Annotated in this window: 107 protein-coding genes, 1 tRNA gene and 1 other RNA gene (2 of these 109 running past the window's edge); 63 read left to right on the forward strand and 46 right to left on the reverse strand. The window is 62.3% G+C overall.

Going from position 1 to position 114,114, the window contains the following annotated elements; all coding sequences use genetic code 11:
- Positions 1-438, forward strand: partial view of an adenylosuccinate synthase gene (locus tag ABI796_RS02805; protein WP_141284619.1) — the 3' portion only. 852 nt of this gene lie to the left of the window's left edge; only the last 438 of its 1,290 coding nucleotides appear in the window; its start codon lies beyond the left edge, outside the window; the stop codon is at positions 436-438.
- Here ABI796_RS02805 and ABI796_RS02810 read toward each other — a convergent pair.
- Positions 428-1,177, reverse strand: coding sequence for a DUF2306 domain-containing protein (locus tag ABI796_RS02810; RefSeq protein ID WP_141284621.1), 750 nt, complete (start codon positions 1,175-1,177; stop codon positions 428-430). The two genes, ABI796_RS02805 and ABI796_RS02810, sit on opposite strands and share 11 nt — an antisense overlap.
- A 156-nt stretch (positions 1,178-1,333) precedes the next feature.
- On the opposite strand from ABI796_RS02810, the gene ABI796_RS02815 reads away from it, so the two are divergent.
- From ABI796_RS02815 to ABI796_RS02830, 4 genes are all read left to right on the forward strand, one after another.
- Positions 1,334-2,044 (forward strand): TetR/AcrR family transcriptional regulator C-terminal domain-containing protein, encoded by a 711-nt coding sequence (locus ABI796_RS02815; RefSeq protein WP_141284623.1) that lies wholly within the window; start codon positions 1,334-1,336, stop codon positions 2,042-2,044.
- The gene (locus ABI796_RS02820; protein WP_141284625.1) at positions 2,041-3,498 is read left to right on the forward strand and encodes an MFS transporter; all 1,458 of its coding nucleotides are present in this window, start codon (positions 2,041-2,043) and stop codon (positions 3,496-3,498) included. The genes ABI796_RS02815 and ABI796_RS02820 overlap by 4 nt, the downstream gene beginning before the upstream one ends.
- A 10-nt stretch (positions 3,499-3,508) precedes the next feature.
- The gene (locus tag ABI796_RS02825; protein ID WP_141284627.1) at positions 3,509-4,390 is read left to right on the forward strand and encodes an SMP-30/gluconolactonase/LRE family protein; all 882 of its coding nucleotides are present in this window, start codon (positions 3,509-3,511) and stop codon (positions 4,388-4,390) included.
- A 97-nt stretch (positions 4,391-4,487) separates the two neighbouring features.
- The gene (locus ABI796_RS02830) at positions 4,488-4,721 is read left to right on the forward strand and encodes a DUF6480 family protein (RefSeq protein ID WP_141284629.1); all 234 of its coding nucleotides are present in this window, start codon (positions 4,488-4,490) and stop codon (positions 4,719-4,721) included.
- Here ABI796_RS02830 and ABI796_RS02835 read toward each other — a convergent pair.
- Positions 4,718-5,377 carry a GntR family transcriptional regulator gene (locus ABI796_RS02835; RefSeq protein ID WP_141284631.1) on the reverse strand — a complete coding sequence of 220 codons (660 nt, stop codon included), beginning with the start codon at positions 5,375-5,377 and terminating at the stop codon, positions 4,718-4,720. The genes ABI796_RS02830 and ABI796_RS02835 overlap by 4 nt on opposite strands.
- 142 nt (positions 5,378-5,519) lie before the next feature.
- Here ABI796_RS02835 and ABI796_RS02840 point away from each other — a divergent pair, with 142 nt between their 5' ends.
- Positions 5,520-7,244, forward strand: coding sequence for an L-lactate permease (locus tag ABI796_RS02840; RefSeq protein ID WP_141284633.1), 1,725 nt, complete (start codon positions 5,520-5,522; stop codon positions 7,242-7,244).
- Positions 7,244-10,084, forward strand: coding sequence for an FAD-binding and (Fe-S)-binding domain-containing protein (locus ABI796_RS02845; RefSeq protein WP_141284635.1), 2,841 nt, complete (start codon positions 7,244-7,246; stop codon positions 10,082-10,084). Before ABI796_RS02840 ends, ABI796_RS02845 begins: the two co-directional genes overlap by 1 nt.
- A gap of 6 nt (positions 10,085-10,090) precedes the next feature.
- On the opposite strand, the gene ABI796_RS02850 is transcribed toward ABI796_RS02845, so the two are convergent.
- Positions 10,091-11,857, reverse strand: a complete 1,767-nt coding sequence (locus ABI796_RS02850) for an L-aspartate oxidase (RefSeq protein WP_141284637.1) — start codon at positions 11,855-11,857, stop codon at positions 10,091-10,093.
- A 71-nt stretch (positions 11,858-11,928) separates the two neighbouring features.
- Here ABI796_RS02850 and ABI796_RS02855 point away from each other — a divergent pair, with 71 nt between their 5' ends.
- Positions 11,929-12,870 (forward strand): LysR family transcriptional regulator, encoded by a 942-nt coding sequence (locus ABI796_RS02855; RefSeq protein ID WP_141284639.1) that lies wholly within the window; start codon positions 11,929-11,931, stop codon positions 12,868-12,870.
- A 6-nt stretch (positions 12,871-12,876) separates the two neighbouring features.
- Here the strand turns inward: ABI796_RS02855 and ABI796_RS02860 are convergent, their stop codons facing one another.
- From ABI796_RS02860 to ABI796_RS02870, 3 genes are all read right to left on the reverse strand, one after another.
- Positions 12,877-13,863: a malate dehydrogenase gene (locus ABI796_RS02860; RefSeq protein ID WP_141284641.1), complete on the reverse strand. Its 987-nt coding sequence runs from the start codon at positions 13,861-13,863 to the stop codon at positions 12,877-12,879.
- Between the two features lie 104 nt (positions 13,864-13,967).
- Positions 13,968-15,329 (reverse strand): MFS transporter, encoded by a 1,362-nt coding sequence (locus ABI796_RS02865; RefSeq protein WP_141284643.1) that lies wholly within the window; start codon positions 15,327-15,329, stop codon positions 13,968-13,970.
- A gap of 225 nt (positions 15,330-15,554) precedes the next feature.
- Positions 15,555-16,388, reverse strand: a complete 834-nt coding sequence (locus tag ABI796_RS02870) for an alpha/beta fold hydrolase (RefSeq protein ID WP_141284645.1) — start codon at positions 16,386-16,388, stop codon at positions 15,555-15,557.
- Positions 16,389-16,483: 95 nt separating this feature from the next.
- Here ABI796_RS02870 and ABI796_RS02875 point away from each other — a divergent pair, with 95 nt between their 5' ends.
- From ABI796_RS02875 to ABI796_RS02895, 5 genes are all read left to right on the forward strand, one after another.
- Entirely contained in the window at positions 16,484-17,047 is a 564-nt protein-coding gene (locus tag ABI796_RS02875) for a TetR/AcrR family transcriptional regulator (RefSeq protein WP_141284647.1), read from the forward strand.
- A gap of 41 nt (positions 17,048-17,088) precedes the next feature.
- On the forward strand, positions 17,089-18,390 hold the full coding sequence (locus ABI796_RS02880) for a sodium:proton antiporter (RefSeq protein WP_141284649.1): 1,302 nt from the start codon (positions 17,089-17,091) through the stop codon (positions 18,388-18,390).
- Positions 18,391-18,692: 302 nt separating this feature from the next.
- Positions 18,693-19,961, forward strand: coding sequence for an ice-binding family protein (locus ABI796_RS02885; protein WP_141284651.1), 1,269 nt, complete (start codon positions 18,693-18,695; stop codon positions 19,959-19,961).
- 12 nt (positions 19,962-19,973) lie between these two features.
- Entirely contained in the window at positions 19,974-20,723 is a 750-nt protein-coding gene (locus ABI796_RS02890; protein WP_246095846.1) for a class F sortase, read from the forward strand.
- Between the two features lie 48 nt (positions 20,724-20,771).
- A complete protein-coding gene (locus tag ABI796_RS02895; RefSeq protein WP_141284653.1) occupies positions 20,772-21,908 on the forward strand; it encodes an App1 family protein in 1,137 nt (378 codons plus the stop codon).
- On the opposite strand, the gene ABI796_RS02900 is transcribed toward ABI796_RS02895, so the two are convergent.
- A complete protein-coding gene (locus ABI796_RS02900; protein WP_141284655.1) occupies positions 21,905-22,987 on the reverse strand; it encodes a LacI family DNA-binding transcriptional regulator in 1,083 nt (360 codons plus the stop codon). The two genes, ABI796_RS02895 and ABI796_RS02900, sit on opposite strands and share 4 nt — an antisense overlap.
- A 180-nt stretch (positions 22,988-23,167) precedes the next feature.
- On the opposite strand from ABI796_RS02900, the gene ABI796_RS02905 reads away from it, so the two are divergent.
- The 5 genes from ABI796_RS02905 to ABI796_RS02925 are packed head-to-tail and all read left to right on the forward strand — an operon-like array spanning position 23,168 to position 27,880.
- On the forward strand, positions 23,168-24,034 hold the full coding sequence (locus tag ABI796_RS02905; protein ID WP_141284657.1) for an ABC transporter substrate-binding protein: 867 nt from the start codon (positions 23,168-23,170) through the stop codon (positions 24,032-24,034).
- 32 nt (positions 24,035-24,066) lie between these two features.
- Positions 24,067-24,855 (forward strand): amino acid ABC transporter permease, encoded by a 789-nt coding sequence (locus tag ABI796_RS02910; protein WP_141284659.1) that lies wholly within the window; start codon positions 24,067-24,069, stop codon positions 24,853-24,855.
- The gene (locus tag ABI796_RS02915) at positions 24,852-25,655 is read left to right on the forward strand and encodes an amino acid ABC transporter ATP-binding protein (RefSeq protein WP_141284661.1); all 804 of its coding nucleotides are present in this window, start codon (positions 24,852-24,854) and stop codon (positions 25,653-25,655) included. Before ABI796_RS02910 ends, ABI796_RS02915 begins: the two co-directional genes overlap by 4 nt.
- On the forward strand, positions 25,655-26,716 hold the full coding sequence (locus ABI796_RS02920) for a Gfo/Idh/MocA family oxidoreductase (RefSeq protein ID WP_141284663.1): 1,062 nt from the start codon (positions 25,655-25,657) through the stop codon (positions 26,714-26,716). The genes ABI796_RS02915 and ABI796_RS02920 overlap by 1 nt, the downstream gene beginning before the upstream one ends.
- Positions 26,717-26,767: 51 nt before the next feature.
- Positions 26,768-27,880 carry an FAD-binding oxidoreductase gene (locus ABI796_RS02925; protein ID WP_141284665.1) on the forward strand — a complete coding sequence of 371 codons (1,113 nt, stop codon included), beginning with the start codon at positions 26,768-26,770 and terminating at the stop codon, positions 27,878-27,880.
- Between the two features lie 28 nt (positions 27,881-27,908).
- On the opposite strand, the gene ABI796_RS02930 is transcribed toward ABI796_RS02925, so the two are convergent.
- Positions 27,909-28,343: a SipW-dependent-type signal peptide-containing protein gene (locus ABI796_RS02930; protein WP_141284667.1), complete on the reverse strand. Its 435-nt coding sequence runs from the start codon at positions 28,341-28,343 to the stop codon at positions 27,909-27,911.
- A gap of 117 nt (positions 28,344-28,460) precedes the next feature.
- Positions 28,461-29,069, reverse strand: a complete 609-nt coding sequence (locus ABI796_RS02935; RefSeq protein WP_344762280.1) for a TasA family protein — start codon at positions 29,067-29,069, stop codon at positions 28,461-28,463.
- A 255-nt stretch (positions 29,070-29,324) separates the two neighbouring features.
- Here ABI796_RS02935 and ABI796_RS02940 point away from each other — a divergent pair, with 255 nt between their 5' ends.
- The gene (locus ABI796_RS02940) at positions 29,325-29,783 is read left to right on the forward strand and encodes an iron chaperone (RefSeq protein ID WP_141283315.1); all 459 of its coding nucleotides are present in this window, start codon (positions 29,325-29,327) and stop codon (positions 29,781-29,783) included.
- An 18-nt stretch (positions 29,784-29,801) separates the two neighbouring features.
- Here ABI796_RS02940 and ABI796_RS02945 read toward each other — a convergent pair whose 3' ends face one another.
- Positions 29,802-30,938 carry an AI-2E family transporter gene (locus tag ABI796_RS02945; RefSeq protein WP_141283314.1) on the reverse strand — a complete coding sequence of 379 codons (1,137 nt, stop codon included), beginning with the start codon at positions 30,936-30,938 and terminating at the stop codon, positions 29,802-29,804.
- 444 nt (positions 30,939-31,382) lie between these two features.
- Here ABI796_RS02945 and ABI796_RS02950 point away from each other — a divergent pair, with 444 nt between their 5' ends.
- The 15 genes from ABI796_RS02950 (at position 31,383) to ABI796_RS03020 (ending at position 44,877) form a co-directional block, all read left to right on the forward strand.
- Positions 31,383-32,255: an NAD(P)H-binding protein gene (locus ABI796_RS02950; protein ID WP_141283313.1), complete on the forward strand. Its 873-nt coding sequence runs from the start codon at positions 31,383-31,385 to the stop codon at positions 32,253-32,255.
- Between the two features lie 40 nt (positions 32,256-32,295).
- Entirely contained in the window at positions 32,296-33,342 is a 1,047-nt protein-coding gene (locus ABI796_RS02955) for a saccharopine dehydrogenase (RefSeq protein ID WP_141283312.1), read from the forward strand.
- Complete coding sequence (locus ABI796_RS02960) at positions 33,339-33,953, forward strand: TetR/AcrR family transcriptional regulator (protein WP_141283311.1); 615 nt, start codon at positions 33,339-33,341, stop codon at positions 33,951-33,953. The genes ABI796_RS02955 and ABI796_RS02960 overlap by 4 nt, the downstream gene beginning before the upstream one ends.
- Positions 33,950-35,206 carry an alpha-L-fucosidase gene (locus ABI796_RS02965; protein ID WP_141283310.1) on the forward strand — a complete coding sequence of 419 codons (1,257 nt, stop codon included), beginning with the start codon at positions 33,950-33,952 and terminating at the stop codon, positions 35,204-35,206. The genes ABI796_RS02960 and ABI796_RS02965 overlap by 4 nt, the downstream gene beginning before the upstream one ends.
- A gap of 80 nt (positions 35,207-35,286) precedes the next feature.
- Positions 35,287-36,645 (forward strand): HNH endonuclease signature motif containing protein, encoded by a 1,359-nt coding sequence (locus ABI796_RS02970; protein WP_141283309.1) that lies wholly within the window; start codon positions 35,287-35,289, stop codon positions 36,643-36,645.
- Between the two features lie 400 nt (positions 36,646-37,045).
- Entirely contained in the window at positions 37,046-37,600 is a 555-nt protein-coding gene (locus tag ABI796_RS02975; RefSeq protein WP_141283325.1) for an RNA polymerase sigma factor, read from the forward strand.
- Positions 37,597-38,574, forward strand: a complete 978-nt coding sequence (locus ABI796_RS02980; RefSeq protein WP_141283308.1) for a hypothetical protein — start codon at positions 37,597-37,599, stop codon at positions 38,572-38,574. The genes ABI796_RS02975 and ABI796_RS02980 overlap by 4 nt, the downstream gene beginning before the upstream one ends.
- Before the next feature lie 119 nt (positions 38,575-38,693).
- Positions 38,694-39,119, forward strand: coding sequence for a CoA-binding protein (locus tag ABI796_RS02985; RefSeq protein ID WP_141283307.1), 426 nt, complete (start codon positions 38,694-38,696; stop codon positions 39,117-39,119).
- Between the two features lie 63 nt (positions 39,120-39,182).
- Positions 39,183-40,064: a polysaccharide deacetylase family protein gene (locus tag ABI796_RS02990; RefSeq protein WP_141283306.1), complete on the forward strand. Its 882-nt coding sequence runs from the start codon at positions 39,183-39,185 to the stop codon at positions 40,062-40,064.
- A 57-nt stretch (positions 40,065-40,121) separates the two neighbouring features.
- Positions 40,122-40,532, forward strand: a complete 411-nt coding sequence (locus ABI796_RS02995; RefSeq protein ID WP_141283305.1) for an MmcQ/YjbR family DNA-binding protein — start codon at positions 40,122-40,124, stop codon at positions 40,530-40,532.
- Positions 40,533-40,627: 95 nt separating this feature from the next.
- Positions 40,628-40,885, forward strand: coding sequence for a hypothetical protein (locus ABI796_RS03000; RefSeq protein ID WP_141283304.1), 258 nt, complete (start codon positions 40,628-40,630; stop codon positions 40,883-40,885).
- 177 nt (positions 40,886-41,062) lie between these two features.
- Positions 41,063-42,475, forward strand: coding sequence for an N-acetylglucosamine/diacetylchitobiose ABC transporter substrate-binding protein (ngcE, locus tag ABI796_RS03005; RefSeq protein ID WP_141283303.1), 1,413 nt, complete (start codon positions 41,063-41,065; stop codon positions 42,473-42,475).
- Between the two features lie 5 nt (positions 42,476-42,480).
- Positions 42,481-43,497, forward strand: coding sequence for a carbohydrate ABC transporter permease (locus tag ABI796_RS03010; protein ID WP_141283302.1), 1,017 nt, complete (start codon positions 42,481-42,483; stop codon positions 43,495-43,497).
- Positions 43,497-44,390, forward strand: a complete 894-nt coding sequence (locus ABI796_RS03015) for a carbohydrate ABC transporter permease (RefSeq protein ID WP_141283301.1) — start codon at positions 43,497-43,499, stop codon at positions 44,388-44,390. The genes ABI796_RS03010 and ABI796_RS03015 overlap by 1 nt, the downstream gene beginning before the upstream one ends.
- A gap of 166 nt (positions 44,391-44,556) precedes the next feature.
- Positions 44,557-44,877, forward strand: a complete 321-nt coding sequence (locus ABI796_RS03020) for a putative quinol monooxygenase (protein ID WP_141283300.1) — start codon at positions 44,557-44,559, stop codon at positions 44,875-44,877.
- Positions 44,878-44,889: 12 nt separating this feature from the next.
- Here ABI796_RS03020 and ABI796_RS03025 read toward each other — a convergent pair whose 3' ends face one another.
- Genes ABI796_RS03025 through ABI796_RS03050 form a run of 6 tightly spaced genes read right to left on the reverse strand, consistent with a single transcriptional unit; the run spans position 44,890 to position 50,159 of the window.
- Complete coding sequence (locus tag ABI796_RS03025; RefSeq protein WP_141283299.1) at positions 44,890-45,414, reverse strand: flavin reductase family protein; 525 nt, start codon at positions 45,412-45,414, stop codon at positions 44,890-44,892.
- 1 nt (position 45,415) lies between these two features.
- On the reverse strand, positions 45,416-45,787 hold the full coding sequence (locus ABI796_RS03030) for a cupin domain-containing protein (RefSeq protein ID WP_141283298.1): 372 nt from the start codon (positions 45,785-45,787) through the stop codon (positions 45,416-45,418).
- Between the two features lie 2 nt (positions 45,788-45,789).
- Complete coding sequence (locus ABI796_RS03035; protein ID WP_141283297.1) at positions 45,790-47,277, reverse strand: 4-hydroxyphenylacetate 3-hydroxylase family protein; 1,488 nt, start codon at positions 47,275-47,277, stop codon at positions 45,790-45,792.
- Entirely contained in the window at positions 47,274-47,960 is a 687-nt protein-coding gene (locus ABI796_RS03040; protein ID WP_141283296.1) for a DUF2848 family protein, read from the reverse strand. Before ABI796_RS03040 ends, ABI796_RS03035 begins: the two co-directional genes overlap by 4 nt.
- A 40-nt stretch (positions 47,961-48,000) precedes the next feature.
- Complete coding sequence (locus tag ABI796_RS03045; RefSeq protein WP_141283295.1) at positions 48,001-48,795, reverse strand: carbon-nitrogen family hydrolase; 795 nt, start codon at positions 48,793-48,795, stop codon at positions 48,001-48,003.
- Complete coding sequence (locus ABI796_RS03050) at positions 48,792-50,159, reverse strand: MFS transporter (RefSeq protein WP_141283294.1); 1,368 nt, start codon at positions 50,157-50,159, stop codon at positions 48,792-48,794. Before ABI796_RS03050 ends, ABI796_RS03045 begins: the two co-directional genes overlap by 4 nt.
- A 164-nt stretch (positions 50,160-50,323) precedes the next feature.
- Here ABI796_RS03050 and ABI796_RS03055 point away from each other — a divergent pair, with 164 nt between their 5' ends.
- A complete protein-coding gene (locus tag ABI796_RS03055; RefSeq protein ID WP_141283293.1) occupies positions 50,324-50,965 on the forward strand; it encodes a GntR family transcriptional regulator in 642 nt (213 codons plus the stop codon).
- Positions 50,966-50,997: 32 nt separating this feature from the next.
- Here ABI796_RS03055 and ABI796_RS03060 read toward each other — a convergent pair whose 3' ends face one another.
- Positions 50,998-51,291 (reverse strand): DUF503 domain-containing protein, encoded by a 294-nt coding sequence (locus tag ABI796_RS03060; protein WP_141283292.1) that lies wholly within the window; start codon positions 51,289-51,291, stop codon positions 50,998-51,000.
- Positions 51,292-51,408: 117 nt separating this feature from the next.
- On the opposite strand from ABI796_RS03060, the gene ABI796_RS03065 reads away from it, so the two are divergent.
- The 3 genes from ABI796_RS03065 to ABI796_RS03075 are packed head-to-tail and all read left to right on the forward strand — an operon-like array spanning position 51,409 to position 54,502.
- Positions 51,409-52,587, forward strand: a complete 1,179-nt coding sequence (locus ABI796_RS03065; RefSeq protein WP_141283291.1) for a GGDEF domain-containing protein — start codon at positions 51,409-51,411, stop codon at positions 52,585-52,587.
- On the forward strand, positions 52,584-53,087 hold the full coding sequence (locus ABI796_RS03070; RefSeq protein WP_141283290.1) for a hypothetical protein: 504 nt from the start codon (positions 52,584-52,586) through the stop codon (positions 53,085-53,087). Before ABI796_RS03065 ends, ABI796_RS03070 begins: the two co-directional genes overlap by 4 nt.
- Positions 53,084-54,502 carry a putative bifunctional diguanylate cyclase/phosphodiesterase gene (locus ABI796_RS03075; protein WP_141283289.1) on the forward strand — a complete coding sequence of 473 codons (1,419 nt, stop codon included), beginning with the start codon at positions 53,084-53,086 and terminating at the stop codon, positions 54,500-54,502. Before ABI796_RS03070 ends, ABI796_RS03075 begins: the two co-directional genes overlap by 4 nt.
- Before the next feature lie 86 nt (positions 54,503-54,588).
- Here ABI796_RS03075 and purL read toward each other — a convergent pair whose 3' ends face one another.
- From purL to purS, 3 genes are read right to left on the reverse strand one after another with little or no spacing between them, the layout of a single operon-like run.
- Positions 54,589-56,898: a phosphoribosylformylglycinamidine synthase subunit PurL gene (gene purL / locus ABI796_RS03080; protein ID WP_141283288.1), complete on the reverse strand. Its 2,310-nt coding sequence runs from the start codon at positions 56,896-56,898 to the stop codon at positions 54,589-54,591.
- On the reverse strand, positions 56,895-57,665 hold the full coding sequence (purQ, locus tag ABI796_RS03085; protein WP_141283287.1) for a phosphoribosylformylglycinamidine synthase subunit PurQ: 771 nt from the start codon (positions 57,663-57,665) through the stop codon (positions 56,895-56,897). The genes purL and purQ overlap by 4 nt, the downstream gene beginning before the upstream one ends.
- Position 57,666: 1 nt before the next feature.
- The gene (gene purS, locus ABI796_RS03090) at positions 57,667-57,918 is read right to left on the reverse strand and encodes a phosphoribosylformylglycinamidine synthase subunit PurS (RefSeq protein ID WP_011773385.1); all 252 of its coding nucleotides are present in this window, start codon (positions 57,916-57,918) and stop codon (positions 57,667-57,669) included.
- Positions 57,919-58,225: 307 nt separating this feature from the next.
- On the opposite strand from purS, the gene ABI796_RS03095 reads away from it, so the two are divergent.
- Entirely contained in the window at positions 58,226-58,411 is a 186-nt protein-coding gene (locus ABI796_RS03095) for a hypothetical protein (protein ID WP_141283286.1), read from the forward strand.
- A 159-nt stretch (positions 58,412-58,570) separates the two neighbouring features.
- Positions 58,571-58,861: a DUF1540 domain-containing protein gene (locus ABI796_RS03100; RefSeq protein ID WP_054808888.1), complete on the forward strand. Its 291-nt coding sequence runs from the start codon at positions 58,571-58,573 to the stop codon at positions 58,859-58,861.
- A 60-nt stretch (positions 58,862-58,921) separates the two neighbouring features.
- On the opposite strand, the gene ABI796_RS03105 is transcribed toward ABI796_RS03100, so the two are convergent.
- On the reverse strand, positions 58,922-59,905 hold the full coding sequence (locus ABI796_RS03105) for a manganese catalase family protein (protein ID WP_141283285.1): 984 nt from the start codon (positions 59,903-59,905) through the stop codon (positions 58,922-58,924).
- A 147-nt stretch (positions 59,906-60,052) separates the two neighbouring features.
- Complete coding sequence (locus ABI796_RS03110; RefSeq protein WP_141283284.1) at positions 60,053-60,991, reverse strand: phosphoglycerate dehydrogenase; 939 nt, start codon at positions 60,989-60,991, stop codon at positions 60,053-60,055.
- Positions 60,992-61,175: 184 nt separating this feature from the next.
- On the opposite strand from ABI796_RS03110, the gene ABI796_RS03115 reads away from it, so the two are divergent.
- Both ABI796_RS03115 and ABI796_RS03120 read left to right on the forward strand, forming a co-directional pair.
- Positions 61,176-63,767: an exo-alpha-sialidase gene (locus ABI796_RS03115; RefSeq protein ID WP_141283283.1), complete on the forward strand. Its 2,592-nt coding sequence runs from the start codon at positions 61,176-61,178 to the stop codon at positions 63,765-63,767.
- Between the two features lie 295 nt (positions 63,768-64,062).
- Positions 64,063-67,149, forward strand: coding sequence for a S8 family serine peptidase (locus tag ABI796_RS03120; RefSeq protein ID WP_174754520.1), 3,087 nt, complete (start codon positions 64,063-64,065; stop codon positions 67,147-67,149).
- A 111-nt stretch (positions 67,150-67,260) separates the two neighbouring features.
- Here the strand turns inward: ABI796_RS03120 and ABI796_RS03125 are convergent, their stop codons facing one another.
- The 4 genes from ABI796_RS03125 to ABI796_RS03140 all read right to left on the reverse strand — a co-directional run bounded on the left by ABI796_RS03125 (position 67,261) and on the right by ABI796_RS03140 (position 69,806).
- Positions 67,261-67,680 carry a serine protease inhibitor gene (locus ABI796_RS03125; RefSeq protein WP_141283282.1) on the reverse strand — a complete coding sequence of 140 codons (420 nt, stop codon included), beginning with the start codon at positions 67,678-67,680 and terminating at the stop codon, positions 67,261-67,263.
- Positions 67,681-67,711: 31 nt separating this feature from the next.
- Positions 67,712-68,650 (reverse strand): 3-methyladenine DNA glycosylase, encoded by a 939-nt coding sequence (locus tag ABI796_RS03130; RefSeq protein ID WP_174754513.1) that lies wholly within the window; start codon positions 68,648-68,650, stop codon positions 67,712-67,714.
- On the reverse strand, positions 68,637-69,173 hold the full coding sequence (locus tag ABI796_RS03135) for an SSI family serine proteinase inhibitor (RefSeq protein WP_141283280.1): 537 nt from the start codon (positions 69,171-69,173) through the stop codon (positions 68,637-68,639). The genes ABI796_RS03130 and ABI796_RS03135 overlap by 14 nt, the downstream gene beginning before the upstream one ends.
- A gap of 165 nt (positions 69,174-69,338) precedes the next feature.
- Positions 69,339-69,806, reverse strand: coding sequence for a MarR family winged helix-turn-helix transcriptional regulator (locus tag ABI796_RS03140; RefSeq protein WP_141283279.1), 468 nt, complete (start codon positions 69,804-69,806; stop codon positions 69,339-69,341).
- Between the two features lie 87 nt (positions 69,807-69,893).
- On the opposite strand from ABI796_RS03140, the gene ABI796_RS03145 reads away from it, so the two are divergent.
- The 3 genes from ABI796_RS03145 (at position 69,894) to ABI796_RS03155 (ending at position 71,019) form a co-directional block, all read left to right on the forward strand.
- Positions 69,894-70,118: a hypothetical protein gene (locus ABI796_RS03145; protein WP_141283278.1), complete on the forward strand. Its 225-nt coding sequence runs from the start codon at positions 69,894-69,896 to the stop codon at positions 70,116-70,118.
- Positions 70,119-70,239: 121 nt separating this feature from the next.
- Positions 70,240-70,470: a hypothetical protein gene (locus ABI796_RS03150; protein WP_170224904.1), complete on the forward strand. Its 231-nt coding sequence runs from the start codon at positions 70,240-70,242 to the stop codon at positions 70,468-70,470.
- A 168-nt stretch (positions 70,471-70,638) separates the two neighbouring features.
- Positions 70,639-71,019: a lipopolysaccharide assembly LapA domain-containing protein gene (locus ABI796_RS03155; RefSeq protein WP_141283276.1), complete on the forward strand. Its 381-nt coding sequence runs from the start codon at positions 70,639-70,641 to the stop codon at positions 71,017-71,019.
- A gap of 109 nt (positions 71,020-71,128) precedes the next feature.
- On the opposite strand, the gene ABI796_RS03160 is transcribed toward ABI796_RS03155, so the two are convergent.
- The 3 genes from ABI796_RS03160 to ABI796_RS03170 form a co-directional block, all read right to left on the reverse strand.
- The gene (locus ABI796_RS03160; protein WP_141283275.1) at positions 71,129-71,428 is read right to left on the reverse strand and encodes a DUF4193 domain-containing protein; all 300 of its coding nucleotides are present in this window, start codon (positions 71,426-71,428) and stop codon (positions 71,129-71,131) included.
- A gap of 155 nt (positions 71,429-71,583) precedes the next feature.
- Positions 71,584-74,079, reverse strand: coding sequence for a glycoside hydrolase family 3 protein (locus ABI796_RS03165; RefSeq protein ID WP_141283274.1), 2,496 nt, complete (start codon positions 74,077-74,079; stop codon positions 71,584-71,586).
- The gene (locus ABI796_RS03170) at positions 74,080-75,360 is read right to left on the reverse strand and encodes an MFS transporter (RefSeq protein WP_141283273.1); all 1,281 of its coding nucleotides are present in this window, start codon (positions 75,358-75,360) and stop codon (positions 74,080-74,082) included.
- Positions 75,361-75,495: 135 nt separating this feature from the next.
- Between ABI796_RS03170 and ABI796_RS03175 the strand changes: the two genes are divergently transcribed.
- Complete coding sequence (locus ABI796_RS03175) at positions 75,496-76,095, forward strand: TetR/AcrR family transcriptional regulator (protein ID WP_141283272.1); 600 nt, start codon at positions 75,496-75,498, stop codon at positions 76,093-76,095.
- A gap of 67 nt (positions 76,096-76,162) precedes the next feature.
- Here the strand turns inward: ABI796_RS03175 and ABI796_RS03180 are convergent, their stop codons facing one another.
- Both ABI796_RS03180 and ABI796_RS03185 read right to left on the reverse strand, forming a co-directional pair.
- Complete coding sequence (locus ABI796_RS03180) at positions 76,163-77,509, reverse strand: aspartate kinase (protein WP_026005424.1); 1,347 nt, start codon at positions 77,507-77,509, stop codon at positions 76,163-76,165.
- Between the two features lie 136 nt (positions 77,510-77,645).
- Entirely contained in the window at positions 77,646-78,164 is a 519-nt protein-coding gene (locus ABI796_RS03185) for a DUF427 domain-containing protein (protein ID WP_141283271.1), read from the reverse strand.
- 127 nt (positions 78,165-78,291) lie between these two features.
- Between ABI796_RS03185 and ABI796_RS03190 the strand changes: the two genes are divergently transcribed.
- Positions 78,292-79,383 carry a hypothetical protein gene (locus ABI796_RS03190; protein ID WP_246095760.1) on the forward strand — a complete coding sequence of 364 codons (1,092 nt, stop codon included), beginning with the start codon at positions 78,292-78,294 and terminating at the stop codon, positions 79,381-79,383.
- Positions 79,384-79,518: 135 nt separating this feature from the next.
- Here ABI796_RS03190 and recR read toward each other — a convergent pair whose 3' ends face one another.
- The 4 genes from recR to ABI796_RS03210 all read right to left on the reverse strand — a co-directional run bounded on the left by recR (position 79,519) and on the right by ABI796_RS03210 (position 84,043).
- Positions 79,519-80,118 carry a recombination mediator RecR gene (gene recR, locus ABI796_RS03195; protein ID WP_090824658.1) on the reverse strand — a complete coding sequence of 200 codons (600 nt, stop codon included), beginning with the start codon at positions 80,116-80,118 and terminating at the stop codon, positions 79,519-79,521.
- 33 nt (positions 80,119-80,151) lie between these two features.
- Positions 80,152-83,502 carry a DNA polymerase III subunit gamma and tau gene (locus ABI796_RS03200; protein WP_303446707.1) on the reverse strand — a complete coding sequence of 1,117 codons (3,351 nt, stop codon included), beginning with the start codon at positions 83,500-83,502 and terminating at the stop codon, positions 80,152-80,154.
- Between the two features lie 34 nt (positions 83,503-83,536).
- Positions 83,537-83,633, reverse strand: an RNA gene (gene ffs, locus ABI796_RS03205) — signal recognition particle sRNA small type.
- An 86-nt stretch (positions 83,634-83,719) separates the two neighbouring features.
- Positions 83,720-84,043: a hypothetical protein gene (locus ABI796_RS03210; protein ID WP_141283269.1), complete on the reverse strand. Its 324-nt coding sequence runs from the start codon at positions 84,041-84,043 to the stop codon at positions 83,720-83,722.
- Between the two features lie 303 nt (positions 84,044-84,346).
- Between ABI796_RS03210 and ABI796_RS03215 the strand changes: the two genes are divergently transcribed.
- A tRNA-Ser gene (locus ABI796_RS03215) sits at positions 84,347-84,431 on the forward strand.
- Positions 84,432-84,535: 104 nt separating this feature from the next.
- Here ABI796_RS03215 and ABI796_RS03220 read toward each other — a convergent pair.
- The gene (locus ABI796_RS03220; RefSeq protein WP_141283268.1) at positions 84,536-85,459 is read right to left on the reverse strand and encodes a LysR family transcriptional regulator; all 924 of its coding nucleotides are present in this window, start codon (positions 85,457-85,459) and stop codon (positions 84,536-84,538) included.
- A 123-nt stretch (positions 85,460-85,582) separates the two neighbouring features.
- Here ABI796_RS03220 and ABI796_RS03225 point away from each other — a divergent pair, with 123 nt between their 5' ends.
- Entirely contained in the window at positions 85,583-89,044 is a 3,462-nt protein-coding gene (locus ABI796_RS03225) for a bifunctional proline dehydrogenase/L-glutamate gamma-semialdehyde dehydrogenase (RefSeq protein WP_141283267.1), read from the forward strand.
- 97 nt (positions 89,045-89,141) lie between these two features.
- Here ABI796_RS03225 and ABI796_RS03230 read toward each other — a convergent pair whose 3' ends face one another.
- The 3 genes from ABI796_RS03230 to ABI796_RS03240 form a co-directional block, all read right to left on the reverse strand.
- Entirely contained in the window at positions 89,142-90,068 is a 927-nt protein-coding gene (locus ABI796_RS03230; RefSeq protein WP_141283266.1) for an oxygenase MpaB family protein, read from the reverse strand.
- Positions 90,069-90,166: 98 nt separating this feature from the next.
- Positions 90,167-91,066: an MFS transporter gene (locus tag ABI796_RS03235; RefSeq protein WP_281283978.1), complete on the reverse strand. Its 900-nt coding sequence runs from the start codon at positions 91,064-91,066 to the stop codon at positions 90,167-90,169.
- Positions 91,012-91,608: an MFS transporter gene (locus ABI796_RS03240; RefSeq protein WP_281283977.1), complete on the reverse strand. Its 597-nt coding sequence runs from the start codon at positions 91,606-91,608 to the stop codon at positions 91,012-91,014. The genes ABI796_RS03235 and ABI796_RS03240 overlap by 55 nt, the downstream gene beginning before the upstream one ends.
- 97 nt (positions 91,609-91,705) lie before the next feature.
- Here ABI796_RS03240 and ABI796_RS03245 point away from each other — a divergent pair, with 97 nt between their 5' ends.
- The 6 genes from ABI796_RS03245 (at position 91,706) to ABI796_RS03270 (ending at position 98,598) form a co-directional block, all read left to right on the forward strand.
- Positions 91,706-92,098, forward strand: coding sequence for a MarR family winged helix-turn-helix transcriptional regulator (locus ABI796_RS03245; protein ID WP_141283265.1), 393 nt, complete (start codon positions 91,706-91,708; stop codon positions 92,096-92,098).
- A gap of 91 nt (positions 92,099-92,189) precedes the next feature.
- Positions 92,190-92,591: a hypothetical protein gene (locus tag ABI796_RS03250; RefSeq protein WP_141283264.1), complete on the forward strand. Its 402-nt coding sequence runs from the start codon at positions 92,190-92,192 to the stop codon at positions 92,589-92,591.
- Positions 92,592-92,623: 32 nt separating this feature from the next.
- Positions 92,624-95,155: a DUF4132 domain-containing protein gene (locus ABI796_RS03255; protein WP_141283263.1), complete on the forward strand. Its 2,532-nt coding sequence runs from the start codon at positions 92,624-92,626 to the stop codon at positions 95,153-95,155.
- Between the two features lie 178 nt (positions 95,156-95,333).
- Positions 95,334-96,911 (forward strand): M23 family metallopeptidase, encoded by a 1,578-nt coding sequence (locus ABI796_RS03260; protein ID WP_141283262.1) that lies wholly within the window; start codon positions 95,334-95,336, stop codon positions 96,909-96,911.
- Between the two features lie 78 nt (positions 96,912-96,989).
- Positions 96,990-97,472: a glutathione peroxidase gene (locus ABI796_RS03265; protein ID WP_141283261.1), complete on the forward strand. Its 483-nt coding sequence runs from the start codon at positions 96,990-96,992 to the stop codon at positions 97,470-97,472.
- Between the two features lie 142 nt (positions 97,473-97,614).
- Positions 97,615-98,598, forward strand: coding sequence for a phosphodiesterase (locus ABI796_RS03270; protein WP_141283260.1), 984 nt, complete (start codon positions 97,615-97,617; stop codon positions 98,596-98,598).
- Here ABI796_RS03270 and ABI796_RS03275 read toward each other — a convergent pair.
- The 5 genes from ABI796_RS03275 to ABI796_RS03295 form a co-directional block, all read right to left on the reverse strand.
- Positions 98,576-100,165, reverse strand: coding sequence for a stealth family protein (locus tag ABI796_RS03275; protein WP_373092919.1), 1,590 nt, complete (start codon positions 100,163-100,165; stop codon positions 98,576-98,578). The genes ABI796_RS03270 and ABI796_RS03275 overlap by 23 nt on opposite strands.
- A 67-nt stretch (positions 100,166-100,232) precedes the next feature.
- The gene (locus tag ABI796_RS03280; RefSeq protein ID WP_141283258.1) at positions 100,233-101,153 is read right to left on the reverse strand and encodes a hypothetical protein; all 921 of its coding nucleotides are present in this window, start codon (positions 101,151-101,153) and stop codon (positions 100,233-100,235) included.
- Positions 101,154-101,280: 127 nt separating this feature from the next.
- The gene (locus tag ABI796_RS03285) at positions 101,281-101,634 is read right to left on the reverse strand and encodes a hypothetical protein (protein ID WP_141283257.1); all 354 of its coding nucleotides are present in this window, start codon (positions 101,632-101,634) and stop codon (positions 101,281-101,283) included.
- Between the two features lie 182 nt (positions 101,635-101,816).
- Positions 101,817-102,206: a hypothetical protein gene (locus ABI796_RS03290; protein ID WP_141283256.1), complete on the reverse strand. Its 390-nt coding sequence runs from the start codon at positions 102,204-102,206 to the stop codon at positions 101,817-101,819.
- Between the two features lie 182 nt (positions 102,207-102,388).
- A complete protein-coding gene (locus ABI796_RS03295) occupies positions 102,389-104,455 on the reverse strand; it encodes an alpha/beta hydrolase (protein ID WP_141283255.1) in 2,067 nt (688 codons plus the stop codon).
- A gap of 262 nt (positions 104,456-104,717) precedes the next feature.
- On the opposite strand from ABI796_RS03295, the gene ABI796_RS03300 reads away from it, so the two are divergent.
- Together ABI796_RS03300 and ABI796_RS03305 are read left to right on the forward strand one after the other, a co-directional pair.
- A complete protein-coding gene (locus ABI796_RS03300) occupies positions 104,718-105,017 on the forward strand; it encodes a type II toxin-antitoxin system VapB family antitoxin (RefSeq protein ID WP_021471645.1) in 300 nt (99 codons plus the stop codon).
- A 22-nt stretch (positions 105,018-105,039) separates the two neighbouring features.
- Entirely contained in the window at positions 105,040-105,687 is a 648-nt protein-coding gene (locus ABI796_RS03305) for a LytR C-terminal domain-containing protein (RefSeq protein WP_141283253.1), read from the forward strand.
- Here ABI796_RS03305 and ABI796_RS03310 read toward each other — a convergent pair whose 3' ends face one another.
- Positions 105,688-106,392: a TetR/AcrR family transcriptional regulator gene (locus ABI796_RS03310; protein WP_141283252.1), complete on the reverse strand. Its 705-nt coding sequence runs from the start codon at positions 106,390-106,392 to the stop codon at positions 105,688-105,690. It lies immediately after the preceding gene.
- Positions 106,393-106,533: 141 nt separating this feature from the next.
- Here ABI796_RS03310 and ABI796_RS03315 point away from each other — a divergent pair, with 141 nt between their 5' ends.
- From ABI796_RS03315 to ABI796_RS03335, 5 genes are all read left to right on the forward strand, one after another.
- Positions 106,534-107,535, forward strand: coding sequence for a LacI family DNA-binding transcriptional regulator (locus tag ABI796_RS03315; protein WP_141283251.1), 1,002 nt, complete (start codon positions 106,534-106,536; stop codon positions 107,533-107,535).
- Positions 107,536-107,720: 185 nt separating this feature from the next.
- On the forward strand, positions 107,721-109,055 hold the full coding sequence (locus tag ABI796_RS03320) for an extracellular solute-binding protein (protein ID WP_141283250.1): 1,335 nt from the start codon (positions 107,721-107,723) through the stop codon (positions 109,053-109,055).
- Positions 109,056-109,091: 36 nt separating this feature from the next.
- Positions 109,092-110,012: a carbohydrate ABC transporter permease gene (locus tag ABI796_RS03325; protein WP_141283249.1), complete on the forward strand. Its 921-nt coding sequence runs from the start codon at positions 109,092-109,094 to the stop codon at positions 110,010-110,012.
- A 2-nt stretch (positions 110,013-110,014) separates the two neighbouring features.
- Entirely contained in the window at positions 110,015-110,917 is a 903-nt protein-coding gene (locus ABI796_RS03330) for a carbohydrate ABC transporter permease (protein ID WP_141283248.1), read from the forward strand.
- Positions 110,918-110,967: 50 nt separating this feature from the next.
- A complete protein-coding gene (locus ABI796_RS03335) occupies positions 110,968-112,506 on the forward strand; it encodes an alpha-N-arabinofuranosidase (protein ID WP_141283247.1) in 1,539 nt (512 codons plus the stop codon).
- 91 nt (positions 112,507-112,597) lie between these two features.
- On the opposite strand, the gene ABI796_RS03340 is transcribed toward ABI796_RS03335, so the two are convergent.
- On the reverse strand, positions 112,598-113,296 hold the full coding sequence (locus ABI796_RS03340) for a DsbA family oxidoreductase (protein WP_141283246.1): 699 nt from the start codon (positions 113,294-113,296) through the stop codon (positions 112,598-112,600).
- Positions 113,297-113,443: 147 nt separating this feature from the next.
- Here ABI796_RS03340 and ABI796_RS03345 point away from each other — a divergent pair, with 147 nt between their 5' ends.
- Positions 113,444-114,114, forward strand: the 5' portion of a protein-coding gene (locus ABI796_RS03345; RefSeq protein WP_141283322.1) for a glycosyltransferase family 4 protein. 403 nt of this gene lie beyond the right edge of the window; 671 of the gene's 1,074 nt are visible here — the first part of the coding sequence; the start codon lies at positions 113,444-113,446; its stop codon lies off the right edge, out of view.

Here is a 114,114-nt window from a genome sequence, read left to right on the forward strand (position 1 = left end):
ATGGGCGTTTACCTGCAAAAGACGGGCGGCGAGTTTGGTGTGAACACCGGCCGTCCCCGCCGCTGCGGTTGGTACGACGCCGTCCTGGCCCGCCACGCTGCCCGCGTGAACGGTTTCACGGACTACTTCGTCACCAAACTGGACGTGCTCACGGGCATCGAGCAGATCCCCGTGTGTGTTGCCTACGATGTTGACGGCGTGCGTCACGACGAAATGCCCATGACGCAGACCGAGTTCCACCATGCAGTGCCCGTCTTCGAGTACTTCGAGGGTTGGACTGAGGACATCACCGGCGCCCGCACCCTGGAGGACCTCCCGGAGAACGCGCGCAACTACGTGCTGGCCCTGGAAAAGCTCTCCGGCACGCGCTTCTCGGCAATCGGCGTCGGCCCGGACCGCGACCAGACCATTGTGGTTCACGATCTGATCAACGACTAACACTGCCAAGTTTCACGCTCGACGGCGGGTCGCCTTGGTTCCTTGCGGAACCGACGGTGGCCCGCCGTCGCTGTATGAAGTACTCGGCCACCACCAGATTGATGGCCCAGGACGCCCCCATGAGCACTGCCCGCATGGTCTGGTCGGTGGGGCCGACGATCAGCGTCCACGGCAGCAGAACCAGTGCTTGCGTGCCGGCTCCGACGGCGATTGCGTAGGCCCGCGTCATCCATGCCCCGTGCACAGCGAAGTCGCGCCGGCGTATCGCCAGCAGGCCCAGCACGATGCTTCCCAACATTCCGAAGCCGAAGATCAGGCGTAGAACCATGAGGGCCTGGCCGTCGGTCACCGGGAGGGTGTAAAACATGGACATCCACAGGCCGGATACGGCAGCAAGCAGACCCGCCGGAACCAGGATGCGCCCGGCCACTTGATGCCAGGACAGTCTGCGCCGTTGAGGTTGTGAGCCGCGTTGATGCGGGGTGACGCGCCGGAGGGCGGGGACAAACTGAAACGCTCCGAGCAGGCTGTACACCGTGACGGTGACGATGTGTGTCACCACCGGGATGGGCGAAGCGAAAAATCTGGCGTTCTCGGGCGTCACGGTTGCACCGCCGGTCAGTTGGGTAAGGCGGGCCGCGCCGGCGATTACCGGGATGAGGCTGAGGATGATCAGGGCCGCAGGAACGCCCCACTTCATGCGGCGGCTCCGGGTTGATGGGGTGGTTGTGGATCTCATGACTGCTGCCTGCATTCCGGGGTTGTTGGCCGTTCGTGTGGGTGCGGCCGCGCGGAGGTGTACGTTGTACACCTTTGTGATCCAAACCCTAGGTGTACGCTGTATACCTGTCAAGGCTTTGCTGGCCAGCGACGCAGTGTGGAGAGGGGATTTCGCATGACCCAGCTGGTGGATAAGCCCCGGCGGCTTCCCCTGAACCGTGAACGGGTGCTGCGCTCGGCCATTGCCCTGGCGGACACTGAGGGGATTGACGCACTCAGCATGCGCAAGCTGGCGCAGGAGCTCGGCGTTGTCCCCATGGCTCTTTACAAACACGTTGCCAATAAGGAAGAACTCCTCGGCGGCATGGTGGACACCATGGTGGGCGAAATCGAAGCTCCCGCGCCGCACGCTCCGTGGAAGTCCGCAGTCCGGCAGCGGGTACTCTCGGCCAGGCAAGTGCTCCTGCGGCATGCCTGGGCTCGCTCCGTGATTGAGAGCCGCACCACCGTGACTCCGGCCGTTCTTGGCTACATGGACAGCTTTGCCGGGATGTTTTTGGGCGGAGGTTTCTCCGCGGACCTCACCCACCACGTAATGCATGCCATGGGCAGCCGAATGTGGGGGTTCACCCAGGAAGTCTTTGATGATCCTGCGGAACCGGCCCCGGAGCAACCCGAAATGCAGGCGGCGATGGCCCGGCACATGTCGGAGAACTATCCTCATCTTTTCAGCATCGCCGTCACCGCGGCACATGATGATGAGTCCGTGGTGGGAAGGGGCTGCGACGACCAATTCGAGTTTGAGTTTGCCCTGGACCTGCTCCTGGACGGATTCGAACGTCTCCACCGGCAGAAGTGGACATCACAAGGGGGTACGCGCAGATGAGCACGGCACTTGATGAAGGAGTCGGGTTCCGTTCCCGGCGGGGTCCCATTCTGATTGCACTGATGCTGGCCACCGGCCTGGTGGCGATCGATGCCACCATTGTTGCCACGGCCGTGCCGTCCATCGTGGAGGACATCGGCGGTTTTGCCTCGTTCCCCTGGCTGTTCTCGGCTTATCTGTTGGCGCAGGCTGTGTCCGTTCCGGTCTACGCCAAACTCTCAGATGTTGTTGGGCGTAAGCCAATGATTCTGGGCGGCATTGGGTTGTTCCTGCTTGGTTCGATTCTGTGCGGACTGGCTTGGAGCATGCCGGCGCTCATTGCCTTCCGGGTGCTCCAAGGACTCGGCGCCGGTGCGGTCCAGCCGGTGGCGATCACCATTGCCGGCGATATCTATACCTTGGCGGAACGGGCAAAGGTTCAGGGTTACCTGGCCAGCGTGTGGGCTGTTTCCTCCGTTGTGGGACCCACACTGGGAGGCGTCTTCGCCTCGTTGGGAATATGGCGGTGGATCTTCCTGATCAACATCCCGTTGTGCCTGCTGGCCGGCTGGATGCTTCTGCGCACATTCCACGAGAACGTGGAGCGGACCAAACACCGCATCGACTACCTGGGAGCCGGGCTGCTGACCGTTTCGTTGAGCCTGCTCATCCTCGGAGCCCTTCAGGGTGGTCAAGCCTGGCCGTGGGACTCTGCCATCAGCATCTCCGTTTTTGCCGGCGGCGCCGTATTGTTCGTTGCATTTCTGTTGGCGGAAAGGAAAGCTGCAGAGCCAATCCTGCCGCCCTGGGTTGTCTCCCGCAGGCTGCTGGCCACCACCGCTCTGATCTCCTTTGGCGTGGGTGCTGTCATGCTGGGGCTGACTTCCTATGTCCCAACGTTCCTGGAAGGGGCACTGAAGACCTCGCCCCTCCTGGCCGGGCTCGCCTTGGCGGCGTTGACCATTGGCTGGCCCATCAGTGCCTCGCAGGCCGGCCGCTTCTATTTGCGCATCGGGTTCAGGAACACGGCCATCATCGGCATAGCGATCACGGTAATCGGTGCGGCCGTCCTTGCCTTCACCGCTGCCACGCCAAATATTCTGCTGGTGGCCATGGCTTGCTTCATCGTGGGGCTCGGACTCGGACTGGTGGCAACGCCCAGTCTCATTGCCGCGCAAACCAGCGTGGAATGGAATGAACGCGGGGTGGTTACCGGCACCAACCTCTTTGCACGTTCCATCGGCAGCTCCATTGGCGTGGCTGTTTTCGGTGCCATTGCCAACGCCATCTATGCCAACGGTCCCAGTGGTGGCCCGGACCCGCACACCACCACGCACGCGTCCTCGGCCGTCTTCATGGCGGTGCTCGTCAGCGCGGTGCTCACGGTGGTGGCGGTGTTGGTGATGCCCGCCGACAAAAAACGCAGCACCAAAGAACGGGTCCGGAAACCCAGCTCCGAACCCGCCAACGATTAGTCTCGAACACATGGAAGAACTGATCACCGGCACGCCGGAGAAGCTGTTTGAAGGAACCATTTGGGCTGAGGGTCCGCTGTGGATCCCGCAGTCCCAAACCCTTCGCTGGAGCGACATCCCCAACAACAGGATTCTGGAGTACTCACCCGGGACCGGCGCGACGCGTGAATACGCCACCGGTGTGGAGTACACCAACGGGCGCACACTCCACCCGGACGGCGGCGTAGTGCAGTGCAGCCACGGCCGCAGGCGGGTGGAGAGGGACGACGACGGCGTGGTGGCGCCGGTTGTTGACGCGTTCGGTGAGCGTCGGCTCAATTCGCCCAACGATGTTGTGGTGGCGGGGGACGGGACGGTCTGGTTCACGGATCCTCCCTACGGGATCCTGCCCGGGACCGTGGAAGGACATGAGGGCGAGCAGGAATATGGTGGTTGCCATGTGTTCCGCTTTGACCCCGCCAAGAACGAACTGACCCCCGTGGTGACCGATCTGGTGCACCCCAATGGACTCGCTTTTTCCCCGGATGAATCTCTCCTCTATGTTGCGGACACGGCAGGTCCCGGCCGTGGGGTGCCCTTCCGGATCGCCGTCTACCCTGTGGAGGGTGGCTCGTGCGGGACGGGCAGCACCTTCGTTGAACTCGAAGACGATGCGCCCTCCGACGGCTTCAGAGTGGACCTCGAGGGTCGTGTGTGGACGTCGGCAGGCTCGGCAGTTCGTGTCTACGCCGCGAGCGGTGCGCTGCTGGCCGCCGTCGAGATACCTGAAAAGGTCTCCAACCTCTGCTTTGGTGGTGCCGACGGCCAGGATCTGTACATCACAGCCACTACTTCCCTGTACCGGCTGCGGACCTCTACACGGGATGCAACCTGGGATCGTCAGCTGCGTTGATAACCCGCTTTGGGCCATTAGTAAGGTTGCTGTAGGTCTGGGGGTGGTGATTCGATACGCTGGACACAGCACCAGCACTGCGATCGAGGGAGTGAACGTGTCCGGAAGCAACCCCGACCCCTACGAGGACAAAATCACCGGCTTGGAGCCGGGTGGGGGAGTGCCCCCTGGTGAGACACCCCCCGGCGAATCATCAACAGCCGGTCCCCAAGGCCACGACGAGGGCGGCCCCAGGAAGGGAACCCAGGTCTTCTGGTTGTCCGCAATAGGTGCTGGAGTGCTGCTGACGCTGCTGTTCTTCATCGGCTACATTGTGGGCTTCTTCGACTAGCTGCCGGATTCCCGTTCCATGGCGGCCGCTAGGCGTTCCCGCGCCCGTCCCAGGTGTTTGTCCAGCAGTGCCGCTGCGGCGTCGGGCTGGCCGGACTCAATGAGTTCCAGGATTTTTTGGTGTTCTTCGTGGATCAATGACGTGTCCAGCAGGTGCAGCGTTTGGACCCTCACCATGCACATCCGGACTTCGCCCACCAGTGAGCGGTACATGCGGCTGATGCGTTCATTACCCACGGCGTCAATCAGGCTGGTGTGGAAGCGCATATCCGGTTCCACCACGTCCAGGGGAGTGCCGCTCTGGAGTGCTGCGATGTCTCGGTTTGCCTGAATGGCGGCCTCGGGCACTTCCTTCTTGGCGGCGAGGCGCCTTAGCACTTCACTTTCCAGGTAGGCCCTGGCCAGGTAGATGTCACGGACCGCTCCTGGGCCGAGCTCCACAACGCGTGCGGTTTTGTGTGTGCCCCGCTCCAGCAGACCCTCGGGAACGAGTTTTTCGATGGACGCTTTTGCAGTAGGGCGGGCTACCTCATAGGTGGTTGCGACGTCCGTTTCCGTGAGCGTATGGCCGGGGCCGAGGTCGCCGGAGAAGATCCGGCTCCGCAGGTCCGCCGCTATGGCATCAACTATGGAAACTGCTGAAACTCGGCCTGGCAACTAGGCCTCCTCATGGCTGGAACGGCACCCTTTGCCTCCATCTTGCCAGACAAGATAACAATTGCACCTTGACGGTCATGTGTACTTGTTAGACAATCGTAGGGCTCACAGTGTTGTGACGCCTAACACTTCCGGGAGACTCATGTTTCAGCAGATCCTCGACCCCATTGCGGGGTCCCTAGCGCTTTCGGCCATCTGCGCCGCACTTCCCCTGATTTTGCTCTTTGTCCTGCTGGGCGCCTTCAGGGTCAAAGCACCCATTGCCGCGCTCGCAAGCCTTGCTTTGTCGCTCTTATTGGCAGTTATCGGCTGGCAAATGCCGGTCAACCAAGCGCTCAGTGCCACGGCTGCGGGGATCTTCTACGGCCTGTTTCCGATCCTCTGGATCCTGGTCAACGCGCTCTGGATTTACAGGCTTACTGTGGCCTCGCCGTGGTTCGAGGTCCTGGGGCAGACTATCCGCTCCATTTCGGATGATCTCCGCATTCTGTCCATCCTGATCGCTTTCTGCTTTGGCGCCCTTCTGGAATCACTGGCCGGGTTCGGAGCCCCCGTGGCCATCTCCGCCGCGATGTTGATGGCCGCCGGCATGAAACCGCTGAAGTCTGCGGTGGTATCCCTCTTGGCCAACACCGCACCCGTAGCATTCGGAGCGATGGCCGCCCCGATCATTGCCCTGAACGGAGTCACGGGCCTGCCCCTGAATGAGCTCTCCTCCATGGCAGGGCGCCAGACGCCGTTCATAGCACTGATTGTTCCCTTGCTCCTGGTGTTCCTGGTGGATGGGCGGCGAGGTGTGAGGCAGACGTGGCCGGTGGCTGTGGTTGCTGGTGTGGTCTTTGCGCTCGCCCAGTTTGTAACGTCCAACTTCTTTGCTGTTGAGCTCACCGATGTGGTTGCCGCTGTTGCTACCGTGGCAGCAGTGTTGTTGATGCTGAAGGTCTGGCAACCGAAAGAATCCATCGCGGAGGACAGTGCAGACGAAGAATTGCGCGGCAGTTCTACGGCGTCCGGTACAGCCGCCCTTTCACGGGATGGTCAGGCTCCCACCGGTTCCCCTGCCGGGCGAACCTCAAGCATTGCAACCACCGGGGCCGCGGCAGTGGCTGATGGCTCACGTCCGGAGGCCCGGAAGGTGTGGATGTCCATCGCCCCGTACCTGGTCATCATTACCGTCTTCTCCCTGGCTCAGGTCCCGGTGCTGAAAACCTGGTTGGCCCAGGTTGGCAGCGTGACTTTTGCCTGGCCCGGTTTGGAGATTGTCGATTCCGCGGGCCAGGCAGTGTCCGGCACAAAGTTCAAGCTGGACCACCTGAAGGCAACGGGCACGCTCCTGCTGATTTCCGGGGTGATCACCATGGCGCTCTACAAGATCTCCGCTTCGCGCGGCCTCCGGGTCTACAAGGAAACGCTCGTCCAGTTGCGTTGGACGATCGTCACCGTCACGGCGGTACTGGGGCTGTCCTTTGTGATGAACCTTTCGGGACAAACCACCACCCTTGGCTTCGCGCTGGCTTCTGCTGGCGGGTTCTTTGCCCTCCTCTCGCCGCTCATCGGATGGATTGGAGTTGCGCTTACGGGCTCGGACACTTCGTCCAATTCCCTGTTCGGCCAAATGCAGGCAACTGCTGCGGAGCAGACCGGATTGTCGCCGGTATTGATGGCCGCCTCCAATTCGTCGGCCGGTGTGATGGGCAAGATGTTGTCCCTGCAGAATCTCGCCGTGGCCTCCGCAGCGGTGGGCCTTGATGGCGCCGAGGGAACCCTGTTCCGTAAGCTCGTTGGCTGGAGTCTTGGCCTGCTGGCGCTGATCACCGTATTGATCTTCCTGCAGTCCACCCCCGTACTGGATTGGATGGTGCCCTAGTGCCCTCTCTGGACCTCACCCGTTTCCGTGCCGCTGTGCAGGACCCCGGCGCGGTCAGCACGCGGGCGATCGATCTTCATGCCAACGCCCACGATGCCTCGCATTTCCTCTTGATTCCGCAGGCGGTGGTCACCGCCAAAAGCGCTGGGGACGTCGCGGGCCTGCTTCGTGCCAGTGCCTCCCAGGGCGTACCGCTGACGTTCCGCTCCGGCGGTACCAGCTTAAGCGGGCAAGCTGTCACAGACGGCGTGTTGGTGGATGTGCGCCGGAACTTCAGGGACATTGAAGTGCTCGACGACGGCGCCCGGGTCCGCGTCCAACCTGGCGTCACGGTTCGGGCACTGAATGCAAGACTTGCGCGCTACGGCCGGAAGTTCGGCCCGGATCCGGCCAGTGAAGCGGCGTGCACCATTGGCGGGGTGGTAGCCAACAACTCTTCCGGCATGAACTGCGGCACCGTGGACAACACGTACCGGACCCTGGAATCGCTGACCGTGGTGCTGCCTTCCGGGACCGTCGTAGACACCGGTGCGGCGGACGCGGAGGACAAGCTCCGCACCCTCGAGCCGGAGCTGTACCAAGGCTTGGCCCGTCTGGCTGAGCGGGTCCGGAACAACCCGGACTCAGTGAGGAGGATCCAGCAGCAGTTCTCCATGAAGAACACCATGGGCTACGGGTTGAACTCCTTGCTGGATTTCAGGAACCCGGTGGACATCATGGCCCACCTGATCATTGGCAGCGAAGGCACCTTGGGATTCGTGGCGGAAGCGGTTTTCCGCACCATTCCGCGGCTCCAGCACGCTGCCGCGGGCCTGCTGGTGTTCCCGGATCTCGAGGCTGCCAACGCTGCGCTGCCCACCTTGGTGGAAACGGGAGCGGCAACCATTGAACTCATGGATGCGTTGTCCCTGAAGGTGGGCCAGACGCTCAAAGGAACGCCCGCCGTCGTGCATGACATAGCGGTACGGGACCATGCCGCGCTCCTGGTGGAGTACTCCGCGGCCAATGCCGGCCAACTGGAAGAGCTGCAGGCGGGCGGTTCGGGAATTCTGCAGGGGCTGGGACTCTCAGCCCCGGCCCGCTTTACTGCAGATGCCAGAGAACGCGGTCAGTTGTGGCAGCTGCGAAAGGGACTCTATGCCTCCGTGGCGGGGGCGCGTCCCCAAGGCACCACGGCTTTGTTGGAAGACATTGTGGTGCCGGTGCCCGTACTGGGCCGCACGTGCCGGGGCCTCATTGGGCTGTTTGAGAAGTATGGCTACAGCAACAGCGTGATTTTCGGTCATGCCAAGGATGGCAACGTCCACTTCATGCTGACCGATGGCTTTGCCTCGCCGTCCGAACTGGACCGTTACAGCGCCTTCACAGAGGACATGGTTGATGTGGTCCTGGCCGAAGGGGGTTCGTTGAAGGCCGAGCACGGCACCGGGCGGGTCATGGCCCCTTTCGTCCGCAGGCAATACGGCGACGAGCTTTACGAGGTCATGCGCACCATCAAGGGCTTGTTCGACCCCTCCGGCATGCTGAACCCGGGGGTGGTGATGGACGAGGACCCGGTGGCTCACCTGCGGCACATCAAGACTGCACCGCCCGTAGCGGAGGAAGTGGACCGCTGCGTTTCGTGCGGCTATTGCGAGCCGGTGTGTCCCAGCAAGGACATCACCCTCACGCCGCGCCAGAGGATCGTGACGCTGCGTGCCATCGAGTCTGCCCGCCTGGCCGGGAACATGGCGCTGGTGAAGGAGCTGGAGCGGGACTACGAGTACGAATCCGTGGACACCTGCGCCGTGGACGGTATGTGCCAGACCGCCTGCCCGGTGGACATCAACACAGGTTCGCTGGTGAAGCGACTGAGGAAGAACGACGCCGGCAAACTCGCCAACGGTGCGTGGAACGCTGCAGCCAAGCACTGGGAAGGTCTCACCCGGGGGGCGGCCCTTGCCCTGACGGTGGTGGACAAGCTTCCGGCGGCCATGATCAAGCCACCCAACCTGGCAGCACGGGCCGTATTGGGGGCAGATACCGTACCCCTCTACTCCGCGGAGCTTCCAGGCGGGGGTTCCGTGCGGGAACGGCCTATCCCTTCAGGGCACATTGATGCTGTGTATTTCCCTGCCTGCGTCAACACCATGTTTGGGCCGGCAGAGTCCGGGACCGGTGGCTCGCCCGGAACCCCCGGGCAGGGTGTGCAGTACAGCTTTGAACAGCTTGCCCACCGGGCTGGCATCACGCTCCTGGTGCCGCAAGGCATTGACGGCCTTTGCTGTGGTACGCCGTGGTCCTCCAAAGGGATGGCGGACGGCCAGGCAACCATGCAGGAAAAAACCGTGGCAGCGCTCCGGCAAGCAACACGTGACGGCGAGCTGCCCATTGTCTGCGACGCATCGTCCTGCACGGAAGGCCTGCGCCATGCCGTGGAATCGGAAGTCCCTGAGGAGGGCCAGCTTCCGCTGCGAATCGTGGACGCCGTGGACTTCGCCGCAGAACGGATACTGCCAGGGCTGCCCGAGCACCAAAAGATTCAATCCCTGGCACTGCACCCCACGTGCTCCTCAACCCGGATGGGTCTCAATGAGGCGCTGGGCGTGGTTGCCGGAGCCGTGGCCGAACGCGTGGACATCCCGGAGAACTGGGGTTGCTGTGCATTTGCCGGTGACAGGGGAATGTTGCACCCGGAACTGACGGAATCGGCAACCGCCCGTCAGGCAGCTGAGGTAGTGGACATGAACGCTGCAGCCCACGCCTCTTGCAACCGAACCTGCGAACTGGGCATGACAAGGGCAACGGGTTCCCAATACCAGCATGTGCTGGAGCTGCTGGAAGAGGTCACCCGCCCCTGATCACGCTTACTCCACGAGCTTGCCTGCCACGGAGTCATCGGCATCGGCTTCGGCCAGGCCCCGGAAGGAATCCGGAGCTGGAGGCAGGCTTTCAAACGTGACGCCCTCATCCGTGGACCAGATGAAGTTACCCTGCAGCGAGGGATCGGCCGCCGGGAAGTCAGCACGGTTGTGGGCGCCACGGGTTTCGCGTCGTTCCAGCGCGCACTCCAGAGTGGCTCGTGCGGCCAGAAGCGAACCAAGAAGATCGAAGGCGTGGGCCAGGTCATCGAAACCTGCGATGTCCGGGTGGGCGGTGACCAGTTGGGCGCGTTCCTCCAGCGCGGTCAACTTCGCCAGTCCTTGTTCCAGCCCCTGTTCGGTGCGCACCACGCCTGCATGCTCTGTCATGAGGTTCCGCAGTTCACGCTGCAGCCGCCGGGCGGACTCCGTTCCGCGGTCACTGTCTGTTCCGCGTTCACTGAGCAGGGACTGCATTTCCCCGCGGGCTATGCCCACCACGGCGGGATCCCTGACGATCTTGTTGTGCGAACGGACGTAGTGGGACACATGCTCGCCGGTAATACGACCGTAGACCAGCAGCTCGATCAGGGAGTTTCCGCCCAAGCGGTTGGCGCCGTGCAGTCCGGAAGATGCCTCACCAATTGCGTAGAGTCCGTTCACGCCAGTTCCGTGGTCCTCCGGTGCAACCCAGACCCCACCCATGGAGTAGTGGGCAGTGGGAGCGATCTCGATCTTGGTGGTGGTGATGTCCAGCATTTGAAGGTCAATCATGGTGCGGTAGACCCGTGGCAGCTTTTCCATGATGGTTTCCCGCGGCAGGTGGGAGACGTCCAGGTAGACGCCGCCTTTCTCGGTCCCACGGCCCTCGGCCACCTCGGTAAATGCTGCCAGCGCAACGCGGTCCCGGGTGGAAAGCTCCATGCGCTCGGGGTCATAGCGTTCCATGAAGCGCTCTCCCAGGGCGTTGGTGAGGATGCCCCCTTCGCCTCGCGCTGCCTCCGAGACCAAGGTGCCGGCGGCGTCGTCGGGCTCCAACAGCCCTGACGGGTGGAACTGAACCAGCTCTGCGTCGCGGATCCGTGCACCCGCCAGGGCCGCCAACCGGAAGGAATCGCCCGTGTTCTCATCCCGCCGGGATGACGTGTGCCGCCAGATGCGGGTATGTCCGCCAGCGGCCAGAATCACAGCATCGGCGTGGATCTGCACAGGGGTGCCGTCCACGATGTCGAACCCGTAGGCGCCGAAAATGGTGCCGTCGGCCACGAGCAAGCGTGTGATGTAGACGGTGTCGATGATGGGTACGTTCAACTCTGCCGCCCGGCGCATCAGCGTGCGCTGGATCTCCAGCCCGGTGTAGTCGCCTGCATAGGCGGTACGGCGGTACTTGTGTGCGCCGAAGAACCGCTGGGAAATGCGCCCATCCTCCTCCCGGGCGAACGGCATTCCCCACCGTTCCAGGTCCTCGATGCCTTGGGCCGCGTTGCGGGCTACCGTCTCCACAATGGAGGGATCGGCCAGGAAGTAGGACTCCCGCAAAGTGTCAGCGGCATGCTGCTGCCAGCTGTCTTCAGGGTCCATGGTGCCAAGTGCCGCGTTGATGCCGCCGGCGGCCAGGCTCGTGTGGGCGTCGTGCTTGCGACGCTTACCCACGGCCAGGACCTGAATCCCGCGCTCGGCGAGTTCAATTGAGGCCCGCAGGCCGGCGCCGCCGGTACCAATAACCAATACTGAAGTGGACAGGAGACGTTCTGGAGAGGTGTTGGAGTTCATGTTTTCCACGGTAAAAGCAGCGGCCTCATGTATCCAATGAATTATTCGAGTCAGCTTGATGCGTTTAGGCTATGAGCATGAAGCTGGAGCAATTACGCTCATTCGAGGCGATCGCCAGAGTGGGGCACTTCACACGCGCGGCCGAGCAACTCTACCTCGCACAGCCTTCACTCAGCAGGCAGATCGCGGCGTTGGAAGCCGATCTGGGTGTGTCACTGTTTCACCGCGGACCTTCCGGAGCCACCCTGACAACTGCGGGGGAACTCCTCCTGCCCATAGCCCGGAGAATGCTTGGTGACGCAGAGACCGCACGGGAGCAGATGAACGAGCTCACGGGATTGCGGAGAGGGCGCATCCGCCTGGGCGCCCCGCCCACTCTGTGCGTTTCACTGGTGGCCGATGTTCTGGCCGCTTTCCGGAGCGCGCATCCCGGAGTCGAATTGCATATCACTGAAGGTGGTTCGCGTTCCCTGGTTGATGCCCTGAACGAGAGCGCATTGGATCTGGCGCTGGTGGTTACCCGAGGCCCGGACCCCGCTGTGCATGGCACCGAACTGATTCCGCTGCTGACCGAGGAACTGGTGGTTGTCTCAGCCGCGGAAATGCCGTGGCGGGAAGAAATCACCCTGGAAGAACTGGCCAACATCCCGCAGGTGGCATTCAACCGCAGCTATGAGCTTCGGATGTCCACCGAGGCCGCCTTCTCCGCCAGAGGCCTGGAGCCGCTGATCGCCGTCGAGGGCGCTGAGATGGATGCCGTGCTCCGCTTCGTGGAAAGGGGACTGGGCGTGGCAGTGGTTCCGGCAATGGTGGTGATCGGCCGGCCCGGATTGCGCAGCGCCCGCCTGGTCAGCCCCTCGCTGAGCCGAACGGTCAACCTGGCCCGCCGTCATGACATTGCTCCATCCGCCGCTACGGCAGCAATGCAGGAGTTCGTCTTCAGCACCGTGGACCGGCTCGCTGCACCCGGCACCGAGCTTGCACGTTTGGTCACCCCAACGCGGCGCCGGTAAGGGACGTCAGATCAGGCCGAGTTCAGCCACGGCAGCCCGCTCTTCGGAGAGCTCAGCGGCAGTGGCATCCATCTTCCTGCGGCTGAACGGGTTCACTTCCAGGCCTTGGACAATTTCCCAGTCTCCGCCCGAGGTAGTCACCGGGTATGAGTACACCAAACCTTCGGGGACGCCATATGATCCATCGGAAGCGACGGCCATGGAAACCCAATCGCCCTCGGGAGTGCCCAGGAGCCAGTCGCGGGCTGCGTCAATGGTTGCCGAGGCTGCCGATGCTGCAGAGGACGCGCCCCGGGCATCAATGATCGCTGCGCCGCGACCCGCAACAGTGGGAATGAACCCGTTCTCTATCCACTCCTGATCGTTGACTACCTCGGCCGCGTTTCTGCCCGCAATTTCCGCGTTATAGATGTCCGGATACTGGGTTGCGGAATGATTGCCCCAAACAGTCATCCGGCGGATTTCCCCCACCTTGACGTCCGCTTTCCTGGCAAGCTGTCCCAAGGCCCGGTTGTGATCCAGCCGCGTGAGGGCGCTGAACCGGGAGGCGGGAATGTCCGGGGCGTTACTCATGGCAATCAAGGCGTTGGTATTGGCCGGATTGCCCGTTACACCTATCCGGACGTCGTCGGCCGCCACCCGGTTAAGGGCCTGTCCTTGTGCTGTGAAAATAGCTCCGTTGGCACTGAGCAGGTCGCCGCGCTCCATGCCCTTGGCGCGGGGACGGGCGCCGACGAGCAAGGCGAGATTGACGCCGTCGAAAATATGGTCGGCGTCGTCGCCAATTTCCACGGAGTCCAGGGTGGGAAACGCGCAGTCATCGAGTTCCATCACAACACCCTCGAGTGCCTTCAAAGCGGGCGTGATTTCCAGGAGCCGGAGTTGCACCGGGGTATCGGCCCCGAAGAGGGCGCCACTGGCAATCCGGAAGAGCAGGCTGTAACCGATCTGGCCTGCTGCGCCTGTCACTGCGATCTTGATGGGTGTACTCACGTGAAGTTCTCCTTGCTGATCTGTTTTGGCCGGTGGGGCTGCAAGCTGTAAGTCATGCTGCCACAGAGCTGGAGATCTTCGCTGGAGAGGTGGGCGTCAAATGGCTAGCGGGTCTCCAGGTCCTCGAGCGATTTGCCCTTGGTGTCCGAGGACAAAAGGGTTGCTACAGCTGAGACGAGGCAGATGCCGAGCGTGGTCAGGCCGATCACCAGGGGGATGTTGGCTGAGCCCGGGGGAGCGATCGCCGTGAACAGGCTGGGGAAGAAGGAAGCGATCATGAGCCCGATGTTCTGGGAGACAGCGAACCCGGTGACCCTCATCCGCATGGGGAACTGTTCCTGGAAGAACGTGGCGAAGGTGGCATTCCACATCTGGAAGAGGATGCCCTGGACAATTACGACGCAGACGAACACCAGGGGCAGGCTGCGCTGCTCGATCGCCCAGAGGTAACCCACAGTGAGCAGACCACCGGCAATGCCGCCGGCTACCATCAGCGTCCGCCGGCCGATCTTGTCAGACAGTGCGCCGAAGAGCGGGATGGTGAGCACTGCGGCTACGTTGGCCGCCAGTGTTACCCAGAGGAATTCGCTGCTGGAGAAGCCGATTCCGTAACTCTTTTGGGTGGCGAAGGAGACACCGAAGATGAGGGTGGCCATGCCGATCACATTGGTGAAGGTCATGATGACGCAGCGGACCAGAACCCATGGGTGGGTACGCAGGAGGTCAACCAAGGGGAAGCGTCGTTTAGCGGTGGCGTCTTCGGACTGGGCGAGGTAGGCGGGAGGCTCTTCAACGCGGCGGCGGATGACGTAACCTGCGATGATCACCACGGCGCTGAGCAGGAAGGGCAAACGCCAACCCCATGAGTGGAACTGCTCTTCGGGGAGGAGTGCGGCGAGCGGAATCAGGACGGCTGTAGCCAAAATGGATCCCACCTGCGTACCTTGCAGGCTGAAGCTGGCGAAGAAGCCGCGCCTGGCATCGGGTGAGTGCTCCACGATCATTGCGCTGGCGCCGCCGAGTTCACCCGCAACGGCGAATCCCTGGATCAGGCGGAGGATCACCAGAAGGACGGGGGCCAGGAGGCCCACTTGTCCGTAGGTGGGCAGAAGGCCCACGGCGAAAGTGGCGAAGCCCATGAGAAGCATCGCGAATACCAGCACCTGCTTGCGTCCGTGCCGGTCACCGTAGGCACCAAGGATCACGGCGCCCAGCGGGCGGGACACGTAGCCCACGGCGTAGGTGGCCAGCGAGGCGATGATGCCCACCGTGGGGTTTTCCGTGGGGAAGAAGATGGTGGGGAACAGAAGCGTGGCCGCCAGTGAGTACAGGGCAAAGTCGTAGTACTCCAGCGCGCTTCCGATCCAACCGCTCATGGCGGCCTTCTTGGGATCTTTTTGGCCCGTGGTTGGTGTGGAGCCGGGCTGGGGGGAGGTGCTGAGGTCCCTCCGGTGCGTGACTGTCACGTCGCTGTACTCCTCTGGCGTCTTTGGCAAGGAACAAGAACTCTTCCCATCCAGGACTGAACAAAGTGGTCATTCAGCGTGAGGAAGGTTACATCTTGAATCGATTCATAAAGCATAGATCGTGATGTGCACTACGTCAACGCACGACGGCGGCAGGCACCTTCGGTTCGCATGGAACCTAAGGTGACCTACCGCCGTCGTGAGTGTTGTCTTGAGAGGTGGGGCCTACTTGGCCAGGAAGCGGAGCAGGACCTCGTTGATTTCAGCGCCGTGCGTCCAGAGCATGCCGTGCGGCGCGTCCTCGATCTCCACGTATTCGGCGGAGGGAAGGCGCTTGGTGAATTCACGGCCGGTGGCGTCGATCGGCAGGATGCGGTCGTCAGTGCCGTGGACGATCAGCGACGGAACGGTGACCTTCTCAATGTCCGAGCGGAAATCGGTGAGCCAGGAATCCACTACGGCGAAGGATGCGTACCAGGATGAACCTGCTGCCACATTCCAGGAATTCCGCAGGGCTTCTTCGCTGAGACGGTTGCCCAGGAAGTTATCAGTGTTGAAGAAGTCGTTGTAGAAGTTGGTGAACCAGGCGTAGCGGTCCTCGATCGCAGCGTTCCGGATGCCGTCGAATACCGAGGAAGGGACGCCGGTGGGGTTGTCCTCGGTCTGCAGGAGGAAAGGTTCGAGGGAGGCGAGGAAGGCGGCCTTGGCGATCCGGGACTCGCCGTAGGTGCCGATGTAGCGCCCAACTTCGCCGGTTCCCATGGAGAAGCCCACCAGCACTACGTCTTGCAGATCCAGGGTTTCAAGGACGGTGTTGAGATCGGCCGCAAAGGTGTCGTAGTCGTAGCCGGTAGTGGGCTTGCTGGACTTGCCGAAGCCGCGGCGATCGTAGGTGATTACACGGTAGCCGGCGTTGAGAAGTGCTGCGGACTGCTTCTCCCATGAGCCACCGTCCAGCGGGTAGCCGTGGATCAGGACTACGGGCTGACCTGCTCCGTGGTCTTCGTAGTAGAGCTCAATGTCCGTGGTGTTCTCGGTGCCAACCTTGATGAAGCCCATGATTTGTCCCTTTTCTCGAAGCAGAGAACGATCGTTCTCCGTCTGTGTTCTCCATAGTAGAGAACGTTCGTTCTCAATGCAAGTAGAATGGGGACATGGATATTTCCGAGGTTCGCGAACGCATTGTTGCCACCGCCGATGATCTCTATAACGCCAAGGGAATCCAGGCCGTGGGAATGGATGAACTCCGCTCCGCGGCGGGGGTCTCACTGAAAAAGCTCTACGGGGAATTTCCCTCAAAGAGCAGCATTGTCATGGCTGTGCTTGAGCACCGGCATCGCTCCTGGACGGAAGGTCTGGACGCCACCGTCCAGCAAGCCGGGACACCCAGGGAGCGCCTGCTTGCCATCTTTGACTACCTTGCAGGGTGGTTCTGCCAGGACTCATTCCGTGGGTGCGGCTTCATCAACAGCTTCGCTGAGCTCGGTGCCGTCAGCCCCGAGGTTGCCGAGTATGCGCGGAAACACAAAGAATCATTCCAGGAGTACGTCTCCGGCTTGGCGGTCGAAGCTGGCGCCCCGGCCTACCTGGCCCCCCAGTTGGCCATCCTCGCCGAAGGCGCCCAGACCACTGCGGCCATTGCAGGAACATCCGATGCTGCCGGGCAGGCACGTCAAGCAGCCGAGGTTCTGATCGACGTGGCGCTGACATCCAACTAGGCTTCTGAGACGCGTTCATCGCGGCAGGAAGAAGACTATTTGTGTTTGAAGTCCCCAGCATTCTGTTCCTTTCGGCGGGCATTGCGGTGTTGGCGGCCGCGGTCCTGCCTAAATTGCTGCGCCAGACCCCACTTTCCATGCCCATGGTGTTCCTGGGCAGCGGCATCCTGGCGTTCACCCTGCTTCCTGACTTGCCGGACCCGGATCCCATCCTTCACGCTGACTTCACTACGCACCTGACTGAAGTCTGCGTCATTATTTCCCTCATGGGCGCGGGGCTGGCGCTGGATAGACCCTTCTCATGGCGTGGGTGGTCCACTACTTGGCGGCTGCTCGGAATCGTCATGCCCGTGTGCATTCTGGTGATGACATTGCTGGGGCTATGGGTGCTGGGGCTGGGACTTGCCGCCGCCATCCTGGTAGCAGGTGCCATTGCGCCCACCGATCCCGTGTTGGCTTCCGAGGTGCAAGTAGGAAAACCCGCGGACACAGAAGAGGACGCCGATGAGGATGAAGTCCGCTTCGCCCTGACCTCCGAGGCGGGATTGAATGACGGACTTGCCTTCCCCTTTGTGTATTTGGCCATTCTCATCAGCCTCGTGGGGGCCTCGCCCGCGGCCTGGGTAGGGGAGTGGGTTGGCCTGGACATACTGTGGCGGATCTCAGTTGGTGTGCTGCTGGGCTTCGGTACCGGCAAACTCCTGAGCCTGATCTTCTTCGCCTCCAAGCGAAAGAGCTTCCGGCTCTCCGAGCACTCCGAAGGTTTTGTGGCACTGGCCGCTACTTTCCTGGCGTACGGGGTTGCCGAATTGGTGGAAGGCTACGGATTCATTGCCGTATTCATCTGCGCTGTGACCATCCGTTCCGCTGAACGACACCACGCGTATCACCAGGTTCTCCATAGCTATGTAGAGCAACTCGAACGGCTCATGACCATTGTGATCCTGGTGCTCCTTGGCGGTGCAATAGCGCGTGGACTCCTGGAAGGGATCGGCTGGGCGGAGCTGCTGGTGGCTTTGGGATTCCTCTTGCTGGTCCGCCCCGCAGCTGGCTGGCTCGGGTTGATGGGAGGCAAGACAGGTCCGCGCGAACGCCTGGCCATTTCCTACTTCGGCATTCGCGGAATCGGCTCACTGTATTACGTGGGATACGCACTGACCCACGGAAACTTCGACGCCGAGGCCCAACAACTCTGGGCGCTGATCGGCTTGGTAGTGGCACTGTCCATCGTGGTGCACGGGGCCACCACTGCACCGCTAATGAACCGGCTGGATCGTCGTCGAGCCGCCGAAGCACGCAAACAGCACGGCGACGAAGGCCGGGCGCCCACCACGGCCGTGTAGGCAACTCCGGTTGCTTTGAGGGCGGTCACATAGAGGTTGTTTGTAGATTATTTGGAGTAATTATTTTCTGTTTATGTCAGCCGCCGCTGTGAAAAATAGTCAGCATACTTAGGGCCTGAACTGGGACGATGCCTTCCGGGGGCTTCTCGACGCGGTCAGCGCTCTCTGGGCGGCGTTCCCCTTCTCCCAAAAAGTGCCCTATCCGCGAGGCGCCTGCGGGCGTACAGTCCGCTGTATAGCTCCCCCACACTCTGTTGGGCAGTTGCTTTGGGGCGCTTGCCCCGCCGGGGGAAGGAACTGCCATGAACCACAGCTCTGCGCGCCAGGAAACCAGAACGTCAGCTCTTCGATTCAGGCGCGGACGAAAGACCCTGACTGTGGGGGCCGCCTCCGGAGTTCTTCTCCTGGCAGGCGCCATCTTGTTGCAACAATCGCCAGCCTTTGCCGCCACACCCGTCAACCTGGGCACGGCAACCTCCTATTCTGTCCTTGCTGCCACAACAGTGACCAACACCGGTCCCTCCACGCTCCAGGGAGACCTGGGCCTGAGCCCAGGTACCGCCATCACAGGGTTTCCGCCAGGGACAACCGCCGGAACCGTCCATGCAGCAGACGCAGTGGCTTTGCAGGCACAGCAGGACCTGACCATCGCCTACAACAACGCCGCCGGGCAAGCCCTCACCACCAGCGTCTCAGGAGACCTTGTGGGCCAGACCCTGGTTGAAGGCGTCTACAAGTCCACGTCATCCCTTGGCCTCAGTGGACAACTCACGTTGGATGGCCAAGGCAATCCGGGCTCAGTATTCGTCTTTCAAGTGGCCTCCACGCTGATTACGGCCTCAGCCAGCAGCGTGGTCCTGATCAACGGTGCCCAAGCATGCAACGTGTTCTGGCAGGTGGGCAGCTCCGCGACCCTGGGTACCGCCTCCAGTTTCAAGGGATCCGTGCTGGCGCTGACATCCATCACGGCACAAACAGGCGCGGTTATTGAAGGGCGCCTCCTGGCACGGAATGGACAGGTCTCCCTGGACACCAACGTGATAACCAACCCCTCCTGCAGCACCACACCCACAACCTCCGCGCCCCCAGGCACGGCGACGGCGACTGCCACACCCACTGAGACGGCTACACCCACTGAGACTGCTACTCCCACTGAGACGGCTACTCCCACCGACACGGCGACGGCGACTGCCACCGCGACTCCCACCGATACGGGCACGGCGACTGCTACCGCCACCGCGACTCCCACCGATACGGGCACGGCTACGGCGACAGCGACCGCCACACCCACTGCGACGGAGACGGGCACGGCGACGGCGACCGCCACCGCGACTCCCACCGACACGGCGTCGGCGACCGCCACACCCACGGCGACCGCGACGAATCAGTCAGTTCCCCTGGCTGGAACCGGCAGGAATCAGGGCGCCAACGTGGACACCGCCGTCGGATTGTCCCGAACGGGATCCATGCAACAAACAACCATCCTGGGGACGCTCTTTGTTGGTCTTGGCGGTGTGGGTATCGCCTTGGTGACAACACGCTTGCTGATGAATGGGCGCAGGGGACGCTAGAGGAGCAGTACCTTGCGGCACAAAGCAGCACAGCGCGGGAGGCGTCGTCGGAGCCTTTTTCCGGAGGGGCCAGTGGGCCGGCGGTGGGGTGGGGCGGCGTTGCTCGCTTTCCTCACCGCGGTCCTGCTGGCTGTGCTGCTTCCGGGGTTGTGGTCCGCCCCGGCTCCGGCGCTCAACTCCCAGCCTGTGGCTACGGCGCCCCAGCAGTCCCCGGCGACGAGCCCCTCGGACGCCCAGGCGCTGAGGAGCCCCTCGGCAGTGGCAGAGGGGCCGGCCCTGCAGCCCCAGTTGTCCGGTGGGCGTGTTCCGCTGGAGGCGGGTGCACCGCCGCTCCACATCGCGTATGACGCAGTGGGACTGGACCAGGGCGTAGTGCCTTTGACCCCCACAGCGCAGGAACTCGAGCTGAATTCGATCGTCCCGCCCCACACGCCGGACGCCTACTGGTTGAGCCCGTACGGCATGCCAGGCGAGGGCTCTACCAATACCACCTATGTCGTGGGGCACAGCGTGGAAGGGGGCGGTTCACCCTTCAACAACATCAGCGCCCTTGCGAAGGTGGGGGATCTGCTGACCGTCACCACTGCTGAAGGGCCGATGGTCTTCAGGGTGGACGGTGTCAGCACTGAGTACAAGGACACGTTGCGGGATAGCAAAATCTGGGACATCGTGCCCGGCCGGCTCGTTCTCATTACCTGCTATGCAGCTGACCTGTGGGGGAAGAACATCATCGTCCAGGCAAGTCCTTTACCGGCAGGATAATGACGTCAAGGCAGGGCAGGGAAGAGCAGGGCATGGAAGACTGGATCCATGTCTCCCCGTCCCATGAAACCACGCCCCCAGTCCGACGCCGTTGACGAGCAAAGCCCCACGCCGCTGACTAAGGGCCGCCGTCACCTCGCCATGAGGCTCGACGACGCGTGGCTGGGTTTTCAGACGCGCCTCGCGATCCGCCGTGGCCGGGTGGAAACGGTGATCCCTTACACCGGATATGGAAGCACCTCCTGGGTGAGGGTCCTTGCCCGTGTTGTCCGCAGTGACCCCCGGGACGCTGCGGGCCACGCCAATCCGTTGCAGGAAAGCATGCGTGGTTGGCGCAATTTCACCAGTGCCCCCGTGGCCCATGCACGGGTGAACGTGACCATCGCAGGCACTGTTTTTGATGTGAAGGCTGACCGCGGCGGTGTGGTGGACGCGCGTATTCCGGTAGCCCTTGACGCCGGCTGGCACACCATCACCCTTCAGTCGGGGGAGTCTGAAACGGTGGAGGCGCCTGTGGAGATCGTCGCGGATGACGCCAATTTCGGCGTCGTGTCTGATATTGACGACACCGTGATGGTTACCGCACTGCCGCGTCCGTTCCTCGCTGCCTGGAACACTTTTGTTCTCAACGAACACGCCAGGACCCCTACGCCGGGCATGGCGGTGCTGTATGAGCGGATTGCCCGGACTGCGCCCTCCGCACCAGTGCTCTACCTGTCCACCGGGGCGTGGAATGTGGCCCCAACCCTGTCACGTTTCCTGTCGCGCAACTTGTACCCGGCCGGTCCCAAGCTGTTGACCGACTGGGGCCCCACGCCTGATCGCTGGTTCCGCAGCGGCCAGGAGCACAAGCGGACTTCGCTGGAACGCCTCGCGGAGGAATTCCCCAACATCAAGTGGCTGTTGGTAGGCGACGACGGCCAGCATGACGAGGCCATTTACTCCGAGTTCGCCCACCGCCATCCCGCCAATGTCAGGGCCATCGCCATCCGCCAACTCTCGGCCGGTGAAGCGGTGCTGGCCGGCGGGCGCTCAAAGTCCGGTGGCCAGCCCACTCCCGGGGTCCCCTGGATCTATGCGCCGGACGGGGCAGGAATGTCAGCCAAGCTCGAAGAACTGGGCGTCATCCGGAACGAGGTCCGTTCCGCGGACGACCCCGAGGAAGGCGAAGTCCACACGCCCTAGCGCAGTGCGATCTTGGCGCTGGCAACCCCGATTGATCCCCTTTGGATCAAAGTGGCCACCAACTCCGGGCCGGGCTCGGCAGTTTTCCTGCCCTCGATCTGCCGAATCAGTGCCGAGGCCGCAGCAATCCCCATGTCATAGACGGGCTGGGCGATCACGGTCAGCGGGGGAGTGGTGAGGCGGGTCCAAGCGAAGTCGTCATACATCAGGAATGAGACGTCATCCGGTATGGACAGACCCGAGTTCTGGATTGCTTCCACAACGCTCAAGGCAATCAGGCCGTCGGAGGCAATGATGGCTGTGGCTGCGTCCGGTCCCTGCAACAGTTCCTGGGTGATGCGCATGATGGACCCGGAGTCTCCGGCATTGAGGCGGATGAGGTCGGCAGGGTAGGGAAAGCCGGCGTCATCAAAGGCCCGGCGGATTCCGTCCAGGCGGTCTGAGATCTGCGAAGAGTCCAGCGTCATTCCGGCAACATAGGGACCGTCAGTGCTGACGGTGGACACGAAGGCAATGCGCCGGTGCCCCGCCTCGATCAGATGCTTGGTGGATTCGTAGGAAATTTTTTCCATCTCCACCGCGAAAGTCTCAACATCAACCCCGGAAGCGGCGCGGTCCAGCAGGACCAGCGGCCGCCCGGACTCACGGACCTGCTGCAAATGCGTGGTTTCCACGGACGAGGCCGGCGCCACAATGAGCCCGTCAACGCGTTTATCCAGCAGCACGCGGACGGCGTCCACTTCAGCGGCCCGTTCTTCGTCGGTGTTGATGAGGATGACGTTGTAGCCGCTTTTCTTTGCGGTGTCCGTGATGCCCCGCATTGCGAGCCCGAAGTGGGGATTTTCGATGTCGCCCACCACCACGCCTATGGTGTTGGATTTGCCCGTGTTCATGCTGCGCGCAAGCTCGTTGGGCCGGTATTCCAGTTCCTCGGCTGCGGCGAGGACGCGCTCGCGGACGTCGTCGCTTACGGCACCGTAGTTGCCCAGCGCCCTGGCTGCTTGTGCCTTTGACACTTTCGCGGCTTTAGCGACGTCGGCAACCGTTACGTCCCGCCGTCGGGATCCGTCAGTGCTCATGTTCACCTTTCACGAGGGTGTTGACGCGGCTTTGTGAGTTCCGCTACATTTCTAATCAATCGATGTGAGTCCGGTCTCAATCCTAGGGGCTGAGACCGGACTCAACAAGACCTCACATCGAGTAATAACTTTCAGCGGCTCCTGACAGCACCGCTTTCCCTCCCACGATTGGACAACGCTGTGATCAAACTGAACTTCCGCCCGGCAGCGCTCGCAGCAGCAGCCTTGGCGGCCCTTCTCGCCCTCTCCGGCTGCGGTGGATCTTCCGCCAGCTCGTCACCATCCGCTGACAACCCCTACGGCCTGATCGAATCCGGAACTATCCGCGTGGCCAGTCTCGGCGACTCCAAGCCGTACACCTTCACGGATGCCTCAGGTAACTTCACCGGATTTGACGTTGAACTCTTCAAGGACGTGGCCCACCGCGCCGGGGTAGACAATGTGGTCTTCACCGGACAGGACTTCTCAGGCCTCCTGGCAGCCGTGGCCAACGGACAATTCGACGTCGGCGTGGCAGCTATCGGTATCACGGACAAGCGCAAGGAAACCGTGGACTTCTCCGATGGCTACCTCGCCGGATACCTGACCGTGATCACCACCAAGAACTCCGGCATCAACGACGCCGATGGCCTGAACGGTAAGCGCCTGGGCGTGGTTCAGGGCACCCTGCAGGAAGCCTACGCAGTGAAGAACTTCACCTCGGCGCAGCTGGTCCGCTTCCCGGACAACAACACCGCCATCTCGGCCGTCAACAGTGGCTCGGTTGACGCCCACTTCCTGGACTACGAGGCCGCCAAGGAATACCAGGAGCAGTTTGGACTGGTCAGCGCCGCCGATATCCCATCCTTCGACGCTCCGGCAGGCTTCGCCATCGCCAAGGACAAGCCCGCCTTCAAGGAAGCCTTGAACAAGGGCCTGGCCGAAGCAATGGAAGACGGCACCTGGAAGAAGCTCTACGAGAAGTGGTTCCCGGGTTCGCCCATGCCGGAGCAGTACCTTCCGAAGGCCGAGCAAACCTCCAGCCCGGCTCCGACCGCCAGCAAGTAAGCCCCAAAACACCTAACGTCTGAGAGCACTCAATGGATTGGCTCAATACCATCAGCCGCACGTTCTTCGACTTTGACGCCATGGTCGAAGTGCTGCCCCAACTCCTCGGAGTTGGCCTCCTGAACACCCTGATCATCTCCATCGCAGCAACCATCCTCGGCGTAGTAATGGGTATGGTGGTGGCGGTCATGGGGATCTCGCGCTCCAGGTGGCTGCGTATCCCCGCAAGGATCTACACGGACCTCTTCCGTGGTTTGCCCGCCATCCTCACCATCCTCTTGATTGGCCAGGGTTTTGCACGGTTGAGTCAATCAGTCTTTGGACCCTCTCCGTACCCGCTGGGAATCATCGCACTGAGCCTCATCGCCAGCGCCTACATCGGCGAGATCTTCCGGGCAGGTATCCAGAGCGTGGACAAAGGCCAGGGGGAGGCTTGCCGCGCCCTGGGCATGAGCTACTCCAAGTCCATGGCCCTGGTGGTGGTGCCGCAAGGTATCCGCAGGGTCCTGCCGGCCTTGGTGAACCAGTTCATTGCAATCGTCAAGGACTCCTCCCTGGTCTACTTCCTTGGCCTCTTGGTCAGCGAGCGTGAACTGTTCCGCGTAGGCCAGGACGCCGCAGTACTCTCAGGCAACCTTTCACCGTTGGTCATGGCAGGCATTTTCTACCTGATCATCACTGTGCCGCTGACCCACCTGGTCAACTACTTCGACAACAAGTTCCGCACCGGCCGCCGCCGTCCCACGGCACCCACCAGTGGGCTGAAGGAAGTCAAGGAACTCGATTCGGCCTCGCCGCTCATTACCGGGAGCAACACGTGAACCTCACAAGCAACAGCGCCACCAGCACTAACCAGTCAACCGCCGGCAAGCAAAGCCAGGACATTGAAAAGTTCCACGGCTCCAGCTTGGAACTGCGGAACCTGACCATGGCCTACGGGGATGTTGAAGTGCTCCGCAACGTCAGCCTCAACGTGGCCCCCGGAACCACCACCTGCATCATCGGCCCTTCCGGCTCGGGCAAGTCCACGCTCCTGCGTGGGGTGAACCGCCTCCACGAACCCAAAAGCGGGGATGTGCTGCTGGCCGGAGAAAGTGCCCTTAAGGTCAAACCGGATATCCTCCGTGCCAGGATCGGCATGGTGTTCCAGCACTTCAACCTTTTCCCGGACCACACCGCACTGGAAAACGTTGCGTTGGCTTTGTGGAGCGTCAAGGGAATGTCCAAGTCCGAAGCCCGGGAACGCGCCAAGCGCCGCCTCGCCGAGGTGGGCCTGGCCGAACGCGCTGACCACCGGCCCCGGGACCTCTCCGGCGGACAGCAGCAACGCGTCGCGATTGCCCGGGCGTTGGCCATGGAGCCTGAGGTGATGCTCTTCGATGAAGCCACCAGCGCTCTGGACCCGGAACTCGTCAAAGGTGTCCTCAACCTCATGGCCGGGCTGGGCCGCCGCGGCATGACCATGCTGGTGGTCACCCACGAGATGGGCTTTGCCCGCAGGGTGGCAGACCAGGTGGTGTTCATGGATGAAGGCGAAGTGGTGGAAATCGGCACCCCTACCGAGCTGTTCGATAACCCGCGCAGCGAACGCCTGCAGCGCTTCCTCTCGGAAGTCCTGTGATGGGCGGGACGCCTGTGCAGGGCAAGTCAGCAGCGGGACCCATCCGGACCGCCGTCGTGGGGTTTGGCGTCTCGGGCAAGGTGTTCCACGCGCCGCTGATCCACGCCGACCCGGACTATTCGCTGGACGTCATTGTGACGGCGGACCCGGAGCGCGCCGCTGAGGCTGCCCGCCTCTACCCACAGGCGCGGATTGTTCCCACGCCGGAGGATATGTTCGCCCTTGCCGCGGACTTGGACCTGGTGGTCCTGGGAACACCGCCGCTGACCCACCTTGAGCTGGGGGCCACGGCAATCGCCCATGGGCTAAGTGTTGTGGTGGACAAGCCTTTTGTGACCACAGTTGCCCACGGTGAGGAGTTGGTGGAGCGGGCGTCCGACGCCGGTGTGCAGCTCACGGTCTTCCAGAACCGCCGGTGGGATGCCGATTTCCTCACGCTGCGGAAGCTCCTGGGAGACGGCGCCTTAGGTGAGGTGCGGACGTTTGAGTCGCGTTTTGAGTGGTGGCGACCGGAAGGCTTCGGAAACTGGCGTGATTCGGCAACCTTGGCTGAGGGCGGCGGGATCCTCCATGACCTCGGTGCCCACCTCATAGACCAAGCCATCCAGCTTTTCGGCCCTGTGGAGGACATGTATGGCGAGACTGCCAACCACGGCCCTCACCCGGAGGCAGCGGACACCGAAGCCTTTGTGTCATTGCGCCACGAATCGGGCGTCCGGACACGGCTGTGGATGAACGGAATGGCCGCCCAAGTGGGCCCGCGCTTCCACGTCCTTGGCTCCAAAGCCGGGTACACCAAGTGGGGACTCGACAACCAGGAACCCGCCCTCGCAGCCGGCATCACGCCGTCGGACGCCTCCTACGGGCGCGAACCAGAAGAGTCTTGGGGGCTGCTGGGCGTTGACGGGACAACCGCGCCTGTCCCGGCGGAAAAGGGCGATTACCCACAGTTCTACAGGGAACTCGCCGCCTCGCTCCGCGGTTACGGACCACTTCCCGTGCAGCCGGCCGAAGCGTTGGAAACCCTCAAAGTCATCGAAAAAATCCACGCGTTCGCCTAGCTGCAACCTGGGCGAGTCAGAAGAATTCAGAACCCGAAAGAGAGATCATCCATGTCCTCCACCAAGCACGTTGCCGTCATCGGAGGCGGCATCCTGGGCGTATCCACCGCCGTTCACCTGCTCCGCCAAGGTGCTTCGGTCACCCTGCTGACTGAGCAGGGCCTGGCCAGCGAAGCCACCGGCCGCTCGCTGTCCTGGCTTAACTCCGCTGGCGAACGCTCCACGCCGTATCACCAACTGCGCGTGGCCGGCGTTGACAGGTACCGCACGCTTTTCGCCGCGGACCCCAGCCGTGAGTGGCTGCAGTTCGGGGGTGGCCTCATGTGGAACGCCGCCGGCCAGGGCGAGGTCACCAAAGCCCGCCACGCCTACGAGAAGTCCATTGGCTACGATTCCAAACTGCTGGCCCCTGAAGAGATTGCCGCGGTAACATCGGGCATCGATTCCAGCGCGGTCCCGGAGAACGCCATTTTCAACCCCGGTGAAGGATGGGTCAGCCTGCCGGATCTGGTGAACTTCCTGATGGAAGAATTCCACGCCTTGGGGGGCCGGTTGGTCCTTAACGCCGGTAAGGCGTCGGTGATGGTCGACGGCGGCCGGGCGGCCGGCGTCGAAACCTCCAGCGGGGAAACGTACCCCGCTGACGCCGTGCTGGTTGCGTGCGGTGCGGCGACACCCGCCGTCGTCAAGCCTTTGGGCGTTGAGATCCCCAACGGTTCACCTGTTTCCATGCTGGTGGTCACCAAGCCTGTGGAGCACCAGGTCACCACAGTAATGAATACGCCCCGGGCTGCTGTTCGTCCCAACCCCGGCAACACTTTTGCGCTGGACCACGACTGGTACGAAGAGCGCATCACCGAGCACGCTGACGGTACCTTCACCATCCCCGATGACGTGGTTCAGGAGTTGGCCGACGAATCTTCCAAGCTGATCGCCGGCAATCCCGAGCTCAAACCGGCGTCCTGGAAGATCGGTTACAAGCCCATTCCCGGCGACGGCGAACCCGTGTTCGGTGAGCTTGACCCAGTGCCGGGCTGTTTCGTGGCCTTCACGCACTCCGGTGCCACGCTGGGTTTGATCGCCGGTGAGTTGTTGTCCGGGGAAATCCTGAGCGGCCAAAAGCACCCCATGCTGGCTACGTTCCGTCCGGGCCGCTTCTCCTAAGCTGCGTTTCCCATACAGCGTTTCCCGTTCAGCAGGTCAGGGTGCCTTTGAGGGGCTTACCGCTCCAGGAGTTACTGGAGCCGGGAACCTTGTAATAGCCACGGACTTCGTAGCTCCAGGTGCCAATGATCTCGATGCCCGAACTGTACGTTCTTCCCGCGGCGTGGCTGAGGTCGCCGGTGAACTCGAGGTTGCCCGAACGGTCGTACACCTTCACCTCGTAGTAGTTGGCATTGGCCACCGCTCCGTAAGAGTTCACAGTGACAACGGTCTGCAAACCGAAGGTGCATCGCATGGTCACGCTTGCCGTGGCCGGAGCGGGAATGATGGCGGCCGAGAACTGCGGGGTAGCGCGCTCATTGTCCGTGAAGGCAGCCACAGCGGCCGTAGGCCCTGCTACCAGGCCAAGAACGACGACGGCGACGATCACCAAGGCGCGCAGGAAACTGTTCCGCGGTGTCATGGTGATCGTTCTCCGTTCTGGTGGAGTGGCAGTGCTTGACGTGATACTCGCCGGGCCTGATCGGGCTGGGGGGAAAGGAACCGATCAGACCCGGCGGGGCTGTTGTTGTTGCTGCGCTTATTTGGTGGTTTCGGTGCGTTGGGTGCCGGTGAAGGCGAAGGCGATGGTGGAGGTGGCGCCTTGGAAGTCGTTGTTCGCGGTGGTGGGGAACGCGGTGGTGACTTTGAGGTTGTCGGTTTTGGCTGAGGTCAGTGAGGTGAGGTTGTTCAGGGCTTTGTTCGCTGCGATCACGGGTCCGGAGGCCAGGACGGTGCTGCGGGTGCCGGTGCAGTTGTAGGGTGCGGTGGCACCGGTCCAGGCAACACTGCAGTTTTCGATGGTCAGTTGCAGGCCGTTGGTCACGTCCGTGGTGAGCAGGGAGCCGGTGGCCCCGGCGGAGGTGGTGAGGGTGACGTTGTTCAGGTCCGAGTTGCCGGTGTTGGCCAGGGTGACGAGTTTTTCGACCTTGTCGCCGGGCAGCAGGCCCGCGACGGGGACGTTGAGGGTGTTGGCCGGTCCGGGTGCGCCCAGGGCGATGGTGACGGTGCCTGCGGTGACTGCCTGGGAGGCGGAGGTGGAGGACGTGAACGCGCCGTAGGTGCCCATGCCGGCGACGGCGGCTGCGGTGCCGACCAGTGCGACCGAAGCGAGGATCTTGCCGGAGGTGGTTTTGAGGCTGATGGCCATGAGGATCAGTTTCCTTTCGGGGGGCCACCGTGAGACCGGCCGGCCGTTCTTTCCAGCCTCTCTGGCTGACACGTTCTACTGTGCCGGGCCCGGATCAAGAACAAATCCTGTGAACGGTCAACACTGCCTCAGGAAAACCTCAAGACTCCCGCAAGCCAATCCAGCCTCCCAATCGAGCAGTTTCGGAGAAGTCGCAGATCCGGGGGCAGCCTACCTTTAGGAGTATCAGATCAAGGACCAAGGGGAGCGAACACCATGACGGATACAGGCAAGCCGGGCACCAAGGAAAAGTCCTACGACGGTTTCACCGAAGAAGAGCGCGCCGCAATGAAGGAGCGCGCACAAGAGCTTAAGAAAGCGCCGCGTAAGAAAGCTTCCAAGGCCGATGGCGAGGCCGATGTCATGGCCAAGATCGCCGAGATGCCTGAGGCTGATAAAGTCCTGGCCGAGCGAATCCATGCAATCGTCAAGGAGCACGCGCCGGAACTCACGCCCAAAACCTGGTACGGCATGCCGGCCTACGCCAGGGACGGGAAGAACATTGTGTTCTTCCAGAGCTCCCATAAGTTCAAGGCGAGGTACGCCACCCTTGGCTTTGAGGAGAACGCTCAGCTGGACGACGGCGCCATGTGGCCCACATCCTTTGCGCTCAAGGAGATTACCCCCGAGGTAGAGGCGCGGATTGTCGAACTGACCAAGAAGGCACTGGGCTAGGGAGTGCCATGGCCAGTGCTAAATGGGCTGGCTGTTGGCGGGCGGTAGGTCCGGGTTCATGGGCTCAAGGTTTGGGTCTTCGTCCGTCCACACTTGAATGATTGCCCAGGTGACGGCCGCAATGGGTACGGCCAGGACGGCGCCTATGATTCCGGCGAGGATGGTCCCTGCTGTGAGGGCCATCAGGATGACCAACGCGTGGAGCTCCAGGGACTTGCCCATGACTATCGGCTGGAGGAGGTCACCTTCGAGTTGGTTGACGGCGATCACCACAATCACCACAATCAGCGCCACGATGGGACCGTTGGCAACCAGCGCCACCAGGGCTGCAAGAATTCCGGCCACGGTGGCGCCCACCAGAGGTATGAACGCGCCGATGAATACGATGATGGCCAAGGGGATGGCCAACGGAACCTGCATGATGAGCAGTGCGGCGCCGATTGCCACAGTGTCAACCAACGCCACGATCGCTGTACCGCGGACGTAACCGCCCAGGACTTCCATGGTCCGCTTTCCAACGCGGCGGAGCTTGGCTTCACGCCTGCCTTTAAAAGGGCGCAGGAAGAACTCCCAGATTTTGGCGCCGTCTTTGAGGAAGAAGAAGAGAATAACAACCACCAGGCTGGCACCGGCCAGGAACTCGGTCACCACGGACAACCCGGTCACGGCTCCGGAACGCACCTGACTGCTCTGGGCGAACTCCACCACGGCTTCCCGCGCCTGGTTCATCTGTTCACGCTCTATGGGCAGTGGCCCTGTCAGCAGAAAATTCTCCAGTTCGTCCAGCCCACGCCCGGCCTGGCCTATCAGTTCGTCCCATTGGCTGCGCACGGAGAACACAATGACCGTGATGACCCCGCCGAGTACTATCAACAAGCCCAGGAAGGCGACGCCGGTAGCGAGCCCTCCCCGCCATCCGCGGCGTCGCAGCATGTTCACGAAGGGGCCAATCGCGGCAGCCAGAATCAACGCGATGAGCACCGGAATGACCAGAAGCCGGATTTGAAGCAGCCCAAAAATGGCCACCACTGTCAAAGTGAGGATGAGCAGGATCTGGCTTGCCCGGACAGCCGTCCGGCCGAGTGAGTCCTTCCAAAGATCAGCTTTTGAGGGGTGGGGCGCGGAAACGCGTGCTGTTTCCTCGGATGCCGTCATGGTGAGCTCCTGTTCATTCGCATCGGTCAACCGACGAGATCAAACATAAGCCTACTGACTAAATCCCCTCAGTGGCGACGTTCTCCATGGTGCGGGTCAGCTAGTGAGTCGGATCGGGGTGCGGTGGAACGGGTCCGGGATCAGGAACCGGCGATGGGCCGGGGCTCGGATTTGGATCCGGAATGGGGCTGGGTGGGAACGGTGTGGTGGGATCCGGGGGTGGCGGTACAGGTCCGGGATCCGGAGGAAACGGCTCGGGCTCGTGGGTTGGAGGCAGCGTCACGATCTCTCCTTTGCGTACTGAAGGGTATTGCTCCGGCAGATACCTGCAGCCTACTCCCGGTTCTGATCCGGTTACAGGGCTGATTCGTGTTCCCAGCGGACAGAAATGGACCGCAATGGTGGTTACCGTGGAAAACGAAGATGCAACGGGGAGGCGCCACAATGCGAGTCGCAGTAGCAGCACCAACCGGCCATGTAGGCCGCCATCTTGTGCCGATGCTGATCAGCGCGGGGGTGAAGCCGTTGCTGCTGCTCAGGGACCCGGACGGCCTGGCGCCGGACGTGCGTCCCGAGGTTGACGTAGCCAAGGTTGACCTGCTGGACCCCCATTCCGTGGTCCGGGCAGTTGCCGGCGTCGATTCCCTTTACTGGGTGGACCCTCCGCCGGCGGGCGATGACCCTCTGGCCGAATACGAGCTGGCGGCCGAAAGCGCCGCCAAGGCCGTTTCTGAAGGCGGCGCGGCAAGGGTGGTGTTCCAAAGCAGCGTGGGCGCCGAGAAGCGGCGCGGCATGGGCGAAATTGATGGACTGGCCGCCACTGAAGTCGCGCTGAACGCTACCGATGCGCATGTGCTCCATCTGCGGTGCGGCTACTTCTTCACCAATCTTGAGTATCAGTTGGATGCGATTCGAGCGGGAATGCTTCAAGTGCTCCTTCCCGTCAACCAGCCCATGCCTTGGGTCTCGCCCCGGGATATTGCCGAGGTGGCAGCGGGTCGTTTGCTTTCCGGTGAATGGAGTGGCCGCCACATCCAGGCGGTTCATGGACCTGCTGATCTCTCATGGCAGCAAGTTGCCGGCATCGTTTCCGGAGCTGTGGGGAAGCCGCTCGAGGTGGAGCGGATACCCGAAGAAGCAATGCGCAAAACCTTGGCCGGCTTCGGGATGAGTGCTGCGAAAGTGGACTCGTTAGTGGGTATGTCCACGGGGTTCCTTGGCGGTTTCGTGCCGGAGCAGCAAAGGTCCATTCTCAGCACAACCCCCACCACTTTGGCTGAGTGGGCCTATTCCCGGCTTCGCCCACTGCTGGCGTGACCATGCCATCTTTTTAGGTCATATGACCTAGAATGTGATTGTGAATGATCTCCTTGAACCCGATCCCGCTGGTCCCGTGCTGATCGCGGGCGGTTACGGCACAGTCGGCACGGCCCTCACCCGGCTGGCCGCTCCCGAATGGCCCCTGCTCCTGACGGGCAGAAACCCTGAGCGCGGCAGCCATCTGAGCAACGGCAGGGTGGAGGTTCGGAAATGGGATCTCAACCAGCCGGAGCCCTTTGCCGCCAAGGTCAGGGCAGTCATCAGCGCCGTCAACGACCCCCATGACAGGGTGCTCCAAGCTGCTGTCACCGCCGGGATCCCCTACGTTGACGTCACCCGCTGGACCAGCCGCGTCACCAGAGCACTCACGCAGGCCACACTCCTGCGGCCAACAGCACCTGTACTGCTGAGCTCGGGCTGGATGGGCGGAGTCACCAACATCGTCGCCGCAGCGTTGGCCCGGGACGCCGGCGAAGGGCACCGGATCGACGTCGCCATCCGTTACGACATCAATGACCAGGCCGGAATCGATTCCGTGGACTTCATGGACCGGCTGGGACTGGACTTTGAAGTACGCAAAGGCGGGCAGGCCGTCGTCGTGCGTCCCCTGACCGATGCGCGCTGGGTGGACATTGCCGGGCACCGCACCAAAGTGGCGCGGCTGGACACTCCCGAGCAATTCACGTTGCCGCTCACCCTCGGTGCCGGGTCCGTGGCAACCCGGATCGGGTTCAGCTCCAGGATGTCCACGACGGCGTTGCTCGCCGCCCGTGCGGTAGGGCTGTTCCGTTGGGGCAGCGGAAAACGCTGGGCGCCTGTGCGTCGCTCCTTCCTGTACTCACCCGGCTTGGGCGGGACGGCACACATCCGCATCGACGTCCAAGGCCCGGCCGGGACGCGAACCGCCGTTATTTCCGATCCTCAAGGTCAAGCCCATTTGACTGCGCTGGGAGGGCTGCTGGGGCTACGCGCAGTTCTCGCGGAGGACGCCAAAGCCGGCGTTTCCTTCCCCGAATCCGCGCCGGATCCCGCATCCAGGCTCGCGGAACTCGAATCGCACGGTGTGACAATATTGAGGTCATGACCGAAAGCAAGGGCGCCCTGCGGAAGGCTGCGCTCCTTGACGCCGCTGAACAAGTTCTGGTCACCAAAGGCAACGCCAATGCTGCCATGCGGGATTTTGCGGCCGCGGCCGGAGTCCGGATCGGACACCTGCAGCACTACTTTCCTACGCGGGCGGACCTGATCCGGGCCGTTCTTGAACGAAGCCTGGAACGCTCCTTGCAGCGGCTTGCCGAAGAGGCCAGGCTGGACCTTGGCAGCAGCGCCGGCGAACCTTTGACCCGGGACGATTCGCATCGACTACTAACGGCGCTGCTCCACGAGCACTCAGCCCTTGACGACGTGAAGATGCATGTTGAAATCTGGGCCATGGCCTCCGCGGACCAACAAGCGGCGGGTGCGCTCAGGAATTTCTATGCGCAGTACGCAGCCCACGTCGGTGTTGTTGTCCGGCGCGGCAGGCCAGAGCTGCCGGAAGCCGAACGCCATGGTGTGGCAGCCGCCGTCGTGAGCCTTTTTGAGGGTGCATCCGTGACCCGTTCGTCAATAGCGGGCCTGCGAACCGAGCCCGGAGACGAAGCAATCATCCGAACCGCGCAATGGCTGATCCACGGAAAGGAAACCAGCCAATGACCTTGCTTTTGCCCACCCCGGCCCAACTCCGCTGGCAGCAGCTCGAATTCGGCGTTTTCATCCACTTCGGCATCAACACCTTTGCCGGCAAGGAATGGAGCGACGGCACCCTTCCGGCGTCGGGCTTTAACCCGACAGAACTCGACGCCGGCAGCTGGGTGCGCGCGGCGAAAGCGGCAGGTGCCAGGTACCTCATCCTGACCGCGAAACACCATGACGGATTCTGCCTCTGGCCGACAGCCACCACTGACTACTCCGTGGCGTCTTCTCCGTGGCGAGCAGGGGAGGGGGACGTTGTCCGCGAAGTGGCCGAGGCCTGCGCCGAACATGGGATAGGGCTTGGTCTTTACCTCTCTCCCTGGGACCGCAACGCTGACTGCTATAACGATCCCGCCGCCTACGACGATTTTTACGTCCGGCAACTCACAGAGCTGTGCACAGGGTACGGCCCGCTCATGGAATTGTGGTTTGACGGTGCCGGCTCGGTGGGCCGGGAATATGACTGGGACCGGATCATGGCTGTTGTTAAGGAACACCAGCCCGACGCCATGATCTTCAACATGGGCCAGCCCACCATTCGCTGGGTTGGCAACGAGAATGGACTGGCGTCCGACCCCGTCAACTATGCTGTGGACCGGACCTCGGACACCCAGTACACAGATTCCAGCTCCGGGCTGCACGCCGAACATTACTTACCGCCGGAGTGCGACGTCTCCATACGCCGTGGCTGGTTCTGGCATCCGGACGACGAACCCAAATCCGTGGAGCACCTCCTCGCCATCTACTACCAATCGGTAGGAATGGGCGCCAACCTGCTGCTGAACCTGCCCCCGGACACCCGTGGACTCATACCGGCCGCGGATTCCGCGACGCTCATTTCCTGGAAGGCGGAGTTGGACCGGCGCCTCTCCGGCGTAGTTGAGGCCTCTGTGGAACATGACGACGGCGGAGCCACCCTGCGCTTCCCGGCTGCGGTCACGTTCAACCACCTTGAACTGGTGGAGGACCTAGCTTCGGGGCAGCGGATTACCCGTCATGTGGTGTCCGCGGACGGCGAGGACCTTATTGACGGGATGACTGTGGGTAGCCGTCGACTCCACCAAGTGCCGGTCACCACAGCATCAAAGCTTCGCGTGAAGCTGTCCGGCAGCGGAGGCCGGTTGTTTTCGGCACGGGTATACGCCGGTGCTCTGGACGCTGGTGTTCCCGTGATTCCTGCAGGATACGAAGCCCCCACTGACGAGCCGGAATAGCTCTTCCTGCACCTTCCTTGGCCAACGCTGATTTCTTGGCGCGAGCTTATATTGTCGGTGCTTGCTGACATTGTTGATTCATGGAGCGGATTGGGGAGAGTCGGGCGGGGGCAGGGGTTTCTCGTGCGCTTGTACCTGCCGCTGCGGCGAACGTTCAGCTTGGTGCTGCTCGCCCGAACTCTGTGAGTGGGGGTTTGGTTGAGCAGTTGCGGGTGTTGGAGGAGATGAAGTCGGCTATTACTGCGTTGCAGGCGCGGGTTGCTGTGGCTTTTGATCTTGCTCAGCGGGTTGAGCAGGCTGAGGCCGGTGTTCCTGCGGCTGAGCGCGGCCAAGGGGTGGGTGCTCAGGTGGCGTTGGCGCGTCGGGAATCCCCTAACCGTGGGTCGCGGTTGCTTGGTTTGGCGAAGGCTTTGGTGGTGGAGATGCCGCGGACTATGGCGGCGTTGCAGGCCGGGCTCTTGAATGAGTGGCGTGCCACGCTGCTGGTGAAGGAGACGGCCTGCCTGAGTGTTGAGGATCGGGCTGCGGTTGATGAGGAACTCGCCGCGGATACGGGAACGTTTGACGGGAAGGGTGACAAGGCGATTGTCGCGGCGGCGAAGGCTGCTGCGTATCGTCGTGATCCGCGGTCCGTGGCGGGGCGTGCTGCCCGTGCAGCGTCTGAGCGGATGGTGAGTTTGCGTCCGGCGCCGGACACCATGACGTATTTGACGGCGCTGTTGCCGGTGGCCCAGGGAGTGGCCGTCTATAAAGCACTGACCCGGGCGGCTGATTCGGCCCGTTCCAGCGGGGACGCTGGTTCGGGTGGTGCTTCCGGTTCAGGTAGTTCTGTCCCGACGCGCGGCCAGGTCATGGCCGACACCCTGGTGGAGCGGGTGACGGGGACCCCGGGCGGGTTTTCGGGGATCAACCTGGATCTGGTGATGACGGACAGGACCCTGTTCCAGGGCGACAGTGAACCGGCACGGCTTCAGGGATACGGGATCGTCCCAGCGGAGTGGGGGAGAACTGTTGTTGCGGAGCAGGCAACGCCGGATGCGGAGCTCACCGTCTGGCTTCGTCGACTGTACACGGCGCCGGGCACGGGAGAACTCCTCGCCACGGATTCGAAGGCCCGGCTTTTCACCGGCCGGTTGAGGCGGTTCATCGAGACCAGGGATGCGACGTGTCGGACGCCGTATTGTGATGCGCCCATCCGGCATATTGATCATGTGGTGTCCTGGAATTCCGGCGGGAAAACGAACCCTTCGAACGGCGCAGGGCTGTGCGAAGCCTGCAACCACACCAAAGAACACCCCGGGTGGACTGCCACAACGCTCCACGGGAAATCACACGCGGGCGCTCATGGCGTGCACACCCTGGAAATCAGCACCCCCACCGGCCACACGTACCAATCCAAAGCCCCACCCCTGCCAGGACACCACCCCATAAGAACCTAGACAGCCCGCCAGCAGAACACAGAACCCCGCCACGGTAAGCACGCGGCTGAAGGGTGCCGCTGCCCTGCCCGGATGTGCCGTTGAAAAAGTTTTCAAAAAAACTTTGTACCCCGCGTAACCCTTTGGGGTGCCGTGACGATTACGTCATTGAAAGGGCCGAGCTGGAATTTGTCCCCCATCATGTTCCAGCTCGGTTCTTCCTTGTCTGCGGGGAGTTTGCGCAGGAGTTTGTCTGCGGGAGTTTGCGCGGGAGTTTGCGTCCGAACAGGTAAGACGGACAGCGGGTCTTTCCATGGAAGGCCGGGTCAAGCGGTTACCCTAGGTGGGGTCGTCCGTTGGTGACAAGGCGGACGTCCAGGCCCAAGCAACGGACCTGCCGCCGATCGAAAGCCTCATTCCTGTGACGGACGCATTGACCGATGAAGCGCTACATGCACTCAAGGGCAATAACGCGGAACTGTTCGGCGCCGTTTACCAGGCGTACGCCGGCCAGGTTCTTGGATATCTGACGGCCAAAGGCGTCTCAGACCCGGAAGCAGTGACCCAGGATGTTTTCCTTGCCGTCCTGCCCCGCCTGGATGACATCAGCGGCGGGGTTCATGGCCTCCGGACCTTCATTTTCTCGGTTGCTCATGCCCGCATGGTGGATGAGCATCGGAAGCAAAGCAGGTCTCCGGAACACCACGAGTTCGAGCCCGACCGGGACACTCGGGAAGTGAGTTCCGCAGAGACCGAAGCCATGGGACTTCTGGCACCCAAGGAAGTCATGAAACTTCTGGATTACCTTGGCGACGAGCAGCGGGAGGTCTTGACCCTCCGCATCGTGGCAGGCCTGACCGTTGAGCAGGTGGCCGACATCATGGGGAAATCCGCCGGGGCAGTGAAACAACTGCAGCGGCGGGCACTTATTACGCTCCGTGAGCATTCGGCTGTAAAGGAATACGTGTGTCCATGACGTACAGGGATAGTGAACGCGAAGCTATTGTGGACGAGCTCCTGCTCGACGCCGCCGCCTCCACTGATGATGCCGGCTCCACTGATTCTGCCGACGAAACTGACGTGCGGCAGATTCTTCTTGCCATTGGCTCCTTCGCGGACTTTGCGGCCCCAGCCCCGGGTGCGGAGCTTTCCGCCATGCTGGACGGCCCGCATGATGAACTCAGTAAACGCCGCTGGAGGCATAAGCACCGCACAGCCGTAGTCAGCGTTGCTGTGGTGGCAGCGATGGGGCTGGGCGTCAGTGGGGTTGCCGCGGCGAGTTCCGGATTTACGCGCAACCCGTCTTTCCTGGATGAGCTGTTGGGCAACGTCCGTCCCCAGCCAGCTGCCGCCGAATCCGTTCTGCCCGTTCCGGACGCACCGCGCGTCACTACCGAACCAGCACCCGTGGATCCTGCAGCGATTCCACCCGCCGTACCTGGTGAAACCCAGGCACAGGCAACCGCGGAGGCGCAGGCCGCGCTTCCCAGCCAGGCAAAGGCGCCGAACCTGGTTCCAGCGCCCGCGAATGCTTCGGATCAGTCTGCGCCCGGCCCTGCCGACATCGCTCCCGGCCCTGCCGACAGCACTCCCGGGCCCGGCCACAGCAATCCCGGTCCCGCTCAAAGTAACCCCTCAGCCGGAAAGACGACACAGAGCGACGCTTTACCGGGCAGCCTCCCGCCGGGGAATGCCAACCAGCCGAATACTGCGCCCAACCTGACCCTGAGCCCGCAGGAAAAGCCTGGATCCGGCAAGGAAGAGAAGCAGCAAGCCATCAGACCTGATGCATCCCTCCATGGTGATGGGAAGCCGGCCAAAACCAAGCCCGGCTCAGATGGCGCCAAGCCCGGACACCTGCCTCGGGTCCCCAGCAACGAGCGGGCTGATGACAAAGGCCAGGGCTCCGAGGATCAGTTGAAGCAGTGGCTCAAACGCGGAGACCGCTAGGGGCTTCCCGCCTAGTCCGGCCAGATGCAATCCGCCATGGAAGCGGGCCTGGGCTTAATGCCTTTGTATGCAGAATATTCGGCAAAGGGGGCAAAAGCAGCCGGGAGTAAGCTTGGGTCATGATGCAAGTCAACGATCCGGCCGTCGTGGAGCGGTTGATGCGAACAAAGGGCACTTGGGCCATTGTTGGACTCAGTACCAATCAGTGGCGCTCCGCATACGACGTCTCGCTCTACGTCCGGGACAAGATGGGCATGGAGATCATCCCCGTCAACCTCAAGGGTGAGAATGTGCACGGCGAGAAGGGGTACACGTCCCTCGCGGACATTCCCGAGGCCCGGCACCCCATCGATGTTGTTGACTGCTTCGTCAATTCCCAACGCGTGGGGGCGGTGATTGACCAAGCGATCGCCATTGGCGCCAAGGCGGTGTGGCTTCAGCTGGGGGTCTTTGACGACGACGCCGTGCAGCGCGCACGCGACGCCGGACTGGACGTTGTGGTCAATTCATGCCCGGCACGCGAAGGCTGGCACTACGGCCTGTGATTGCCGTTTCGATTCCTCTGCTAGATTGCAGCTGAATCATTTTTTGAGTCTTGGGGGACAACCATGTTCGGCGGCCATTCTTCGGTGCCTTTTTCCACTCCCAGCAGGCGGGCCGTCTTCAGTGTTTTAGGCGCCTCAGTGGTGGCCGGCCTGACAGCGTGCACCTCGGCGGAAAGTTCGACGCCGGGGCAGACTTCCGGTGGCTCGTCCGCGCCGCCCGAGGTGCCGGGGCCCAACGGTGCGCTCGCCGTGGGCGGCGAGGTGCCGACGTCGTCCGCTTCTCCGACGCCCACGCCCGCCCCCGCCAAGCGAATCCGGCGTACGTTCATCCCGGACTATCAGTTGCCGCCGATCGTGGGTGGGTTGGCGCCGGTGATCACCAGGATCCAGACCAAGCATCCAGTGGTGTTCCTGACCATTGATGACGGCAACATCAAAACGCCTGAGTCGATCAAGCTTATGGCAGAGTACGACTACCCCTCGTCACTGTTCCTCACCAGGGACACTGTGGCGGACAACCCGGCGTTCTTCAACGCGTTCAAAGCCCAGGGCAGTTTGATCGAGAACCACACCGTCACGCACAACATCAACATGGTGCGGCAGTGGGGCTATCAGCAGCAGCTCAATGACATGGTGGGAATGCAGGAGTACGCATTCCAGCACTACGGCCGGCGGCCCACCCTGTTCCGTCCCCCGGGAGGGGCTTACTCGGATGTGATGCGCAAAGCCGTGGCCGACGCCGGAATGAAGGCGATAGTTACCTGGGAGGCCAAAGCGAACGCTGGGAAGATGGACTACCAGGTGGGCAATTCCCTGCGTCCCGGCGATATTGTGCTCATGCATTTCCGGGCTGAGTTTGCCGCCGACCTCGCGGCCTTCCGGGCTGCCCAGTTGGCTGCAGGGCTCGAAGTGGTGCTGCTGGAAGATTTCCTGGGCGTAGCGTAGGCGCTGCCTCGGGCGAGGGGCGTGGTGGCTGCCCCTGAGCGCCAGTAGGCTCTCCCCATGGATGTTCCTACCCTCCGTGAAATTTGCCTCAGCTTCCCCGGCGCGTTCGAGGACTTTCCATTTGGCCCTGAAACCTCCGTGTTCAAGGTGCGTTCCGTCGTCGCTGGTGGTTCACGTCAGGAAGCCAAAATGTTCGCGCTCTCCACCATGGATCCGAATAACTGGTCCGTGAGCCTCAAATGCGAGCCGGCGCTGGCTGAGCAACTCCGGGCAGCAAACCCGGAAATCACCGGTGCGTGGCATATGAACAAGACCCACTGGAACGGCGTCCGGCTGGATGGGGCTCTTTCTGACGGCATGATCCGGGACATGGTGGAGGACTCCTATGACCTGGTGGTGGCCACCCTTAGCCGGAAACAACAGGAGCAACTTGGCTGGGCGCGGCTCGCGAAACCGCAGGGCAGCTGACACGCCCGCAAAGCCCTCCCCACGGCGCTGACATGGGGCTAGATTGATACTGCATACCTTAAGACCTCAGCCACGTGCTGGTCAGGAGCGGTTTGATGCTGGATCAGAAGACGCTGGCCTCCCAAGCCTTCGCAGCTGCCTCCGCTCCCCATGATGAGTGGTCCGGGCGCCCGATGATCGAAGTGCGCGAACGCCCGGGCTTGTTTCCGGGGCGTGAAAAACGCCTCACTGGAGCCTTGGAAATCTTCCCGAGCGCCCAACAATGGCCGGTACCACTGGGATCCGACGGGCAAGGCCCCACCGCCCGGCAGGCGATCACGGAGTGCGGAAAGACCCTCGCAGACGGCCCGTAGAAAGATCACGCTTTGACAAATGTTGATCGAAAGTGCCAAGAAAGATTGATTTTCGATCATTCCTGGTGAATTATGTCACAGAAGGTTGGTGCTGCCAGAGCGCCAACCCAGACTGTCTGACTGACCGGCCTTCCCGCCGCAACAGTTGGGCACTACGAGTCACTGGAGGGTTTAGAAATGAACGTTCAGCACCAGTCCGTCGGTCGCCGTGGATTCCTGCGCGGGGCACTCGCAGCAGCCGTGCTCGTGCCCATGGGGGGAACCATTGCGTCCTGTGCCGCGGGTGGCGGCGGTGGCACTGCCGCAGGCCCCACAGGCACCGTCTCCGATACCAACCCGTTTGGCATGGCTGACAAGGCGGCCCTCGACGCCGTGATCTTCAAGGGTGGCTACGGCATCGACTACGTCGAGTTCGCCGGCAAGATCTTCGAGAAGACACACGAGGGCTCCACTGCCAAGATTTCCCCGTCCACGGACATCGCGCAGGAACTTCAGCCGCGCTTCGTCGGTGGCAACCCGCCGGACCTGATCGATAACTCCGGCGCGAAGGCGATCGGTTTCAGCACCATCCTTGCCCAGCTTGAAGACCTCACCAGCGTTGTGGAGGCCAAGAACCTTGAGGGCAAGGTCATCAAGGACACCCTGTACACCGGCGTACTGGCTCCAGGCACCTTCGACGGCAAGCTTGCCGCCCTGAACTACGTGCTGACCGTCTTCGCCGTGTGGTACTCGGACTCCCTCCTCAAGGAAAACGGCTGGACTGTTCCCAAGACCTGGGATGAAATGTACGCCTTGGGCGAGCAGGCCAAAGCCAAGGGCAAGTACCTCTTCGTCTGGGGCAAGGAAGCAGCCACGTATTACCAGGAACTGGCAATCGCCTCGGCAATCAAGGAAGGCGGCGACGAAGTCCGCCTCGGCCTGGAGAACCTCACAGCCGATTGCTGGTCCCACCCGGCCATCCAGTCCGTCTTCGCTGCAATGGAGAAGATCGTCAAGGCCGGCTTCTTCAAGCCCGGCGGTTCCGGCACCCAGTTCACGGCCGCCCAGGCACAGTGGAGCAACGCTCAGGAAGCCGTGTTCTACCCGTCCGGGTCCTGGATTGAAAACGAAATGAAGGACCAGACCAAGGCCGGCTTCAACATGATGGGCGCCCCGGCACCGTCCGTAAGTGCCAGCCCCAAGATGCCGCAGACCGCACTTCACAGTGCTGCCGGCGAGCCCTTCATTGTTCCGAGCCAAGGCAAGAACGCTGCCGGTGGCAAGGAACTTCTCCGGATCATGCTGTCCAAGGAAGCTGCCACCAACTTCGCCAAGACCAAGCTCGCACCCACCATCGTCAAGGACACCGTCCCGGCCGATGGCTTCGGTTCCACAGCCCTGGTTTCGCAAACGAAGATGCTCAGCGATGCCGGCGAGGACATTTACACCTGGAACTTCATTGACCTTTACGGCACCAACAAGGACCAGCTGGTTGTCTGGAACACCTTCCTGGACGGCAAGTCCGACGTCGCCACCCTCACCTCCGCCCTGCAGAACATCTCGGACAAAGTCCGTAACGACAGCTCGGTCAAGAAGATCGAAGTGAAGTGACCTCAGTGAAAACTCAGCAGAGCCGGAACGACGACGGCCTGGCCGCCGTCGTTCCGGCGACGGCCCCACCGCAAGTGGTGAGGCGGCGGCGTAAGCCATTGACATGGGACAAGGTCAGTTTCTTCGCGGTGTTCCTCGGGCTGCCGCTGGCGATCTACCTGCTGTTCGTGATTTGGCCGTTCATCCAGGCATTCGGATATTCGCTGACGGACTGGTCCGGGTTCTCGCCCAACCAGAACTTCATCGGCCTGGACAACTACGTGAAGATCTTTACCGACGACATCTTCATGAAGGCGATGTCCAACAACATCCTCCTGGTCATCTTCCTCCCCATCATCACTATCATCCTGAGCCTGGTCCTTGCCTCGCTGGTGACTGTGGGCGGGAGCAGCAAGGGCCAGATCAAGGGTTTGCGCAACTCCAGCTTCTACCGTGTGGTCTCCTTCTTCCCGTACACCATTCCCGCCGTAGCGATCGGCATCATGTGGGGTCAGATCTATGATCCTTCCGGTGGTTTGCTCAATGGCATCCTGACCGGCCTTGGCTTGGACCAGTTCAAGGACTTCGCATGGTTGGGTGATAAGAACACCGCCATGATCGCAACCATGTTCGTCATTGTGTGGGGCTTTGTTGGCTTCTACATGGTCCTGTTCGTGGCCGGTATCAAAGGTATTCCCGCTGAACTTTTTGAGGCTGCAAGGATTGATGGCGCCGGTCGCTTCCGCACCGCTGTGTCCATCACCATCCCTTTGATACGGGACAACATCCAGACCGCCTACATCTACATGGGCATCCTGGCGCTGGACGCGTTCGTTTACATGGCTGCACTGAACTCCGGCGGTGGTCCGGACAACTCCACGCTGGTTATGGCCCAGCAGCTGTTCTTCACGGCATTCAGCAAGGGGCAGTTCGGTCTCGCCAGCGCCATGGGCGTTGTGTTGGCCATTGCCACGCTGATCTTCTCCGGCTTGGTATTCCTGGTGAACCGGCTCACCGGCGGAGATAAGGATGTGAGCCTGTAATGACAACCAAAGTCACAACCCCGGAAATGAAGTCGTTGCACTTCCAGCCCCGAACCCCGGCAACCACGCCCGGTGACAAGGTGGTGGGAGCGGTCTCGCACGGTGCCCTGACCATTTGGACACTGATCGTCATCCTTCCGCTCCTGTGGACGTTCATGTCCTCCTTCAAGACCTCCAGCGAGATCTTTGCTTCGCCGTTCTCCTTGCCCAGCGAATGGAAGCTGGACAACTACATCAAGGCCTGGAGCGACGCCGGAATAGGCAGCGCCTTCCTCAACTCGATCATCGTGGTTGCAGTGGCGCTGGTGATTGTCATGGTCCTTGGCGCCATGTGCGCTTATGTGCTGGCCCGCTACACCTTCCCGGGCAGCAGGGCCATCTACTACCTGATGCTCGCGGGCCTGACGTTCCCGATCTTCCTGGCCATGGTGCCGCTGTTCTTCGTCCTGAAGAACATGGGCCTCCTGAACACCCTGCCGGGACTCATCCTGGTGTACGTGGGCTTCGCGCTCCCGTTCACGGTGTTCTTCCTGTTCTCCTTCTTCAAGTCGCTGCCGCACGAAATCACTGAAGCAGCGGCACTGGACGGTGCAGGGGAGTGGCGGACGTTCTTCCAGGTGATGCTGCCCATGGCCAAGCCGGGCCTCGCCTCGGTTGCTATCTTCAACTTCCTGGGCCTGTGGAACCAGTTCCTGATTCCCGTATCCATCAACGCCGCCGGTCCGCGCGTTCTCTCGCAGGAACTTGCGGCCTTCGCCGGCCAGATGGGCTATGCGGTGGACTACGGCGCACTGTTCGCGGCGGTCAGCGTCACGGTTATTCCGGTGCTCATTGTCTACGTGATCTTCCAGCGTCAGCTGCAAGGGTCCGTATCGCAGGGCACCTCGAAGTAGTACAAGCACGCTAAAACAGCGTTCGACGGCGGTCCGCACCTTTTGGTGCGGGCCGCCGTCGGGTTTTGTACAGCTCCCGCCCTTTAGAAGGCCGGTTAAGGGCATTTCCTGTACAAAAACTCTGTCAGGATGGAACAGATTCTGTAGTGCAACGAAAGGCAGTCCCGTGATCTTCATTGTGGTCAAGTTCAACGTCAAGCCCGACTGGTCAGAGCGCTGGCTGGACCTGGTGGCCGATTTCACCAAGGCCACCCGCGAGGAGCCGGGCAACCTGTGGTTCGACTGGTCCCGCAGTGTGGAGAACCCCAACGAGTTCGTCCTGGTGGAAGCTTTCCAGGATGACGCCGCTGAGGCCCACGTGAACAGTGCTCACTTCAAGAAGGCCATGGACGTCATGCCGCAGGCCCTCGTGGAGACTCCCCACATCATCAGCCGCCAGTTTGAAGGCAGCGGCTGGGATCGCATGGGTGAGCTGACCATCGGGTAGTCCTTACACTTCTCAGAACATCCAGGGGATTTCTGCGTGGCCGAAGTCGCTGAACGAGCCGAAGCGGCCGGCCTTGAATGCCAGCACCTCGCCGTCCCGGTCCCGGCACGTGGTGACCTGGCCGAAAAAGACCTGGTGGTCTCCGACGTCGTACTGCTGCACCACCGTGCAGTCCGCCTGGGCAAGCGCGCCCTTGATGACCGGAAGCCCGCTATCGGTGACGTCGAAATCTCCCTCGCTGAATCGGTCCCCACCACGGACAGCGAACCGCCGGGCCACTGACTCCTGCTTGGCGCCGAGAATGGAGACAGCGAACTTGCCGCTGGCCATCAAGGCCTCACCGGTCCGGGTTCCGAAGTTCAGCGAGATCATCAGGATGGGCGGTTCCAGGCTGATGGAGGTCAGCGAGCTGATGGTCATTCCGTACAGCTCATCATCGTGCTTGGTGGTGACCACAGCCACGCCGGTGAGGAATCGTCCCATGGCGCGGCGCATCCCCATGGCGTCCGGGATGGTGAAGGCTGGTGCAAGGCTCATGTCAGTTGCTCCGCTCCGTGTGTGCTGGATCTGTGTAGTACCGGACCTCGAACATCTTGGCGCCGTGCTCGGAAACCCACGGACCGTGTTCCATTCCGGGAGGCCGGGTTGCCCAGTCGCCGGCCTTGAAGGTCTTGCCCAGGCGCTGGTCCACAAACGAGCCCTCGAAGATGAATACCTCTTCCCAGAATTCGTGTGTCAGGACGCCGTTGGGGGAGGTGTCCGTTCCGGGCTCGAATTTGAGGATGCGGGTGACGCTGTCGTTCTCGGAATCCCGGGCGAGGATGGCTTCCGAGAGACCTTCAATGTGAGGGTTGCAGGGCGCGAAGTCCACCGAAGTTACAGGTGTGAACTCTACTTCGGGCTTTGCCATGGCTATGCTCCCTCCATGCCGGTGCCGGCCCCGTTGACCGTGCTGTCAACACTGTAGGAACCCAGGAATGTGTCCAGTTCCGCGACCAGTGCGTCATAGCCGTAATTCCGGTAGGTGTAGGCGCCGCGGACAACAAACGGGGCACCGGCGTAGAACATCTCGTACTGCTGATGGCGGCCGGCGAACTCCGAACCGATGATGTCCCAAGCGAGCTTGAAGAGCTTGACCCGCTCCTCGCTGGCCACACCGGGGGACTGAACATAGCGTTCCATGTCCGGTCGGGTCACGCTGCTGGTCATGTCCGCGATGCTGGACGGCAACTGCAGGACGCCCCCGCCCACCAGATCGCGCAGGATCGAGATCACGCGGGGATAGGTTTCGGACTGCAAGCCCATGGCTCCGTAAAGTGCGCTCTTTCCCGGGAGCCTCATGCCGGCGTCGTCCGTTGTTGCCGTGTACTCGGCGGCGAGGACGGCTGACTCAACGGACTGCACAATGGCGGCGAGTTCGCCCAGCTTCTCCTGGACGCCGGGGATCTTGTCCGTGCCGTTGACCTGCGTAACTTTGCGTGCCACCGAAGCGATGAACTTCAGCTTGGTGGAGAAGCGGATCTGGGCCTGCCAGTTGCCCAGGGCGTGGGCGCCGGTATCGAAGAACTGGCGGCGAAGGGTGTCGATGTTCCGGTTGATGAACACGCGGTCCCACGGAATGAGCACGTCGTCGAAAACTACCAAGGCGTCGGGCTCGTCGTAATGACTGGTCAGCGGGTAGTCGAACTCGCTGGTGGCAGCTGGAGCGAACGGGCGCCGGCAGTACAGCTTCAGTCCGTCGGTTGCCACCGGGATGGCGAAGCTGACCGCGAAGTCCACGTCGTCCGGGCCCAGGGGCTTGATGCAGGTGACAAAGACTTCGTCTGCAATGGCGGCGCCTGTAGCGAGCATCTGGGAACCGCGGACAATAATGCCTTCTTCGGTCTCACGGACGACGCCGACCTGCAGGTATTCGCCTTCCCAACCGGATGCTGTGGTTGCGCGGGAGACCTGCGGCGGAATGATCGCGTAGGACAGGTACAGATTCTCGGAGAGGACCTTCCTGTAGTACCGCTCAACATTCCCGGCGAAGTCGCGTTCCTCGTTCTTGAAGACGTCCGGATGGGAACCGAACGCGGCGAAGAATGTCCCGACGTGGTCGGGGCTGCGGCCTACCCATCCATGAGTGTGCTTGGCCCACTTTTCGATCGCCTGGCGGCGCAGGACCAGCTCCTCCTGCGTGCGGGGAGCGGCGAAGGTGCGGTTGGCGGGTCCGTTGATCTCTTCTGAGTGGAATTGCATGCCATTGGCTGGATCGGCAGCGATGTCGAACAGCTCGGCCATGGTCCGGGCGACGTTCGCGAAGGCCGGGTGCTCCAGGACGTGGCCGACTACCTCGCCGTCGAGGATCACTGTCCGGCCATCGTTCAGGGACTTCAAATACTGCTTTCCGGTTCTCATCGGAGTGAGCCTTTCTTGATTTTGTAGTTATGTTCAATGGTGGTCCCATTCGGGAAGGAGAGCTCCAACTTCCAGGAAGTTCCATCCACGAACTTTCCGTTCAGGAGCGGGAGGGTGCCGCCGAGGCACATAAAGTCAGCGTCGCCGATGTCGGTTCGAGCCAAAAGACGCCCGACGACGTCGGCCGGTTTGAGGAGGCCGCTCAGTGAACCCTCCTGGTACAGGACGCCGTCAACCCATGAGCGGGCTGTGCACTGGTCGAGATCCAGGTCTTCCAGTGACTCCACTGCGACCACTTCACTTGAAACGGGCTTGGGGCACGCCCTCTTTGATTCGCCGATGTCCCGGGCTTCGACCTCCCGGTCCGTGTGATCGGAGCCGATGCCGAGGTAGTACTTGCCGTCGTGGCGGATGTAGAGCGGCTCGATCTCCCCTGAGGTGAGGTTTTCCGATGTCTCGTGCTCACCGGAGGTCTCGAACAGGTCAGAGTCCATCCGGTAAAACATGGGAACCTCCGGTGGGGGAGCGACGCCGATGGCTGCCAGCTCATCGATGTGATGCTGGACTGCTTTGGGGTCGCGGCCTGTGTAACCGGCCACCACTGCGTGGAAGTTGGTAATGAGTATTGTCTTGTCGGTTCCCACCACCCTGAAAGTGAGGGGGACTTGCCTTGTGGTTTCCATTCCGTCTCTCCTTGGAGGGGCTCTAAGTTGCTGTCTGGGACTAAAGGCCGAGTGTGTTGTAGGCCGGAAGGCGGTCGCCAATGACGGGGAACTCGTTGCGGACTGCCTGCACCTGCTGGGGATCGATGTCCACCATCACCACGGTTTCGTCCGGACCCGCTTCTGCGATGACGTTGCCTCCCGGGTCCACCACTCTGCTGTGGCCGCCAAGCTCCACGCCTTGCTGGCTGCCGGCAGCGTTGCAGGCGATCACGAAGATCTGGTGTTCCAGCGCCCTGGCAGTGGTGAGCAGGCGCCAATGTTCCCGCCTCGCAGCGGGCCAGGCTGCGGGGACGATCACAATGTCCGCCCCTCGGGTGCTTAGCTCCATCCACAATCCGGGGAAGCGGAGGTCGTAACAGGTGATGCCGGCGACGGCTCCGAACGGCAGGGTTACTACAGGAAGTGAGGACCCGGCGGTGAGCAGGCTGGCCTCCTTGGACTGGTAGCCGAACACGTGGATCTTCCGGTAGGTGTGGACTACGTTGCCGTCCGGCCCCAGCAGAATGGAGGTGTTGCTGAGCCGGCCGTCCCCTCCGGCCTCGATGATGCTGCCAAAGTGAAGATGGACACCCAGCTCGGCAGCCACTCTTGAGCACATGGAGACTGTAGGTCCGTTCAACGTTTCGGCCAGGGTCTCGTAGTCATCGAAGTGGAAGTAGCCGGCGCTCCAGAGTTCAGGGAGCACGATCAGCTCTGCACCGTTGATGCCTCGAAGGATCGCCTCCACGCGATCGATCCGTTCCTCACGGGTTTCGGAGTCCGGGCTGGCCACCTGAACGAGTGCGATTTTCATGAAAGCTCCTTCTCCCGTCCGACGCTCAGGTCCTGGTCCAGGTCACTGAGCTTCAGACCCATGGTTTCCTTGGCGAACATCACCGAGACCATGGAGATCAGGCCCATGGCGGCGAGGTAGATGCCGATCGCATAGCCGGTGCCGAAAGCGCTGTAGAGCGCCAGGGCGATGATGGGGGACAACGAGCCGGCAATCAGCGATGCCAGGTTGTAGGAGACTGAGGTTCCGCTGTACCGGACATCCGTGGGGAACAGCTCGGAGAAGAACGCGCCGATCACTGAGCTGTACGCCGCGAAGATCAGCAGTCCTCCTACAGCTGCGGCGATGATGCCCCACACTTGGCCTGTGTTCAGAAGGAAGAAGAACGCGAACGCCCACACCATGGTGGCGATTGAGGCCCCAATCAGGATTGGCTTGCGGCCCACCTTGTCCGCGTAGACGGCGAGGATGGGAATGGCGACGACGGCGACGCCCTGGCCGATCATGACGGCCGTCAGTCCGGTCTGCCTTTGCAGCCCCATAATCTGAGTGACGTAGGTGATGATGAACAGCGAGTAGATGTAGAAGCCTGCGTTCTCGCCCATCCGGCTGCCGGTGGCAATGAGGATTTCGCGCCAGTTGCGGCGGAACAGGATGGTCAGCGGAAGCTTCCGTTCCTTGTTGCCTTCGGCTTCGCGCTTGCGCTGTGCTTCCTTGAACAGCGGGGTTTCCTGCACGTAGAGCCGCAGGATGAGGCCGATAACGACCAACAGCGCGGAGAGTCCAAACGCGATCCGCCAGCCCCATGCCAGGAATTCGCTCTCCGGCATGGTGGCGGCCAGGATGGCCAGGACGCCGGCGGCCATCAGGTTGCCGAGGGGCGGGCCCATGTTTGGCCAGGAGGACCAGAACGCACGGCGGGTGCTCTCGTTGCTGTGTTCGGAGACCAGAAGGACGGCGCCGCCCCACTCGCCGCCGAGGGCAAAACCTTGGATCAAGCGAAGCAACAAAAGAAGCAGCGGTGCAGCCAGGCCGATCGCTGCGTACGAGGGGATGAAAGCGATGAGGGTTGTAGCGACGCCCATGAGCATCAGGCTGGCAACCAACGTGGCCCGACGGCCGTGCTTGTCGCCGAGGTGTCCCAAAACTATTGCGCCGATGGGACGGGCAAGGAAGCCGGCCGCGAACGTTCCCAAGGCCAGCATGGTTCCTACCAAAGGATCGTCGGTGGGGAAGTAGAGCTTGTTGAATACCAGCGCGGCCGCGGTGCCGTACAGAAAGAAGTCATACCACTCGACGGCGGTGCCGGCGAGGCTCGAAGCAGCAACGACGGGCAGGCTGGAGTGCTTCTGTTGCCTCAGTTCTGCTTTCTTCAATTCGGTCATTGTTGGGTCCTTTTGCGGGGAGATTCCGGTGCGTGAGCGGTGTCACTAAGAAGACTGTAGACGAGTTGTATACAACCTGTCTATATTTGAAGTGACTGATTTTTCAGGCAGTCCCACGGCTCTGAATGCAACTCGTATACTGAGCTAGGCAAGAAAGGCTCTGCATGATCCAGATGACACCCACAGCACAGTCGCAACCGGAAGTGGCTTATCAGTGGATGAAAAACTACATCGCAGCCCTGCCTCGTGAGGAGGAAACCTTTCTCAACGAAGGGGTCCTGGCAAAGACCACCGGCACTTCGCGGACGCCCGTGCGGGAGGCCCTTCTGCGGCTTGAGGCCGAGGGATTCGTCAAACGCGTCCCTCATAAAGGCGCCTACGTCCCGCCTATCTCGGACCCTGATGTCCGCGCCATCCTGCAGGCCAGGGCAGTTGTGGAAAAGTGGGCGGTCTCAGCATTGGAGACCATGCTCGATGCCCAGATTGACGCCTTCCAGAGCATCATTGACCAGCAACAGAAGGCCCTCGAAGACCCATCCCGGTTCATCGAGCTGGATACCGAGTTCCACACCCTGATGGTCCGCGCAGGGGGCAACCCTGTGCTCGCCGATTTCTACGCTTCCCTCCGGCAAAAGCAACTCCGGATTGGCGTCAAGGCAGTCAGCCAAGGCTCCGATCGCGCCGGAGATGTCCTCCGCGAACACCAATTGATTGTTGACGCCCTCCGCAGCCGCAGCCTCGAGGCAGTGCATCAGGCCATTGATGCCCACCTTGACTCCACCCGCTTGGCGGTCATTGGTTACTAGGCTCCGCTAGTCCTCCCTGCTAGTCCTCCCTGCTAGTCCTCACTGTGCAGCTCCCTCTGCCGTGCGCTCAGCAGCTCAAGCTCCGGCCGGGCAGCGACGAACCGTTCAACGGCGTCGAGCACTTGCTGAAGGTGCGCATGATCCGGGGCCACCAAGGCCGTCCCAATCAGCGCGCGCCGGTACTGGTCCTGGAGCCCGGTTTCGGCTGCGGAAACTTCGAAGCGCCGCTTCAGTTCGGCTACCAGGGGGCGAACCAGTGAGCGCTTCTCCTTGAGGCTATGGACATCGCCCAAAAGGACGTCGAACTCAATCCAACCGATCCACATGGTTCATTATTACCTGCCTGCATCTTGAGCCAATCTTGAGCAAATGCCGCAGTGAGGTTGAGCAAGCACCGGGACACTGATCTCAAAGGCGAAGGATGACCAGCTGAGGGGGTTGGCATGGAGCTCGACGCATTCTCAGTGAGGGTAGCCCTGGGTGTGATCACCGTGACGCTCCTGATGCTGTTCTGGGCCTCCTTCCACCGCACCCGCTCGCCGTACGCAGGCTGGTGGAGCCTGGCTTTGCTCGAGTTCATGGTGGGCAATGCCGCGTTCCTCCTCAACGGGACCCCGCATCAGGCCTGGGCCAATCCCGCAGGCAATGTCCTTGTAGTGGCAGGTGCGTTCAGTGTATGGGCCGGAGCCAAAAGCCTCCGGGACCGCCAAGCAGCACCCTGGCAGCTGGCTGTTGCTCCGGCGGTCACTGGTATTGCTTCCTTGCTGGAGAACCCCGGGAGCAACGTATGGTCCGGGGGCTTCATCTACCTGGCCATGATGACCGTGGGCATAGCATTGGCCGCCTACGATCTTTGGTTCATCAAGTCCTCGCACTCGCAGGTCCACAAAGCACTCTCATTGGCGGCTGGACTGTTGGCGGCCTACTACCTGGGCCGGTGGATTGTTTATGCAGTGGAAGGCCCGGCCAGCCACGCGTTCACCACGTACTTTGGGCCCGCACCGTCAGCACTGATATCCATGGTTCTCCTGGTCACCGTTTCCTTCAGCATGACCGCCCTGACCAGCGATCAACTCATCAAGGGCCTCCGCGAGCGTGCCACCCGTGACCACCTGACGGGCCTGCTCAACCGGGGCGCTTTCCTTGATCTCGCCGCCACCGAGCTTGACCGCCTGCACTCGGCGGGGTCCGGCGCCGCTGTGGTCCTGGCGGATTTGGACCACTTCAAGGCCGTCAATGACGAGCACGGCCACGGTGCCGGAGATGTGGCCCTGCGCGCATTCGCTGATGCCTGCGCCGATTCGGTGCGGTCCACGGACCTGATCGGACGGTACGGCGGTGAAGAGTTTGTTCTCTTCCTCCCGGGGGCAACGCAGGACCGTGCAGAGAACATCGCCACGGAAATCAGCCGGCGGATGGCAGCGATGCCGGCGCCGGAGGGTGTTGTGTACCCCACCATCAGTTACGGAGTCACATCAAGTATTCCCGCGTCAGCAGACCTCAACTTCATGATCGAGGTAGCGGACGCAGCCCTTTACAGCGCAAAAGCGCAAGGCAGAAACAGGATTGTAGGAGCCCACCGCCCCGAGGCGGCCACTATAGCGGATGAGGCACGATCATGACCTTCAACGAACTCACCACCCGGATTCAGATCCAGCACACCCCGGAACTGACCGCGTTCCGCCGGGACATCACCAGCCCACCCTACAAAGCGGGATCAGCAACCATACTGAACGCTGACCGCCGCTCGGTGAGAATGGGTCCTGTTCAGTCGGTGGAGGACAGCAACGCGAACCTGACCATAGTGGCCGACGTCGAAGGCCTCGCCTGGTTCACGGCGGACAAAGGACTCCTGGGCAGCTGCATCACAGTTTCCATCGCAGGCCACCGCCGGAACACCGGCACCAGGGTGCACCTTCCGCTGGCAGAATGTGATGCCTGGATTGAGGCCATCCTCGGAGGGGCCTGGATCACGCACGTATACCGTGCCGGGAACAAGGTTGAGCCCGGCGGCAGGCTGGATGTTGCCTCCTACCGGCTCTTCCTGGACGAACGCCGCAACCCCGTCTCCAAGCCCCAGGCCGTTGCCGACTCAACGTTGCGGCGCCTGGAAGAATCGTGAGTGCCACCAAGCCCCATAGGCTCACCGCCGCCGATCCGAGGATCGAGAAACTGGAGCGGCACGTCCAAGCCCTGATGACCGAACTTCATCAGGCCCGGTACGAACAGCGCCGGGAGGCCCTCACCGATGCACTCACAGGCCTCGGCAACGGCCAGGCACTCAAGGACGCCTTCATTCAAGCCCAGGAAGCGGCGGCCACAGGCGCCATCCCACCCGCCCTCCTCCTGGTGAACCTGGACGGTTTCAGAACCCTGAAGAACTCCGCAGGCCATGCTGCAGCGGACCAGGTTCTGGTTACCGTTGCCATGCGCATCCGCTCTGCCGTGCGTGAGAACGACGTCGTCACCCGCCTGGGTGGCGACGAATTCGCTGTGCTGTTGCCCGCCACCGCGCAAAACCGGGCCACCGCCGTCGGGAACCGGATCCTGGCCGCGCTGGAACCGAACATAGACCTCGGCAACAACAGCATCCGCTGCAGCGCAAGCGTTGGGTTGCGCACCGCGGAACCTCATCACAGCATTGAGGACATCCTCCAGGAGGCCGATCTGGCCATGGAGGAATCCAAGGACGAGGGCCGGAACAAACTCAGGGTTTTCGATCCCGGCACCCTGCATGCCCGGTTGCTGCAGCGGCAAATCGTAGGTGAACTCCGCGAAGCCATCCGATCGGATCAGCTGGTCCTCTACTACCAGCCCATTGTGGAACTTGCCACCGGCAGGATTGAGGGCTGCGAAGCTTTGGTGCGGTGGAAACATCCCCTGCATGGCCTGATCATGCCGGACCAATTCATTCCTGTTGCAGAGGCCACAGGTCTGATTGCGGAATTGGGAAGATGGGTTCTGCGCGCCGCTGTGGGTCAGCTGCGGAGATGGCGGGACGCTCCGGCCACCGCGCATCAGGACTTCTCCATGAGGATCAACGTCTCGGCAGCAGACCTTCAAAGCCTGGAGTTCGTGGACGACGTCAGCGAAGCTCTGGCCGATGCAGGGCTGACCCCGGCCTCGCTGGTGCTGGAACTGACCGAAAGCGCCATCATCCGGAACAACGAGCTTGACCGTTACACCCTGGCAAGCCTGCACCGGCTTGGCGTGGGGCTTGAGATTGACGACTTCGGTGCAGGCTACTCCTCCATGGGATACCTGAGGAAACTACCTGTAGACCGGGTCAAAGTGGACCGGCAGTTCGTGAAGGACCTGGGCAAGGACCCGTCCCAGCTGGACTTCCTGGCCGCAGTCCAGCAAGTCATCCGCTCCTGCGGCCTGGAAGGTATTTGGGAGGGCATAGAGACCGCCGAACAGGCAGAGGCCCTGCGAAGCATCGGCTGCGCGAGCGGCCAGGGTTACTACTTTGGCAGGCCCTTGCCGGAGGCGGAGTTCACGGAGCAATTGGCGCGGCAAGTGGTGTGGCCGGCTTAAACCCCTTCGGGCACGCGCAAGGCCCCGGCACTCGGAGAGTGCCGGGGCCTTGCGACGTTAGCTGCTTCTAGCCGAAATACTGGTTCTTAGCCGAAATACTTGGGCAGGGTGGCTTCGTGAGCTTCGCGGAGAGCGTCCAAGGAGAGCTCGTCCACGCCGTTGATCTCCAGCTTTCCACCGGCGGCGTCAACAACGCCGATCCGGAGGTGGGCGAAGCCGCGGGCCGTGCACATGTCCTTGAAACGGACTTCTTCCGAGCGCGGCACGGACACGATTGCCCGGGCCTGGGACTCGGAGAAGAGGGCTGTGAACAGGTCCACGCCGTCGCGCTCCATGAGTTCCTCAAGGGCGATGCGGGCGCCTACGCCGTAGCGCAGCGAGGACTCAACCAATGCAGCCGCGAGGCCACCTTCGGAGAGATCGTGTGCTGCGTCAACCATGCCGTCGCGGGAAGCGTTGATCAGGATCTCGCCCAAGGCGCGCTCTGCTGCGAGGTCAACCTTCGGCGGCAAGCCACCGAGGTGTCCGCGGAGGTTGGACCATTCCGAACCGTCCAGCTCTGCTGCGGTGGTGCCCAGCAGGTAGATGGCCTGGCCGTCCTCACGCCAGCCCGACGGCGTGCGGCGGGCGACGTCGTCGAGCTTGCCCAGAACTGCCACCACAGGGGAGGGGTGGATCGGCGTGGTGCCGGTCTGGTTGTAGAGCGAGACGTTGCCGCCGGTCACGGGGATGCCGAGTTCCATGCAGGCGTCGGACAGGCCACGAATGGCTTCGGCCAGCTGCCACATGACATCCGGATCCTCGGGGGAACCGAAGTTCAGGCAGTCGCTGACGGCCATGGGAACAGCACCGGAGGTGGCCACGTTGCGGTAGGCCTCAGCCAGTGCGAGCTGTGCACCCTGGTAGGGCTCGAGGTAGGTGTAGCGGCCGTTGGCGTCGGTAGCCAGGGCAACGCCCAGGCCGGATTCCTCGTCAACGCGGACCACGCCGGCATCGTCCGGGAACGCCATGGCAGTGTTGCCGCCAACGTAGCGGTCGTACTGCTTGGTGATCCAGGCCTTGCTGCACATGTTCGGTGATGCAACGAGTTCGGTGACGGCTGCAGCCAGCTCGGTGGGAGCCGAGGGACGGCCTGCGTCTTCCACGGAACCGGTGAAGGAGTTGGCTTGGACCGAGTCCTGCCACTCCGGGCGGGCGAACGGACGGTCGTAGACCGGGCCGTCGTGCGCAACGGTGCGGGGATCGACGTCGACGATTACTTCGCCTTCCCAGGTGATGATGAGGCGGCCTGTGTCCGTAACCTCACCCAACCAGGAGTACTCCACGGCCCACTTGTCCATCACAGCTTCGAATGCGGCGATGTTCTCCGGGGTGACCACGGCCATCATGCGTTCCTGCGACTCGGACATGAGGATCTCGCCCGGGGTGAGCGTGGGATCGCGCAGCAGGACGGAGGTCAGTTCAACCTCCATGCCGCCGTCACCGTTGGACGCGAGCTCGGACGTAGCGCAGGAAATGCCTGCAGCGCCGAGGTCCTGGATGCCTTCAACCAGCGAGCCCTTGAAGAGCTCCAGGCAGCACTCAATGAGGACCTTCTCAGCGAAGGGGTCGCCCACTTGGACGGCCGGACGCTTGGAGGGCTTGGTGTCATCGAAGGACTCCGAGGCCAGCACCGAAGCGCCGCCAATGCCGTCGCCGCCGGTGCGTGCACCGAACAGCACAACCTTGTTGCCCTTGCCGGAGGCGTTGGCCAGGCGGATGTCCTCGTGGCGCATGACGCCCACAGCCAGTGCGTTCACCAGCGGGTTGCCTTGGTAGACGGAGTCGAACACCATTTCGCCACCGATGTTCGGCAGGCCCAGGCAGTTTCCGTAGCCACCGATGCCGGCAACAGCACCGTGCATGACGCGAGCGGTGTCCGGGTGGTCGATTGCACCGAAGCGCAACGGGTCCATCACGGCAACCGGGCGGGCACCCATGGAGATGATGTCACGGACAATGCCGCCGATGCCGGTAGCGGCACCCTGGTACGGCTCAACGAACGACGGCGAGTTGTGGGACTCGATCTTGAACGTCACGGCCCAGCCGTCGCCCAGGTTGGTGACGCCAGCGTTCTCGCCGATGCCCACCAGCATGTCCTTCTTCATTTCCTCCGTAACCTTCTCGCCGAACTGGCGGAGGTGGTTCTTGGAGGACTTGTAGGAGCAGTGCTCGCTCCACATGACGGAGTACATGGCCAGCTCGGCGCCGGTGGGGCGGCGGCCGAGGACCTTGACGATCTCATCGAATTCGTTCTGCTTCAGGCCCAGCTCGGCCCACGGGAGTTCCGTGTCCGGGGTCTTGGCAGCGTGCTCAACGGTGTCGATGTTGAACTTCTTGGTGGTTTCCGTGGTCACTTGTCGCCTCCCACAATCTTGGTCAGTACGGAGGTGAAGAAGCCCAGTCCGTCGGTGTCGCGGGGAGCGCCATCAAGACTTTCGGGGCCGAAGCCGGTTTCCACAGCGTGCTCGGGGTGCGGCATGAGGCCCACCACGTTGCCCGCGGCGTTGGAGATGCCCGCGATGTCGCGACGGGAGCCGTTCGGGTTGAAGCCCACGTAGCGGAACACCACGCGGCCCTCAGCCTCAAGGGCATCCAGGGTCTTCTCGTCGGCGATGTACTGGCCGTCCTGGTTCTTCAACGGCACAATGATTTCCTGGCCGTCGGTGTAATCCACGGTCCAGGCGGTGTTGGCGTTTTCCACGCGCAACGTCTGGTCCCGGCAAATGAATTTCAGGTGGTCATTCTTGATCATGGAACCGGGCAGCAGGTGCGACTCGGTGAGGATCTGGAAGCCGTTACAAATACCCAGAACCGGGAGCTTCGCATCCGAGTTGGCGGCATCGATGATCTTGGACATCAGCGGTGCGAAACGTGAGATGGCACCGGCGCGGAGGTAGTCACCGTAGGAGAAACCGCCCGGGATGATGACGGCGTCAACATCGCCCAGTTCGGTGTCTGCATGCCATAGCGAAACCGCAGTGCCGCCTGCCAGCCGCACTGCACGGGCGGCGTCGCGGTCGTCCAGGGTGCCGGGGAAGGTCACGACGCCGATCTTGGCGCCGGCGAGGCGGGGCTCCGCGGCAACAGCCACGGCCTCGCCAATCAGGGGAATCGATGTCATATCAGGCCTCGACGACCTCGACGTTGACAACATCCTCGATCACCGGGTTGGACAGGAGGGTCTCGGCAGCTTCGCGGGCCTGGGCCAGGATAGCGTCGGTCACCTCGCCGTCGACGGTCAGTTCGAAGCGCTTGCCCTGGCGGACTGCGCTGAAGCTGTTGAAGCCGAGGCGGGGCAGAGCACCCACAATGGCCTTCCCCTGGGGATCCAGAATCTCGGGCTTGGGCATGACGTCAACGACGATCCGGGGCATCCGGTAACTCCTGTGCGTGAGTTGGGTGAACCTTTAGATAAGGCTGCCGCGGAGGTGCCGTCTCACGCCGTTCAGCCGCATCCAAACAGCGGTTTTAACACAGGGTTAAACACGGTGGTGAACTGCAATGTTTGAACGGCATGGGGGGCGCTCCGCGAGCTTGCACACCTATTCTACCGGGAGCGGCGCACATACCCTATTCAGCGGCATTGCGCGAGGACACCCCGCCGCGGCGGGGGAAACCGGACCGGATGAAGGCCCGACGGCGGTACTTTCGCCGGGTGGTTCGCGTCATTAGGATTGCGGCATGGCTGAGAAACCGAAATCGATGGTGCTGGGCGTTGTGGCCGCAGCCGTTTTTGCCGGCCTGGGACGGATGGTCATCCAAAAAGTGCTGGCGGACCGGGCTGCGCGGAACAGCCGGGTCACCGTTCCCTTGGACGCCGAAACACGTGCCCGGATAAGTGACGCCCTCCGCAATCCAAGTAAGTGAAGGCTAAGCTAAAAATGGCGGTTTTCCGGCGGAATGGCGCGGATTAGGGCACATACAAATGCGCTATTCCAAGCGGTTAAATGAGGCAATTCCGGAGTAGTTTGGAAGGACACGAGGGGTTTATCCCCAGTACGTTTCAGATCCAAACCAGGAGGAACAATGACCGAACACATTGCCGAAGTATCCGCCTGTAGCGTTGGCACGTGCGGATTCAACCACAACGGTTGCACCGCATTCGGAATCACCATCGGCGGGAGCCAGGACCACGCTTCCTGCGCCACGTTCATTGACACCAATGCCATGGGTGGCCTGCCCAAGGTCCTCGCCCACGTTGGTGCCTGCCAGCGGTCCGAGTGCGTCCATAACAACAACCTCATGTGCGAGGCACACGACGTCAAAGTTGGACCCGGCCGCGAAGCTGCAGACTGCCTGACGTACGAGCACTCCTGATAGATTCGCGAAAAGCGGGCCTGCCCTCCTTGGAGGACAGGCCCGCTTTTTCGCGTGGGGTTACTTCTTCTTGGCTGCCTTGTTCTTGGCTGCCTTGGGCTTTGATTCCTTGGGGCTGTCCGCGTCCTTGAGTTCCTGCTCGGCGGTGGCCTGGATCAATGCCAGCAACTCCGGGTCCAACCCGGGCGCAAATTCTTCCTTGCGTTCGGGGGAGATGGTGATGGGGAAACCGTCGGGCATGACGTCGGTACTGAGTTCCGTCCCGTCATTGGAGGGTGAGGCCCCGCGGTAAAGCTTGCCTGCTTCGCTGAGGTTGTCAGCGCTGAAGGTGTACTGGATGCTCTGCAGGCCCTTGTCCAACAGTTTCTTTACCTCCGGGAACTGCTCCGCGTTGGTTTTGGGAATGGGGAGGACTTTGCCCCAGTTGACGCCCAGGCTTTCCAGGGCCTTTGCATAAGCATTCTCGTGCGCCTGGTCGCGGACAATCAGGTACGCAATGGTGGAGCGGGCGGTTTTGTTCTCAGTCATCTCATAAATGCGGCACTTCTGGAGCCTGCCGGTGGATTCGAGCATCAGGTTGTACAGCAGGTCCAGCACCAGGTTGCCGCTGTTGTAGACGTAGGAGCCGCTCCACGGATTGCCGGCGGCGTCTACCGGCAAGGCGCCCTGGGCACCCACCAGGTAGTGGTGGATGTTGCTGGTGTCCAGCGCGATCTTCAGGGGAGTGGCTCCCCCTGCGCCCGGCTGATCCACCGGATCGGACTTCTTGCCTTGATAGCGTGGCGAACCGTCCAGGAGCTGGGAAATGGTGGTGCCGATGAGCTCCACGTGGCTGATCTCTTCGGTGCCGATGCCCTGGAGAAGGTCCTTGTAGGGCTTCGACGCGGGGTCACCCCGGAAATTCATGCTCTGGAACAGGTATTGCATCATGGTGCGCATTTCGCCGAACTGGCCACCGAGACCTTCCTGGAGGGCGTTTGCTGCGGCGGGATCAGGCTCGTCAGCGGCGATTTCGTTGATGAGAAGTTGGGTGTGCAGGTACATTGCGATTCCTCACGTTGTTCATGCTGCGTGTTGGGATGGAAACCCTCTGCTGGCCACCCCGGACCCACCTACCATAAGCATGCTTACTATTCGGAGGCAATGAAAAATATTGGCCGATCCCCGGGTATCAGCCGAAGCCCGGACCGGTCAGCCTGCAACCTGGTTGGTCAGGGGTGACCCTTCCTTCAGTGCCTTGATGTTGCTCACCACAATCCTGGCCGCACCCTTGGGGCGGTTGCCTGCAACATGGGGTGTGATGATCAGGTTGGGCGCTTTCCAGAGTTTGGAGTCAGCAGGAAGCGGTTCATCTTTGGTGACATCCAGGGCGGCGACGCGCAAGCCGCCCTCCTCCAGAGCTGCTTGCAGGGCGTCCTCGTCCACCGTGGCGCCTCGGCCAACGTTCACAAAGATCGCAGTGTCCGGGAGGGCCTGAAGGACGTCGCCGTTCAGGGCATCCGCAGTTTCAGGGGTGGCCGGCAGGATGGACACCAGGACGTCCGTGGTGCGCAGGACCTCGTGGAACTCATCGTCAGCCACCACCGGGAATCCGTATCGCTCGCCCTTGGAACTGGCCACGCCGGTGACGTTCGCGCCCAATGCCGCCAGTAGGGGAGCCAGCCGTCCCGCGATGGAACCAAAGCCCCAGATGGTGACGTTGGCGCCGTCGAGCGTGTACAGCTGCTCGGTGTCAGGGGAGGACTGCGCTGCGTTGTACGGCTCGTTCCAGGTGGCGGCCTGCTGGGATTCCATCAGCTGGTCCATGCGCCGTACTGCGGCCAGAATCAGCGCCAGTGCGTGCTCGGCCACCGGGCCATCATGGAGCGAGCGCCCTGAGGTGATGGCCACGTTGTCCGCGAAACCTGCTGCCAGCACTGAATCCGGGCCCGCCGCGAGTGTTTGGACCAGCCTGAGGCGGGGCATGGAGCGGGCTGCGTCAGTCAGGTTCTCCGATGTATTTCTCCACACCACCAGAACCTCAGCGTCCCGGTGCCCGGCGGGGATCGGCTGATCCGCTGGGTAGAGGATGACCTCGTCCTCCAGGGCAGAGAGGTCCAGCTTGATGGTGTTGGGGACAAGAATTTTCACTGCAGCTCCGTTGCGTAAAGGTGGCTCGGCGGTATGCACACGAGGCTACCGTTCTGCAGCCTTTTGAGGGGCAGGCTGCTTCATCCCTAGCAATGTGACGCTGAACACCTTAGGGTATGAGAACGTCCCGAGGTTGTAGGACGTTCGACGTAGCACGTAGCACCCACTCGAAAGGACCCTCGATTTGAGATCTTCATCCTTAGCGCGGACAGCAGCCGCCGGCGCCCTCAGCGCCGCCCTCCTGGCCGGGCTCGGTCTTCCGGCCATGGCCGCCCCGATTCCGCCCAACAATCCCGCAGCAGCGCCGGGCACGTTCAGCGAAGCAAACATCGGAGCTGACCGCACCGCAGCCAACTTCTTCTACCGGATTCCCGCCCTGACGTACCTGGGCAACAACGTGGTGCTGGCCGCTTGGGACGGGCGTCCGGGTTCCGCGGCCGACGCTCCCAACCCGAATTCGATCGTCCAGCGCCGCAGCACCGACGGCGGCCAGACCTGGGGCCCTGTCACCGTTATCGCCGCCGGGCATGTGGGCGATGCCAGCGGACCCAAATACGGGTACAGCGACCCCTCATACATTTACGATGCCGAGGCAGGCAAAGTCTTCGCCTTCTTCGTTTACTCCAAGGACCAAGGCTTCGGCGGCAGCCAATTCGGCAACAGCGACGCCGACCGCACTGTGATTTCCTCAGCGGTCATCGAGTCCTCGGATGGAGGCGTCACCTGGAGCCAGCCGCGTCTCATTACCAACGTGACCAAGCCCGGGACCAGCAAGACCAGCCCCGCAGCAGGCGATGTCCGTTCCAACTTCGCATCCTCCGGCGAAGGCATCCAGCTCAAGTATGGGCAATACAAAGGCCGCTTGATCCAGCAGTTCGCCGGGGACATCCGGCAAGCTGATGGCACCAACAAGATTCAGGCTTACAGCGTCTACTCCGATGACCACGGCGCCACCTGGCACAAGGGAGCCAACGTAGGGGACCGCATGGACGAGAACAAGACCGTGGAACTCTCTGATGGCCGCGTGCTCCTGAACTCCCGGGACAACGCCAACCAGGGCTACCGCAAGGTTGCGATCTCAACCGACGGCGGCGCTACGTACGGCCCGGTTACCCTGGACACTGAGCTCCCGGATCCGGCCAACAACGGTGCCATCGCACGCATGTTCCCGGACGCGGCGCAAGGCTCAGCTGATGCAAAGAAGCTGATTTTCACCAACGCCAACTCCAAGACGGGCCGCGAAAACGTGTCCGCCCGCATCTCCTGCGACGACGGCGCCACCTGGCCGGGGGTGCGCACCATCCGTCCGGGGTTCTCCGCCTATTCCACGGTCACCCGTTTGGAAGCGGGCAAGTTCGGAGTGCTCTACGAGGGCAATTACACGGACAACATGCCGTTCGCAAAGTTTGATGACGCCTGGCTGAACTACGTTTGCGCCCCGCTCTCGGTCCCGGCTGTCACCACTGCGCCGGGCGCTACGCAGCAGATCCCCGTGACCGTTACCAATCAGGAGGCAGGCACGCTGTCCGGCGCCACCGCCACCGTCTACACACCCAATGGGTGGTCGGCCACCACGGTGCCGGTTCCTTCGTTGGCGCCGGGAGCGTCGGCTACTGTCAACGTTGCCCTGACGGCACCCGCGAACGCCAGCGGCCCGCAGAACCTCAATGCAGCATTCACCACTGCGAACGGGCGGGTTTCGCAGTTCACCTTCACCGCAACCGTGCCGGTGGCCCCGCAAGTCGGCCTGACCATCACAGGAACCGCACCTGCACGCGATGTGATGGCGAGTCCGTACCAAGTGGGAGAGGTCCTCAGCTACTCGCTCAACATCAAGAGCATGGCCAACGTCACGGCCAACTCGGTGCCGCTTTCGGGGACCTTCGATTCAGGGTTCCTGCCACCGTCGGCCCCCAACTGCCGGTACAACAACCTGGCTGCAGGTGCGAATTACACCTGCACCACGGCCAAACACGTGATCACGGCGGCAGACATTGAGCGCGGCTACTTTGTGCCGGAGGCGAGCTTCAGCATCACGGCCAGCGCGACGCCGTCACTCACCAAAACTGTCCCGTTCACCGGCACTGCGGTGGCTTTGCGTGACGGCCTGCTGAGCGCTGACATTAGTGGGGCGCGTGCCGACGTCGGGCGTGATCTGGCAACCCAGCCGTACGCCGCCGGTGACCTGGTCCCTTATACCTTCACCGTGAAGAACACGAGCCCGCTGGTGGAGAAAGTGGTGCCCACCGCCGGTAACTTCAGTCCTTTCCTCCCGGAAGGCACGGGCAACTGCCGCTACAGCGTGCTCCCCGCAGGCCAGAGCTACCAGTGCTCCACCCCGCGCCACACCGTAACCGCCGAAGAAGCCGAACAGGGATTCTTCATCCCGAAGACCACCTGGGACCTCAGCTCGGCTGGGCAAACCACCAAAACCATCACCGTAAATGGTGACCCGGTGGAGCTGAGGACTAAGCCGTCCGCGGAGCCCGCGTTGACCGTGCAGGAACTTGGCGCACCGCCGTCGGACCTCGGTACCGCGGACAAGTACAGCACGGGCCAAAAAGTGGTGCTTGAGGGCCTGGGCTACGGGGACTGGTACTACGTATATCTGAACAAAACGGGTTATCGCCTGGGCTGGATCTTCCCCACCACGGATAACACGGTGGAGTTCATCCTTCCTTCCGACGTGAAGAACGGCCGCGATGACGTGGTGGTGCTGGACAAAAACGGCGTCCAGGTCACTTTTGACAGGCTGCAGGTGACTCCCAAGGGCTAATACTTTTCCGGGGGAGGGCCGGAGCGATTGTGACAAGACAAAATTCCCGAAATGTGCTGTATGTCATATTCCGCTCTCACTAGGTACTCTGTGACTCGGCTGGTTGCGCGGCTTTGACAAGAACTGTCAAAGGTTCAACCAACTACAAGTTGACAGGCCTGGGCGATGGAGCCTGGTCCTCCCTCAGTGAAAGGTGCAACCACTCGTGAAATCACAAGGAAAGAGCTTCGTCAGAAGCGGGGGACTGCGGAAGGCGGCGGCGCTGGCCGTGGGCCTGCCGTTGTTGCTCTCGTCCATGGCGATGCCGGCCCAGGCCGCTCCCGCCCCGGAGACGCCCGGGAACGTTGCAGGCGTGGCCAAGAAGAACCTTGACCCCAGCGCTTATAAGGACGGCCGCTACATGGTGGTCCTGGCCGAGAAGCCTGCAGCTACTTACGACGGCGGCACGGCGGGCCTTGCGCCCACCAAGCCCGAAGAAGGCAAGAAGCTCGACGCCGACAGCGCCGAGGTGAAGGAATACCAGCAACACCTCCAGCAGAAGCAGCAGGAAGTTGCCCGGCAGGAAAACGTCACCATCAAACGTGACTTCACAACCGCCGTCAACGGCTTCAGTGCCAACCTCACAGCGGACCAGGCCATCAACCTGGCCAAGGATCCCAAGGTCCTTATGGTGGCACCGGACACGCAGAACGCACCGGACTACTCCACCACTGACTTCCTTAAGCTCAGTGGCCCCAACGGCACCTGGGCCACGCAATACGGGGGCCAGGACAACGCCGGCAAAGGCACCGTAGTTGGTGTAATCGACACCGGATACACCCCCTCCAACCCGTTCTTCGCAGGAGAACCCGTTGGTCCGCTGGTGGGAAACCCCCAAGTTGGCGTTCCGTACCGCACCGCTGACGGCAAGATCGCCATGCTCAAGGCCGACGGCGATACTTTTGTGGGCGAGTGCCAGCCCGGCACTGACACTGGTGCCGACTACGACGGCAGCGCCTGCAACTCCAAGGTCCTCAGCACCCACTACTTCGCTGACGCCTTCCTGGAAACCGTTCCGCCGGAAAACCGTGCCCCGGAAGAAGTCATCTCTGCCGTTGACGTGGACAGCCACGGCACCCATACGGCCAGCACCGCAGCGGGCAACGCCAACGTTGACGCCGTAGTGGATGGCCGCAGCTTTGGAACCACCAGCGGCATTGCACCGGCCGCCAAGCTGGCCGTCTACAAGGTCTGCTGGGAAGACACCGATCCCGCTACGGGCGGCTGCTACGGCTCCGCTTCAGTGGACGCCATTGAGCAGGCCATCCTGGACGGCGTGGACGTGCTGAACTACTCCATCTCCGGTTCAACAACATCCACCACGGACCCTGTTTCCCTGGCATTCCTCTCAGCAGCTTCGGCAGGGATCTTCGTTGCCACCTCGGCCGGAAACTCCGGACCCACCGCCAGCACCGTGAACCACGGAGCACCGTGGCTGACCACCGTTGCAGCAACGTCCTTCTCCCAGGAGCTTCAGGGCACTGTTGAATTCTCCGATGGCAGCAAGTTCCGCGGAGCGTCCATCATGAACCGTGAGGTGACCGGGGCCGGCGTCGTGCTTTCCACCAATGCTGCAAGCGGTGAAGGAAACGCCGCGCTCTGCGCCCCGGGCTCACTTGACCCGGCCAAGGTAGCCGGCAAGGTAGTTGTGTGCGACCGCGGTGTGGTTGATCGGACCGCCAAGAGCGCCGAAGTTCTGCGCGGCGGTGGCGTGGGCATGATCCTGGTGAACCTGACGGACTCCTCACTGGACACTGACAAGCACGTCATCCCCACCGTCCACGTGAACCCGCCCGCTACGCAAACCATCAAGGACAAGGTCACGGCCAACCCGGCCATCACCGTTTCCCTGCTGAACCGCGACACCACGGGCCTGCCTGCCGAAGCGCAGCCGCAGATCGCCGGGTTCTCCTCCCGCGGTCCGCTGCTGGCCACCGACTCGGACCTCTTGAAGCCTGACGTGTCCGCTCCCGGCGTGGCCATCCTTGCGGGTGTTTCGCCGATCGGAACCGGCGGAGACAACTTCGGTTTCCTCTCCGGAACGTCCATGGCCTCACCCCACGTTGCCGGTTTCGGCGCGCTGATCCTGGGCAAGAACCCGCAGTGGTCCCCGGCCACCGTGAAGTCCGCCATGATGACCACCGCTGGTCCGGTCAAGCTGGCCAACGGTGCCGTCAACAAGGACGTCTTCGCAACCGGTGCGGGACAGGTGGATCCCGCAAAGGTCCTTAACCCGGGCCTGGTGTATGACAACACCACCGAGGACTACCTGAAGTTCGTCCAGGGCACGGGCATGGATTTGGGCATCGAAGGCCTGGGCACAACCCAGCCACGGGACATGAACGTACCTTCCTTCGCACTGGGCAACCTCGCCGGCAAGATCGAGGTCACCCGCACCGTCACGGCACTCACCCCCGGCCTGTACCGGGCAACGGTCAACGTACCCGGAGTCAACGTCAAGGTCACTCCGTCCGTACTGAACTTCGGTGCCGCGGGTGAGAAGAAGACGTTCAAGGTGCAGTTCGAGAACAACAGCGCCGCGCTGGGCAAGTTCGCCATGGGCTCGCTGAGCTGGCAGGGCGCCAACAAGACCGTCACCTCGCCGATCGCTGTCCGTCCCCAGTCCGTCATCACGGACAAGGCACTGACCTTCACCGGAACCGGTCCCAACGGCTCCGGAACCATCAACATCACCTCCGGCACCAACCTGCCGGTAGGCGTCACTGTTGATGGCCTCTCCAAGGCTGATTCCTCGGCAGTGGAACTGGTTCCGGGTCCGTTTGCCGGTGAAACCAACGCATCCAACTACGTGAAGAAGGTAACGGTCGGTCAGGGCAGTGCTCTGGCCAAGTTCTCGGTCATCTCCTCCGACGAGGCTGCGGACTTTGACATGCTGGTGGTGACCCCCTCCGGTCAGCAACTGCCCGCAGCTACAGCGTCAGCCAGCGAAACGCTGTCAGTACCCAACCCGGCGGCAGGCGACTACTACGTCTACGCCAACCTGTACGCAAGCCCCAACAACCAGGCCACCAAGGCCACCGTTGATGCTGCCGTACTGGGCGCCAACCAGGGGAACGCTTCCGTGACGCCAAACCCGATCCGCCTCGCCAACGGCAAGACGGGCCAGATCACGCTGAACTGGACCAACCTGGAGCCCGGCTCCTACATTGGCCGGCTGACCTTCGCAGGTACCAGCGAGCCGAGCTTCGTCACCGTCCTGGTCAACCCGGGCGGAACGGTAGTGGTCCCGGATGAGGAAGACCCCAAGAAGGACAAGAAGGACAAGAAGCACGGCGGAAAGATCCGCGCCGACGAGCCCACACAGGGCAACAACGCAGGCTAGGTCTTCTTGATGCAGTAACTGATTCAGTAACAGCAGTGGCCGGCGGGGATACCCGCCGGCCACTGCTGTTTACCATGCGACCGCCAACAGGACGGTCCGCCGTTCCACGCCCTAAATGGCGCCGGTTGAGCCTCCGGTATTGCCCAGAAGCGATGCCAGCGCCTTCCACCGCGCAATCTCACAGCCATCAGTCAGGCTGAACTGGCTGTGAACTTTCCGTCCACGGAACCATCCCTTGACCACAGCTACCTGCGGGCCGCCATACTGCTGAGTGCAGATCCGGTCCGGGCGGGGCTCGGGGAAGAAGACTTCCTCACCGAACTGCTCGACGGCGGCCAGCGCCGATTGCGCGTCCGGCAAGTTTGAATCCACCGTGTCAGGGTCAGGCGACAGGATGCCCGCGGACGAACGGAGATGGAACACCCGGCTTTCAGCGCCAGGCTCCTCCGTGAGCGTGACCGTGAGGTCGATGTCGTACTCGCTCTTGGCTGTGTCGTTGTTGCCTGCATCGCTGTTCTCTGCGGAAACCATGGTTACCTTTCGCTGGTGGCGGCGGGGGTGCTCAGGCAGCCAAACCGCTCAGCTCGTCCAAGAGCGGCCCTACTGCCTGAAGCACCCGGGCCCGCAGCTCCTGGGATTCGGCCGCGAAAGCCCTCTGGTATTCAACGTACTCGGATTTACCCTGCGGTGTCTCAATCCTGATGGGCGGGTAGCCCCATTCTTCAAGATCGTAGGGTGAGGCCTGCATGTCCATGGCCCGGATCCGCCACGACAACTCGAAAGCGTCCATCACCAGCTCGCTCGGCAAGGCGGGGGTGAGCTTGTACGCCCATTTGTAGAGGTCCATGTTGGCATGAAGGCAGCCCGGCTGTTCCATGGTGCGCTGGTTCTCCCGGGTGGGGGTTAGATCATTGAGCGGGGTAGCGTCCGGTGTGTAGAAGCGGAAAGCATCAAAGTGCGAGCACCGGATGCGGTTCTGTTCAACAACGGTGTCCGTGCCCTCGCCGCCCAGCCTCAGCTTCAGGTACTCATGGCGCAACTCAAACTTTTCCTGGCGGTACACCATTGCCCACTCGTGCAGCCCGAAGCACCCGAACTGTGCCGGACGCTTTGCCGTTCCCGCGAGGATGATTCCTGCAAAGCGCACGGCCTCGGCGCGGTCGGACATAAAGCTGTCCCGGTCAAAGGTGACCGCAGGCGTTCCTGAGGGCAGCCCCACTAAGGCAAGCTCGGCGTCGTCGAGCGTTCGGTAGAACTTCCAAGCCGTGCGTTCCGCAGCGCGCTCGCCGCTGAGGACTACACCGTGGCCGGGATGCCAGCGCTGAAGCTGGCCCGGCTTCTGTGTGTAGTAGGTGAAGAGGAAGTCCTCCACGGGGTGCTTCTTACCGGCCGAACGCCGGGCAAGGTACGGATCCGCATAACGCGCTACGCGTGAATGGTGGGCTGCCTCCAGCCCGAGCCATTGCTCCTGGGGGAGGTGCCGCAGCCTAGAGGCCGCCATCTGATCCGAGGACGCTCTTCGCCGCGTCCCAGAGGGCGATCTGGCATCCGTCCGTGCGGTTGAAGGACGCGCTGACTTCCTTGCCATCCACGGATCCGGTCACTTTGGCTGTTGCCGGACCGCCGTACTGCATGGTGCAGGCCTGGTCCGTACGCGGGGGCGCGGGGCTCAGGATCGAAGGAGAGCTTTTGAGGGTGTTGCAGGCTTCAGCCGCCGATGGGTGCTTGCTCTCGGCAGCGGGCGTGCCGCCTGTGCAGACGAGGGTGAAGTTCTGGGGCGAGGCTTCGGCAGTCTCTAGGAGCGTGATGGAGAGCTCGGCGTTGCCTTGGCCGGTGGCTGCGGACGTGCTGGTGGGGGAGGGGCTGGGGGTTGCGCTGCTGCTTGGGCTGCTGGTTGAAGAGGCCGACGACGACGGCGCCTGGGTTGCGCTGCCTGTGGAACCCGGAGTGGGGGTGCCTGAGCATGCGGCGAGGCCGGTGACGGCAAGCACCGCCAGGATGGGCCGAACAAATCGCATGCGCATGGAATCTCCTAGGTTGCGTCCATTTTACGTGGCACTTGTGGCGCCCGTTTATTTGTTCGCTTCAAGAAGACCACCGGCGGAGTGCGCTTGGCTAGGGGCCACGCGGGTTTGGGTCGAACCAAGTGCTGCGCGGCCAGCGTGGCAGCTTTGCCCGGCCTGTGGCGCCTAGACGGAGTTATGCCGTTGCGTGGCTGCGATCAGTCCGGTCATGGCTTGATGGAGTTCGGCTACTTCTTCACGGCTGAGCTGCAGGCGTTCACGGATCTCGCCCGGAACGGCTGTGGCCTGTTCGCGCAGTGCCGCGCCTTTGTCCGTCAGCTTGACCGCCAAGGCCCGCTCATTGCCGGCAACGCGCTCGCGGGTAATCAGCTCCGCTTCCTCAAGGCGCCTCAGGAGCGGGGAAAGGGTGGCGGGCTCGTGGAGGAGGCTGTCGCTGATGTCCTTGAGCGTGCGGGGGCTCCGTTCCCAGAGGGCGAGCATCACCAAATACTGCGGATGGGTGAGCCCCAGCCGTTCCAGTACGGGCTTGTAGACGCCCACAACGCTGCGCGAGGCCACAGTCAGGGCGAAGCACAGCTGGCGTTCCAGCAGGAGGTCATCGGTCTCCTGCGTGGACTCATTGATGGCTGTCATGGCTGCCTCCGGGGATGATTAGTTAGTGTACTAATGATTAGCGTACTATGGACGTATTGAACCGCCTAAAAGAGGAGTCGATCCAGCGTGGCCAAGGAATCCTTCACCCGGAAGTTCATGCGCGCCACAGGGAAGTTCCGGATTATTTTCGGCCCCGCGCACAGCAGCTCCCTGGACCATGAGATGACCGAGGCCAACCGGAAACTGCTGGTTCAGCGTCAGGCTGAGACTCAGCAATGGGAAACCCTTCGCCGGCCCGATGGCAGCACCTATGTGGTGCCCCGCAATCCGGATGACAAGTCGCTGCGGTAAACCCACCCTGCCGCCTCTTCGGCATTCCCGGCGAGCGGTTTCGGGCGTAAAATTGCCTCACTGAACGGCACGCACCAACCCTGCCGCTTTTCTCTCTCCGGTAAGGAAGGAGGTGGAAAACATGGGACGCAGAATGGAAGGCTTCGTCCATGTGACCGAGCGGCTGCAGTCCGTTTTTGGACCGGCAACCCACGGCGATACGGACGGCCCGGTGGTGCACAGGCATGATGATTTCGAGACCGCTTCCGAGGCGGATCTGAAGAACTTCGACGTCGAGACCGACTCTCAGGGCCATCACTACGCAGTCCGGAACAATGATCCCGGACCGACCACTACTGACTACAGCCTCTGACCGGGGCGTGAGATACCGAAGGGCCGGACCGCGAACTCCGGCCCTTCCTCGTTTTTCGGCTTTGCACACCTTGACCTTGGTCAGCTCACCGTGCAACTGTTGAGCAACTAATCAGCATGCTTATCATACGTGCAGCAGGATCAATGCTGGTGAAAGAGGGGGCCATCCATGAGTTTCCAAGATGATGCTGCAAGGGTTCCGGGTAGTGCCGCCCGTCCGGATCCGGGCAGTTCCGAGCACCGGGAGCGTGTCACACCCCCTGTCTCAGGCCACGACAGGCCAACCCGTACCGCCGCCTTGTGGGTTGCGGTGGCTGTGGGCCTGGTGGTCCTGGTGATGCTGATTGTCTTCTTCGTCCAAAACCAGGACATGATCACGGTCCGTTTCTTTGGGCTGGAGGGGACACTTGCGCTGGGCACTACGCTCTTCATCGCGGCAGTGGGCGGAGGCGTGCTGGTGGCCCTTGCCGGTGGCGCGCGGATACTGCAGCTCAGAATTGCCGGCCATCGCCGCAAGAAAGCTGTTGGCGGGCCGGGTACCGGCTACTAGCTAGCTTTAACTGCGGAAGGACCGGAGCTGTTGCTCCGGTCCTTCCGCAATTTAATCCCGACGGCGGCACTCCCTGACGATGTTCATTCCGCCGGGGTGGTGGGCTGTCTTAGCCTTCGCAGTCAGTGCAGTAAGCCACGCCATCTTTTTCGCGGGCAATCTGCGAACGGTGGCGGACCAGGAAGCAGGAATGACAAGTGAACTCATCGTTTGCCTGCGGGATGACCTGGATGACCAGTTCTTCAGCGACGATTTCGCCGCCGGGGCCGTTGGCGTCAATGCCATCGGTTTCGTCCAGTTCAAGCACGACACTCTTGGCCGTGGGAGCGCTGGCGGACTGGAGAGCCTGGAGGGACTGCTCCTGGTTCTCTTTTACATCGGTACGGAGTTCGTCGTAATCGGCTGCCACTTTTTAATGCCTCTTCGTGTTAGGGGGTTACCGGGTATGCAACGTACAGCATGCCACGAAAATTCCATACCATACCCCAGTTCCAGAGCTTGTGGCGAAAACCACGTGGGTGACGGGTAAAAAAACCCATCACCCACGGTGATTTCGCTCATATATTACCGGAGTTCAATGTTCAGGGTTTGAAATTCGTCGGTTGCGTGGCGACCCACCAGCAGGCCGAACGTGCCCTGCTCAAACTGCCAGCCGCCGTCGTAATGTGCAAACGCCTTGGCCGGGATGGTTATTTCCACGCTCTCCGTGCCGTTGGGGGCCAGATGGGTTCCGGCGTAGCCTGCGAGCCAACGCACGGGGCGCTCAACGGCAGAATCGGCGCGTTCCAGATAAACCTGCACTACTTCGCGGCCGGTACGGGTGCCGGTGTTCTTGACGGGAACGTGCACCACAACATCCTTGCCGGCCGGGACCACCTGCGGGGCGTGTGCCGTGCCGAGCTCGAACGTGGTGTAGCCCAGGCCGTAGCCGAAGGGAAGGGCCGGAGAGGCGCCACCGGCTGCTTCCTGCTTCAGCCATGCCCGGTATCCGATGTGGATACCTTCCGAGTAGACCACCTTGCCCTCCACAGGTGTGGTGTTCAGGACAGGGACGTCCTCCAGAGCTGCAGGCCAGGTGGTGGGGAGGCGTCCGCCGGGTTCTTCGGTGCCCAGCAGGATGTCCGCAATGGCATTGCCGAACTCCTGGCCGCCGAACCAGCCCAGCAGGACAGCGCCCACCGTGTCCAGCCACGGCATCAGCACCGGTGATCCGGAGTTCACCACCACCACTGTGCGCGGATTGACCGCAGCCACGGCTTCCACCAGCTGGTTTTGGTGGCCGGGAAGGTCCAGGTCCTTGCGATCGAAGCCCTCGGACTCAATGGCTGCGTTGGTGCCCACAACCACAACTGCCACATCCGAGTTCCGGGCAGCTTCCACGGCGGCGTCGATCTCGGCCTGCGGATCCTCCACCACGGTCTCCTCGCCCAAGAGAATGGCCGTGAACGGGATGATTTGTTCCTTGGGCAGTTGGTACTCGGCCTCGATCCGGACGGTCTGACCAGCGGTGGTTTCCACAGCGTGGACAGTCTTGGGAGGATCGAACAGGGCGGCGCCCAGGACTTCGGTATCGTCCTCAAGCTCGCTGTTGAAGACCTCCGTGCCGTTCAGGACAAAGCGGATCCGGCCCACGGTGCCGACGCCCAGGTGGTGGACGCCTCCTGTTTCGGCTGTCCAGTCCGCTTCCATGCGGATGGAGGCGGCGCCGTCGGGAATTCCGATGCCGAACCAAATCAGGTGCGACGCCAAGCGGTCTTCACCGGAGATCTTCGTGCCGTCTTCGGCCATGAAAGTCACGCGGATTCCCGGCACATCGGAGATTGGGTTGTGCAGCGAAGTGCGGGGGAATGGCTGGAGGCCTTCGGCTACTTTGGCGCCACGAGCATAGGTGACCGTGACGTCGTCGGGCAGCGCCTTCCGCAGGCCCTCCAGCGGCGAGACGGTGTACTTGGGCATCACCGTGGCACTGCCGCCACCCTGGGTACGTGCTTCCTCGGCGTTGTGGCCGATCACAGCAATGCTGCTGAGCGCCTTGGCGTCCAGCGGCAGGAGGCCCTGGTTGCGGACCAGCACGGCGCCGCGTACGGCAACTTCACGCGCGACGGCGGCCCCGTCCAGTTGCGCCGGGAGCTGGGTCACAGCAGGTTCGAAGCCTTCGAGTGAACCGACGCGGGCTGCCAGGCGCAGGATGCGGGTGACCTTTTCCAGGATCGCCTCCCGGCTGACGCGGCCATCGCTGACGGCGGCAAGGAGCCTGGGTCCCCAGTGGCCTACCGGACCGGGCATCTCCAGGTCCTGGTGGGCGTTTGCGGCGTCAACGGAGCGGACGCCGGTCCAGTCGGATACTACAACGCCGTCGAAGCCCCATTCGGTGGACAGCGGCGTTTCCAGCAGCTTGTTCTCACTGGCAGTGGTCCCGTTGATGGAGTTGTACGAGCTCATCACCAGCCAGGCGCGTGCCTCGGTGATGGCGTCCTCAAAGGCTGCCAGGTAAAGCTCGCGGAGTGCTCGATCGTCCACCACGGAGTCGGCCGTGAAGCGGTCAGTCTCAGCCTCGTTGGCGAGGTAATGCTTGGGGGTAGCGCCCACGCCCATGGACTGAACACCTGCAACGTACCCGGCAGCCATGGTTGCGGTCAGCCGAGGGTCCTCGCTCATGCACTCAAAGTGACGGCCGCCCAGCGGGGAGCGGTGTAGGTTGATGGTGGGACCCAGGACGGCATGGACGCCCTTACGGCGCGCCTCCTGCCCCAGTACCTGCCCGTAGCGGCGCGCGGTTTCGACGCTCCACGTTGCGGACAACGCCGACGACGACGGCAGGGAGACTGAGTCGTGACGCTCATCAAAGTCTTCGCCCCGGACGCCGGCCGGACCGTCTGACATGACCACGCGGGACAGGCCGATCTCCGGGATGGCGTGCGTGGACCAAACGTCTGCGCCCGTCAGCAGCTGTACCTGCTGTTCCAGGGTCAGGCTGTGGACGAGCTCGCGGATCTTCGCTTCGGCATCCGGGGATCCGGCGTGCGGCGCCGTGACGGCAGTTGCGAGTGTGGGATTCATTTACTTGACTCCTTTGATACGGGTGACGAGGAGGGCTCCGATGATGCCGACTACCGCGCCTCCGAGGAACAATGCGGGGTAGCCGCCCAGTGCGATGACGGGGAAAGCGATGGCCGGAACCAAGGATTGGGGGAGGGCCTGGGCGATGTTGAAAACACCGAAGGTCTTGGCATTCTCTGACTGATCGCTGGGCAGCAGATCGGTAATGAGGGCAACATCCACGGCGCTGAAAACACCCAGGCCCAGGCCCAGGATGCCCTGGCCTACCAACACTTGGCCGGTGTCGGTGCTGGTGGCAATGACCACCAGGCCGCCCATCATGATCAAGGCAGAGGCAATGACCATGCTCTTGCGCTTACCAAGGCGATCGCTGATCCATCCACCGGCGAGGCTGGTGATTACGGTTCCAACGGAGCTCACCAGGGTTGCCTGGAACACCAGGCTGGTGACCTGGCTTTCGGCCACGTGAAGGTGGTCGGTGAAGAAGTACGGCAGGTAGAGCAGCCCGGCACAGTAGCCAACGTAGACCAGGAACTTGGTGATCCAAGCCCACCCCAGGCCCGGATACTCCTTGGGGTTGAAGTAGAAGGAACCGAGGATTTCCTTGAAGTTCAGTGGTGCCGGTTTCTCGTTGAGGACACGGTCCTTGAACGTGAAAGCGAAGGCGATGGCAATTGCCGTGCCGATGATTCCCGGCACTACGGCCATCTGCAACGCGGTCTCGAACATCTGGGCCAGGAAGGCTGCTGCCACCAGACCAATGGGCAACGTCATGCCAATCAGGCCGGAGAGCCGTCCGCGCTCCGATGGGCCGGCCTGGTCCGGAAGCGTTGCTACCAGAGCGGCAAGGGCAGCGTTGAAGCCCAGCTGTGCCAAAACCCAGCCGATAAGTACGGTTGGGACCTCCGTGGCTGAACCCAGCAGGAACAGCGATGAAAGGCCCACCAGTGAACCGCCGACGATCCACGGTTTACGCATGCCAAAGCGGGACGTTGTGCGGTCGCTCAGCCGGCCAAAGAACGGATTGGCCAGCAACGCGACAGCGGCTCCTACGCCGGCCACGAGGCTGAGTGCTCCGGCACGTGTATCCGGGGTGGTGATCTCCGAAACCTTGATGGCCAGGACTACCAGTGCCGGGGCAAGGACGGCCATCCAGAGTCCGGCGCTCGCGATGGGCATGCCGATGACGTAAGCGCGGGGCGCGGCTTTGTGCGGGGTGCTTCCAAGGCCAGGGGTGACGGTTTCCGGGCCTGCGGTTGGCTGATTGATTTTGAGGGCCACATTGCCTCCTGATGAACGGTGACCCACCGTTGGGTCTTGGGAAAAGACTCTAGCCACAAAAACCGAGTCTGACTAGGTTTTTAGGAAAAAAGTCGAGTGAAGCTCGGTTTTTGACATGTCAAATAGACTGAACGGATGTCAACGTCCAAGGCCCGGGGCCAGTACGCCAAGGGCGCCGAACGCCGCGAACAAATCATTCAGACGGCAACCGATGTCTTCGCCACCGAAGGATTCGAAGGCACCGCACTCAAGCGGGTAGCCGAACTGGTGGGTGTCAAGGAAGCCACCCTGTTTCACTACTTCAAAGGCAAGCAGGAATTGCTCACTGCTGTCCTGGCCGAACGGGACCGGCGTTCGCTCGCCGTCGGCGGTGAGGCCGCGGCGGGACTGGGCCTGATGCCGCCCATCGCGGAGCGGAACGTCCGGGAGCCCGGATTGACCACGCTCTACGCCGTGGCCTCCGCTACCGCGAATGACCCCGGGCACGCCTCACACAGCTACTTTAAGGAGCGGTACGAGGCAGTGGTCCGGGACACCGCCGTCGACATTGAGCGGCGACAGAAGGCCGGCGAGGTACGTACCGACGTCGACGCCGTGATGCTGGCCAGGCTGACAGTAGCCGCCTTTGACGGCCTGCAGCTGCAGTGGCTCTATGACAAGAACGTGGACATGGCTGACGGGCTCCGGCAACTCATCGAGGTCCTGCTGGCGCCGTCGGCTTCTCAACAAATGTGAGTGGCACAAAAGCAGGGAAGGACCGGAGCGATTGCTCCGGTCCTTCCAATGCCAAGACTTTGTGACCCTAGCGGCCGGTGCCGCCGTAAACGGTAGCTTCAGCGTCGCCGTCGAGCTCGAACGCATTGTGGATGGCGCGAACTGCGTCATCCAGGGCGTCAGCGCTGGTCACCACGGAAATGCGGATTTCCGACGTGGAGATCATGTCAATGTTGATTCCGGCGTCGGAGAGGGCCTTGAAGAACGTGGCTGAGACGCCGGGGTGCGAGCGCATGCCTGCGCCGATGAGGGAGAGCTTGCCAACATGCTCGTTGTACTCGATGCTCTCGAAGCCGATCTGGCCCTCGGCTGCACGCAGGGCTGCAAGGGCGTCCGCACCTTCCACGATGGGAAGGGTGAAAGAGATGTCCGTGCGGCCGGTGCCATGGGTGGAGACGTTCTGGACAATCATGTCAATGTTCGAGTGCGCGTCCGCGATCACCTGGAAGATCGCAGCGGCCTTGCCGGGGATGTCCGGTACGCCTACCACGGTGACCTTGGCTTCGGACCGGTCGTGTGCAACGCCGGAGATGATTGGCTGCTCCAAGGCAACTCCCTCTTGAATAGTGAACTTTTCGTCGGCGCCGGGGATGACCCACGTGCCTTCGTTCTGGCTGAATGACGAGCGGACGTGTAGCGGCACACCGAAGCGGCGGGCGTACTCCACGCACCGCAGGTGCAGTATCTTGGCACCGGAAGCGGCCAATTCCAGCATTTCTTCGCTGGAAATGCGGTCGATCTTCTGGGCGCTGCTGACGACGCGGGGGTCAGCGGTGTAGATGCCGTCCACGTCCGTGTAAATTTCGCAGACGTCAGCTTCCAAGGCCGCAGCCAAGGCAACAGCTGTGGTGTCCGAGCCTCCGCGGCCCAAGGTGGTGATTTCATTGGTGCTGCGGCTCATGCCCTGGAAGCCTGCCACGATCGCAATGTGGCCCTTGTCCAGGGCGGTGCGGATGCGGTGGGGATCGACGTCGATAATTCGCGCCTTGCCGTGGATGCCGTCGGTAATCATGCCGGCCTGGGAACCCGTGAAAGACTGCGCCGAAGCGCCGAACTTGTTAATGGCCATGGCGAGCAGAGCCATGGAAATTCGCTCACCGGCGGACAACAGCATGTCCATTTCACGGGCGGGAGCCGAATCGGTGACCTGGCTTGCGAGGTCCAGGAGTTCGTCGGTGGTGTCGCCCATCGCGGAAACAACAACCACAACCTCGTTGCCGGCCTTCTGCGCATCCACGACGCGCTGGGCCACCCGTTTGATGCCATCAGCATCGGCAACCGAGGAACCGCCGAACTTTTGAACGATCAGCTGCTTGGTAATGGCAGCCTCGTTGGAGAGCTCTTCGATCTTCACTTCGGTAGTGGGCATAGTCATGCGCGCACCCTCACTGCATCAATAGGGTTCGAACGCGGCGTACTCCAATTCGGGCACGCCTGCGTAGCTTATTTGCCCAGTTTATCGCCGCGTGCAGGGCTGGTAGGAATTGTGACCATATAGCGGCCACCTGCACTTACCATCCCGCAGTACCCGGACCACCCTTGAACGGGCCCACGATGTTCCGGGTGATCCAGCCACCGTAAAAGCCGCCCTCCTGGAAGGTCACCTGCTCGCCGTCAATCTCGCAGGAATCCATGCGTTCGGGGTACAGGGCTACCCGGCTGCTGAGCGCTTCGAAGCCCCGGGTGGGCTGCGGGTACGTCCATCCGCCACGTTCAACAACAGTGCCGCCGGCGGTGAGGGTGAAGTAGCTGGCCTCACCCTTGAACTCGCAAAAAGTGGTGCCGCCAACCGGGACCAGCACACCGTCCGGGAAGGCATCCAACGGCACGTAGTAAACCGGGGGATGGCTGGTCTCAAGAACCCTCACGGCATTGGTGGTGTCCACAATCACCTGGCCACCCAGCCGCACCACAATCCGTTCAGATCGGGGCTCAACCCGGGGAGGGCGCGGGTAATCCCACACCGATTCCTGCCCGGGTGCCGGTTTGATGGGACGAGGACGCCTGAAAACACCGTTGAGGGATGCCATGGGCCCATGGTGACACGTTCGGCTGGGATCTCTCCGTGAAAGCCGGTGCCTCGAAACCTTGCAGCCTCGGCGTATCGGTTGGGGCATGCCGGGCGTACCATCCAACTCATGAGGTTTGTGAGCGGCGATGGCCGGCTTGCCTGACCATACGGGCGGTTCGGGTCCGGGATGGAACGAGCCCGAATACGAAGTCATCGGCGGCGGGATGATCGATGACCAGTCATCCAAGGTGAGCGACCTGAAATCAGGCACGGGGGCGCCGCGCGCCCCTGGAAATTTCACCTTGACTGCCGTCGAGGCGTGGCGGAACACACGGAAGTCCTTCACGTCGTGGTGGTTCTGGATGGCCTGCGCACTGGGGATTGCTCTCGCTTGGGGGATAGCCGCCGCGTTGGTGGCCTGGGCAGAGTCCAACGGTTGGTTCGACGCCGACGTCGCAGATGCCGTTCATTTACTGATGGCGGCATTCCTGGCACTCTCAGCGGCCGTGCTGGGGGCCGTGTGGGGCTTCAGGCATTCGAACGGAAGCGTCCCTTCACTGCTGCTTGCAGGAGCCATGCGCGGGGTGGGATTGGCCGTGCCGGCTTGCTCAGTTTTGCTGATGGTGGGCCTCAGCGTCGGCGGGCCGACCGCGCTGGCCGGTGCCGCCGTCGTGGTCATTGTCCTTGAAGTAGCCCTCTTCGGGCTCATCGGTGCTGGTTCGCGGAGATGCTTCGCCAAAGCCACTCCGGGTGCTGCTTTGGCCGTGGTGCTGATGGCATTCCTTTGCCTGGTAAATGTGGCAGTCACAGTCCTGTTACTGCCCTCCACCACGGGCATGGGCCAGGCTTCCGTGCCAGTCAACGTTGAGAGGGACGATTCCGGACGGACCATCTCCTACATGTGTGTTGGCGATCTTCGACCTGTTGAGGTGGCGCACACGGACCGGGTAGCCTGGCTGGCCACCACCAACCCTGCTCTACTCTTGGGTAGCGTGGGCGGGGAACTGGCGCCCACGGACAACCCGATTGGATGGATGTTGTCCGGACTGCAATGGGCCGCCGACGGTCCGTCACGCGAGGTCCCGTGCCTTGACGGGGAATCCAGTGCCGGCCTCGCTCCGTCCATGCCTGTAGCGCTGACGGGATTGCTGCTGCAGACAGTGGTGGCCGCCCTGGTGATGGTGTCGGGATGCTGGCTGGCCGCGCGGAGGCTGCGTACTAGTTCGGGTTCTGGCTGAGCGGCTGCCGAGCGTACTCAGAGATCACGACGCCCGTGCCGAATGCCGTCGTCGAAACCTCCTTGAAGGCGCTGGGCTGGTATACACAAGTTCTCGCACAGGACCCCCATCACGGTTGACGTTGTGATTGCGAGACTACAACAGCGCGTTACGCCGGCCTTCAAAGGCCCGGCCGAGCGTGACTTCGTCGGCATACTCCAGGTCTCCACCCACGGGCAGGCCGGAGGCCAGACGCGTCACGGTGATGCCGATCGACTTGAGCATCCGCGCAAGGTACGTGGCTGTGGCTTCGCCCTCAAGGTTGGGATCCGTGGCGATGATGATCTCCTGAATGGCGCCGTCATTGAGGCGGGTGAGGAGTTCGCGGATACGCAACTGCTCCGGGCCAACGCCCGCTATGGGATTGATGGCCCCGCCCAGCACGTGATAGCGGCCGCGGAAGGACCGCGTGCGCTCCACGGCCAGGACGTCCTTGGACTCCTCAACCACGCAGATGACCGACGGGTCACGGCGCTGGTCACGGCAAATGTTGCACGTTTCCTGCTCGGTCACGTTGAAGCACACGGAGCAGAACTTCACGCGTTCCTTGACCGTGGTGATGGCCGTGACCAGGCGCTTCATATCCTCAGGGTCGGCCTCAAGAATGTGGAACGCCAGGCGCTGTGCTGATTTTGGACCCACACCGGGAAGCCGGCCGAGCTCATCAATCAGCTCTTGAACTGCACCTTCGTACACAATGTCCTCATAAGTTTGAAATCAATGCTGGAGTCAGCGGGGTTGTAGCGGAGAACCGTCCAAGGCGCGCTCTTCTATCAGCTTTCCGCCCAGAATACGCTCCACCGCGGCACGCCCAAAGACGCGGGATTCCTCGATGGTTTCATCCTCCGGGCTGGGAATGTCCTCCGTCACGGCAGCGGGCGCTGCCTGGGTCCTCACCGGCGCCTGAACACGGCCCGCCTGGGCTTCAGGGCTGTTCGTCAACCGCTGGTACAGGCTCTGGCGTCCGTTCGGACTGCCCGACGGCGCACCCTCCTCAAGCGTGGCAACCGAACCGTGCGCTTCCTCGGACTGCACGGCCAAGGAAGGCCAGGTTGCCGGGGCAGGGGCAGTCGATGGGCTGCTGCCCGCCGTGAAACTGTTTGTTGAGGGCTCGCTGCCACCAGCGGGATCAGGCATGGATTGCGTCCCAGGCCAGCTCGACGCCGGAGCAACATCCCAGCTGGAGCTTGGGTTCTGCTCCGCGTTGGTGGGGTGGCCGTAAACTCCGGGGGCAGTGTCTGCTGGCTGCGTCGGTGCTGGCACCTGAGCTGCGGCTGGTTGGTAGTCCGGGGTGGTCTGAGCTGCGGGTGCGGTGTCTTCAGCCGGTTTCTTACCAACGTTGGACTCCGTGCCCACAACCCATGTACCCGGTGCCTGCTCCACTGCACGGGACCACGGATCCTCGGACACGGTGTTGCTCGAGGCTCGGGGCGCTGTGGCAGCAGATGGTGCTTGCGTGGGGATGCTTTGGGCCGGTGTTGCTTCGCGTGCCGGAGCTGGGGCCGGTTGTGAGTTTCCACGGCCGTAGCCGGACGGTGGCTCCCAGTCCGCGGGAGGCTCCTCATCCAGCGGCGGTGCATCCTCGTCGAGCGGCGGACCCCAATCGTCATCAGAGTACGAGTAATCGCCGGACGGCTGGAGGGGCTCGGGCGCCGGGGGAGTCGAGGAAATGGGCTCAGCGGCTGTCGCGCTGGGGGTTGGAGCAGCACTGGCGGTTGGTGCAGCACCGGGGGTTGGTGCGGGGCTGGCCGGTGCAGGGCTGGCTTGGGCGCGGCTGGCTGGTGCCGACTCTGTCCGTTCCACCTGGGCCGGGGCAGTTACGGCCGCGGTGGCCTGTGCTGCCGGTGCGCTCGCTGGTGCCAGACCCCATGCGGAGTCGACCGCTGAGACTGGTGACGGTGCCGGCGTGCCACCTGCTGTAGTAGCGGGGGATCCAACACCACCCGACGTCGGGGCGCCTGTTGGTGCCGCAGCAGCCGGAGTTTCCCGGCTAGTAGGTGCTTTTGGGTTTGGCTCAGAGCTCGCTGAGCTGTTGCCGCCAGCTACCGCGACGATCTGGCAGTCGATGCCGATGGTCTTATGGATCGCTTGCCGAAGGTTCTCCGAGTGATCTGCGCGTCCGAACGCACCTGCAAGGCCACCCGTTGTGAATGCCAGAGTCAGTACCTGGCCATCGAACTGGGCCACCTGCGCGTTCGGTTCCACCAACGCCCACGTGCTGCGCTTGATCTTGGTCAGGGTCTGCAGGACATCCGGCCACGCCCGACGCAAAGCCTCCACATCTCCCGTGCCTCCGGCCCCCGGAGTTGGAGCAGGGGCCGAAGCGGCAGCTTGAGCCGGAGCTTGAGTTGGAGCCGGCGCCGGAGCGGCAGCTTGTGCCGGAGCTTGAGTTGGAGCCGGCGCCGGAGCGGCAGCTTGTGCCGGAGCTTGAGTTGGAGCCGGCGCCGGAGCGGCAGCTTGTGCCGGAGCTTGAGCCTGGGCCGGAGCGGCAGCTTGCGGGGTTGGTGCCTGTTGTGATGCCGCAGCCTGCTGTGGGCGGCCAGCGCCGGGGCGGTCTTCAACAGGCCAGTCGTTGGTGGACACCCGGGGAGCGGTGATGGAATCCCGTGAACCGGCGTCCGCGGACTGCTGAACAGCAGAATGATCGGCGCCTGGTTGGCCTGCAGGGGAATTACCAGCAGCGGGCTGTACTGGCACAGCGGGCGCGGGCACGGACTGCGCTGGCACAGAGGACGCAGGGGCGATCTGCGCGGGCACGGACTGCACGGGCACGGACTGTGCGGCAGCGGACTGCTCCGGGATGGCGGGAGTTTCCGTCGTTGCAGGCGCAGCAGTCGCGGCAGGTGCCGATGGCGTAGTAGCCGCAGCTGCGGGTGAGGCGGCAGCAACAGCGGGGGCACCGGCGTCGCCCGTGTAGTTCAGGCGACGTTCAACGCGGTCGATGCGGGCAGCGATGCCTCGCTCCGTTTGCTCGGCGCTGGGTAGGAGAATGCGTGCGCACAGCAGTTCAAGGTGCAGGCGCGGCGACGTGGCACCGGTCATCTCGGTCAGCGCGGTGTTGGTAACGTCCGCGGCGCGGGACAGCTCAGCCGCTCCAAGGTTGGTTGCCTGGTTGCGCATGCGGGCGATCTGGTCCGCAGGCATTCCACGGAGGATTGCCTGGGCGCTCTCGGGCATGGCTTGGACGATGATGAGATCCCGGAAGCGCTCCAGCAGGTCCTCAACGAATCGCCGGGGATCGTGGCCCGTCTGGATGACCCGGTCAACTGCCCGGAAAACGGTGGCGGAGTCGGCCGCAGCAACAGCATCCACGATGTCATCGAGCAACGAGGCGTGCGTGTAGCCGAGCAGGGCAACAGCGAGCTCGTAGTCCAGGCCGTTAGGTCCGGCGCCGGCCATGAGCTGATCCAGGACGGACAACGTATCGCGGACAGAGCCGCCACCCGCACGGATAACCAGGGAGAGCACGCCGGGGGCTACCGGAACGTTCTCCTGCTGGCAGAGGAGTTCAAGGTACTGCATCAACGGCTCGGGCGGGACCAAGCGGAACGGGTAGTGGTGCGTGCGGGAGCGGATGGTTCCGATCACCTTGTCCGGCTCCGTGGTGGCGAAGATGAACTTGATGTGTTCCGGCGGCTCTTCGACGATCTTCAGAAGCGCGTTGAAGCCAGCCGACGTGACCATGTGGGCCTCGTCAATGATGAAGATTTTGTAGCGGTCCCGGACCGGAGCGAAGGTTGCGCGCTCGCGGAGATCGCGGGCGTCGTCAACACCACCATGGCTGGCGGCGTCGATCTCGATGACATCCAGCGAGCCGGACCCGCCGCGCGCCAGTTCGATGCAGCTGGGGCACTTGCCGCAGGGGGTGTCCGTGGGGCCCTCGGCGCAGTTCAGGCAGCGTGCAAGGATGCGCGCCGATGTGGTCTTGCCACAACCGCGGGGACCGGAGAAGAGGTAGGCGTGGTTCACGCGGTTCTTGCGGAGCGCCGTCATCAGCGGCTCCGTGACGTGTTCCTGCCCGATAACGTCCGCGAAAGAGTCCGGGCGGTACCTTCGATACAGGGCAGTTGTAACAGTCACAAGTGAAACCTACCTATAGGGACTGACAGTTAAAGTAAGTGACCCCTCATGCACCCGCCAGAGCCCATCTACCCTTGCTACCTTCCGGTCCTGGGGGAGTTCAACAGGATGACGCCACATGAGGGGCCGTCGACAAGCTTACCCGAACTTGGGTTGGGGTTCGAATCGGCTCGAAGGGCTGTGGATAAGGCTCGACGGCGGCTGGTCGAGTGGGGATTCACCACCACCCATTCACGGCCCACGTCATCAAAGCCGGCTCCTCGTAAGGGTGCGCTGCCCGCAGAGCCTGCACAACGCCGTCGAGCAGGTCCTCCTCAACCACGCATTCCACCCGGGTTTCGGGCACCTGCTCCTCAATCCCCACCTCGCCTACGAAGGGGCGCGCTCCGGGCAGCGGCGTGAAGCGACCGGTGCCTGGTGAAGTAAAAGCGCAGTGGGAGTAGTCGCCGATCCTCCCGGCTCCTGCGTCGCCCATGGCCAGGAGGACCTCTTCGATGTGTGTCTCCGGAACGTAAACCACCAAGGCATGCAGCTGTGTCATGCGGACATCCTGTCAATAAAGTTCGGCTACAAACAGGTCTCAACCATTGCAAAACACCCCACCTCAGCGGACCATGGGTATGTACACCGATTGGGGCAATCTCAAGATTGTGAGCTGCGGGGCCTGGGAGCGAGGGGTCGGACCCGGCAGCTCAACGTTGTACTGCAAGAATGGGCGCGTTGGGGGCGTCCATTTTTCCGTTAAAGCGTGATTCATGAGGGTGTTCCGGACCGGCGAATCACCCCGATTACACGATGCTGAAATTCTCAGGTACAGTAGTATCTGCTTTCGAATCGGAAGCAAGGAGAATTCGCCTAGCGGCCTATGGCGCACGCCTGGAACGCGTGTTGGGTTAACGCCCTCGGGGGTTCAAATCCCCCATTCTCCGCCGGGAAGGCTTCTGGATCCTATGGGTCCAGGAGCCTTTTTCTTTGCCCTGTAGAGGGACCTGGCGTTACGAGCGGTGGCCCATGAGTCTGCTGGGCGGGTGAGTTAGTCCTCCGAGCCAAGCCCGCTCTGACGATGAGCGGCCGCCACCCTCTCCAGGACTTCACGGCATGCCGCAGTTGCGGGGTGGATGCGGCCGGCTGTGCGTGTGGAGGTGAAGACGGTTCGCTTCGGCAGGCTTGGGAGGTCCAGCAGCTGGACCGTGCGGCTGCGGCCGGTCCAGACAAGGTCAGGCATGAGGGCCACTGCGTTGCCGGATTCAATGAGCCGGATCTGTGCTTGCAGGTCCGCGGTTTCGTAGCGCACATCCGGCTCGAAGCCCGCCGAACGGCACGCCTGCTCAGCCCAATGTCTTGAGGCAGCCCCGCGCGGTTCCATAACCCAGGGCATGGCGGCAGTGTCAGCGAGTGAGGAAACAGTTTCCCCGCCGAGTCCCACTGGGGGAGTGGCCAGCCGGATGGCATCGCTGGTGAGGGTGACGCGGTCCAGTCCGCTGTGGTGCGGAGCCGCGTGGCCGGGGTATTGCTCGGCCACCACAAGATCGAAGTCCCGCGCCCATGTCTCATACAGGGCAGTCTCCGGCTCGCGCTGGGTCATCTCCACCCGGACCTCCGGGTACTCCTGGCGCATGATGCTGAGGAAGTCCGGGAGCAGGGCAAGTGCGGCGGATTGGAACACTGCGAGCCGGACGGTTCCGGTAACCATGGACAGAGAAGCCGCGAGCTCGGTCTCGGCGCGCTCCAGAGTCTCCAGGAGGGCCGCGGTGTGGGCTACCAGGATCTCCGCCTGCGGAGTCAGCTGTACCCGCCGCCCGGCCTTGCGGAGCAATTCCACGCCCGCTTCCTTTTCCAGCAACGTCAGCTGCTGGGAGACCGAGGAAGGGCTGTATTGCATGGCATCGGCCACCTCGGCGAGGGTTCCGCGGATCTTCAATTCGTGCAGCAAACGCAGCCTGCGAACGTCCAACAAGGCGGCCTCCAAAGGTTCGGGATGGGTAATGCATATTCGTCAGAAAACATCGCTTTTCCTAACGTGATTGTAGATCCATACTGATGGAAACAAACAAACTTCTCCGTCCCAGAAGGAGCCCCCATGACCAGCACACTCCCGGATGCCACCGCCCCCCGCATCCAGGATTCCGGGCAGTTCGATGCTTTGGCCCAAGAAGCCATCGCCTTGGTCCGCCACTGGCTCACCGAAGCAAGCAAGATCCCCGTGGACGTGTCCGCCCAGCGCCTTGCCGGCGTCCTGAAGGACCCGAACGGGCTGGACTTCACCGTAGGATTCGTCGACGGCGTCATCCGCCCCGAGGACCTGTCGGTCGCCGGCCGCAAGCTCGCAGAGCTCGCTCCCAAGGTGCCCAAGTTCCTCCCGTGGTACATGCGCAGCGCTGTCCGCGTGGGCGGCGTCATGGCCCCGATCGTCCCGCAGGTAGTGATCCCTATTGCCCGTCGCGTGCTTCGCGAAATGGTGGGCCACCTGATCGTGGACGCCACCGACGCCAAGCTCGGCCCGGCCATTGCCAAGATCCGCCAGGACGGCGTGCACCTGAACGTGAACCTCCTGGGCGAAGCTGTCCTGGGCGAGCACGAGGCACAGCGCCGGCTGGAAGGCACCCTGAAGCTCCTTGCCCGCGATGACGTTGACTATGTCTCCATCAAGGAATCCTCCACAGTGGCGCCGCACTCCCCGTGGGCCTTCGACGAAGCCGTCGACCACGTGGTGGAGAAGCTCACCCCGCTGTACCGCCTCGCCGCGTCCTTTCCCAAGCCCAAGTTCATCAACCTGGACATGGAGGAATACAAGGACCTCAGCATGACCATTGCGGTGTTCAAGCGCATCCTGGACATGCCCGAGTTCAAGAACCTCGAGGCCGGCATCGTCCTCCAGGCTTACCTCCCGGACGCCCTTGGCGCCATGCAGGAACTCCAGGAGTGGGCTGCAGCCCGTCGCGCCCAGGGCGGCGCACCCATCAAGGTCCGCGTGGTCAAGGGCGCCAACCTCCCCATGGAGCAGGTTGAAGCATCCCTGCACGACTGGCCGCTGGCTACCTGGGGTACCAAGCAGGACTCGGACACCAGCTACAAGAACGTCATCAACTACGCCCTCACCCCGGAGCGCATTGATGCTGTTCGCATCGGCGTGGCAGGCCACAACCTGTTCGACGTCGCCTTTGCGTGGTTGCTCGCCAAGGAACGTGGCGTGACCAAGGGCATTGAATTCGAAATGCTCCTGGGCATGGCAACCGGCCAGGCCACGGCCGTCCGCAAGGATGTTGGCAGCCTCCTGCTCTACACACCGGTAGTCCACCCGGGTGAGTTCGACGTCGCCATCGCCTACCTGATCCGCCGCCTCGAAGAAGGTGCCAGCCAGGAAAACTTCATGTCCGCAGTGTTCGAGCTCAGTGAAAACGAAGCCCTGTTCAAGCGGGAGCAGAAGCGCTTCCTGGACTCTTTGGCCAACATGACGGACGAGGTTCCCGGCCCCAACCGCCAGCAGGACCGCCGTCTCCCCGCTGAGCCGGCGCCGCTGGAGGGGTTCCGCAACACCCCGGACACGGACCCGGCACTCCCGGCCAACCGTGCCTGGGGCCGCGAGATCCTCAAGCGCATCCCCGGCTCCACCGCGGGCAACAAGATCGTCGAATCCACCAAGGTCTCCGACGCCGCCCAACTGGACCGCATCATCGCCACCGCCGTGGACCACGGCAAGGCCTGGGGCGCCCGTCCCGCCGCCGAGCGCGCAGCCATCCTGCACCGCGCCGGTGAGGTCCTCGAAGCCCGTCGCGCCGAACTGCTGGAGGTCATGGCCTCCGAAACCGGCAAGACCATCGATCAAGGCGACCCCGAGGTCAGCGAAGCAATCGACTTCGCGCACTACTACGCCGAGCGCGCCAAGGACCTGGAAACGGTCGACGGCGCCACGTTCGTCCCAGCCAACCTCACCGTGGTGACACCCCCGTGGAACTTCCCGGTGGCGATCCCCGCAGGCTCCACGCTCGCAGCGCTCGCCTCAGGCTCCGCCGTCGTGATCAAGCCTGCAAAGCAGGCCCGCCGCTCCGGTTCGGTGATGGTGGATGCGCTCTGGGAAGCCGGCGTGCCGCGTGAAGTGCTTGCACTGGTGCAGCTTGAGGAGCGTGACCTTGGCACCCAGCTGGTTTCGCACCCGAGCGTTGACCGCGTCATCCTCACCGGTGGCTACGAAACCGCTGAACTGTTCCGCTCCTTCCGCAAGGACCTGCCGCTGCTCGCGGAGACGTCCGGCAAGAACGCCATCATTGTCACCCCCAGTGCCGACCTGGACCTTGCCGCCAAGGACGTCGTTTACTCGGCCTTCGGCCACGCCGGCCAGAAGTGCTCGGCTGCCTCGCTGGTGATCCTGGTGGGTTCGGTTGCCAAGAGCGCCCGTTTCCACAACCAGCTGATCGACGCCGCCCGGTCCCTGACCGTGGGCTACCCGGAGGATGCCACCACGCAGATGGGCCCGATCATCGAGCCCGCCAACGGCAAGCTCCTCAACGCCCTCACCACCCTGGGCGACGGTGAAGCCTGGGCCATCAAACCCGAGCGCCTCGACGAGACCGGCCGCCTGTGGTCCCCGGGCATCCGCTCGGGAGTCAAGCGCAGTTCCTACTTCCACCTCACGGAGTTCTTCGGCCCGGTCCTGGGCGTCATGACCGCCGAAACCCTCGAAGAAGCAATCGCCATCCAGAACGAGATCGAGTACGGCCTCACCGCCGGCCTGCACTCGTTGGACTCCGCCGAAATGGGCGTCTGGCTGGACAAGATCCAGGCCGGAAACCTGTACGTCAACCGTGGCATCACCGGTGCGATCGTCCAGCGCCAGCCCTTCGGTGGATGGAAGAAGTCGGCAGTGGGCGCGGGTACCAAGGCCGGTGGACCGAACTACCTGATGGGCCTGGGCAGCTGGCTCCCTGCTGAAGCCAAGGCCAAGCGCGGAACTATGCTTCAGGGCGCGCCTGCGCAGATCCTCGCTGCTGCAAAGTCGGTGGACGTGTCCGCTGAAGAACTCCAGAGCCTTCAGCAGTCACTCTTCAGCGATGCCGCTGCCTGGGAATCCGAGTTCGGCACCACCAAGGATGTCTCCGCCCTGTCCGCAGAGCGCAACGTCTTCCGCTACCGCTCCCTCCCCGTCACCATCCGCCTGTCCGAAGGTGAGCGACTCGCCGATCTTCTCCGTGTTGCAGCAGCCGGGGCAGCGGCGGGCTCGAAGCTGACGGTGAGCTCCGCCGTCGTGCTTCCTGACGCCGTGGTGAGCGTGTTCGCGAACCTGGGCGTCAGCGTCCGGATCGAGGACGACGCCGCGTGGCTGGCCCGTGCAGCAAAGTTCGACGCCGGCCGGATCCGCCTGATCGGTGGCGACTTCGCTGCGCTGAGCGCAGCCATGGGTGGCCGTCCGGACGTAGCGGTCTACCACGGTGTTGTGACCCAGGCCGGCAGGGTGGAGATGCTGCCGTTCCTCCGCGAACAGGCCGTATCCATCACTGCCCACCGCTTCGGCACCCCGAACCACCTCTCTGATCACCTGATCTAGCCCTTCCCGCCGAGGGGTGAGCTCGCGGCTGAAAGGGTTGAGAGCTCACCCCCTCGGCGAAGGGTGGGGGAAGGGGCGGGTGGGGAATTCATGAGAGCTAACCTCTCGGAGACCACTCGAGCCTTTGCAACCGCTGCCGGGCGGCTTGTTCGCTTGGGCCGTGGGCGCCCAGGGCAAACCGGACCATGCCCAGCACGGCCCGTGCGGCGGTGACGACGGGCAGGGGAACCGGACCGAGCCGGGGGCGGCGGATACCGAGCATCTCGCGGTACTTGGGTTCAAGGCTTGCGACGGCGGCCGCAAACAGGATGGTGTAGCCGGGCTTGAGGAGCGGGCTCAGGGGCGGGTAGCGGATGAACGACACCGTCTCGGCCAGCCGCTCATCTGCCCGGAGTACTCCGGAGGCGTACCACTGCTCCAGTTCTTCACGGACCTGGGCTTCGGTGACTGGCGGTTCTACAACTCCCATGAGTCGTCCGGCCGCCGCCCACTCGCGAACGTAGGCATCCGCCCCGCCGGGGATGGGCCGGCCCCAAATGCGGTTGGCGGTGATGAAGGAATCCGCGTAGGTGACGTGAACCCAGCGGAGTAGCTCGGGATCATTGGCCGCGTACTCCCGCAGGACCCCGTTGCCGTCCACATACGTACCCCGGACACGCTCGTGGATCTTCCGGACCACGGCAGTAGCGGATGCGGCGGCCTCGGTGGAACCGTAGGTCACGGTGAAAATCCATCGCACCGTGTTGGCCAAACGGCCCAGCGGATCTTTCTGGAATCCCGAGTGCTCATAAACCCCGGCCAAAGCGCCAGGATGCAAAGCCTGCATCAGCAGAACCCTGATCCCGGCCACGATGGTTGCCACATGGCCATGCACCGCCCAGACTGCCGAGCCCGGAAGGTGATATCCGGCGTCGTTCCCTTCAGCCAGGCGCGGCACCCACTCCGGAGGCGTGCCCGACGTCCCCGTGAACGTGCGCTGAAGTTCGTGCCTGTACTCCGTGAGGTAATTCCTCATAGATCCCATGAGACCTCTATATTGCGGCCCTGTACAGGGGAGTTTATGTACAGATAATGCCCTTATGACCGACGAATAAGGGCATTATCTGTACAAAAACGCGGAGGTTAGGTGCGGACGCGGCGGCGTTTCGGTGCGGCGGCCACCAGCAGCGCGGCGATGGCGACGGCGGCACTCAGGATCAGGCCCGGACGGTACTGTTCCAGCATGGCTTGGGCGCTGACGGTTCCGGCGGCCTGACCGTGTCCGCTGACCAAGGCCGTGGTGACCGCCAGGACCAGGGCTGCTCCCACCTGGGTGCTGGTCTGGATCAAACCTGCAGCCAGACCCTGTTCGGAATCCTTGATCCCGGCAGTGGCCTGGACGTTGATGGACGGGAACGCCAGCGCGAAGCCGATGCCCAGCAGGACCACGGACGGCAGGATGTCCAACACGTAATTGGGCGTGGTGCCCACCCGGAGGAACAGGACGTACCCCAGGCCAAGCGCCGTGAGCCCGGTCAGGATCAGCTGCGTGGCGCCGAACTTCTCAATGAGCCGATCCGCGAACGGGGCGCTGGTAGCCACCAACAGACCTGCCGGCAGCAGGGCCAAGGCCATTCCCAGCGGCGTCCAGCCCAGCACCGATTGCAGGTACATGGTGACGATGAACTGGAAGCTGAGGTAGGAGCCGAACAGCCCCACCGCGCTGAGGTTTGCTCTTGCCACCCACCCTTCCTTGAGGATGCTGAAGCGGATCAAGGGATGCTTGACCTTGTTCTCGATCACCGCGAAGGCAGCCAGCACGGCGATGGATACTGCGAATCCGGCGATTGTTGCCACAGATCCCCAGCCCTGCTCAGGTGCTGAAACCAAGGTGTACACGAGGCCAAGCATGCCCAGCGCGAGCGTCACGGCTCCCCAAAGATCGTGCCCGCTGTTCTCCGCCGACGGCTTGTCCTTGGGAATGAATTTCATGCCCAGGAAGCCACGACGACGGCGATCGGCACCGAGACGAGGAACGTCCAACGCCAGCTCAGGCTGGTCATCAGCCCGCCCACCACCAGGCCCAGCGAGAAGCCGCTGGCACCGAACGTGGTGAAGATGAACAGTGCCTTGTTGCGTTCGCGCCCCTCAGCGAAGTTGGTGGTGATGATGGAGAAGCCGGTGGGGGCGGTGAACGCCGCGGCCAAGCCCTTGATGAAGCGGGTGGCGATCAGGATGGCGGGGTCGTCCACCAACCCGCCCAGCAATGAAGCCGCGGCGAAGACGGTCAAAGCGATAAGGAAGATTCGACGCCGGCCCAACAGGTCCGCGAGCCGGCCTCCGAGGAGCAGCAGGCTTCCGTAGCCAAGGACGTAGGCGGAGACGATCCACTGCAAGGAGTCGGTTCCCAGGTTGAGTTCCTGCCCGATGGAAGGCAGTGCGACGCCAACCATGGAAACGTCCAAACCATCCAAGGCAAGGACGGTGCACACAACCATGAGCAGCAACCACTGGGCGCGGGTCCAGTGAACTGCTGAAACCAAAGGCGGCTCAGTTGAGGTTTTGAGGGTGGTGGGTGATGTCATGATTTTGAATGTACATGACGCGTCATTCAATGACAAGGAATATGATGCGTCATCTTATGACATGGATTCCAACGGCGTCATGAACTAGAATCAGGGCATGGCAACGACGCGTGACCGTCAACTGCAGGACCGCCAATTGGTGGAACAGTGGCGCAGCATCCAGAACTCCTACTTCCGCACCGCCGGAGCGATCGACCGCGCCCTTGAAGCCAAGTTCGACATCGGCCTCAACGAGTTCGAGATCCTTGACCTCGTGGCCGAGAGTGAAGAATCTGCGTGCCGGATGAAGGCGCTGGGGGAGCGCACCCCCATGACGCAGAGTGCAGTATCCAAGGTGGTGGACCGGCTGGAAAAGGCAGGCCTGGTGTCCCGGGAAACGTGCGTTGATGATCGCCGTTCCCTTTTCCTGGAACTCACCGAGGCAGGCCGCACACTCCACGCCAATGCCGCCGTCGAACACCGTGCGTTGCTGAAGGAAAACCTGGGCTGACCCAAGTGCCCGAATGGGCAGCGGGGCAGCCACCGTTGTCAGAGCTGCCATATATGATGCGGACAAAGCCTAGAGAATCGGTGGAAGCATCATGGCGTCGTTGCGCATTTGCGATGAGAAATTGCCCGGAACCGGGGGGACGGAGCAGCCAGAGCTGTCCGGACTGCCGGACGTCATCACTGTGGAAGAACTGATTCGCTGGCGTGTGCGTGAAGAAGTGGCACGATACAACGCGAACGCCAATGGAAAATTCAACGGACTGATAGAGCCTCTCACCAAGGAGCGTGAGCTCAATGCTGATGGTGGCCAGAAGTCCCTACGCCAGCCCATCAAGTGGGAGGAGCAGGCTGAGACGGCAGTGCGGGGTTTCGAACGAAATGCATTCTTTGTGATGGTTGACGGCCAACAGGCCTGCAATCTCTCTGATTACATTGATGTGCTCAAGGCTACGGAAGCAACCTTTATCAAGCTCGTTCCACTGGTGGGGGGCTGAACAGGGTGGCCGAATCAACGGGACAAACGGACATGCCCGAAAGCTTGCGCCTGCTGGCAAAAGGGCAGCAGGGGCAGTTACGGGACTTCTTCGATACTCCGTACTCAGAGTGGAATGCGGCGAGAGAACTGCGGGAAGGATACCGCGAACGGTTTGCCCTTTACTTGGAGGAACTCACCCCGGAGGGGCAAAAGGGAGCATTCGCGCTTGCTTTCGAACTGGTACGCAGGCACGCGTATGGCCTGGCCGACCGGTACTACGAACCCTTGGGTATCCCTGATGGATATGCCCACATGCCGCCACCCGTCCAGGAGTCGCTCACAGTCCTCTCGGGGCTCGCCCCGCTGGAATGGAACGCCGAAGAGCTGGACTGGATGCTGTCCAACCGGCCCTACTCCCGCTACATCTACCCATCTTGGCGCCAAGCGTTTCATGGTCCCTTGGTGTCTCTGGAGCCAACTGAGCGCCGGAAAATACCAGCGGCGACCCGTCAGATGGAAGCCATACTGCTCGCTGAACTGCGGGACGGGCCGGGGTTGCCCCTGGAAGTACGGGAGCTTGACGAAGTACTCCTTGCTGACGACTTCGAATCGGGTCGCATTCCACTGCAGTACGTTTCCGATGCAGACGACTTCGGCCCGTCGGTACGTGATGCGGTAAGCGCGGTCATGCCCGAATACCAGGCCGCGCGGCTGCTGCTCTTCATGAACGAGCTGACAGCTCTGAAGCCGACGGCAAAGTGGAAACGTGCTGCTGCCTCGCGTCTGACGGAGCAGCCGGAGGCCGTGCAGGTAGCACAGGTCCTTCTGGGGCTGGCTGCGGAACGGAGACCCACTGCGGACCTGGGCGAGATTTCCTGTGTCACCCAGCACCTGGGATCGGTCCTGCGCGCCTCGTTCTGGTTGCTTGCGCTCCAGAACGATGCACCGGCCCATATCGCCCTCATTCGTGATGCCGCCGCCTATCTGGGGGCCGGACACAACGGCAGGAACGGGGTTTGTCGTTCCACAACCGGCGCCAACGCCGGAGTGGAAGTGCTGTTGGAGATTGCCGGAAGTCACCCGGACTCCATCACTGAGGTGGTTGGTGCCCTGACCAGGATCCGGGATGTGGTCAAGAACAAAAACCTGCATAAACGCCTCGTTAACGTCGTCGACCAACTTTCCGCCGAACAAGGTATCGCTCCCTCGGAACTCTTGGAAACGGCCATCCCAAACCTTGGGTTTACTGAGGAAGGCACTAAGACATTCCTCAGCGACGGGTACACGGCAACACTTTCCCTGACGTATGGATCAAGTGGACCCGGTGTAGAGCTCGCCTGGTTTGATGCCAATGGAGAACCACTCATTACACCTGCGCAGCGCAGGAAAGCCCCGAAGGCGGCAGCCGTGAAACTGGCTGTGAGTGAAGCAAAAAAGGCTGTGGCGAGCCAGCGCCGCAGGATCGAACGACTGATGGCTTCGGAGAGAGCGTGGACAGGGGCCGAGTTCCGTACCCGGTACCTCGAACACCCGGTAGTTGGAACCACCGCCCGCAACCTGCTGTGGACCATCACCGGGAAAGAAGTGGTGTTTTCCGGGTATCCGCGGCCTTCTGGGAATGCCGCCGGGTGGGAACTGGTGGGACTTGAAGGGGAATCACGCGCAATCCCCGCCGAGGCCGGCGTGATTCTCTGGAAGCCCTGGGAACGGGATGTCGAGGAAGTAAGGGCTTGGCGCTCACACCAGCGGGCCCACCAACTGATGCAACCGTTCAGGCAGGTTTACCGCGAACTGTATCTGTTGACTCCAGCGGAGAAGGAGACCGGGCACTATTCCAACAGGTTCGCCGGTCATGTCCTTGACTACCCTCGCGCGATGGCGTTGATGAAAGACCGGGATTGGCATGGCGCGCAGCTCGGTTCCTGGGACGGTGGCCAGGACACACAGCTGTATGTTGACTTTCCCGATGATCGGCTGAGGGCGGGCTTCAGCATTGAACTTCTGGAATCCGGAGAGGAGCGCGCAACCCTATGCTCAACCAACAGGGTGTGGTTCGAGAGGCAAGTTGCCCGCGACACCTGGGAGTCCATGGATCTGGAGGAAGTACCGCGTGCAGTTTTCAGCGAAGCCATGCGCGACGTCGACCTCTTTACCGCAGTGGCAGCAATCGGGCCTGATCCGGGTTGGGCAGATCATCCCAACGGTAACGTCAGGGACTATTGGGGGGCTTCGCATAAGGCGGCACTCTCCGAATCCGCACAGACCCGACGCGAATATCTGAGCGAAATCCTTCCCCGTACAATCCTGTCCCAATGCAGCCGGTTATCAGACCGCCACCTCATCGTGCAGGGAAAACACCGCTCCTACAAGATCCACCTCGGGTCGGGAAACATCCTGATGGATCCGGACGATTCTTACCTCTGCATAGTGCAGGCACCCGGATCACCAGGCCAACGAATCTTCCTGCCTTTTGAGGAAAAGGCTGGAAGGCTCGCGACGATCCTGTCCAAGGCATTCATGCTGATGAACGACCACAAAATCACGGACCCGTCCATTCTTAGCCAGATTCACAGAACCCGCTAAGGAGAAGCAACGCGGCGTTCAAGCGGACAGCAGCTTTGCTCAAGATTCTTGAGCCAAAACTGAGCCAACCTTTCGGCAGAAGGCACCCGGGAAGCCTTTATTTCTCCCGGCATACCCGCAACAATGGTGCTTGCACGCCAGGCTGGGGTTTGGTGCCGCTGGCTTTGGGGAGTGTTTTGTGGGCAAGCATCATGAATCAGACCGGGCAGTAGAACTGATCCGTACCGTAGGCTTCCATCGCGTTCTGATCGCCGGAAGCCTCGCCGTCCTGGCGTTCTTCGCTTTTGGCTTCCAGCCCTTCAACGCTGTCCCCAGCAGTTCTGTGTCCGGATCAGTGGCACAGGGTGTTGTGGAGCCGAGGGCCTTGGGCACCTTGGTCCCCCCGGAAACTGAAACCCTGGTGATAGACCCCACCATGGAGCCACCCCAGCAGGTTGCCGGCACGCCCATGGTGTACTTTGACCGGGCGTTGGTCCGCACCGTCAGCAAGGACGGCTCCACAGGACTCACTGTTGCTTCCGCCGGCCTCTCCCGGCCCCCTGCAGGGAGCCTCTACTCACCGCTTGAGGTCCTGAACAAGAGCTCCTCCTACGGCTACCGCTACAGTCCTTTGACGGGCCTGGCCGGAGAATTCCACTGGGGCCAGGACTACGCCGCCGCCTGCGGCACGCGCGTGTACGCGGCCGACGCCGGTGTGGTGCGGGCCGTCGGGTGGCATGTGTGGGGCGGTGGCAACCGGGTTGAGATCGAGCACGGCAACGGACTGGTCACCACGTACAACCACCTCCAGGCAATCGGTGTCACCCAGGGCCAATCGGTGCGCGTGGGTGAGGTCATTGCCGAGGTTGGGACAACCGGGTGGTCCACGGGCTGCCACCTTCACTTTGAGACGATCGTCAACGGTCTTCATACGGACCCGGCCAATTGGACGCTGCTGCCCATCCGCCAGCTTGACGCCCTCCAGAGCATTGCCATGGTGAACTACCAACCCGGCGTCGGCAACGGCTCTTCGGGAACACCGCAGTGGGCTGTCCCGGTATCGGACGGCACCACCCGGGCTGTAATTGGTGGAGAGCACGAACACGAGGAACCGCTGCCCGTTCCACCGGCAGCACCATCGGGCACCACGCAAACCGGCGCCAACCCGCCGGGCAGCTCCGGCGGTACCACCGCGCCTGCCACCACGCCGGGTCAAACTACGACGCCGGGTCAAACCACGACGCCGCCCACCTCACCTTCGGCGACGGCTACTCCGACTCCCACGCCGACCGTAACCCCGACCCCCACGGTTACAGCTACGCCGACTCCCACGGAGACAGTCACGCCGACTCCCACGGAGACCACCACGCCACCGCCGTCCACCAGCGTCCCGGAAACCAGCATCCCGGAAACCAGCATCGCTCCTCCGGCGTTGACTACGGCGCCTTTGGCTCCCTCACTCCAATCGGCCGTGGTCCCGCCGGCAGCCGTGGAACCGGCCCCGGTGGCACCCGCAGTGGTGGAGCCAGCCCCGGTGGCACCGGCCGTCGTCGAGCCGGCACCGGTTGTGGTGGCGCCGGCCCCGGTGGTTACCCAAGCAGTTGTGCCGGCTCCGGCCCCTCCGGTGGCTCCGGCACCCGCGCCGGCAGCGGTCCTCCCATCTGCGTTGCCGGCCGTGATCCTTCCGCCCGGATACATCCTGATCGCCCCGGACCTGGTCCAGCGGCCGGACGGCGTTATTGTGCCGTTGTCCTCGCTCGTCCTTCCCACGCCCTAGGTTTCGCGGCCCGCGCCAGCTCCCGTAAGCTCGACTCCGGCAATCCCGCCAGGACGACGTCGTCAGGAAGCGAATCCCATGACCAGCCTTTACAGCATTCCCCTTACTTTCAACGATGGCACCGAAGCAGATTTCGGCCGGTTTGAGGGCAAAGCGGTCCTGGTGGTGAACGTGGCTTCGAAGTGCGGTTTCACGCGCCAGTATGCAGGCCTTGAGGAGCTGTACGGCAAGTACCGCGGCCAGGGCCTGGAAATCCTGGGAGTGCCCTGCAACCAGTTCGGCGGGCAGGAGCCCGGCGCGGACCACGAAATCGCAGAATTCTGTGAGCGGAACTTCGGTGTTTCCTTCCCGTTGACCAGCAAAGCCAACGTCCTGGGCAAGGAGCAGCACCCACTCTTCGCGGAGCTGACCCAGGACGCTGATGGGCAGCCCGTCAAAGTGAAGTGGAACTTCGAGAAGTTCGTCATAAACCGTGAGGGAGAACTTGTTGCCCGGTTCCCATCCGCAGTGGAGCCTGACTCCGAAGACCTGATAGAAGCATTGGAAGAAGCGCTGGCGTAAAGCCACTGGACCGGAAAGGTAAAAAGTAATTTTCCAACATTCCGCCGGATGTTGGCCTGTTGTTGGCTTGTTGTCTGGTTGGATTGGCACTACTGGAATGACACGGGAGAAGCCGTCTCCCACCAAACGCTAAGGCGAAGCTATGGAGCTCATCGAGGCCGAATACCCCAAACCAGGTCATGTGCTTTTGCACCTGAGCGATCTTCACCTGGTGGGTGGTCCCGGCACGCTCCACGGCTCGGTTGACAGCGCAGCCAGGCTCAATGAGATCTGCGAACAAATCATCGCCTCAAGGATCAGGCCCGAGGCCATCATTTTCACGGGAGACCTGGCGGACAAAGGCGAGCTGGAAGCTTACGAGCGTCTCCGCGAGATGATTGAGCCGTTGTGCGCTTCCCTCGGGGCGAAGGCCATTTGGGCCATGGGCAACCATGACAACCGGGCGAACTTCCGCTCAGCTTTTGCTGATGCCTCTGCGGCCAGCAAGCCACAGGACCCCGTGGACCGCAGCTACTTTGTCAACGGACTCCGGATCATCACCCTGGATACCACGGTACCCGGACACCACTACGGTGAACTGTCAGAGTCACAACTGGAATGGCTGGCCGATGAACTGGCCACCCCGGCCCCGGACGGCACTATCCTGGCCCTCCACCACCCGCCGGTGCCGTGCGTGCAGGACCTCGCCGTGTTGGTGGAGCTACGCGGCCAAGCCGCACTGGCCGCCGTCGTGCGTAATACTGACGTCCGCACCATCCTGGGTGGCCACCTGCATTACTCCACGACGGCGAGCTTCGCCGGCATCCCGGTATCGGTCGCCTCAGCTACGTGCTACACCCAGGACCTGGCGGTGCGCGCCGGCGGACAACGGGGGCGTGACGGAGCGCAGTCGTACAACATGATCCACGTCTACGAACACACCATTGTGCATTCTGTGGTGCCCATGTCCGGTGGCGTCACAGTGGGCGAGCCCTTGGACGCCGACGAAGTTCAGCGGCGGCTGGCGGCCGCGGGCATCCGCATTCCGCACGAATCCCGGGTGGGCGCCCATACCTCGCCGGGCACCCACACGTCTTCGCTGCCGCTTGTCTCGCCAGGCTCTTTTACTTCTCCCAAGGCGCCTTGACGGGGAAGTACTTCTCCAGGAAGTCAGTCACCAGGTCCGCGCGCTCATTGGCTTCAACCTCAGGGAAACTGCCGTCATTGAGGCAGAAGAAATCCATGTGACGCTTCGCCAGGAGCTTGGGCAGGTAGTGCAGCCCGGCCCACATGGTGGAGTCCACGTATCTGACCTTGGCGCTGGTCTGCGTCACGGCACGGCCGGTGAGCAGTGCGTAGTAGTGGTAGAACGAGTTGGTCACGGAGATGTTGTCCGCGGCCCGGAAACGGCTGCCGGCGGTCTTGGCGAACTCGGCCGGGAACTCCTTCTCCATCTGCGCCACCACGCTGCGGCGCAACGGCGCGGCAGTGTGCTCAAGGTGCCGGGTGGTGATCCGGCCGAAGCGCTCCCACAGCAGCTTGCGGTTCACGCGGGCTGCATTCTCAAAACCGCTGCGCTCAGCATCATTCTCGCCCAGCCCAATACGCGTATCTGCCTCAATGAACTTCGTGATGCCCCCGGGAGTGAAGAACATGTCCGGCCCAACGGGACGGCCAAAGAACATGTCGTCATTGGAGTACAGGAAGTGCTCCGAGAGGTCCTTGATGTGGTGCAGCTGGCACTCCACGGCCTGGGAGTTGTGGGTGGGAAGCACGGTGGGATCGGCGAAGAACTCTTCACTGCGGACGATCGTCACTGACGGGTGATCGGCCAGCCATTCCGGCGCGGGGGAGTCGGTGGCAATGAAGATACGCCGGATCCACGGGGCGAACATGTGCACCGAACGCAACGCGTACTTCAGCTCATTGATCTGGCGGAAGCGTGCCTCGTGGTCATCACCCTCACCGAGGACAGCCTCGGCCTGCTGTGCACGCCTCCTGGCAATGTACTCAGGATCGCTGCCATCAACCCAGGAGAAGACGATGTCAATGTCGAAGTCGATGTCGCTGGCGTGATCGGCGAACATGTTCTCAATGGTGGGCCAGGACAGGCCATGCCGCTGGACTGTGCCGCGCACGGCATCCTGACGCAGCATGGTCCGGCGCGTGAGGGAGTTCTCCACCGGCAGTTCCAAGTGATCGCCCTCGAACCTCCACAGTTCAAGCTGCACACCCAGCGCCGGCCCGTACCAAAGTCCGCCGCCAATCTCCACGCGGGGCCGGTAGAGGCGGAAGATCCGGGCTTTCCGGTTCGCCGAGAGATCGCCGTCAGCTACCAGCATGGAGGTCTTCTTCTTGGCGTCCACGGTCATGGAGTAGAAGGGCTCGTTCCGGAACGCGGTGACCAATGCCTTGCGGACGTCCTTGCGGGACTCCCAGTCAACGGCAATGACGGGGCGTTCATCGTTTCCGCGCACCAGAATGAAATCGATGCCCGCGGCGTCCAGGGCGGCCCGGACAGCCAGGAGATCGGACACCATGGCTTGCTGCGGGGTGAGGTCGCTGTTGACCAGGGCGTACCGCCCGCGGTGACGAACGACGTCGGACCTGTGCTTAAGATGCGCGACGACGGCAGGGGTGATTGCCTCGGCAATCGTGTCCTCTTCGACGGACGGGCTGCCGTGGTAAATCGGATCGACCTGTGCTTGTGTGATGGCTGTATCTCCGAAGATCGTGGGGTACGGGTTGCTCTAAAACTGTAAAACGTGCGTGCCTGGAAACTTAGATCGAAAGCGCCTCGCGCCAGCTGCGGAGGAATGCGCCGCCGGCGTCGTCATGGATCACGTCATCGGCCAGGTCAAGGTCGGCTGCCGTCAGGATGGTGTAGGGCTTCACGGGTACGCCATCTGCCGGCCGGACGTCCACGTGTTTCACATCGTGATCGTTGTGGTGAAGCCAGTCTGCCATGGCATAGTCCGTACGGGAATCACCCACCGTCCGCCACGCGAGCGGGGTAATGCCTTGGGCTGCGAGGAGTTCAACGGCGCGGCTGGCTCCGAGGTCCTTGCCCAGGCACACGGACTCGATGTCCGTGGAAATGATGGTGGGGTCCAGGCGGTAGTCCGCGGTGTCATCGGATCCCGGTGCGTGGTGATCCAAAATGGCGGCGTTGAGGCCGTGGCGTCCCATGATCTCCAGGGCATCGGCGTCGAAGAGTTTCTGTTCGGCAAGGTAATCCTCGCTGGCAACGTCCACGTGCTGCTCCACCGAAACCATGGCGCGCTTGGTCTCATCGAAGAACATGTGTGCCGAGTAGTCTTCGGCAACAAGCCGGCGGATATCGTCACCATAGGCCTTGGGCACGGCGAGTTGGTGGTCCACGTGGATGGGGCCGGGGCCTTCGGCCGTGTAGCTGAACCAGACGGCGCCCTTCTCGCAAATGGCGTGGATGACGGTGTCCGCCGGCATTCCCGCGGCGATCATGGGCTCCATGACCTGCTCGCTGATGAACGCATCCGAGCGCCCCGTGTTGAAGATGACCGGGATGCCCGCCGAGGCCAAAGCCACCAAATCCGCGATGATGTCCGGTTTGACGTCGCGCGTTACAGGGCTGGCGATAGGACCGTCGACGTCCAGCAGCAACGCCAATTCGGGCGTCGCGCGGGCAGCGGTCCGGTCAGTACCTTGGAGCGATTGAGTCATGCCCCTATTCTGTCAGTCCGCGCCGTGGACCTCACAGCTGTGACGTCTGTGACGCCCCACGAAGGATATAGACGGCAACCGTGGAAAGGACGCACCAGTACGGACGGACTTTGCTGGTCACTGCTTCCTACTGGAATTTGCCTTCGGGATCCGGCGCGCATCGGGTGTTACCGCCGAGCGTGGTGCCGAAGCTGCTGGTTCCAAGCTGCATGGAGAATTTGCCATCGCCAAAGCCAGTGGTGGTCTGGTCTCGGTTGGCCCCCGAGGGCTGGGTTTGAACAACTCTTAGCCCTGTGCTTTCAAAGACCTCCTTTACCGACTTATGTATCGCTTCAGCCTGATCTTCTGAGATCGCGCCGTGCATGCTGTCGAAGCTGAATTGAGTCCCTTCCATGCCCAGAGGCAGATGGCAGACGTCCCCCGGAGCCTCTGGAATGACTTTTGTCCCGAAGTACTCTGTGCGGGCTTGTTCCGGGTCCATGGTCTGCTCCGCAGTGCTGGTAGGTGGTTGGTGCCAGGCGTTGTCCCGCACCCTGCAAGGGTGAGAAGAATGATCGCCGCGGCGGGAAGGTCGCGCCTGGACCTAAACGGCATCAGCAGTCGATTCAACGTTTCTTGATTCCCTCTTTGGCCGCTGTAACCATTACCGTGCCCGTGGAGAGGCTATTTTGCTACCTCCGGGTCCGGGACACAGCGGCTGCTGCCATCGATTATTGTGCCGAGGTCGCCCGTGTATAGGGCGACGGATAACCCATCGGGTCCGAATGCAGTAGTGATGAGCAAATTATTCGTGGTGGTTGATTTATCGAGGGTCTGAACTTTGTACCCGCGTGATTCATAAAATGCTGAGACTTTCTGCCTGAGTGTCTCGCGCTCGGCGGAGCTGAAGGGTCCCGTGGTCCGGCCGCCGGCGAACTGCTTGCCGCTTCCGGTGTCCTGGAAGTTGCAGTATCCACCTGCCGGAACGTCCTCGTTCACCCATTCACCTGGTGCCAGGGCTTGGATCTCGTCGAGGAGTCCGAAGAACTCCTTACTGGCATCTTCCGGTGTCATAGTTGCCCCTTTCCCGTCGTCGGGAAGTTTGTTCGTTGACGTGGCTTGAGAAGACACAGCCGGTGTCGTGTTGCCCCCGCCCTGCGGGGCGGAGGCACATCCGGATATCAGCAGCATCAGGACGGTGCCCGCGGAAAAGGCTGCTGCAGTCAGTCGTCGTCGATTCAACAATCTGATTTCCTTCATTCGTGATGTTCCACGGGCTCTCCTGAATTGGTCAGCTTATCCGTGAGCCCCAGAGAGACATATGCTTGGTTGAAGCTTGACTCAGTATTGAGAGATGCATACCCAAGCTTCTCACCGTCCTCGAGCCAGCCATGATTCTCTGTTGACAGTGGCGTTAGACTTCCCGCATCAGTACCCACGCCGTCGGCCCCGATCTGTATTGCTCCGTACGCCGGGACGGGAACCGTGAACGAAGGTCCACCTTGGGGAGCCTGATTGGTCTGATAGTGGAATCCCTGAATGCGTTCTCTGCTCACATTTCCAATGTCGGATACGTTGTCGACGGTGAATTTGGTTTGGTACACATCAGCGCCCGGGTTCAGATGGAAGTCCTGGACACCTGCTACACCCTTCAGCACGCCAATGTCGGCATTAAGATTGATGCTGTCTACGGCCATGCCCTCCACTGCCGCAGCCTGGGCCGTCAACGTGCCATAGGACAAGCCTGAAATGTTGTTGCTGGCGGTGTTTCCCAAACTGTTCTGAACGGCGGCAAGGGTGTTGATGTCCTTGCTCAGGAACGACCCGCCTGTCCGGGCATTGGCGTCATCGAAGACCCCAGCCGCCGGGGCCGGTTCGAAAGCTACCCATCCCACCACAGCCAGTCGAGGTGGGGTACCCGCGTGGGTGTCGTTCAGCTGTGCAACACGAAGTTGCTGATGATATTGCGTGTCAGCGGCCAAGGCGAGGTCCGGCATGCTTTTGGTCACGGTCGTGTCGACGCCAGGGACCTGGTAGGTGGTGACTTTGGCTGCATCGAGGTCTCCCACGCTGATAGCAGCGCCGGGCTGATCGAGATTGAGGCTGATCAGTTGCTTCGCAGCGCCATGCTGCCCGGTTTCCAGGGCGGTTTTGATGCTCCGAAGTCGATCCAAATATCCCGGAGTATTGATCCACGGTGGTGCAGTGGGATGCCGCCCCACCGCAGTTTCATGCACGAAGACGTCGAATTCTTTCAGCATCTGCGTCAGTACCAGTTGGTTGGCCTGATTCCTTGCAGTGTAGGAAACCCCTTGCAGATTTCCGATGATCGACGGGAACGTACTGATGAGGAGTTGCTGGGTCTCGCCGAGGGTAACTTTGCCGGTGCCGTCATCTACTGTGTGGCCGAGGCTGCTCCACCATGCTGCGGTCACGGCAGGCTTGTACTCCTGGTTCTGCAGGAGTTCCTGGAGCCGGGCTTTGTTCGAAGGTACGGCAAGCCAGGTTGTCAGTTGCGCGGCGTTCAGGCCAGCGATGTCGTTCAAGCCGACTTGGTTTGGTGCTGCGTACTGGATGAAGAGCCCATTGAGCATGCTGTCTGCGACGGCGCCACTGCCTGCTGTTTCGAATGCGGTGGCGACCTGCTCTATCCAATCGGCATCTGCTGCGTTGGCGGCGAGCAGCTGCTCAAAACCAGCAACAAAAGATTCAGTCTCGATGGTCACCCAGGAACACGATGCTGTGAAGCTGCCCCAGGCATTCCGGACTGCGGCAAAGTGTGAGTTCAGGGTGTTCGTGGCCGTCCGGGACACTGAGGCGAAGCCGCGGAGCTCGCTCGGGTCAGCCGAGGTGGTTCCGGTTCCTGGTCCGCCGGCGAACCGGGGCCGTTCCCGCGGAGAAAACACAGCTGAAACAGCCGGTGCTGGGACCGGCGTTCTCTCGGGCATCGGGTCCAGGACCATGGTGGCGACTGTCGCCGATGCTTCGGCGATGTTCCCGGAGAGCAGGCGCTGTTTGCGGATGTTGTCGCGTTGCTGCCAGGCGTCCATGTTCTTTTGCCGGTTTTTCTCTTGCTGGGCCCTGTGCTTGGCCTCGCCGACGTCCTGGGCCAGAACCGCGAGGACACCTGAAAGCTTGCCGCGATCATCGGACCTGATGCCGCAGGCGTCCTTGAAGAGACGCCCGTAGCTGCCGTTGAAGTCCTGCACTGCCCGCTCCACGGCCCCGCACAGGAAGCCTCCCTCGGCCCGCAGAACCTCGTCGGCAGAGTTCGCGGCAGTGATCAGCGCGTCGGCCGCGCCGTCATCAAAAGCAATTCCCATGCCAGGCCCCCCAAACCCAGAACAATAAATCCAACGACTAGCATAACCGGTGTTTGCGCGGTTGGGAGTTCATTGCGCCGGCCGACTCTAGGATGGGTGTATGCCAGAGGATGCAAGAAGCACCGTTGCTCAAGCCAGTGATCTGCGGACGTCCAGGTCCGGGGCCGTAGGAGCAGAAGTCGGAAGTCACCTTTTGGCTACAACCTGCCTGTGCCGCGGGTCACAAGTTCCGTTAGCGCGGCATCTTCCATAGGCTTGCAGGGTGATCTTCAAAGCTGTGGGCGAGGGACGCCCGTACCCTGACCATGGATACTCTGCGCCGCGGGACTGGGCTGCCCTGCCCCCACGCCCTGTCCGCCTCGATGAACTCGTTACCACCAAACGGACCCTGGATTTGGAGGCATTGTTGGCTGAGGACTCAACCTTCTTCGGTGATTTGTTCCCTCACGTGGTCCAGTATCAAGGGGTTATGTACCTCGAGGACGGACTTCACAGGGCAGTCCGCACGGCACTCCACCAGAGGACAGCCATTCACGCACGTGTATTGGTGATCGATGGCTAGCAAGCGCAGGCGTCCCAAAGATGTGACGCAACTCCATGGCCACCACGTGGTCACAGGCCCTGAGCTGAGGGCCACCTTCGCCGAGGATGAGCTGGTGAACAAAACCCGCTTCCGGCGGAGGCTGCTCCACGGAATCGTCCTGGTCCTGCTGGTAGGCCTCATAGCCGCGGGGGCCGTGGGTGCATGGGCCATTATGAACGGCGTGGTCAAAGTCCCCACTGCAATAGCCAGCAAAGCTCCAACCAGCCTGTGCCCTGCCACCACGTTCGATTACGTGCCGAACGAGACCGTGACTCTCAACGTTTTCAACGCCACCTCCCGTGCCGGGCTGGCCGGAACAGTGGCGGACCAGTTCAAGGCCCGTGGCTTCAAAGTGGCCTCAGTGGACAACAGCGATACCGCTTATTCGGGCGTGGGCGTGGTGGTTTCAGGGGTCAAAGGCCAAGCCGCAGCGTTCAACATCCAACGCAACATCGCCGGAACTGACTACTTTGAGGACAACCGCGAGGACGAGTCGGTGGACGTGATCCTGACCCCGGATTTCGAGGGCCTGGTGGAACCACAGCTGGTGGATCAGACTCCGGGGATGCTGGAGTGCCCGCGGGAGGATCTGCGGATTGCAGACAACGCCAAATGGCCCATCATTCCCACGCGTCCCCCGGGGCAGTGACTAACCGGCCAGGGCTCCGCGGGCCGGCTCAGCGAGTTTAGTGGGCTTGCCGGCGTCGTCGAACCGGGCGCCGGCACCCAACTGAATGAAGCGCACCGTCTGTGCGATGTGCCGTTCTAGAGCTGCATGACGCTCGACGTCGGAGGCTGACGACGGCGGGGGAGTCTCGCCGTCGGGCGTTCGGTTGCGGCGGGCGGCGCTGGCTGAGAGCGTTCCGTGAATGAGCCGCGCCAACTGCGCCACGTCAACATCGGGCAGGAAACCCTGCTGGACGCCATCGTGGAGGATGTCCTGCAACAGGACGTTGAGGTCCCCCACATGGTCGGCGAGCTTGGCGAAGGAACCGGGGGACAGGACGGCGGCCATGGCCGGGCCCGGGGGCAGGTGGCGCCGGCTGAGGTCTTCCACCTGGGCGCGGACGTAAAGTGCTAGTCGGTCCACGGGGTTATCCAGCGCAGCCAGGGAATCGCGCAGGTCCACAATGAAGCGCTCAGTCTCGTCCAAGGCGTACGCAATGAGCAATTGCTCCATGTCCGCGTAGTAGTTGTACACGGCGGTGCGTCCCACTCCGGCATGGCGTGCCACGTCCGTCATGGTCAGTCCCGGGAGGCCATGGGTGAAGAGGAGCTCTCCGAACGCGGTCAGAATCCGACGTTGGGTCTCGGCGCGTTGGGCAGCATTCGAGGCGGCCGTGATCCTTGGCATACAGACACTTTACAGCGATCTGTCACCAAGTAGCGCGGGTTTTTGTACAGCTGACGCCCTTATACGGGTCTCATGAGGGCATTATGTGGACAAAAACTCGCGTAGCATCAAGGAAAACCAGCACTAATTTTAGGGGGACTGTTGCGGGCAACGGTCAAGGACGTAGCGCGCCGTGCAGGGGTCTCTCCTAAAACGGTATCGAACGTCATGAACGGGATTGTCCCCGTCAGCGAAGCCACAAAGCTCAGGGTTGAGCAGGCCATGGCGGAGCTGGACTACGTGCCCAACCTCTCGGCACGCGGACTGCGGAACGGCCGATCCGGTGTGATCGGACTGGCCTTGCCTGATCTGGCCACTCCCTTCTCGGCAGAGCTTGCCCAAAGCATTGTAGAAGTGGCCCACGCGCAGGGTTTCAGCGTGCAGATTGAAGAAACCGGCTCTGACCCGCACCGTGAGCACGAGCTGATGACGCGTGCGCGGGCCAACCTGATTGACGGACTGATTCTCAATCCTGTGGTGCTCAAGGAGAGCGCCGTTCAGGTGGGTGTCGCTCTGCCCCCGGTGGTTCTCCTGGGCGAAGTCACGCAGCAGCTGGCGGACCGCGTCTTTGTGGACAGCTTCGCTGCAGCGCGGGACATGACGCTTGCTTTGGCCAGGCCCGGGCGCCGGCGAATCGCTGTTTTAGGCGTCAACCGGGGAAGGCAATCTGCCACAGCCATCCAGCGGGCAGGCGGTTATGAGGCTGCCCTCCAGGAGCTGGGAATCGCCAAGGACGAGTCGTTGCTGATTTCCTGCGACAGTTGGACGCCCGCTTCGGCGGCGGCGTCACTGGCGGAGTATTTGGATGCGAACCCTTTGCCCGAGGCACTGTTTTGTTTTACCGACTCCATGGCCCTGGGCGCCCTGAATGCGCTGTGGAAGAGGGGTGTGCGGGTCCCGGATGACATCGCGGTAGCTGGCTTTGACGACGTCATTGACGGACGTTTTGCGGTACCTTCCCTCACCACGGTGTCCTTCGACAAACGGGCCATTGCCACCGAAGCCCTTCGACTCCTGACCGAACGCATGTCAGATCGCTCGCATGGGCAGCGGCTGGTGGAAATCCCCTATTCCATTGTGGAGCGGGACAGCAGCAGAGCCTGAAACGAGAGCCGGCCACTAAATTGTGCGCGCTAACAATTTTCTCTTGCCCTACCCATTACATCGATGTAATGTGAGACCTGCGTCACCCCCGGGCCAACCTTTACCCGAGAGCGGGAACGCACCGGAGCCGGAATTCTTGCAGTGCAGCAGTGACCTTTCAGCGGACCCATCCAAAGGAGTGACGGGTGAAGCAGTTTGAATCTTTGACCGGGAAACAGTTGTCCCGGAGACAGTTAATGACAGGATCAGCCCTCCTTGGCGGAGGACTTCTGGCCGCCGGCCTCACAGGATGCGGAGGCGCCGCCCAGGCAGCAGCGGTCCAGGACATTGGGTTCTGGCACCTTCTCTCAGGCGGCGACGGCATCAAGATGCAGGCCATGATCGAGGCAGCCAACCAAGCCAACCCCGGCTTCAAGGTCCACCCCACAGTGCTTGCCTGGGGTCCGCCGTACTACACCAAACTGGCTATGGCATCGGCAGGAGGACGCCCGCCCGAGGTGGCCATCATGCACGCCAGCCGGGTCCCCGGATATGCGCCGGGTGGACTCATTGAGCCATGGGATTTGGACCTGCTCGCCGAGAATGGCGTGACGGCCGCAGACTTCGCTCCCAGAATCTGGGAGAAAAGCCAGCACAATGGCCAGGTCTTCTCCATAGCGCTGGACTCGCACCCGTTCGTGATGTTCTACAACACGGACATCGCCGGAAAAGCGGGCCTGCTGGCAGGCAACGGTCAGCTGCAGGAGGTCAGTTCACCGGACGGGTTCAAAGCCATGGCACTGGAGATGCAGAAGGTCACCAAGGCCCACGGACTCTCCTTCGGCTACCTCGGCAGTGGTTCGCAAATGTGGCGCCTGTTCTACACCCTCTACAAGCAGCACGGCGCTGACATGGAACTGACGCCGGGCCAGCCCATGAAGGTGGACCGGGACGCGGCCATTGAATCACTGGAGTTCATGGCCTCACTCTTTGATGACACCATCGCAGCCCAGGCCGGAGACATCAGCACGGGCATCGCGGAATTTGCCCGCGGCGGATCCGGCATGCTCTTCAGCGGGGTGTGGGAACTGCCCACCATGAAGAAGGCCGGAATACCGGTTGATGCGGCCACCATTCCCACCCTTTACGGGACGCCGGCCTCCTACGCGGACTCGCACTCCTTTGTCCTCCCGCGCCAATTGAAGATCAATGAAGACAAGCGCAGGGACGTCTACAAGTTCGTCACCGATGTCCTCAAAGGATCCCTCTCCTGGGCCGAAGCCGGACACATTCCCGGGTACCAGCCCGTGGTCCAATCGCAGGCCTACCGCGACCTCACGCCCCAGATCCACTACGCCAACGCGGCAGACATCATCGCCTACGATCCCGAGTCCTGGTTCAGCGGTTCTGGCTCGGACTGGCAAACCTACTTCGCGGAGAACGTCCAGAACGTCCTTCTGGGAAGGGACAAGGCAGCCGTGGGATGGGATGCCTTTGAACAACGCACCAACACCCTTCTCTCCCGTCCCAATCCCGTCTAACCGGCCCACGTACCGAGCGACCCAAGGAGTTCTTGAATGAGTACCTCTACGCTGTCCCGGCCCAGGCCGGAGACTCTCCGCAAACCCACCAGCCGCACCCGGAGCAACCTGAGCGGCTGGGGATTCGCCGCACCGTTCCTCGTGTTCTTCCTTGTTTTCCTGGTGTGGCCCATTGTTTACGGCTTCTATATGAGCCTCACGGGCAAGTCCCTCACAGGCGCGAATGACAGCCTGATTGGCTTCGCGAACTACGCCGAAGCCCTGGCCGACGCCGATATGTGGCGTTCGCTGGGCAACACCCTCTACTTCACCGTGATCAGCACCGTGCCCTTGGTCCTGGTGGCGTTGGTCATGGCCGCGTTGCTTAACATCGGGCTCCCGGCCCAGTGGCTGTGGCGGCTGTCCTACTTTGCGCCGTACCTGCTGGCTTCCACTGTGGTGTCACTGTTCTTCACCTGGATGTACAACCCTCAGCTCGGCCTGATCAACGAGTTCCTCACAGGAATAGGCCTGCCCAGGGTTGCCTGGCTCAACGATCCCAACGTGGCCATGTGGGCGATCGTCATCGCCACTCTCTGGTGGACCGTGGGCTTCAACTTTCTGCTCTACCTGGCCGCCATGCAAAACATTCCGGCCCAGCACTATGAGGCTGCATCCCTGGACGGTGCCGGTGCCTGGCGTCAGTTCTTCTCCATCACCCTGCCGCAGCTCACCCCAACCACCGTGATGATCGTGCTGCTCCAAATTCTGGCATCACTGAAAATCTTCGATCAGGTGTACCAGATGACCGCTGGCGGCCCGGGTGGGTCCACCCGGCCGGTGGTCCAGTACATCTTTGAAACCGGGTTCACCGGATACCGGCTGGGCTATTCGGCAGCCATCTCCTACATCTTCTTCGGACTGATCGTGGTCATCTCGATCATGCAGTTCGTCATCACCCGCCGCAGGAGTGCATAGCCATGGCAATCCCCACATTGACCCGTCCCGCTCCCAGTACCACTACCGCCAACAGCCTCAAGATCCGCCAGCCACGGAAGAAGCTGACCATCGGCAGGATCGCGGCAATCGTCGTCGCTGCCTTCATCGCTGTGCTGTGGCTGATTCCCTTCGCCTGGGCCACCGCCACCGCCTTCAAAACCGAGACGGATGCCGCCGCTCCGGACGTCACCTGGCTGCCGCCGTCGGGCTTCACCCCCGAAGCGTTCGTCAAGGTATTCCAGGACGGCAACATCCCGCTCTGGACGTGGAACTCGCTCTACACCTCGGCAGCCATCACGGCCATCACGCTGGTAATTTCGGCGCTGGTTGCGTACGCGCTCAGCCGGATCGACTTCAAGGGCAAGAAAGTGCTGATGACGGTGATCATCGCGTCCATCATCATCCCGCCGCCCGTGCTGATCATCCCGCTGTTCTACCAAATGCTGGCCCTGAACCTGATCGATACCTCCTGGGCCATCATCCTGCCGCAGGTCATCCACCCGGCCATGGTGTTCGTGCTGAAGAAGTTCTTCGACCAGATCCCGCGTGAACTCGAGGAAGCTGCCGTGATGGACGGTGCCAGCCGCTTGCGGATCTTTACCCAAATCATCCTGCCGTTGTCCCGGCCCATCCTGGCCGCCGTCGCGATCTTCGTGTTCATTGGCGCGTGGAACAACTTCCTGTGGCCGTTCATTGCCACCAACGACGGCAACCTGCTGACCCTCCCGGTCGGTTTGCAGACCATCAAGAGCGCCTACGGCATCCAGTACGCGCAGAACATGGCATCCGCCCTGCTCGCCGCGCTGCCGCTGATTGTGGTGTTCCTCTTCTTCCAGCGCCAAATCATCAAAGGCGTCGCGACGACGGGACTCGCCGGAACCTGACCGGCCGCTTTTTTGCCAACCAAAGTTTCAGAAAACAACCAAGGAGATACATGTCCCGCGCACGCATCACCCTCGACCGCGACTTCACCATTGGCGAGGTACCCCGACGACTCTTCGGCTCCTTCGTGGAGCACATGGGCCGCTGTGTTTACACCGGCATCTACGAACCCGGGCACCCGGAGGCCGACGAGAACGGTTTCCGCCAGGACGTCATGAAGCTCGTGAAGGAACTCGGCGCCACCGTCATCCGGTACCCCGGCGGCAACTTCGTCTCCGGCTACAACTGGGAAGACGGCATTGGCCCCGTGGAAAACCGGCCGCGCCGCCTGGACGGGGCCTGGCACACCGTAGAAACCAACGCCTTTGGCCTGCATGAGTTTGTGGACTGGTCCAAGCAGGCAGGCACCGAAATCATGGAAGCCATCAACCTGGGCACCAGGGGAGTGGACGCGGCCCGCGAGATCGTGGAGTACGCCAACCACCCCGGCGGAACCTACCTCTCAGACCTCCGCGCCAAGAATGGCCACAAGGACCCGTTCAACATCAAACTCTGGTGCCTGGGCAACGAGCTGGACGGGCCGTGGCAGATCGGCCACAAGACTGCTGACGAATACGGCCGGCTGGCACAGGAAGCCGCCAAGGCCATGCGCTTTGTGGACCCCTCGCTTGAGCTGGTGGCCTGCGGCAGTTCCAGCTCTTCAATGCCAACGTTCGGGGCCTGGGAGCAGACTGTCCTGACGCACACCTATGACGAAGTGGATTACGTTTCCCTCCACGCCTACTACCAGGAGCACGACGGCGACGTGGGCAGCTTCCTGGCCTCCGCCGTCGACACCGACTACTTCATTGAGTCAGTGATCGCCACCGCGGACGCCGTCCGGGCCAAGGGCAAGCACAAGAAGCACATCAACTTGTCCTTCGATGAGTGGAACGTCTGGTACCAGCGCGGCCTGGACACCGAGGATCAGCCGCACAACGTGGCCAAGGCCGGCTGGCGTGAGCACCCCCGCGTGATCGAGGACAAGTACAACGTCACCGATGCCGTGGTGGTGGGAACGCTGCTCAACTCGCTGCTGCGCCACGGTGACCGAGTGAAAATCGCCAACCAGGCGCAGCTGGTCAACGTTATTGCGCCCATCCTGTCCGAGGAGAACGGCCCGGCCTGGAAGCAGACCATTTTCCACCCGTTCGCGCGCATGGCCGAGCTCGCCAAGGGCCAGATCCTGCGGCTCTCGGTGGACTCGGACAAGTACTCGAACAACCGTTTCGGGGACACTGACCTGGTGGACGTCAGCGCTACCTGGAACGAGGAAACCGGCCGGGTGGCACTGTTCTTCGCCAACCGCGGCCTGGAAGAAGCTGCCGACGTCGAGGTTGCCTTGCGTGGCTTCGATGCCCGCCAGGTGCTCCGCGCCGAGGTCCTGGAAATCCCCGAAGGCGGCGATCGTTTGACCATCAACAGCCAGGACCAGCCGGGCCGCGTTGGCCTGACTGCTCTGGAAGGTGTGAAGGCCACTGGCTCCGAACTGCGCCTGACGCTGCCCGCATTGTCCTGGGCCGTCGTCGAGCTTGACGTGGTGAAGGGCTAACCCCGTACGCCAAAGGCGGGCAGCTGGGGAAGCTGCCCGCCTTTGGCGTGTTTTGAGCCTGCAATCGGGAAGGCCCGACGGCGGGGGCTACTTAGACCGCGCAGCCGTCAGGGCCGCAGGCCTCAGCGTCGGAGGCGCCCACCGGGATCAGCGGGTTCGCTTCCTGCCACGCCTGATTCAGTGCCTGGCTGAAAAGGTCAGCGGGCTGGGCGCCGGAGATGCCGTACTTGCGGTCGATCACGAAGAACGGCACACCGGTGACGCCGATGGCGCGGGCCTCGTTGATGTCTTGATTGACCTCTTCGGTGTATCTGTCAGTGGTGAAGAGCTCGGCAACCTCGGCGGCGGGCAGCTCCAGCGCGGCAGCGAGTTCTGTGAGGTACTCCCTGTTGCCGATGTCCTTGCCGTGCTCAAAGTGATCGCTGAGCAAACGCTCCTTGGCGGCATCCTGGCGGCCATGGGCAGCGGCAAGGTGGATGAGGCGGTGGGCGGTGAAGCTGTTAGCCACCACCACTTTGTCGAAGTGGTAGTCCAGGCCTTCGCCCTTTGCCGTCTCCGTGACGTGCGCGAACATCTGCTTGACCTGCTCCGGAGCCATGCCCTTGCGGTTGCTCAGGTAGTCCAGCTCCGTGCCGTCATAGTGCTCCGGGACGGAAGGGTCCAGCTGGTAGCTCTTCCACTCGATCTCCACCGAATCGCGGTGCGGGAACTGTGCCAGGGCGGTCTCAAAACGGCGCTTGCCGATGTAGCACCACGGACACGCGACGTCTGACCAGATCTCAATCTTCATGCTGTTGGCAACCCTGTGGGCCGGCAGGGCATTCCTCACAGGGGTGTTATTTTCCTCACCCGTTGTTGTTCCAAGCGAAGCCCAATACTCTTGAAACGGGTTATGCAGACAGCCTTTGGCTTGGGGGTTCACGCGGGGACAAACCTCATGCGCATCGGACTCATAGTTGGACCTTGGTTTACGGTACCGCCAGAGAAATACGGCGGAACAGAGCGTGTAGTGGATGCGTTGGCGCGGGCGTTGTCCGACGCCGGCCACGACGTCCTGCTCGCAACGGCAGCGGACAGCACTTGCCCTGTGCCTCAAGTGCCAGGTTTCGGCCCGGCATCCCCGGAAGACCTGGGCCAGAGTTTCAGCGAGCTGGGTCACGTGATCAAGGCCTACACGGAGATGCAGGACGTGGACATCATCCACGATCACACCCTGGCAGGCCCGCTCTACGCTCACAGACCACGCGGCATTCCCGTCGTCACCACCATTCACGGCCCCTTGTCCTCCAGCTACGCGCCGCTGTACCGGGACATGGCGAACGACACCGCCATCATCGCTATTTCCCACGATCAGATCAGCAGGACTCCGGACCTGAAAGTATCCGCAGTCATCCATCACGGGATAGACCTCTCCGCAGTGAGTGTTGGCCGGGGAGCCGGGGGATACGTCTGCTTTGTGGGACGAATGTGCCCGGACAAGGGACTCATGGAAGCAGTGGCCATCGCCCGGGAAGCCGGGGTGCCCTTGCGGATCGCCGCCAAGATGCACGCGCCGGACGAATACGGTTATTTCAAGGATGTGGTGCAGCCGGCCTTGGCATCTACCGA

Origin of the sequence: Paenarthrobacter aurescens (assembly GCF_041549525.1) — a bacterium.
Classification (GTDB): domain Bacteria; phylum Actinomycetota; class Actinomycetes; order Actinomycetales; family Micrococcaceae; genus Arthrobacter; species Arthrobacter aurescens.

Coding starts and splice junctions, on each gene's coding strand:
- ABI796_RS03155 (WP_141283276.1), top strand. CDS start 70,639: ATGAGTTTCCAAGATGATGCTGCAAGGGTTCCGGGTAGTGCCGCCCGT.
- ABI796_RS02810 (WP_141284621.1), bottom strand. CDS start 1,177: ATGAGATCCACAACCACCCCATCAACCCGGAGCCGCCGCATGAAGTGG.
- ABI796_RS03245 (WP_141283265.1), top strand. CDS start 91,706: ATGGCAACGACGCGTGACCGTCAACTGCAGGACCGCCAATTGGTGGAA.
- ABI796_RS02885 (WP_141284651.1), top strand. CDS start 18,693: ATGAACCACAGCTCTGCGCGCCAGGAAACCAGAACGTCAGCTCTTCGA.
- ABI796_RS03310 (WP_141283252.1), bottom strand. CDS start 106,392: ATGCCAAGGATCACGGCCGCCTCGAATGCTGCCCAACGCGCCGAGACC.
- ABI796_RS03290 (WP_141283256.1), bottom strand. CDS start 102,206: ATGACACCGGAAGATGCCAGTAAGGAGTTCTTCGGACTCCTCGACGAG.
- ABI796_RS03330 (WP_141283248.1), top strand. CDS start 110,015: ATGGCAATCCCCACATTGACCCGTCCCGCTCCCAGTACCACTACCGCC.
- ABI796_RS02855 (WP_141284639.1), top strand. CDS start 11,929: ATGAGCATGAAGCTGGAGCAATTACGCTCATTCGAGGCGATCGCCAGA.
- ABI796_RS03180 (WP_026005424.1), bottom strand. CDS start 77,509: ATGACTATGCCCACTACCGAAGTGAAGATCGAAGAGCTCTCCAACGAG.
- ABI796_RS02895 (WP_141284653.1), top strand. CDS start 20,772: ATGTCTCCCCGTCCCATGAAACCACGCCCCCAGTCCGACGCCGTTGAC.
- ABI796_RS02825 (WP_141284627.1), top strand. CDS start 3,509: ATGGAAGAACTGATCACCGGCACGCCGGAGAAGCTGTTTGAAGGAACC.
- ABI796_RS02985 (WP_141283307.1), top strand. CDS start 38,694: ATGATGCAAGTCAACGATCCGGCCGTCGTGGAGCGGTTGATGCGAACA.
- ABI796_RS02875 (WP_141284647.1), top strand. CDS start 16,484: ATGGATATTTCCGAGGTTCGCGAACGCATTGTTGCCACCGCCGATGAT.
- ABI796_RS03095 (WP_141283286.1), top strand. CDS start 58,226: ATGGCTGAGAAACCGAAATCGATGGTGCTGGGCGTTGTGGCCGCAGCC.
- ABI796_RS03210 (WP_141283269.1), bottom strand. CDS start 84,043: ATGACACAGCTGCATGCCTTGGTGGTTTACGTTCCGGAGACACACATC.
- ABI796_RS02920 (WP_141284663.1), top strand. CDS start 25,655: ATGGGCGGGACGCCTGTGCAGGGCAAGTCAGCAGCGGGACCCATCCGG.
- ABI796_RS03175 (WP_141283272.1), top strand. CDS start 75,496: ATGTCAACGTCCAAGGCCCGGGGCCAGTACGCCAAGGGCGCCGAACGC.
- ABI796_RS02910 (WP_141284659.1), top strand. CDS start 24,067: ATGGATTGGCTCAATACCATCAGCCGCACGTTCTTCGACTTTGACGCC.
- ABI796_RS03280 (WP_141283258.1), bottom strand. CDS start 101,153: ATGACTCAATCGCTCCAAGGTACTGACCGGACCGCTGCCCGCGCGACG.
- ABI796_RS03060 (WP_141283292.1), bottom strand. CDS start 51,291: ATGTGGATCGGTTGGATTGAGTTCGACGTCCTTTTGGGCGATGTCCAT.
- ABI796_RS03140 (WP_141283279.1), bottom strand. CDS start 69,806: ATGACAGCCATCAATGAGTCCACGCAGGAGACCGATGACCTCCTGCTG.
- ABI796_RS03035 (WP_141283297.1), bottom strand. CDS start 47,277: ATGAGAACCGGAAAGCAGTATTTGAAGTCCCTGAACGATGGCCGGACA.
- ABI796_RS03105 (WP_141283285.1), bottom strand. CDS start 59,905: ATGTACCTGCACACCCAACTTCTCATCAACGAAATCGCCGCTGACGAG.
- ABI796_RS03135 (WP_141283280.1), bottom strand. CDS start 69,173: ATGCGCATGCGATTTGTTCGGCCCATCCTGGCGGTGCTTGCCGTCACC.
- ABI796_RS03165 (WP_141283274.1), bottom strand. CDS start 74,079: ATGAATCCCACACTCGCAACTGCCGTCACGGCGCCGCACGCCGGATCC.
- ABI796_RS02995 (WP_141283305.1), top strand. CDS start 40,122: ATGGATGTTCCTACCCTCCGTGAAATTTGCCTCAGCTTCCCCGGCGCG.
- ABI796_RS03040 (WP_141283296.1), bottom strand. CDS start 47,960: ATGGAAACCACAAGGCAAGTCCCCCTCACTTTCAGGGTGGTGGGAACC.
- ABI796_RS02960 (WP_141283311.1), top strand. CDS start 33,339: ATGACCGAAAGCAAGGGCGCCCTGCGGAAGGCTGCGCTCCTTGACGCC.
- ABI796_RS03070 (WP_141283290.1), top strand. CDS start 52,584: ATGACCTTCAACGAACTCACCACCCGGATTCAGATCCAGCACACCCCG.
- ABI796_RS03000 (WP_141283304.1), top strand. CDS start 40,628: ATGCTGGATCAGAAGACGCTGGCCTCCCAAGCCTTCGCAGCTGCCTCC.
- ABI796_RS03050 (WP_141283294.1), bottom strand. CDS start 50,159: ATGACCGAATTGAAGAAAGCAGAACTGAGGCAACAGAAGCACTCCAGC.
- ABI796_RS02965 (WP_141283310.1), top strand. CDS start 33,950: ATGACCTTGCTTTTGCCCACCCCGGCCCAACTCCGCTGGCAGCAGCTC.
- ABI796_RS03295 (WP_141283255.1), bottom strand. CDS start 104,455: ATGGGAATTGCTTTTGATGACGGCGCGGCCGACGCGCTGATCACTGCC.
- ABI796_RS03125 (WP_141283282.1), bottom strand. CDS start 67,680: ATGGTTTCCGCAGAGAACAGCGATGCAGGCAACAACGACACAGCCAAG.
- ABI796_RS02980 (WP_141283308.1), top strand. CDS start 37,597: ATGACGTACAGGGATAGTGAACGCGAAGCTATTGTGGACGAGCTCCTG.
- ABI796_RS03265 (WP_141283261.1), top strand. CDS start 96,990: ATGACCAGCCTTTACAGCATTCCCCTTACTTTCAACGATGGCACCGAA.
- ABI796_RS03240 (WP_281283977.1), bottom strand. CDS start 91,608: ATGACATCACCCACCACCCTCAAAACCTCAACTGAGCCGCCTTTGGTT.
- ABI796_RS03025 (WP_141283299.1), bottom strand. CDS start 45,414: ATGAGCCTTGCACCAGCCTTCACCATCCCGGACGCCATGGGGATGCGC.
- ABI796_RS03190 (WP_246095760.1), top strand. CDS start 78,292: ATGGCCGGCTTGCCTGACCATACGGGCGGTTCGGGTCCGGGATGGAAC.
- ABI796_RS03325 (WP_141283249.1), top strand. CDS start 109,092: ATGAGTACCTCTACGCTGTCCCGGCCCAGGCCGGAGACTCTCCGCAAA.
- ABI796_RS03270 (WP_141283260.1), top strand. CDS start 97,615: ATGGAGCTCATCGAGGCCGAATACCCCAAACCAGGTCATGTGCTTTTG.
- ABI796_RS03225 (WP_141283267.1), top strand. CDS start 85,583: ATGACCAGCACACTCCCGGATGCCACCGCCCCCCGCATCCAGGATTCC.
- ABI796_RS03130 (WP_174754513.1), bottom strand. CDS start 68,650: ATGGCGGCCTCTAGGCTGCGGCACCTCCCCCAGGAGCAATGGCTCGGG.
- ABI796_RS02950 (WP_141283313.1), top strand. CDS start 31,383: ATGCGAGTCGCAGTAGCAGCACCAACCGGCCATGTAGGCCGCCATCTT.
- ABI796_RS03285 (WP_141283257.1), bottom strand. CDS start 101,634: ATGGACCCGGAACAAGCCCGCACAGAGTACTTCGGGACAAAAGTCATT.
- ABI796_RS03030 (WP_141283298.1), bottom strand. CDS start 45,787: ATGGCAAAGCCCGAAGTAGAGTTCACACCTGTAACTTCGGTGGACTTC.
- purQ (WP_141283287.1), bottom strand. CDS start 57,665: ATGACATCGATTCCCCTGATTGGCGAGGCCGTGGCTGTTGCCGCGGAG.
- ABI796_RS03185 (WP_141283271.1), bottom strand. CDS start 78,164: ATGGCATCCCTCAACGGTGTTTTCAGGCGTCCTCGTCCCATCAAACCG.
- ABI796_RS02940 (WP_141283315.1), top strand. CDS start 29,325: ATGACGGATACAGGCAAGCCGGGCACCAAGGAAAAGTCCTACGACGGT.
- ABI796_RS02850 (WP_141284637.1), bottom strand. CDS start 11,857: ATGAACTCCAACACCTCTCCAGAACGTCTCCTGTCCACTTCAGTATTG.
- ABI796_RS02815 (WP_141284623.1), top strand. CDS start 1,334: ATGACCCAGCTGGTGGATAAGCCCCGGCGGCTTCCCCTGAACCGTGAA.
- purS (WP_011773385.1), bottom strand. CDS start 57,918: ATGCCCCGGATCGTCGTTGACGTCATGCCCAAGCCCGAGATTCTGGAT.
- ABI796_RS02870 (WP_141284645.1), bottom strand. CDS start 16,388: ATGGGCTTCATCAAGGTTGGCACCGAGAACACCACGGACATTGAGCTC.
- ABI796_RS03120 (WP_174754520.1), top strand. CDS start 64,063: ATGGCGATGCCGGCCCAGGCCGCTCCCGCCCCGGAGACGCCCGGGAAC.
- ABI796_RS02930 (WP_141284667.1), bottom strand. CDS start 28,343: ATGACACCGCGGAACAGTTTCCTGCGCGCCTTGGTGATCGTCGCCGTC.
- ABI796_RS02840 (WP_141284633.1), top strand. CDS start 5,520: ATGTTTCAGCAGATCCTCGACCCCATTGCGGGGTCCCTAGCGCTTTCG.
- ABI796_RS03335 (WP_141283247.1), top strand. CDS start 110,968: ATGTCCCGCGCACGCATCACCCTCGACCGCGACTTCACCATTGGCGAG.
- ABI796_RS03230 (WP_141283266.1), bottom strand. CDS start 90,068: ATGGGATCTATGAGGAATTACCTCACGGAGTACAGGCACGAACTTCAG.
- ABI796_RS03100 (WP_054808888.1), top strand. CDS start 58,571: ATGACCGAACACATTGCCGAAGTATCCGCCTGTAGCGTTGGCACGTGC.
- ABI796_RS02990 (WP_141283306.1), top strand. CDS start 39,183: ATGTTCGGCGGCCATTCTTCGGTGCCTTTTTCCACTCCCAGCAGGCGG.
- ngcE (WP_141283303.1), top strand. CDS start 41,063: ATGAACGTTCAGCACCAGTCCGTCGGTCGCCGTGGATTCCTGCGCGGG.
- ABI796_RS02900 (WP_141284655.1), bottom strand. CDS start 22,987: ATGAGCACTGACGGATCCCGACGGCGGGACGTAACGGTTGCCGACGTC.
- ABI796_RS02970 (WP_141283309.1), top strand. CDS start 35,287: ATGGAGCGGATTGGGGAGAGTCGGGCGGGGGCAGGGGTTTCTCGTGCG.
- ABI796_RS03045 (WP_141283295.1), bottom strand. CDS start 48,795: ATGAAAATCGCACTCGTTCAGGTGGCCAGCCCGGACTCCGAAACCCGT.
- ABI796_RS03150 (WP_170224904.1), top strand. CDS start 70,240: ATGGGACGCAGAATGGAAGGCTTCGTCCATGTGACCGAGCGGCTGCAG.
- ABI796_RS02820 (WP_141284625.1), top strand. CDS start 2,041: ATGAGCACGGCACTTGATGAAGGAGTCGGGTTCCGTTCCCGGCGGGGT.
- ABI796_RS02945 (WP_141283314.1), bottom strand. CDS start 30,938: ATGACGGCATCCGAGGAAACAGCACGCGTTTCCGCGCCCCACCCCTCA.
- ABI796_RS03340 (WP_141283246.1), bottom strand. CDS start 113,296: ATGAAGATTGAGATCTGGTCAGACGTCGCGTGTCCGTGGTGCTACATC.
- ABI796_RS02935 (WP_344762280.1), bottom strand. CDS start 29,069: ATGGCCATCAGCCTCAAAACCACCTCCGGCAAGATCCTCGCTTCGGTC.
- ABI796_RS03015 (WP_141283301.1), top strand. CDS start 43,497: ATGACAACCAAAGTCACAACCCCGGAAATGAAGTCGTTGCACTTCCAG.
- ABI796_RS03250 (WP_141283264.1), top strand. CDS start 92,190: ATGGCGTCGTTGCGCATTTGCGATGAGAAATTGCCCGGAACCGGGGGG.
- ABI796_RS03065 (WP_141283291.1), top strand. CDS start 51,409: ATGGAGCTCGACGCATTCTCAGTGAGGGTAGCCCTGGGTGTGATCACC.
- ABI796_RS03055 (WP_141283293.1), top strand. CDS start 50,324: ATGATCCAGATGACACCCACAGCACAGTCGCAACCGGAAGTGGCTTAT.
- ABI796_RS02925 (WP_141284665.1), top strand. CDS start 26,768: ATGTCCTCCACCAAGCACGTTGCCGTCATCGGAGGCGGCATCCTGGGC.
- ABI796_RS03255 (WP_141283263.1), top strand. CDS start 92,624: ATGCCCGAAAGCTTGCGCCTGCTGGCAAAAGGGCAGCAGGGGCAGTTA.